An 82391-nucleotide genomic window follows, 5' to 3' on the forward strand; every position below is an offset into this window, starting at 1 on the left:
TCCGGAGTCGACTCCTCCGCGCCCGGATGGCCCACCCGGACAAACCGTCTGATACTGAACGCATGGCAGAGAAAACGGCGAAAGAGCACCCGCCGTCGAGCGTGACGGTCAAGGGGCGGGACGTCCGGCTGCGCACCCTCGGCTTCGTACTGCTCGCGGCCCTGGCCATCTGGTTCATCGCCGCCAACACCGGCTCCGTCACCATCCGCCTGTGGGTCCCCGAGGTCACCCTGCCCCTGTGGACCGTCCTGGCGGTCACCCTGCTCGCCGGAATCGCCCTGGGCCTCCTCATCGCCCGGCGCCGGGCGCGCCGCTGACGACTGCGGGCAGCGCGTACCGGCCGGGTGCGCAACGGTGATCGGCAGGTACCGGCCGGGCGCGCAACGGTCATCGGCACGTACCGGCCGGGCGCGTAACCGGTCATCGGCACGTACCGACCAGGCGTCCAGCCGTCATCGGCCACCGGTGCGCGGCCGCTCCGGCAGAGGCGGCCCGCCCCCGTGCGTCAGTTCCCGCGCCCGCGTCGCGGGGCCCGGCGCAGCGGGAACCAGGCGCTCGCCGCGAGACGCGCCCGCTCGGTGAGGACCGTATAGGGCACCGGGGTCCCGCCCCGCTCCGTCACCAGGTCGTCCAGGTGGTCACGCAGGAGCCACACGTCCTGCGGCCCGGACGCCTCCGTGACGTCGAGGGTGTCGTCCAGCCGCCGGGCGGTGAATCCCAGCTCCGCGGCGATCTCCTCGGGGTCGGCCCCGGACAGCCGGAGGTTGGCCCGCAGCTCCTCGCGGGTGCGCTTCCGCTCTTCCTCGTTGAGCGACATCCCGGTCTCCTCGCCTTTCCACGTGCGTCGTCCGACCGAGGCCCGGTCCTGGCCCCTGCTCCGGTGACGGTCACGGCCCCGACTCCTGCCCGGTCACGGAAAACCCGCCGACGGTGACACGATGGTGAAGCGACCGCGACGGTCCCGGCGCACGCGTGGCGCACCATGGCATGACGCCAAGGAGGCCGACATGTCGATTCATTACCACAAGCAGATCACACTCGTCCCGAAGCTGCTCCGCCTGAACATCGGTACGCACGGCTGGTCGCTGAGCATCGGCCCGCGCCGGGCGCACGTCACCCACCACAGCCGGGGCGGCCGCAGCGCGTCGGTGCGCCTCCCGGGCGGCTTCACCTGGCGCCGCCACTCCCGGTGCCGCTGAGGAGACGGCGGCAGCCGAGGAGACGGCGGCCGGCGGGGCCACGGGGGCGGTGACCACGGCTGCGGTGTCGGACCCCTGAAGTATTCTTCCGGCCACCGCACACCGATTCGAAGGACCAAGAGAATTGTCTGCCCCGCCCGCTTTCCCGCTGCCCTTCCACGCTTCCCGCTCCCTGGCGTTCGCGACGCCCCGGACGCTGCGGGAACTCGAGATGATGCGGTGCAGCGCGGCCATCCGGTCGAAGCCGGGGTGGTTCGACAAGAGGAACGACGCCGAGATCGTCGCCAGGTGGACGCGGGAGGCGATCGACCAGGGCCTCACCGAGGCGCAGGTCCGTTACGTGCTCGCCGAACTCGCGCACTACGCGGCGCTGCGGGACGAACGGACCGGCATCGAGGTGTCCGCCGTCGACGGGGTGTGGCAGTCGGACAGCCTGGTCGACGAGGGACTCGGGTCCCGGCTGCGCGAGGCGGTCCGGGTCCTGGAGGAGGTCCCCGACACGGAGAAGGACTGGCATCCCGGATCCGACGGCCAGGTGCTGGACCTGGTGCACCCCTCGCTGTTCTGCCTGGTGAGGGACGTGAGCGGGGCGCCCGAGCGGGCTTGGCGGAATCCGACGAACAGCTACTCGAAGTACGAGTTCTCGGAGAGGTTCCAGTGGCTGCCCACGGACGTCGACGTGAGCGAGGACGGCGACGTCGCCTTCCGTTCGTACGTCAACAACGTCCATCCCGAGCGGCATCGCGCACTCGCCTCCGTCCTGCCGGACCTGTTCGCGCGCATGATCCCGCTGTGGGAGAACGTGCTCACCGATCTGCGCCACCCGCGGCCCCCGCGCATCAAGGCCGACCCGTACGGGTGGTACGACTCGGAGCCGAAGCACCCGGACAAGTCCTCCTACGGCGACGACGCCGACGCCTACAGGGAGGCCCTCGACGCGTGGGAGGAGGCCTACGAGAACTGGTGGGAGACCCGCACCCCGGTCGTCCCGGACGCCCCGGACTTCACCCCGCCCGAGCCGCCGGACGCGTCCGCCCGGGTCGACCTGCGCGGCCGCCGCCTCCAGGTCGTCGTCAAGCTCGCCACCCTCCACCTGACCCCGGACAAGCCCGAGTACCCCGGCGGTTCCTGGCACGTCGAGGGGATGCTGAACGAGCGGATCGTCTCGACCGGCATCTACTACTGGGACAGCGAGAACGTCACCGAGAGCCGGCTGGGCTTCCGGGCGGCCCTCGACGACCCGCACTACGAGCAGAACGACGACAACGGCCTGCGCGAGGTCTACGGCCTGGAGGACGAGGACGCGCTGAACCAGCCCCTGGGATCGACCCCGACCCCCGCGGGCCGCTGCCTGGCCTTCCCGAACGTCCTGCAACACCGCGTCGACCCGTTCCGCCTCACGGACCCCACCCGCCCCGGCCACCGCAAGATCCTCGCGTTCTTCCTCGTCGACCCCTCGGAAAACCTCGTCTCGACGTCCGACGTCCCCCCGCAGCAGCCGTGGTCCCCCACCTCGACCATGACCCTCGAACAGGCCAAGGACTACCGCGAACAGCTCATGCGGGAACGGAAGTTCTTCGTCGACGAGCACAACGAGCAGCTCTACGAACGAGAATTCTCCCTCTGCGAACACTGACCCCCACCGCTACCCGCAGACCGGCAACCACCGAACCGGGTGGAGGCGGCCCCGGACCGCATGGGACCATCCGGGGATGCGCCTGACAGCCGACGGAACCACGCCGAACTCGCGGCTGGTCCTGGTGGACGTTCTCGAGACCGCCGACGGATACGCCTTCGAGCCGGCGCGCCCGTTCTTCCTGGCCGTCGGCGATCGCATCGCCTTCGAGAACGACAGACTCGTCGTCGTGCGGACCAGCGGCGAACGCCTGTCCCCGGCCGGAAACCGGTCCACTCGTTGCAAGCCCGGAGCCCTCCGTGATCACGGAGGGCTCCGGGCCACCGCCCCGAAGGGCTGAGCCGAACCCGGTGCGCGGATCTGCCGCTCGTCCGCCACCGTGCGCGAGTCCGTCAGCCGGATTTGGCGCGGACGCCCTCGGCGATGCGGTCGCCGATCGTCGCGTCGATGTTCCTCCAGTACGTGAAGGCGCGTTCGAGGACCGGTTCGCTCACCCCGTCGAGGAGGTGGCCGACGACGTTGTCCACGAGGCGGTCGCGGGCCGCGTCGTCGAGGACCTCGCGCACGAGGGTGCCGGGCTGGCCCCAGTCGTCGTCCTCCGGGTGCGAGACGTAGGCCGCCCGGGTGATCTCGCCGTCGGCGGACCAGCTCGGCGGGATGCCGTAACGCTCGGTGTCGGCGGCGGGGCCGCCCTTGGAGTTCGGCGCGTAGACCGGATCGGACGTCTTCCGGTAGGCCATCGCGCCGTCCTTGGAGTACGTGTGGACCTCGACGACGGGCGCGTTCACCGGCAGCTGCTGGTAGTTGGTGCCGATGCGGGCCCGGTGGGCGTCCGCGTACGAGAAGAGCCGGCCCAGCAGCATCCGGTCCGGGCTGGGGCCGATGCCGGGGACGAAGTTGTTCGGCTGGAAGGCGGCCTGCTCGATCTCGGCGTGGTTGTCGGTGGGGTTGCGGTCCAGCGTCATGCGGCCCACCGGGATGAGCGGGTAGTCGCCGTGCGGCCAGACCTTGGTGAGGTCGAACGGGTTGAACCGGTACGTCGCCGCGTCCTCGTACGGCATGACCTGCACGTGCAGCGTCCACGACGGGAAGTCCCCGTCCCGGATGTGCTCGAACAGGTCCCGCATGTGGAAGTCCGAGTCGGCGCCCGCCATCCGGTCGGCCTCGTCCTGGGGGAAGAACTCGACGCCCTGGTCGGTCTTGAAGTGGTACTTCACCCAGAACCGCTCGCCGGACGCGTTGATCCACATGTACGTGTGGGAGGTGTACCCGTTCATGTGACGCCAGGTCCGCGGAATACCCCGGTCACCCATCAGCCAGGTCACCTGGTGCGCGGACTCGGGCGAGAGCGTCCAGAAGTCCCACTGCATGTCGTGGTCGCGCAGGTTGTTGTCGGCGCGGCGCTTCTGGGACCGGATGAAGTGCTGGAACTTCATCGGGTCCTTCACGAAGAAGACCGGCGTGTTGTTGCCGACCATGTCGTAGTTGCCCTCGGACGTGTAGAACTTCACCGCGAAGCCCCGAGGGTCCCGCCAGGTGTCCGGGCTGCCGCGCTCCCCGGCCACGGTGGAGAAGCGGGCGACCAGGTCGGTGCGGACGCCCGGCTGGAACAGCGCCGCCTTGGTGTACCGGCTGACATCGTGGGTGACCTCGAAGTGCCCGAACGCCCCGCTGCCCTTGGCGTGCGGCTGGCGCTCGGGGATCCGCTCCCGGTTGAACTGCGCCATCTGCTCGATCAGATAGGCGTCCTGGAGGAGGACCGGCCCTCCGGGGCCCACGGTGAGCGAGTGTTCGTCGCTCTCCACCGGGGCGCCGGAATCGGTCGTGGTCGCAGGTCGGTTCTCGGTCATGGTTCCGTCCCTTTCGTCATGCACGCCCACCCTCTACCCGCTCGACGAAAGTTGCCACCGGAGACTTCGCGCCTGCCGCCGACCGGATGCCTGCCCGGGACCGAACGGACCAAGACCGGAACGAACGGTGCCCCGCTCAGTTCACGGGGGCCGGCTCCTCGGCGGTACGGGACCCCCGGGTCATCAGCATCCCCGCGAGCGCCGCGACGGGATACATGAGCACGCCGTAGACGGCGGCGGGCACGGCCAGACCGACGCTGCCGAGCACGCTGATGGCCAGGGTCATGGCGACGGCGCTGTTGTGCACGCCGATCTCCATCGAGCAGGCGATCGACTGCCGCTTGTCGAGCTTGAGCAGGCGCGGCGCGAAGTACCCGATCGTGAGGCTCACCACGCAGAAGGCCAGGGCCGCCGGACCGGCCTCCACGAGGTAGTCGACGATGTTGTCCCGCTCGGCCACCAGCGCGCCGATGATCACGGCGACGAGGACGACGACCGACAGCTGCCGCACCGGACGGTCCATGCGCCGCGCGAAGGCCTCCGACCGGCGGCGCACCACCAGACCGACCGCCACCGGCACGAGCACCAGGGCGAAGACCTGCAGCACCTTGCCGAACTGCAGACCCAGCCCGTCCTGCCCGATGTCCGGCTCGAAGTACCGAAGGGCGAAGTTGGTGATGATCGGCAGCGTGACGATGGCCAGCACCGCGTTCACCGCGGTGAGCGTGACGTTCAGCGCCACGTCGCCCCCGAAGAGGTGGCTGAAGAGGTTCGCCGTCGTCCCACCGGGCGAAGCGGCCAGCAGCATCATGCCCACGGCGAGCACCGGAGACAGCCCGAAGCCCACGACCAGCCCCAGACACACGACGGGCAGGAGCAGCAGCTGACAGCACATCGCCACGACGACGGCCCGGGGATGACGCCGCACCCGGCGGAAGTCGTCGATGGTCAAGGACAGGCCCAGCCCGAACATGATGACGGCGAGGGCGAGCGGAAGGAATACGGTGGCGAGGGGTGTGTCCATGCGCGGCTTCGTCTCCAGGGGCGAGGGTGGCGCGAGGGGAAAGTGCAGAACGACGGCTGCACCGCGCACCGTAGGCGCAGGCGTGAGCACTGTCAACATTAAGAGCGCACGTCCCGGCGACAGCCCGACCGAGCGGTGGACACCGCGCTCGGCACCTGCGTGCGGTCAATGCCAGGTCGGTACCGATCCCCCGAACCGCGCCGATGCGGCGCATCTCCAACAGTCCCATCAAGGCCGTCACGCCGTCTCTGACAGCGCCCCCACAATGGGCGCACGTACCCTCACGCCCATAACTATGGCATCCCACCACGTACGCCCCTGGCCTGCCACTTTCTACGGTGTGGCGACACTGAAACGTCCCCGCCCTTGCCTGGAAGTGGTGCACATGGGCCGCCGCAACGCCCTCTCCGACCCCACCCGGATCCCCCAAGCGGATCGTCGCTTCCAGCCTCATTGGCACCACCATCGAGTGGTTGTCACACTGGGGGCTGCCGCCACGCCGTTGTCCGCTAAGGGCTGTCCCGTAAAGATCTTCGAGTCAGTAGGGCCGTGATCGACTGCTGTCCGCTCGGCTCGCCTATCGGCCGAGTGCGAGGTTGTGCAGACGGGCGATGCCCCTCATCGCGGGATGGACGCCGTCGCCCTTCAACCGGCAGTCGCGGAGGATCTTCCAGGTCTTCATGCGGGCGAAGGCGTGCTCGACACGGGCGCGGACCTGACGGTGAGAAGTGTTGTGTTCTTCCTTCCAATCCGGCAGTTCGCTCTGCCCGCGCTCGCGACGGTGCGGGATCACCAGGCCGGTGCCCCGGTAGCCGCCGTCGGCGATGACGGTGGTGCGGCCGACGGCCTCCTCGGCTCCGGACAGTGCCCACGCCTTGCAGTCGTTGCGGTTGCCGGGCAACGGCCGGCCGACCACGACGACGCGCCGGGTATCGGCGTCGATGACGACCTGGTATTGGTGGAGTACCGGTAGTTCTTGGACCGCTCGGCCACCGTGTGATCGCGGGTGGGGACCAGAGTTCCGTCCACGATGAGCACGGTGTCCTTGCGGAACCGTCTGCGGGGCTTGAGCGCGAGCCGGGGGCCGAGGTGACCGACGATGCGGCCGGCCGCGGACTTCGAGACGCCGAAGAGCGGTGCGAGCTGACGCAGCGTCAGGTTGGTGCGCCAGTACGCGGCCACCAGGAGCAACCGGTCTTCCAGCGGAATCCCCCACGGCCGGCCGCGCCGAGCGATGTCGGCGCCTTCGCGCCGCAGCGCACGCACCACCCGGTTGAACTGGCGCGGAGCCACACCGGTGAACGGGACTATCCAAGACGGCTCCGAGGCCGTGATCACACCAGGCACGACAGAGATCATTTACATCGGCATCAGCCGGGGCAATCTCAGCCGAGGAAGTCCTTCCAGAGCGGGACGGATGCCTGCGGATTCCAGGGCGCGCCCTCATCGATCTCGCCGAACTCGCGGTCGATGTAGTCGGCCAGATCGTGGCCGTAGCAGATGATGTCGGCCCCCCACACCGACAGGACCGGATGTCCCGGAGTGTCGCGACCTGCGGGTATGAAGCGGTGCGCATAGACGGGAACGAGCCGTGGGGCTCGTACAAGTACCGCTCGGGCCACCTCCAAGGCCTCTTCCTTGGAGGTGGGACGCGCTCCCAGGGCCGGATGCCAGCCGCCATGAGCGACGTCGCCCAGCACTTCTCGTACCGGCCACTCCAGCCGATGGCGCAGGTCGTCTTCATCAGCGTGACGCCAGTCGGGCCAGGGCTGCTCCCATGCCGCGCCTTCCTCGGGAGGTGAAGCGACCGGCAGCCCTGCCGCCAGGAATGCACGATGCTCCGGGGAGAACTCGAACTCATAGGTCACCTCTATCCGGCTGAACTCTTCCTCCGTGAGCCCTGGAGCTATCTCACAGCAGTCCGCCTCCGCCAACCGCCGCGCGGCCTCCGCGCCCAACCGAGCGCCATCAAAGTCGATCACTCCGGCACCGTACACACGCTGCGTGCACGGCATCACATCTTTTCGAGCCTCGACTCGGGCCTCCAGGTCATTGCGGGACAGCCCTTAGGGCCGCCTCCAAGGTGCGCGAAAAATCCGGGATCGCGGTCGCCGAGATAGCCGCTCCAAAAGGCGCCATCCACAACTCATGACCATTGCTCTGCTGAGACAGACGTATAGCCAACGGTCACACTCCCTGGAACACGCTGATCAGCGTGATGCGCAGTGTCCACAAGCCGCAACGTCCTACGTCGATGCAGTGATGGGCACCGTGATCGACCTGGGCATCCAGCCGGGAACTCTTGAGTCCGGGGGGCGTAACGGTTCTACGTTCGCGCCTGCTTCTTGTGCAGCTGTGAGAGCCTCTCGCAACGTCCCCTTCCTGAGCGTGTCCGCGTGACACTGCCGGCACTCGCCTGAACGCTGGTGTCGAGACTCGATGTCTTCGACGGACGCACGTACGTGGGCAAAGGCGTCTGCGGGGGCGTCCGCGCGGATCGCGTACCACGTCCCGCTGTGCTCAGCTTCGGGAAGCCCAGCTGCAATCTCGGGGCGCTGGGGTGTGTACAGGGTGTCTACGTCGTGGCGGATGAGGAAGACCCGGTCGAGATAATCACAGGTGTCGGACCTTGGCGGATTACTGTCCAGCCACTGGAGTGCTTCCGCCCGGTTGCCTGGCCCCCAGAGCAGGTCGCAGGAGTACGTTGTGTGCTCGAAGAGTGTGTCGAAATGGAAGATCGTGGGGTCTTCGGCTGTTCCAGGTTCGAAAACGGCCTGGACGATGACGTATTGCCATTCGTCTTCATCGGTGTCCGATCGAAGGTTCTCCGCATGGCCGATAGAGACTGAGCCGGTGGCCGGGTTCCAGGCGATGGCGGTGGTGCGACGCTCCACCGGAGCGGGGTAGAGGCGCCCGCCCGGGGTGTCCTGACCCCAGAGCCGGTTAATCACCTCGGCCAGGTTGGAAAGAGTGCGAGCCGCCTCAACCGGGCCGTGGAGATGGAAGCTGCTCGGGTGAGCCACCATGTTCCTCAGGCTTGTGATGGCCTTCTCCCTGCCGCGGTTTCTTTGACCACGGAGAAGGCCCTCACGGCGGGCCCACCGGTACAAACCGTCGAGGGTCCCGTTGAAACCGATCCAGCTCCGGTCCGGGCCCATTTGGATTCTGGTGCCCTTGAGCTCCTTATACCTCTCCACGAAGTCGCCGTAGTCGGTTACGTCTTTCAGGACGTGCACCTCGCCTTCCTTCGTCCGCAGGGACACCTCGCCTTCGTGAAAGTTGATGAATCGGTCACGAAGGGCCTGCTCGAACGCGAGGAGTGCTGCATCGCCGACCATGGTGAACAGGTCGTAGCAGAGCACGCCATAGCGGTAGACGTGGCGCAGTTGCTCGAAGCGCTGCCGGGTACCGTCTGCCACCTCGTCGGCGAGTTCATACTGGGCGATCACGTGCTGCTGAAACTCCAGCGCATCCTCGGGACTCAGCCGCCCCCCGAACCCGTAGGGATTGAAGGGAAGTACGCGCTCGTCCACCGTTCGCAGGTCGGCCAATGACAACCGGTCCATCTAGAACCTCCTCAGGCATGTGAAGAACCTGCCATCATACGACCCAGAGCGCCACGTCAGTCTGGGGATTTCCGGATCGTCCATAGATTTGGGCTCGAGGTCATAAGAAGGGCTCCAGGAACGCGTGCTCCTGGAGCTCTTAGACATCGTTTCTTATGGCGTGATCGTTCGTTCTTCCGTGCATGACGGATCTGGTTGAGCGGTTGGTGCCGGACGAGTTGTGGTTGTTGTTCCGATGGGTGGTACCACCGACTGAGGTGATACGTCCGCAGGGCGGCGGCCGGCGCCGGGCGGGTGACCGCGAGGCTCTGGCTGCAATCATCTTCGTGGCGACGTCGGGCTGTACGTGGCGGCAGTTGCCGCCGGTGTTCGGGCCGTCCTGGCAGACGGTCTACCGGTGGTTCGCCCAGTGGAGCCGGGAGCAGGTCTGGGCGCGGTGCGCGATCGACTCGGTCAGTCTGCGGGCGGCAAAAGGGGGCCTTTGACTGGACCGAATCCGACCGACCGCGGCAAACTCGGATCGAAGATCCACCTGATCACCGACCGCAACGGACTGCCCCTGTCCCTGGGCATCTCCGGCGCGAACATGCACGACAGCCAGGGCCTGGAGCCGCTCGTCCGCGGCATCCCGCCCATCCGCTCCCGCCGCGGCCCCGGCTCCGCGAGCGCGGCATCCTCCACCGCATCGCCCGCAAGGGCATCGAATCCTCACAAAGGCTGGACCAACACCGCTGGGTCGTGGAGAGCACCGTCTCCTGGCTGACTGCCGACGGCTCCACCGCCGACTCGCCCGCATGGATGTGCAAGGGCATTCAGCGTGATGTTCCAACGCTGCTGGCCCAGACACGCAAGGGCGCGATCTCAAGCTCCGTCATGGCCTGCTCCAAGTGGCCCTCCGCCTCGTCCAGATCCGACCAGGCGACGGCGCCCGGCATGTTGTCGGCCAGAAACCCCTCGACGATCGGACCAAGACGGTCGGCAACCACGTAGGTGCCGTTGAACGGCAACTCGTCCGGAGGAACGGAGCCGGTCGAGCACCGGAGCTGCCCGGCCTGCCCGTCGTGCCACACATAGAACGTTGCCACTCCGGAGAAGCCCAGCTCGCGAATGCGTTCCCGGATGCCGGCAGCAGTCTGTTCGAAGGCAGCGACCACCTCGGCAGCGGACAACGGCCGCCCGTCCTCGTCCCCTGCACCCAGCGACCAGGTGTTGGTCTCCCACTCCACCCGCCGGTTACCCGGCTCCAATGCCAGCGGCTCTTCGGCCACCTCAGCGATCCATGTCAACAGCACTGAAGCAGTATCCCCGCCTGGAAGGGCGTAGGCCCCACCATAAGAAACGACCTATAAGCCGGACCGGAGCCGGACCGGCGACCGCCTCCCCTCGTCAGGGGCCCGCGAAGAGGGAACGGTGCCGCTCCTCGGCCCGTGCGGTCACGTGGTCCGGCGCGTCCCTGCCGGTGGACGTCGGTGTCAGCAGGGACGAGGAGCGGTGGTCCGATTTCACCGCGAGGTCGGCCCGTCCTGGTGCCACGAGGTCGTTGGCAACGCGCTGGACGTTCCGGCGGTCGGCGCAGCCAGGCGCCGCGCAGTCCGGGGACGTGAGCGACTCTTCAGAGCCGACGCTCTGCACACTGCCACTGCGCCTGATCCGTCGCACATGCGGTGTTTCCGCTCTCCGTAGTCAGCACCAAGTCAGCACGGGAGTCAGCACCGCATCGCCAAATCACCCGAGACCAGGGCAATAGAGATAGTCCTCGCTCAGCCCTCCCGGCCCTCCGGAAGGCCCACAAGGGTCTCTCATGGCGGCCGAGTGCACTCGTCTGCCCATAACTATGGTGTCCCACCACATACGCCCCTGACCTGCCACTTCCTACGGTGTGGCGACACCGAAACGTCCCCGCACATGCCTGGAAGTGGTGCACATGGCCGCCGCAACTCCCTCCCCGACGCCACCCGGTTCGCTCAAGCGGATCGTCGCCGCCAGTCTCATCGGCACCACCATCGAGTGGTACGACTTCTTCTTGTACGGGTCCGCCGCGGCGCTCGTGTTCAACAAGTTGTTCTTTCCCGAGTCCGATCCGCTGGTGGGCACGCTGCTGTCGTTCCTGACGTATGCCGTCGGGTTCGCCGCGCGGCCGCTCGGGGCGCTGGTGTTCGGGCACTACGGTGACCGGCTCGGGCGGAAGAAGCTGTTGGTGCTCAGCCTGCTGTTGATGGGCGGGGCGACGTTCGCCATCGGGCTGTTGCCGACGCACGCGACGATCGGCTCCGCCGCGCCCGTGCTGCTGACCGTGCTGCGGCTCGTGCAGGGCTTCGCGCTCGGTGGGGAGTGGGGCGGGGCCGTACTGCTCGTGTCCGAGCACGGGGACGCCAAGCGGCGCGGGTTCTGGGCCTCGTGGCCGCAGACCGGCGCGCCCGCCGGGCAGTTGCTCGCCACCGGGGTGCTCTCCGCGCTGACCGCGCTGCTCTCGGAATCCGCCTTCGTCTCCTGGGGCTGGCGCGTCCCGTTCCTGCTCTCCGGCGTCCTCGTGATCGTCGGCCTGTGGATCCGCCTCTCGGTCGACGAGTCGCCCGTCTTCAAGGCCGCGCTCGCCGCCGCCGAGGAGCGCAAGGCCGTCGCCGGGCAGGTCGAGAAGATGCCGCTCGTGGCGGTGCTGCGCCACCACTGGCGGGACGTGCTCATCGCGATGGGCGCCCGCATGGCGGAGAACATCTCGTACTACGTGATCACCGCGTTCATCCTGGTGTACGCGACCACGCAGGTCGGGCTCTCCAAGCAGACCGCCCTGAACACCGTCCTCATCGGCTCCGCCGTCCACTTCGCGGTGATCCCGCTGTGGGGCGCGCTGTCCGACCGGCTCGGGCGCCGGCCGGTGTACCTGATCGGCGCGGTGGGCGTCGGGGCCTGGATGTTCCCCTTCTTCACGCTCATCGACCGGGGCACCTTCGGCAGCCTGCTGCTCGCCGTCACGGTCGGCCTGGTCCTGCACGGGGCGATGTACGCCCCGCAGGCCGCCTTCTTCTCCGAGATGTTCGCGACCCGGGTGCGTTACTCCGGCGCCTCCATCGGCGCCCAGTTCTCCTCCGTCGCCGCCGGCGCGCCCGCCCCGCTCATCGCGACCGCGCTGCTCGCGGACCACGGCACCTCGACGCCGATCTCCCTGTACGTGATCGCCGCCGCGCTGCTCACCGTCGTCGCGATCGCCTGCGCCCGCGAGACCCGCGACAGCGACCTCGGCGACGTCGCCGAGCGGGCCCCCGAGGACTCCCGCGTCCGCGCCGACGCCTGATCCACGGGACGTACGAAGGCCCCGGGCCCCGCTCGCCGTGAGCGGGGCCCGGGGCCCTTCCCGTACGTCATCTCCCTCCGACCGCGTCCGAGAGGGCGTGCAGCCGCAGCGCCAGCTGGATCTCCAGGGCGCGCGAAGGGGACTGCCAGTCGGGGCCGAGGAGCCGGCCGATCCGCTCCAGGCGCTGGGCCACCGTGTTGACGTGGACGTGGAGTTCGTCCTTGGTACGGGCGGGACTCATGCCGCTCGCGAAGTACGCGTCCAGGGTGCGGACCAGCTCAGTGCCGCGCCGCCGGTCGTAGGCGACGACCTGGCCGATCGTACGGTCGACGAAGCCGCCGATGTCCCTGCCGTCGGCGAGCAGCAGGCCGAGGAAGCCGAGGTCCTCGGCGGCGGCGCCCTGGCCGGAGCGGTGCAGGAGCCGCAGCGCGTCGAGGCAGCGGCGGGCCTCCTCGTACGCGCCGGCCACCTGGTCCGGGTGGTCCAGGGGCGCCCGTACGGGGTCGGAGGCGCCGACGGTGACCTGTTCGCGCAGGGTGCCGCCGAGGTTCCTGGCGGTCTGCCGGGCGAGTTCGGCGGCGCTCTCGCCGGGGCCGAGCGGCAGGAGGAGGACCGTGCCGCCGTCGCGCGCGGAGGCCAGTCCGTGGCGGGTGGCGGCCAGATGGGAGGCGGCCGACCACAGGCGCTGCCGGTCGGCGCTCTCGCGGCGGCCCGCGTCGGTGTCGGCGCCGCCGCCCGCGGCCCGGTCGATGCGGGCGGCGAGCACCACGTGCGGGGCCTCGCTGTCGGTGCGGAGGCGGGCGGCGCGCTCGCGCAGCAGGCGGCGGTCCCGGTCGGGGGCGTCGAGCAGGTCGTCGAGGAGCTCGCCCCGCACCCGCCGCTCGGCCTCGCCCGCCGAGCGGCGGGCCAGCAGCAGGAGGGAGGTGACCAGGGCGGCGCGCTCCAGGGTGCGCTGGTCGACGGGGTCGAGGTCGGGCCGGCCGTGCAGGACGAGGGTGCCCAGGGCCTCGCCGCCGGCGGAGACCGCGGCGACCCAGTCGTCGCCCTCGCGGACCGCGTGGCCCCCGGCGCGGCGCGCGGAGCCCGCGCCCGTCTCGGTGAACTCGACGGTTCCGCCCAGGACTTCGGAGACGGCGCGGGCCACGTCGTGGACGCCGCCGCCGTGCAGGACCAGTTCGGAGAGCCGGTCGTGGACCTCGGAGGCCCGCTCGATGACGCCGCTGTGCTCGCGGATGATGTCGTTGGCCCGCTCCAGCTCGGCGAGGGCCGAACGGGTCTCGGCGAGGAGGTTGGCCGTGTCGATGGCGACGGCGGCGTGCGCGGCGAAGGAGCCGAGCAGCGCGACCTGTTCGCGCTCGAAGACCCTGGCCCTGCGGTCGGCGGCGAAGAGGACGCCGATGACCTGGCTGCCGAGGCTGAGCGGCACCCCGAGGATGGCGACGAGGCCCTCGTCCCGTACGGCCGTGTCGATGGTCCGGGTGTGCTGGAAGCGGGCGTCGTCGAAGTAGTCGTCGGTGACGTAGGGGCGGGCGGTCTGGGCGACGAGGCCGCCGAGCCCCTCGCCCATGCCCAGTCTGAGCTGCTGGAAGCGGGCGGAGACGGAGCCCTCGGTGACCCGCATGTACGTGTCGCCCGCCGCCGGGTCGTTGAGGCTGAGGTAGGCGACCTCGGTGCCGAGCAGGGAGCGGGCGCGCTGGACGATGGCGCGCAGGACCGCGTCGAGGTCGCGGAGTCCCGCGAGGTCGTGGGCGGTCTCGAAGAGCGCGGAGAGCTCCGCCTCGCGCCGCCGCCGCCCCTCCAGCTCGGCCCGGACCCGCAGGGCGAGCTGCTTGGCCTCTTCGAGGTCGGCCAGCGCCTCGGGGCCCGCGCCGCTCGCACGGGCGAGCAGCACGGGCCGGTCGTAGGCCTCCGTCGCGGCTCCCCGTGCGAGGAGTTCGAGGTAGGAGACGTGTTCGTGGGACATGGACACAGGGATACCTGCCGTACGTGTGGTCGCACCACCCCTGTGGACAACCTTCACAGGGGCACCTTCAGTGGGCGGTCCAGCCGCCGTCGAGGGTGAGGGAGGTGCCGGTGATGAACGAGGCCTGCGGCGTGCAGAGGTAGAGGACGGCCTCGGCGACCTCCTCCGGTTCGATGAGCCGCTTGAGCGCCGAGTCCTTGAGCAGGACGTCCGAGAGGACCCGCTCCGGCGGGATGCCGTGGGCGGCGGCCTGGTCGGCGATCTGGCGTTCGACGAGCGGGGTGCGGACGTAGCCGGGGTTGACGCAGTTGGAGGTGACCCCGTGCGGGGCGCCTTCGAGGGCGGCGGTCTTGGACAGGCCCTCCAGACCGTGTTTGGCGGCCACATAGGCGGACTTGAAGGCGGAGGCGCGCAGCCCGTGGACGGAGGAGATGTTCACGATCCGCCCCCAGCCCTGGCCGTACATGTGCGGGAGGGCGCCCCGGATGAGCCGGAAGGGCGCCTCCAGCATCACGGTGAGGACGGTGTGGAAGACGTCCGGCGGGAACTCCTCGATGGGGCGCACGAGCTGGAGTCCGGCGTTGTTGACGAGGATGTCCGCACCGGCCGCGGCCGTCTCCGCGGCGTCCAGGTCGGTCAGGTCGAGCAGCCGCGGTTCGAGCTCCCCGGGGAGTCCGGAGGCCTCTCCGGCCAGGATGTCCAGGCCTTCGGCGGCCCGGTCGACGGCTCTGACCCGGGCCCCGGCGGCGGCCAGCCGCAGCGCGCAGGCGCGTCCGATGCCGCCGGCCGCGCCGGTGACGAGCGCGGTGCGGCCGGTGAGGTCGAGGGCGAGTCCGGCCGCGTGGGGCAGGGGTGCGGCGAGGTCGGTACCGGGGGCGGTGACGGGAGCGCTCATGCTCCGCACCCTATGAAGGGCCCCTTTCCCCACCGATGTGCGTCGGGCCCATAGTTCAGCTGGTTGCTGTGGTGCGGAACCATGTGGGTTCGTCGGCGAGCGCCTTCTCGATCCGCAGGAGGGAGAAACGCTTCATCTCCGGCAGGTCGTCCACGGCGAACCAGCCGACCTCGGTGGACTCCTCGTCGTTGACCCGCGCCTCCCCGCCGACGGCCCGGCAGCGGAAGGTGACGTCCATGAACTGGCACTGGTCGCCGTTGGGGTAGACGACGGGCTTGCGCAGGGTCTCGACGATCACGATCCGCTCGACCTCGCAGCGCACGGCGGTCTCCTCGTACACCTCGCGCACCGCGCAGTCGGCGGGCTGCTCGCCCGGCTCGACGATGCCGCCGATGATCGCCCAGCGCCCGTTGTCGGAGCGCCGGCCGAGCAGCACCCGGCCCCGGTCGTCGAACACGACGGCGCTCACCCCGGGCAGGAAGAGGAGCTGGTGACCGGCCGTCTCGCGCAGGGTGCGGATGAAGTCAGGAGTAGCCATGGACCGACCCTAGATCATGTACGGCGGCCCCTCGGCGACCCCTCAGCGACCCCTCGGCGGACCCCGGGCCGCCTCCCGGGCGACCCTCCACCGGCTCCCGGCCGGTCCCCCGTGCCCCCGGGTCCGGCCCGCTCCCGGTCGCCCCGGCTCACTCCGCCCGCGTGCGGCGGGCCCGTACCGAACGGAGCGCCGACCAGCCCAGACCTGCGGCGGCGAGCGCCGCGAGGAGGGCCTCGGGCAGGGTGCCCATGCGGGTCGCGGGGGTCTGCGAGGAGCGCAGCGGCACCTTCTCGACCAGGACGTCCGGGGTGAACATCCTCGTCTGCGCGACGACCTCGCCGTCGGGGCGGATGACCGCGCTCACCCCGCTGGTGACGGGCACGACCACGGCCCGGCTGTGCTCGACGGCGCGCACCCGGGACATCGCGAGCTGCTGGTAGGTCATCTCGCTGCGGCCGAAGGTGGCGTTGTTGCTGGGGACGGTGATGAGCTGCGCGCCATGGGTGACGGTGTCGCGCACGGCCCAGTCGAAGGCCGCCTCGTAGCAGGTGGCGAGGCCGACCTTGGTGCCCGCGAGGTCGAAGACGCCGACCTCGTGCCCGGCGCCGAAGTCGCGGCTCACCCGGTCCACGTTGCTGTTGAAGATCCGCACGAGGGGCCGCATCGGGATGTACTCGCCGAAGGGCTGGACGTGCCGCTTGTCGTACGTGGCGACCGGGCCGCGTCCGGGCTCCCACTGGATGAGGGTGTTGCGGAGCTTGCCGGTCTCGGGGGCGATGACGGCGCCGATCACGGTGGGCGCGCCGATCGCGCGGACGGCCTCGTCGATGACGTCGGCGGCGTCGGCGTTCGCGTACGGGTCGATGTCCGAGGAGTTCTCCGGCCAGAGGACGAAGTCGGGCTGCGGCTCGCGCTTCTCCTTCACCGCCTCGGCCAGCTCGCGGGTGCGGGCGGCGTGGTTGTCGAGGACGGCCCGGCGCTGGGCGTTGAAGTCGAGGCCGAGGCGGGGGACGTTGCCCTGGACGGCGGCGACGGTGGCGGTGCCGTCCTCGGCGGAGTCGTCGACGAGCGGCAGCGCGGCGAGCGCGCCGGTGACCGGGAGGAGCACGGCGAGCGCGGCGGCGACGAGCGGGCCGCGCGGGGCGGTGCGGATGCCGCGCGGGGCGGTGCGGATGCCGCGCGGGGCGGTGCGGATGCCGCGCGGGGCGGTGCCGGTCCCGGCGTCGGTGGTGGGGCGGGGCGGGGCGGTATCGGTGGCGGACGGGGTATCGCCGGTGGTGTCCGGGGCGGAAGCGCCCGAGGCGGTGGCGCCGGAAGCCGTGGCGCCGGTGTCCGGGGCGGAGTTGCCGGAAGCGGCGGAGGTGGCGTCCGGAGTGGTGCTGCCGGAAGCCGTAGCGGAGGCGCCGGGGGCAGTGGTGGCGTCCGGAGCAGCGGTGCCGGAAGCCGTGGCAGGGGCGTGCGGAGCCGAGGACCCCGGAGCGGTGGCAGAGTTCTCGGACTCGCCCCGGGCGCGCCGGGCGCGGACCTGCCGGGCCGTCTCGTACAGGCCGAAGCCGCAGAGGGCAACGGCGAAGCCGAGCAGGGGGGTGCCGCCGACGGCGGCGAGCGGCAGGAAGACGCCGTCGGCCTGGCCGAAGGCGATCTTGCCCCAGGGGAAGCCGCCGAAGGGCACGCGCGCGCGTGCCCCCTCCGCGAGGATCCACACCCCGGCGGCGAAGAAGGGCCACCACGGGAGCCGGGAGACGGCCGCGACGCCGAGGCCCGCGGCGGCCACGAAGAGGGCTTCGACGGCGGCGAGCGCGAGCCACGGGCCGGGGCCGACCTCCTCGCCGGTCCACACGAGGAGCGGGAGCAGGAAGCCGAGGCCCGCCAGGTACCCGAGGCCGAAGCCGGCGCGGAGGCGGCGGCCCCGCAGGGCCCAGCCGAGCAGGGCGAAGGCGGGCGGCGCGAGCCACCACAGGGGACGCGGCGGGAAGCTCAGGTAGAGCACGAAACCGGACAGCAGGGCCGCCGCGGGCCGGGCGAACCGCCGCAGCCGGTGGGCCGGCGCGGGTGCGGTGTCGGTTTCGGACGCGTCCACGGAGGTGTCGGAGGCGTCGACGGGGGTGGTGGTGGCGCTCACCCTGCGGAGTCTACGGGGCGCCCCCGTCCGCCGGGCGTCCGGTGCGGTCCGGCTCGCGACCTGCGCGGACGCGGCCGCCCGGGAGGCGGAACACCCGCCTCCGGAGGGTGGGCCCCTCACGCCCCCGTCGCCGCGGGCGGACCCGGCGGGGTCAGACGGCGCAGGCGGTCGCGGATGACGCGGACGGCGGACTCGGCGCCGTCGACGGTGACCGTGAAGGTGTGGCCGTCGTCCAGGCGCAGGACCAGTCCCTCGCCCCGCCGGACGATCACGGCCGTGCCCTTCTCGGGACGCCAGCGGTAGCCCCAGCCGCCCCAGTGGCGCGGGGTGACGCTCGGGGCGAAGTCGGCGCCGACGACGTGGGAGAGCGGGATGCGGCGGCGCGGCAGGCCGATGTGGCCGCAGCGGACCTCCATGGCCCGGTCGTCGACCTTCACGGCCACGTGGACGAAGGCGAGGGTGCCGAAGAGGACGAGCAGTCCGACCGTGACGCAGCCGATCACGGCCATGAGGAGGGCCGCGATGCCCGAGGTCCACTGCAGCTGGACCGCGAGGGCGATCCCCAGGGCCATGCAGGCGGCGCCGGCCGCGGCGGCCACCCACTGGAAGCGGTTGGTGGCGCGGCCGGTCCAGACGGCGGGTGTCCGTTCGTCGGCACGGGGGTCCCGGGAATATTCCCTCATATCGGAAAGAATACCCAGATCCGACCGGGACGGCCCGCCGGAAAGGAGCCCTTCCGTCACGCTCAGTGAGCGGGGGCGGTCTCCGCGAGGCGGCGGCCCTCGGCGTAGGCGAGGGCCGGGGCGGGGAGCCGTCCGGGGCGTCCGCTGAGGAGGACGGAGAGGGTGCCGGTGGGCTCGGCACCGGGGGCGGGCTCGGCACCGATCCGGCGCAGCGCCTGGGCGGCGACGGCGTCGGCGGAGCCGTGGAAGACGAGGGGCGGGAGACCCGCCCGGCGGCGCGCCTCCAGGGCGGCGAGGATGCGCTCCTCGACCAGTTCGTAGTGGGTGCAGCCGAGGACGACGGCGCGGACGTCGGTCGGGGTGAGCGCGGCCGCGGCGGCGACGGCCCGGTCCACGGCCTCCTGGTCGGCGTGCTCGACGGCGTCCGCGAGGCCGGGGCAGGGCACCTCGGTGACCTCGGCGTCCCCGGCGAAGTCGCGGATGAGGCCGCGCTGGTAGGCGCTGCCGGTGGTGGCTGGGGTGGCCCAGATGGCGATCTTGCCGCCCCCCGCGGCGGCGGGCTTGATCGCGGGCACGGTGCCGATGACGGGGACGCCCGGTTCGAGGGCGGCGCGCAGGGCGGGCAGGGCGTGCACGGTGGCGGTGTTGCAGGCGACGATCAGCGCCTGCGGGCGGTGCTCGGCGGCGGCGAGCGCGACGTCGAGCGCGCGCCCCGTGAGGTCCTCGGGGGTGCGCGGGCCCCACGGCATTCCGTCGGGGTCGTTGGAGAGGAGGAGATCCGCGTCCGGCCGGAGCCGGCGCACCGCGGCCGCCGCCGGGAGCAGGCCGATTCCGGAGTCCATGAGCGCGATCTTCACCCGGTCACCCTAGCCGATGAGCCCTTCGTCCCCCTCGTTCTGGGGCAGACTGCCGCGAATGAGCACCCTTGCCTGGTTCGCGTCCGTCTCCCTGGCCGCCTGGGTCTGGCTCCTCCTCGGCCAGGGGTTCTTCTGGCGCACGGACCAGCGGCTGCCGACCGCGCGCGACGGCGGGCACGCGTGCGGGGGGTCGGCTGCCCGACCACGACCCGGCCGCGCCGAGCCTGCCGGCGGGCACGCGCGCACGGGGTCGGCCGGGAAGCCGGGCCCCGCCCTCGCCGGGCACGCGCGCGAGGAGCCGGGCGCGGGACCGCCCGAAGAGCCAGGTGCGGGGTCGCGCGAAGAGCCGGGCCCGGCGGGACCGCCCGAAGAGGCGGACACGAGGCCGAACGAAGAGGCAGGTGCGGGATCGCGCGAAGGGGCAGACGCAAAGCCGCACGAGGAAGCAGGCGCGGGACCGCGCGAAGAGGCAGACACAAAGCCGCGCGGGGAAGCAGGCGCGGGACTACGCGAAGAGGCAGACGCAAAGCCACGCGAGGAAGCAGGCGCGGGACCGCGCGAAGAGCCCGTCACATGGCCGCGCGTGGCAATCGTCGTCCCCGCACGGGACGAAGCCGGAGTACTCCCCCTGAGCCTCCCGTCGCTGCTCGCGCAGGACTATCCGGGGGTCGCGGAGGTGGTCCTCGTCGACGACGGGAGTACGGACGGCACGGGAAGGCTCGCCGTCGAGCTGGCCGGCCGGTGCGGCGGGCTGCCGCTGACCGTGGCGTCGCCGGGCGAGCCGGAGCCGGGGTGGACGGGGAAGCTGTGGGCGCTGCGGCACGGCATGGCGCTGGCACGCGCGCGTGAGCCGGAGTTCCTGCTCCTGACGGACGCGGACATCGCCCACCGGCCGGACAGTCTGCGCCTCCTCGTGTCGGCGGCGGTGGAGAACGACCTGGACCTGGTGTCGCAGATGGCCCGGCTGCGGGCCGAGAGCGCGTGGGAGCGCCTGATCGTGCCGGCGTTCGTCTACTTCTTCGCGCAGCTCTATCCCTTCCGCTGGATCAACCGGGCGCGGCCCCGGGCGACGGCGGCCGCGGGCGGCTGCGTGCTGCTGCGGACGGAGACGGCGGTGGCGGCGGGGGTGCCGGAGGCGATCCGGCAGGCGGTGATCGACGACGTGTCGCTGGCGCGGGCGGTGCGGCGGGCCGGCGGGCGGATCTGGCTGGGCCTGGCGGATCGGGTCGACAGCGTCCGCCCGTATCCGGGGCTCGGCGAGCTGTGGCGGATGGTGTCGCGGAGCGCGTACGCGCAGCTGCGGCACAGTCCGCTGCTGCTCCTGGGGACGGTCGCGGGGCTCGTGGTCGTCTATCTGGTGCCGCCGGCGGCCCTGGTGGCGGGCGCGGCGGCCGGGGACGCGCCGGCTGCCTGGATCGGGGGCGCGGCCTGGGCGGTGATGGCGGGGTCGTACGTGCCGATGCTCCGTTACTACCGGCAGCCGCTGTGGCTCGCCCCGCTGCTGCCGTTCACCGCGCTCCTCTATCTGCTGATGACGGTCGACTCGGCGGTGCTGCACCACCGGGGGCGGGGCGCGGCGTGGAAGGGGCGGACGTACGCGCGTCCCGAAGCGGCGCCGGACCGGTGAACGCGCGCCTCCGTCCGGGGCCTTCGCGGAAATCGCATTTTCGATACGGGTAGTAGCGTTTTCAATTACGGGGAGTAGTGTCGTCAATTCGGCGCGTACACATCACCCTCCGGACGCCGGATTGACGGTCAATCAAGGGCACCCAATCGAGAAGCGTCCAATCATGCCCATGATCACTCCCCGCGCCTTCTCGGCACTTTTTCTTTATGTGTTCTTCATGCCGGGGGCACCGGTCGGCTCTGCCCCGCCCCCGTCCCACCCCCGACCCACCGGTAACCCCCTCCGAACTCGGGTTTTACGTGATCTTGAGACAAGAAGCCGTCCGTTTTTGTCACGTTCGCTCGGATTGGGGATCCGACGCGTCACGAAGCCCGTCAAACAACCTTCTAATCGGTCTCCCCAAGCGGCACATCGTGGGCTTAACTTATGTGCCATGACCTCCCCCCGCTCCACCTATGGAGGCGGTTACCACACCGCGCCGTCCTTCCCGGACACCCCGATCTACGACTCCCTGGTCGCGGAGCGGGGCACGCCTCAGATCGCCCCGATCCGAGTGCCCGCCGCCTACGACACCGGCAGCAGCTTCCCCACCGGTGGAAGCGGCTCCTACCTGCCGGCGCTCCCCTCGGCGCTGCCCGCCCTCCCGGCGGCGTCCACCCCCCAGCCCGCCCCCGCCTACAACGGCGGCTACGGCTACCCCCAGCCCTCGCCGCAGATGGCCCCCGTGCCCCTGCAGCAGGCGCCCGCCCCGTACATCCCGCAGCAGCCGTCGGCCCCGCGCGGCTACCCGGGCGGTCCGTACCCGCAGCAGCCCCGTCCGGCGGCCGCCGGTTACGAGGCGATGCGTCCGGCGGCGCCCCGGCCCGCCCCGGTCCCGGCCCCCGCCCCGTACGCGGACCCGTACAACCGGCCCTACCAGGGCGGGGGTTACTGACCGCCCCCGTAAACCGGCGGGCCCCCGGGCCGGAGCGGCTGGCAGGATGACTCCATGTCCACTCCCGCACTCCGCTCCGTCCACGTCCACCCGGTGAAGTCCATGCGCGCGCTGACGTACCAGGAGGCCGAGGTACAGCCCTGGGGGCTGGCCGGAGACCGTCGCTGGACCGTCGTCGACGCGGCGGGCAAGGTCGTGACCCAGCGCCGTCACCCCCGGATGGCGCTGGCCACGGCCGAACCACTGCCCGGCGGCGGGGTCGTCCTGTCGGCGGACGGGCACCCGTCGCTGGCGGTCGAGGTGCCGCACCCCTCGGCCACCGTCACGGTGGACGTGTTCGACCGGCCCGTGGAGGCGGTCCCCGCCGGTTCCGGCGCGGCCGCGTGGCTCTCGGCCTTCCTGGAGGGCGACTTCCGGCTCGTCCACATGGACGCGCCCGAGCACCGGCGCCCGGTGGACCCCGTGTACGCGCTGCCCGGCGAGACGGTGAGCTTCGCGGACGCCTATCCGCTGCTCGTCACCACCACCGCCTCGCTCGACGCCCTCAACTCCCTGATCGCCCGGGGCGACCGGGCCGAGGAGGGCCCCCTGCCGATGAACCGGTTCCGGCCGAACCTGGTCGTCGAGGGGACCGGGCCCTGGGCGGAGGACGCCTGGACCCGGATCGCCGTCGGAGAGGTCACCTTCCGGATCGCCCGGGCCTCCGGGCGGTGCGTCGTCACCACGACCGACCAGCTCACCGCCGCGCGCGGCAAGGAGCCGCTGCGGACCCTCGCCCGGCACCGCAAGAGCGACGGCCGGGTCGTCTTCGGCCAGAACCTCGTCCCCGAGCACCCCGGCACAGTCCGGGTCGGCGACGCCGTCAAGATCCTCGACTGACCCTCCCCCGGGCGGGGCGCGCGTCACACTTCACCGGCCCGCCGGGCGGGGAACCCGCCCCCGGGGCACACTCGTCGGAGGAGTCGGAGAAGCGGCGAACGACGAGGGGGTCCGGACGTGCGCGCAGCCCTGGGACTCCGGCGCTGGCGGCACAATCCCCTGCGCCGGACCACGGACCTCGTCGAGGCGTGGGTCGCCCTCACCGCCGTCGTGCTGTTCTGCGTCGGGGTGCCCCTGGCCGGCTGGATCGCCGGCGCGTCCGCGCACGACTCGCTCCGGGTCGCGGTCCGCGTCCAGGAGGAGCGGCGGACGCAGACGACGGCCCGGGTGCTGCGGCCCGCCGACCCGCCCGCGAGCGGCACCGGGACCGGGACCGCCGAGTCCGGCGGGGAGGAGCGGTTGCGCCGCTCCGTGGTGGCCCGCTGGACCGCCCCGGACGGGTCGCCCCGTACGGGAACGGTGACGACGTTCCGACGGCACTCGGCGCCCGGCGACACCTTCTCCCTGTGGACCGACCGGGACGGGCGCCCGGTGACGCCGCCGATGCGCGCGGACACCGCCCGCGCCCACGCGATCACCGCCGGGCTCACGGCCGCGCTCCTCAGCGGTCTCCTGGTGGAGACCGTCCGCCGGCTCGCGGTCCGCAGGCTCGTCCTGACGCGGTACGCGCGCCTCGACCGGGCGTGGGCCGCGGTCGGTCCCGACTGGGGCCGCACCGGCACCGGAAGCTGACCGGGTGCGACCGGGTCCGACCGCTCCGGACCGCCCCGGACCGGCGGTGACGCACCCCGGGCACCCGCGCGTTTCCGGTACGGACGGGGGTACGCGACCCGTCGGCCCCACGCCGCCGCGCGCGCTACGGTGGGGCATCGGATCAGCGGCAAGGCACGACGGGGGCAGGACACACCCATGGCACAGGGCACGGTCCAGGTGACGCACACCGGCACATCGAGGTGGCGGCGCCGCACGGGTGAGTACCCCTCCCTCGCCGCCGCCCTGGAGGCCGCGGGCGACGGGGACGTGCTCACCGTCGCCCCGGGGACCTACCGGGAGAACCTGGTGGTGCGGCGGGCCGTCACCCTGCGCGGCCCCGAGGGCGGGACCGGCCCGGTCCGGATCGCGCCCCCGGACGGGGTCCCGCTGACCGTCCGCGCCTCCGTCGTCCTCCAGGACCTGCACATCGAGGGCCAGGACGTGGCCGCGCCCGCGCTGCTCGTCGAGGAGGGCACGCCCGAGCTGCTCGACCTGCGGATCATGACCCGCTCGGCCGCCGGGATCGAGGTGCGGGGCGCGGCCCGGCCCACGGTCCGCCGCTGCACCGTGGACAACGCGGCCGGGATCGGCATCGCCGTGCTGGACGGCGCGGGCGGGGTGTTCGAGGAGTGCGAGGTGGTGTCCGCCGGGCAGGCGGGCGTCTCGGTGCGGGGCGGCGCGCACCCGCGCCTGGAGCGCTGCCGGGTGCACCACGCCTCCGGCGCCGGAATCGCCGTCACCGGCGAGGGCAGCGCCCTGGAGGGCGTGGGCTGCGAGGTGTACGAGATCAAGGGCGCCGGGCTCCAGATCGCGTCCCGGGCCACCGCCCACCTCACCGACTCCTCGGTGCACCGCACGTCGGCGGACGGCATCACCCTCGACACCGACGCCGTCCTCACCCTCTCCGACTGCGACATCCACGACATCCCGGAGAACGCGGTGGACCTGCGCTCCCGCTCGGTCCTGACGCTCACCCGGTCGACCGTCCGCCGCTTCGGCCGCAACGGCCTGTCGGTGTGGGACCCGGGCACCCGGGTGGACGCCAACCAGTGCGAGATCCACGACAGCACGGGCGACTACCCGGCGGTGTGGGTGAGCGACGGGGCGACCGCCGTCCTCGACGCCTGCCGGGTGCACGACGTGCCGGACGCGCTGTTCGTCCTCGACCGGGGCTCGCGCGTGGACGTGGTCGACAGCGACCTGTCCCAGGTGCGGAACACGGCGGTGTCGGTGAGCGACGGGGCGACGGCCCAGCTCGACGACTGCCGCATCCGGGAGGCGTCCACGGGCGCCTGGTTCCGGGACCACGGCAGCGGCGGCACCCTGGCCGGCTGCGCGATCGACTCCGTGCAGACCGGGGTCATCGTCACCAAGGGCGCCGACCCCACGATCGACCGGTGCACGGTCACCTCGCCCGCCGAGGCCGGTTTCTACGTGTCGGCGGAGGGCCGCGGCTCCTTCCACGGCTGCCGGGTGACGGGCAGCGGCGGATACGGCTTCCACGTCACGGACGGCTGCCGGACGACCCTGCGCAAGTGCCGTACGGAGCGGTGCGCGCGCGGCGGTTACGAGTTCCCGGAGGAGGGCGCGGTCGCCGAGGAGTGCACCAGCGACGAGAGCGCGGTCCGCTCCTCCGTGCCCGCCTCCTCCGCGTCCGGCTCCTCCCCGGCCGGCGGCACGGTCCTGACGGAGACGCGGACGGCCGGGCTGCTCGGCACCGTACCGGCCTCCCGGCCCCCGGCCGCCCCGGCGCCGGAGCCCGCCCCGGAGGCCCGCTCCTCGCAGGACGTGCTCGGCGAACTGGACGCCCTGGTGGGCCTGGAGAGCGTCAAGCACGAGGTGCGGACCCTCACCAACATGATCGAGGTGGGGCGCAGGCGCCAGGAGGCCGGGCTCAAGGCGGCCTCGGTCCGCCGCCACCTGGTCTTCACGGGCAACCCGGGCACGGGCAAGACCACGGTGGCCCGGCTGTACGGCGAGATCCTCGCCTCGCTCGGGGTCCTGGAGCGCGGGCACCTGGTGGAGGTGTCCCGGGTGGACCTGGTCGGCGAGCACATCGGCTCGACGGCGATCCGCACCCAGGAGGCCTTCGACCGGGCGCGCGGCGGGGTGCTGTTCGTCGACGAGGCGTACGCGCTGTCGCCGGAGGACTCGGGCCGCGACTTCGGCCGCGAGGCGATCGACACCCTGGTGAAGCTGATGGAGGACCACCGGGACGCGGTGGTGGTCATCGTCGCCGGGTACACGGCGGAGATGGAGCGCTTCCTCACCGTGAACCCGGGGGTGGCCTCGCGCTTCTCACGGACCATCACCTTCGGCGACTACGAGCCGGAGGAGCTGCTGCGGATCGTGGGGCAGCAGGCGGACGAGCACGAGTACCGGCTCGCCCCGGGCACGGACGAGGGGCTGCTCGCCTACTTCGCGAAGCTGCCGAAGGGCCCGGCCTTCGGCAACGGGCGCACGGCGCGGCAGACCTTCGAGTCGATGGTGGAGCGGCACGCGGGGCGGGTCGCCGCGCTCGCCGAGCCGAGCACGGACGACCTGACCCTGCTCTATCCGGACGACTTGCCCGAGCTTCCCTGACCGGGATCCCCCCGGCCCGGCGCGTCCCGCTCCGGCGGCTCCCCTGCTCCGCGCTGCCGGGGCAGGGCGGACGGGAGCCGGGCGAGGAGGCCGCCCCGGCAGTGGGAGAAGCCCGGGTCGGCCTGGTAGTCGGAGTGGCCCAGGATCGGTTCGGGCAGCGGGTGGTCGCGGGTGCGCCCGTAGGCCACGGGGTCGAGCAGGACCGGCTCGTCGACGGCGGGCCGCCCGTCCTCTGCGAGGACCCGTACGGGCCCGCCGATCGGGTCGGTGGCGCGGTACAGATTGCTCCAGCAGTGGACCGTGCGGTTCAGGGAGCGCAGCGCCTCGGGGCCGAAGTAGGCCGGGAACCAGCGTCCGTAGAGCCGCTCAAGGGGTGAGCCGTAGGTGAGCAGGGCGACCCGGCGGCGGGTGGCGGGCTCGATCTGCCAGACGGCGGCCGCGGCCAGGACGCTGCCCTGGGAGTGCCCGGAGATGACGAGCCGGCCGCCGGTGCGCCGGGTCCAGGAGCTCATCCGCCAGGTGAGGTCGGGGACCGCGCGCTCGGCGTAGCAGGGCGGGGCGAAGGGGTGGGCGGCGCGGGGCCAGAAGGTGCCGACGTCCCAGAGGATGCCGATGGTGCGGCGGGCGGAGGGATCCCGGTAGGCGCGGCGGCCCCAGGTGACGAAGAGCAGGAAGCCGAAGCCGATCATCCAGGAGCCGAGGGCCTGGGTGGCGGAGGCCAGGGAGGCGAGGGCGGGATGGGCGCCGTCGAAGGCCCGGCCGGGCACGTTCCCGCTGGCCCAGGCGCCGACGACGGAGGCGGCGCCGAGGAGCAGGGTGGCGCCGGAGACGACGCCGACGAGGACGGGCGCGGAGTCGGTGAGCGCCGCCCGGGCCCTGCCGGTCGCGATCTGTCCCGTACGGACCGGGTCGCGTTCGTCGGCGGCGGCGTAGTCGGCCTCGACCTCGGGGCGCAGCCGCCGGGCGGCGAGCAGGGTCCGCGCGACGAGCAGGGCGGCGGGCACGGCGAGGAGGAGCAGCAGGACGGGGATGACGGACGCCTGCCAGCTGAGCAGGACGGGCGGGCTTATCCGGGGCCCGGGGTCGCCCATGCCGGGGGTGGCCGGTCCGTCGAGCCAGTCGGCGACGCGCTGGGCGACGCCGCCGGACATGACCCCGCCGAGGGCGCAGGCGAGCATGGCGACGGCGGGCCCGCCGAGCCCGCGCAGGGCCGTACGGGGGTCCCGGCGGGGGCGCTGGAGGAGGAGGGCGACCGCGCCGAGGGCGACGACGAGGGCGCCCTGGGCGACGGTGAGGGCGCTGAAGACGGCGTCTCCGGGGAGGGTTCCGGAGGAGGTCCAGCCGGGGCGGGACCAGCCGGCGTACAGGGCGGCGAGCGCGAGGAGGGCGAGGGAGGCGCCGGGCAGCCAGGAGACCAGGACGCGTTCGAGCCGCAGGTCGAGGCGGTTCTCGCTGCGCCCGCGCCGGCAGACGACCCAGAGGACGACGAGGGCGAAGGCGGCGACGGCGGCCTGGAGGATCCGGCCGGGGACGGCTCCGGCCCCGGGCGCGGCGGTGTCGTGGCGGGCGGCGGCCGTGACGAGGGCGGCGGCGACGGTCAGGAACCCGGCGGCGGTGTGGGCGGCCCTGAGCCGGGCGACGATGCGGCGGCCGTACCAGAACCCGGGGCGGCCGAGGGCGGCGCGGGACCCCGCGTCGACCGTGGTGTCCCCCGGCGTCGGCGGCGGGTTGTCGTAGCCGGTGGGCGGGCGCTGGGCCTCGTACGCGCTCCACGTGCGGTTGGACAGGTACCAGAGCAGGCCGACGAGGACGGTCGGCACGAGGGCGGCGACGGCGAGGCGGCGGCCGGGCACGGACCACCAGCCGCCGCGCTCGGCGGAGAGGAAGCCCAGCCAGGAGGCGGAGTCGACGCAGGCGGGGGCGGCGGCGCACTGCCAGGCCGTCAGGTCGAGCGCGACCTCGCAGGCGGCGGCGGTGAGCAGGACGGTGAGGGTGAGGGCGACGAGCCGGACGAGGACCCCGTAGAACCGGACGAGCCGGGAGCCGCCCCGGCCGGGCGGGCGCATCCAGTGCGCGAGGTTGGCGACCATGAAGGGCAGGAGCAGCAGCCACAGGGCGCGGGTGCCGTCGCCGGAGGTGAGGTTGGACCAGCAGTACGCCTCCGGGACCGGGCGTCCGGCGTACCGCTCGGGGTGGTCCTCGGCGTCGGCGTCCTCGGTCCGCCGGTACACGGCGGCGGTGCCGTCGCCGGTGATCCGTACGGTCCTGGGGTCGTCGAGCATGTCCTGGGGGGTGGCTCCGCCGACTCCGTGGACGAGGAGTTCGAGCGCCGCGTCCCCGCTCTCCGGGACGGGTGTGGCAGGGGACACTGGGGCGGCTCCCTCGCGGAGTGGGAAGATGCGACGTCGGAGACAGGATCGCGGACGGCCGGAGGGCCGCGCACGGCCTCTCACCGAATTTCACCCCCATCCCCCCATCTCCCATCCCTTGTCTCCTGCGGAAGGACCGGCCCCGGCGGTGACTGACAACCAGAACCTCCTCGCGGAGCAGCGGCGCGCCCTGATCCTCGACGAGGTCCGGCGGCGCGGCGGTGTACGGGTCAACGAACTGACCCGCCGTCTGAGCGTCTCGGACATGACGATCCGCCGCGACCTGGACGCGCTGGCCCGGCAGGGCGTCCTGGCGAAGGTGCACGGCGGGGCCGTCCCGGTGGTCGAGGCGAGCACCCACGAGCCGGGCTTCGAGGCCAAGTCGGTGCTCGAACCGAGCGCCAAGGACGAGATCGCGCGGGCGGCGGCGGCCCTGGTGACGCCGGGCACGGCGCTCGCCCTGTCGGGCGGGACGACGACCTACGCGCTGGCCCGGCACCTGCTCGACGTGCCGGACCTGACGGTGGTGACCAACTCGGTGCGGGTCGCGGACGTGTTCCACGAGGCGGGGCGGACGGGCGGCGCGGGCGAGTCGCGGCGGGGGGCGGCGACGGTCGTCCTGACGGGCGGGGTGCGGACGCCGTCCGACGCGCTCGTGGGGCCGGTGGCGGACCGGGCGATCCGCTCGCTCCACTTCGACCTGCTCTTCCTCGGGGTGCACGGCGTCTCGGCGGAGGCCGGTCTGTCGACGCCGAACCTGGCGGAGGCCGAGACGAACACCTGCCTGATGCGTTCGGCGCGCCGGGTGGTGGTGGTCGCCGACCACACCAAGTGGGGCACGGTGGGGCTGAGTTCGTTCGCCGCCCTGGACGAGGTGGACACCTGGGTGACGGACCGGGGCCTGTCCGAGGGGGTGCGGGCGGAGGTGGCGGAGCACGTGCCGGGGCTCGTGGTGGCGGGCGAGGAGCGGGCGTGAGCCCCTTCCGGGTCGAGCGGACCGTGCCGCTGGCGCCGGAGGAGGCGTGGCGGCGGCTCACGGACTGGCCCGCGCACGGGCGTCTGGTGCCGCTGACGCGGACGCGGGTGCTGACGCCGGGGCCGAACGGCGCGGGGACCCGGTTCACCGCCCGGACGGGGATCGGCCGCCTCTCCTTCGACGACCCGATGGAGGTGGTCCGCTGGGAGCCCCCGGCGGCGGGCCGCCCCGGCGCGTGCCGCCTGGAGAAGTACGGCCGTGTCGTGCGGGGTTGGGCGCTGATCGAGGTGACGGAGGCGCCGGGCGGCGGCTGCCGGGTGGTGTGGACGGAGGAGCTGACGGTACGGGGCGTGCCGCGGGCCCTCGATCCGGTACTGGCCCGGGCGGGCCGGACGGTGTTCGGCCGGGCGCTGGACGGGCTGCTACGGAGGGCCTGAGACGGGGGCCGCGAGGGCGGGGCCTTCGGCGAGGCGGCGGCCGGGGTGCTCTCGGCGTGGCCGTTTCCGGAACCCTCGCCTCGGCGTGCTCTGCGCGTCGACCGCCCCCGCTCCCTGTGCTGTTGACGGAAAGTCAGTTAGGGTGCTCCTTCCGTCCACGCCCCCGGAGGTCCGGTCCATGGCACGCCGACTGAGGCCGGTGGAGCTCGACTTCACCGCGTCCGCGCCCGTCCGCCTGGTGTTCACGGCGACGCTGGCCGCCCCGCCCGCGGCCGTCTACCGTTCCCTGGCCGTGGAGGTGGGCAGTACGCCCTCCTGGTTCACCGCCCTCGTCTCCGCCGTCCCGACGGGCGACGGGGCCGGCCGCAGCGTCCGGCTGCGGGGCGGGATCGCCCTGGAGGAGACGATCCTGGCCGCCGAGCCCGAGGTCCGCTACGCCTACCGGGTGGACGCGACGAACGCGCCCGGGGTGACGGCCATGGCGGAGGAGTGGGCCCTCTCCCCCGCCGGGCGGGGCACGCTGCTGCGGTGGACCATGGCCGCCGACGGCCCGGCCCCGTTCCGTCTCGGGCTGCGGCTCGCGCGGCCGGGCCTCGGGCGGTCCTTCCGGGGCGCGGCGCGCCGCCTCGACCGGCGGCTCACTCCGGCCAGGCCCCCGTCGCCAGGAAGCTCTCGATAGCGGCGGCGTACGGGGCGATGTCGAGGCCCTGCGCGGCCAGCCAGTCGTCGGAGTAGTACTTGTCGAGGTAGCGGTCGCCGGGGTCGCAGATCAGGGTGACGACGCTACCGGTGCGCCCCTGCCCGACCATCTCGGCCACGATCTTGAAGGCGCTCCACAGGCCGGTGCCGGTGGAGCCGCCCGCCTTGCGGCCGATGGCGGTCTCCAGGGCGCGGACGGCGGCGACGCTCGCCGCGTCGGGGACCTTCATCATGCGGTCGACGGCCCCGGGCACGAAGCTCGGCTCCATGCGGGGGCGGCCGATGCCCTCGATGCGGGAGCCGCAGTCGGCGGTGGCGTGCGGGTCGTGGTGGGTCCAGCCGTCGAAGAAACAGGAGTTCTCCGGGTCGGCGACGCAGATCCGGGTGTCGTGCTGCATGTAGTGCACGTAGCGGGCGATGGTCGCCGAGGTGCCGCCGGTGCCCGCGGTGGCCACGATCCAGGCCGGCTCCGGGTAGCGCTCCAGGCGGAGCTGCTGGTACATCGACTCGGCGATGTTGTTGTTGCCGCGCCAGTCGGTGGCCCGCTCGGCGTAGGTGAACTGGTCCATGTAGTGGCCGCCGGTGCGCTCGGCGAGGGCGGCGGACTCCTCGTACATGGTGCGCGAGTCGTCGACGAAGTGACAGCGCCCACCGTGGAACTCGATGAGCCGGCACTTCTCGGGGCTGGTCGTGCGGGGCATGACGGCGATGAAGGGGACGCCGATGAGCTTCGCGAAGTACGCCTCGGAGACGGCGGTCGAGCCGCTGGAGGCCTCGATGACGGGCCGGTCCGGCCGGATCCAGCCGTTGCACAGGCCGTACAGGAAGAGGGAGCGGGCGAGCCGGTGCTTGAGGCTGCCGGTGGGGTGGGTGGACTCGTCCTTGAGGTAGAGGTCGATGCCCCAGCGCTCGGGGAGCGGGAAGCGCAGCAGGTGGGTGTCGGCCGAGCGGTTGGCGTCGGCCTGGACCTTGCGGACGGCCTCCTTCAGCCAGGCCCGGTAGACGGGATCGCTGCGGTCGACGTCCATGGTCGCCGCGGCCGTGGCGGCGCCCCCGGCGGGGGCCGCCGCATCGTTGTGCGCACTGTGCCGGGTGGTGCTCATCCGCGCTTCTCCTCGATCGCTTCCCCGGGGGCGCTCCCCCGGGTGCTCCACTGCCGACGATACCGCTCCCACCTGGGCAAACGTTCCCTTTGACCTTCCATAGGGAAGACTTGCGGAAGGGTGTGCGAGAGGGCCACTGGTGCGGTCGCAGACGGCCCGGCACACTGGGAGCGGCGGCCCGGGGAGACGGGCGGGGAAGGGGCGGATCGGCATGACGGAACCCGAGTTCAGCGCCAGGGGCGTGGGCATCACGCGCTGGCCGCGTTCGCTGACGCGCGCGGGCGAGGTGCGGATCGAGGGCGGGCGGCTCGCCCTGCTCACCAGTTACGGCAGCGAGATCGACAGCGCGCCGGTGACGGCGGTACGGGCGGGACGCCCGTGGTTCGCGGGGCCGGACGAGGCGGTGGCGACCGTGAACGGCACCCGGTACCGGCTGACGTTGCACGGGAAGGGCCGCGACGGCGGGGCGGCGGAGCCCACGGGGCCGGAGCGGTCGGAGGAGCCCGAGGCGTCGGGACGCTTCCTCGCCGCGCTCAAGCGCGCGGCGGGACGGCGCTGACGGCACGAACGGCTCTGACGGCTTCTGACGGCACTGACAGCTTCTGACGGCCGGAGCCGCGCGGCGCCCCTCGGGGCCCGCCGGCCCGGCACGGTTCGCCGTGAGTTGCGGGACGGTCACCCCTGGCCCACGCTGGAAGGACCTCACCGAGGGTTGACAGGTGGTGACAGTACGTCGTGGTCACCGCCCCGCCGTACCGCATGAGAGATCCGAATCTTCGTCTTCTTCCGGACTACTTCGGGGAGTCGCAGCCGTGATCAGCGAACCGAGCAGGTACTACGCGGTGGAGCTCCAGGCCCTGCCGCAGCGGATCGGACAGATCCGCAGGATTGTCTCGGCGCATCTGCGCCACTGGCATCTCGACGCCCTGGTCGACCATGCCCTGCTGGGAGTCACCGAGCTCCTGACCAACGTCCACCGGCACGCCCGGCCGGACAAGCGGTGCACCGTGGAGATCGAGCTGCTGCTCGACCGCCTCACGGTCTCCGTCAGGGACCACGATCCCCGTCTGCCGCAGGCCGGTGACCGGGCGGGCGATCCGGCCGACGGCCTCGCGACCTCCGGCCGGGGCCTCGCCCTCGTCGGGGCGGTCAGCGAGAGCTGGGGCGTCCGGCCGTGCGGGGACGACGGGAAGGTCGTGTGGTTCGTCCTCGCGGCGCCGCCCGTGGGCGGCCCCGTCGAGACGCGCGAGGAAGTCGTGTACGGCGCCGCGACCGAGGGCCCCTTCACCGGGTACGAGCGGGTGCCCGCCGTGCCGCTCGGCACCCCGGCCGATCCGGTCCTGAGCCCGGCCCCCGCGGTGGCCGCCGCCCGTCCGGTCCTGGCGGGCCGGGCGGGCTGAGGGCCCGGACCGGCGGGAGGGCTCAGTCCCCGGCCACGGCGACGAGGGTCAGATAGGCGATGCCGAGGACGCCCCGATAGCCGTTCAGCCAGCCGGAACGCTGCCGGTCGACGCGTTCGCGCGTCTCGGCGGCGAGCGGGTGGCCGGGGTGGGCGGCGAGCCAGACCTCGGTGTCGTACCGGTAGCCGGACTCGAACTCCTCCCACTCCTCGGCGCTCGCCGTCTCGATCCACGCGGGCCGGAACCCGGCCTCGATCGCGAGGTCGACGAGCGCGCCGAGGGAGAGGTGGTCGTCGGCGCGGGCGCCGGGCCACATGCCGGCCAGTTCGGTCGCGGTGGGGGTGCGCTCCCAGAAGCCCTCCCCCAGGACGACGCGGCCGCCGGGCCGGACGAGCCGGCGGAGTTCGCGCAGGGCGGCGGCGGGGTCGTGCGGCAGGTCGGGGTCGCAGAGTGCCTGACTGGCCCCGAGGCAGAGGATCGCGTCGACGGGGCCACGGTCGGTGCCGAGCGCCGACTCCTCGACGAAGGACACCCGGCCGGCGAGCCCGCGCTCCTCGGCGAGGGCGCGGCCGCGGGCCAGGTCCTCGCCGTTGACGTCGATCCCGACCCCCTCGGCTCCGGGAACGGCGTCGAGCAGGCGCAGGAGCAACTCGCCCCAGCCGCAGCCGATGTCGAGCACGTCGGCGGGCCCGGCGGCGGCGAGCCGCCCCAGCAGACGGGCGGCGCGGGCCTCGGAGAGCGGCCCGTGGAAGGTGAGGCCGCCGAGGCGCGGGGAAAGGGCGGAATCGGAGGAGGTCATGGGGCGGAACGGTACGTCGTACGGCCGGACGGGCCCACCGGTTTTCGGCGGGGCCGGGTGGCTGGCCCCGGAGGGAAGCGCGGCCCGGGGAGGAGGTCCGGCCCGGGCGGGAGGTCCGGCCTCGGGCGGGAGATCCGGCCCCTGGCAGGAGGCCCGGCCCGGGGGCGGCGGTCGGTTCGCAAGTCGGCGGGCGGCCCCGGGTCGGCGGTCGGTTCCGGGCGGAAGCGCCGTCCGGGCCCTAGCCTGGGAAGGGTGTACACCACGCGCGTGTCCCGCCACGTCGATGCCCCGCCCCTGGACGTCTACCGGACGCTCCTCGACCCGGAGGCCGTCGCGCGCTGGCGGGTGCCGTACGGGATGACCTGCCGGGTGCACGATTTCGACGCCCGCGAAGGGGGCGCGTTCCGGGTCTCGCTGCGGTACGAGGGGGAGGACGGCGCCGGGAAGTCGGGGCCGCGCACGGACACGTACCACGGTCGTTTCGTGGAGCTGGTGCCGGACGAACGGATCGTCGAGATCGTCGAGTTCGAGACGGCGGACCCGCTGCTGCACGGCGCCATGACCCTGACGACGACCCTGGTCCCGGCGGGCGGCGGCACGGAGGTCCTGGTCGTCCACGAGGGCGTTCCGGACGCGATCCCCGCCGCCGACAACGAGACCGGGACCCGCATGGCCCTGGACCGGCTCGCGGCGCTGCTCGAAGGGCGCCCGGAGTAGTCGGGCGGCTCCCTCAGACCGGTTCGCGGGAGAGGGCGGCCAGGGGGTCGTCCAGGACCGGCTGCCAGGCGAGTTCGGCGGCGCCCACCAGGCTGTTGTGGTCGAGGGTGCAGGGGAGGATCGGCACGCCGCCGCTGCGGCCCCAGAGGCTGCGGTCGGCGACGACCGCGCGGAGGCGCTCGGGGTCGGCGTCGAGGAGTTCGCGGTGGAGGCCGCCGAGGATGATCCGGTCCGGGTTGAGGATGTTCACCAGACCGGCGAGGCCGAGGCCGAGGCGGTCGATCAGCTCCCCCACCGCGACCCGGACGCCGGGGTCGTCCGGGCCGGTGCGCAGCAGGTCGCGGGACTGCTGGAGCAGCGAGACCTCGGGGCCGGGGACGCGGCCGGCGGCCGTGAGGAAGGCGAGCGGGTCGGTCTCGACGTCGAGGCAGCCCCGGCCGCCGCAGTGGCACGGGCGGCCCTCCGGGTTCACCGTCAGGTGGCCGACCTCCAGGGCGAGGCCCGAGCTGCCCGTGTGCAGGCGCCCGTCGAGCACGAGCGCGCCGCCGACGCCCCGGTGGCCGGTGGCCACGCAGAGCAGGTCCCGGGCGCCGCGCCCCGCGCCGTGGCGGTGCTCGGCGAGGGCGGCGAGGTTCACGTCGTTGCCGGTGAAGGCGGGGCCCTCGATGCCGGCGTCCCGTACCCGCTCGGCGAAGATCTGCCGGACCTGGGCCCCGGCGGGCCAGGCGAGGTGGAGGGGGTTGAGGGCGGTGCCCTCGGGCTCGGCCACGGCTGAGGGCACGGCGAGGCCGGCGCCGACGCAGCGGCGGCCGCTCTCCCGGAGGAGGGCCGCTCCGGCGTCGACCACGGCCCCGAGGACCTGGGCGGGGTCGGCGGAGACGACGACGCTGCCGGGAGCCGTGGCGACGATCGTGCCGCCGAGGCCGACGAGCGCGGCCCGGAAGCCGTCCGGGTGGACCTGCGCGGCGAGGGCGACGGGACCCTTCTCGTCGACGGCGAGCCGGTGCGAGGGACGGCCCTGGGAGCCCGCGGCGGCACCGGGGTTGGAGTCGACCCTGATGAGGCCGAGGGCCTCCAGCTCGGCGGCGACGGCCCCCGCGGTGGCGCGGGTGACGCCGAGCTCGGCGGTGAGGACGGCCCGGGTCGGCGCCCTGCCGGTGTGCACCAGCTCGAGCGCGGGTCCGAGCGCGTTGCGCCCCCTGTCCAGCCGTGTCCGGGTCGTCGTCGCCTTGCCGTTCATGGGGGCGAGTCTCCCATGATCGGACGGCGCCCTTGACCTCCCGGGTCGGGGGCCTGGTCCCTGAGTCCGGGTCGGGGGCCCGCGCCCGGGGTCCGGGTCCCGATCCTGCTGCCGTCCCGCTGTCGGGGGTCCCGGCCTCCCGGCGCGGGCGCGGCCCCCGGCCCGGTTGATTCGTTCGCCGCCCGCCCCTATCCTGAGTTTGTGCCGCTACTAAACAAAGTACGGACGGCCGTATCGGGGGGTTCCGGCGGAGACACCGCCTCCCGCTCCCTGTCCCGCCTCCGCTCCGCCCTGACCCTCTTCTTCGCACTCGACGGCTTCCTGTTCGCCGGCTGGGTGGTCCGCATCCCCGCCGTCAAGGAGCAGACCGGCGCCTCGGCCGGGGACCTCGGACTCGCGCTCCTCGGGGTGTCGGCGGGCGCCGTGGTGACCATGACGCTGACCGGGCGGCTCTGCCGCCGGTACGGTTCGCACGCCGTCACCGTCGCCACCGCCGTACTCCTCTCGCTCTCCGTCGCCCTGCCCCCGCTCACCCGCTCGCCGCTCTCCCTCGGCCTGGTCCTGCTCGTCTTCGGCGCCGCGTACGGCGGCATCAACGTGGCCATGAACAGCGCCGCCGTGGACGTCGTGACCGCGCTGCGGCGCCCCGTGATGCCGAGCTTCCACGCCGCGTTCAGCCTCGGCGGCATGGTGGGGGCCGGGCTCGGCGGGCTGCTCGCCGGGAGCCTCTCCCCCACCGTCCACCTCCTCGGGCTCACGCTCGTCGGCCTGGCCCTGACGGGCGTCGCCGGGCCCGTCCTCCTGCACCACCCCTCCCCCGCCCCGCCCGAGGCCCTTCCGACACCGGCCGCCGCGCCCGGCGCGCGACCGGGCACCCCGGCCTCGCGCCGTACGGTCCTCGTCTTCGGGGTGATCGCACTCTGCACGGCGTACGGCGAAGGCGCGCTCGCCGACTGGGGCGCCCTCCACCTCACCCAGGACCTGCACGCCCACCCCGGGGTGGCCGCCGCCGGGTACTCGGTGTTCGCGCTGACCATGACCGCGGGCCGGCTCTCCGGCACCGCGCTGCTCGAACGGCTCGGCCAGACCCGCACCCTGGTCGCGGGCGGTGCGACCGCCGCCGCGGGGATGCTGCTCGGCGCGCTCGCGCCGACCGTCTGGGCCGCGCTCCTCGGCTTCGCCGTGACCGGTCTCGGCCTCGCCAACATCTTCCCCGTGGCCGTGGCCCGCGCCGGCGCGATCGCCGGCCCCGGCGGGGTGGCGACCGCGTCCACCCTCGGGTACGGCGGAATGCTGCTCGGCCCGCCCTCGATCGGCTTCCTCGCGGACTGGTTCTCGCTGCCGGCCGCGCTGACCACGGTCGCGGTGCTCGCCGCCGGGGCCGCCGTGATGGGCTACTGGGCCCGGGACGCCAAGCCCGCCGGGGCGGCCTGAGCACCCGCTCCGGCGCGACGGGATGCGCGATGCCGCACTCTCGGAAGAATGGGTCCCGGATGGCCCCCCACGGGGCCGGGAAGAGGGAACCCTCCATGGCTGTCACCGACACCTCGATGCACCTCACCCAGGCCGCCCACGTCGGGATCTCGGTCTCGGACCTGGACACCTCGATCGCGTTCTACACGGCGCTGACCGGGCGGGAGCCCGTTGCGCAGGGAACGATGAACAGCGTGCCGTTCGGCCGGTCGCAGGGGCTGCCGGTGGCGGAACTGCGGTACGCGACGATCAACATCGACGGCCTCGGCATCGACCTCATCGAGTTCCGCGACCCGGTGGGCGAGCGCACGAACGGCCGGGCGAACCGCCCCGGCTCCATGCACCTCTGCTTCAAGGTCGACGACCTCGACGCGGTGCACCGGCGGATGGAGGAGGCGGGGTACGACTTTCTGGGCGCCCCCTACACCTTCCTCGCGGGCGAGGTCACCCCGGACGCGGCCCTCGGCACCGAGGTCGCCTACTTCAACGACCCCGACGGCACCAATCTGGAGATCATCCAGCCGAAGGGCGGGTTCGCCAACTAGGGCCCACCCGACACCGGTCCGCCGGACAGGCGCGGTCGCCCGGCGCACCAAGGGCTACGGCAGTTCCTGGCGCACCAGCGCCCGCGCGAACGGTTCGCCGGTCCTTCGCGCGTACGCCATCCGCTCGCGCACCTCGCCGAGCGTGCGCGGGCGATAACCGGGGCCGCCGCAGCAGCCCTTGTGGAAGCGGACACCGGCGTTCACGAGCACCGACAGGGTCCGCCAGGCGGCGGTGTCGCGCCGCCGCGGCGGTGCGAAGGCGGAACCCACGTGGATCAACGGCTCGGCACAGCGCGGGCAGATCCGTTCGCGGTCACCGCCGTAGGGCTGCTTGTAGGAGGCCCGGCAGGGCAGGCAGACGTACGAGGTCTTCGCGTGGGCCATGCGGGCCAGAGTACGGCCCGTCCGGGACGAACTCGACCGGGTTTTCCGTGGTGTTCGGCTACGCCGGGAGGACCAGGCGCGCCCCGGCGACGAGCATCAGGGCGGTCGGGGGCAGCAGCCACCGGCGGTTCAGGGCGGCCCGGTGGGAGGGGGCCGGGGTGGCCCGGCGGGTGCGGACCGCGGAGAAGCAGAGGAAGCCGGCGACGAGGTGCGGGAGGACCAGCAGTACGCCGATCACCCAACGGAGCAGGTCCCTGTCGTCCCCGGGCGGGGCGTCCCTCACCGCAGGGACGCGAGGGTGAAGTGCCGTACGCGGAGGGGCTCGACGAGGTACTCCTCCTCGCCCGGCAGGACGACGGGCCGGTCGCGCCAGTGCTCGCCCGCGTACTCCACCAGGGCCCGCTCGTCGCGCCAGCGGCTGACGTACAGCAGCGCGTCGGGCGGTGCGAGCAGCACCTCGTGGTCCACCAGACCCGGATGGCGGGCGGGGAACTCGCGCACGGCGGAGACGATCATGTCGTGGAACGCCTCGAAGCGGTCGGGACGCACCCGCGCCTCGCTCACCCTGATGATCACGCCGTCAGGGTGTCACGCGCGCGTGCGCTTCAGGAAGACCGGTCCAGCATCCGGGTCAGGACCTCCCGCTGGAGGGGCTTCACCTCGGCGTGGCGGGCGAGGCCCTCCTCGGTGAGCCTCACCTGGACGCCCCGCCGGTCCTCGGGGCACATCCCCCGGACGACCAGGCCGTCCTTCTCCAGGCGGGCGACGAGCCGGGACAGCGCGCTCTGGCTGAGGTGGACCCGGCCGGCGAGCTCCTGGACGCGCCAGGCCGCCGGGCCGTCCGGGGAGGCGTTCTCGGCGAGGACGTCGAGGACCTCGAAGTCGCTGGCGCCGAGCCCGTGCGGATGGAGGGCCCGGTCGAGCTCACAGGTCGTACGGGCGTGCAGGGCGAGGACGTCACGCCACTCGTCCACGAGCGCGCGTTCGGACTTGTTCGCTGCCATGGCCGAACGTTAGCAGAAACGACCCTCTTTGTTGCACATGCATTAAATGCGCTTGCACTCAATGCACATGCATGTACTGTCTCGGGTCATGACCTCTCCGCTCACCGACGCGCCCCGCTCCGTCCAGGAACGCTGGAGTCCACGCCTCTGGGGCACCCTGCTCGTGCTCTGCGCCGCGATGTTCCTCGACGCCCTCGACGTCTCGATGGTCGGCGTCGCCCTGCCCTCGATCGCCGCCGACCTCGACCTGTCCACCGCCACCCTCCAGTGGATCGTGAGCGGCTACATCCTCGGCTACGGAGGACTGCTGCTCCTCGGCGGCCGCGCCGCCGACCTGCTCGGCCGGCGCCGGGTCTTCCTGATCGCGCTCGCCGTCTTCGCGGTCGCGTCCCTGCTCGGCGGACTCGTCGACTCCGGACCGCTCCTCATCGCCAGCCGGTTCGTCAAGGGCCTCAGCGCCGCCTTCACCGCCCCCGCCGGACTGTCGATCATCACGACCACCTTCAAGGAGGGCCCGCAGCGCAACCGGGCCCTGTCCATCTACACCACCTGCGCCGCCACCGGCTTCTCCATGGGCCTCGTCCTGTCGGGGCTGCTCACGGAGCTGAGCTGGCGGTGGACCATGCTGCTCCCCGCCCCCGTCGCCCTGATCGCCCTCGTCTTCGCGCTGCGCCTCATCCCGCACAGCTCCCGCGACGACTCCTCCGGCGGCTACGACCTGCCGGGCGCCGTCACCGGCACGGCCGCGATGCTGCTGCTCGTCTTCACTGTCGTCGAGGCCCCCGAGGCGGGCTGGACCTCCGTCCGCACCCTGCTGTCCTTCGCGGCGGCCGCCGCCCTCCTCGTCGCCTTCGTCCTGATCGAACGGCGCAGCGCGAGCCCCCTGGTGCGGCTCGGGGTGCTGCGCTCCGGCTCGCAGGTCCGGGCCCAGCTCGGCGCGGCGGCGTTCTTCGGCTCGTACGTCGCCTTCCAGTTCATCGTGACCCAGTACATGCAGTCGCTGCTCGGCTGGTCCGCGCTCCAGACGGCGCTCGCCTTCCTCCCGGCCGGCGTGCTCGTGGCCCTCTCGTCCACGAAGATCGGCGGGATCGTGGACCGGTTCGGCACGCCCCGGACGATCGCGACCGGCTTCACCCTGCTCGTCGTCGGATACGCGCTCTTCCTGCGCGTCTCGCTCGTCCCGCAGTACGCGGCCGTCATCCTGCCGTCGATGCTGCTCATCGGCGCGGCCTGCGCCCTGGTCTTCCCCTCGCTCAACATCCAGGCCACCAACGGCGTGGCCGACCGCGAGCAGGGCATGGTCTCGGGCCTGCTCAACACCTCGATCCAGGTCGGCGGCGCGTTCTTCCTCGCCGTGACCACCGCCGTCATCACCGCGGACGGCGGACACGGCGGGAGCGCCTCCCCGCAGGCGGTCCTGGACGGCTTCCGTCCGGGCCTGGCCGTGGTCACGGTCATCGCCCTCGCCGGACTCCTCATCACCCTGCCGGGACTGCGGAGGCCGCGCGTCGCGGCGGCCGGGTCGGTCGTGGTCGCGCGCTCCGCGGACGGCGGCCCGGCGACCGGGAGCGCGGTCGGCGAGGACGTGGGCGCCGGGGACGCGGTCACCGGGAACGTGACCGCCGGCAGTCCGGCCGCCGGGGACGCCCCGGCGAAGGTCGCCCTCCACGACTGACCGTCGTGAGGGGTACGGGGGGACGCGTGGCCGTCCGGCGCTTCGGCGACCGGGCGGCCGCGCGGCACGTCGGGGGGTCCCGGCCGGGAGGCCGGGCCAGGTCCGGCGGCCGCGCCGGTTCAGCCGCGCGGCAGCAGGCCCACGTCCTGGCCCAGGCGGCGGGCGGCCGCGGCGAAGAAGGCGTCGCGGTCCTCGACGACCCGGTGGAACTGACCGAAGACCTCGAAGGAGACCAGGCCGAAGAGCTGCGACCAGGCGGCGACGAGCGCGACGGCGAGGGCCGGGGGGAGGTCCGAGGCGAGGTCGGCGGCGATCCGCTCGGCCTCGGGCCGCAGCGCGTCCGGGAGCGGGGGGAGGGCGAGGCCCTCGCCGGTGTGGGCCAGGCGGACGATCTCGACGAGGGCGAGACCGACGCGGGCGGCGGGGGCGATCGTGTCCTGGGGCGCGCTGTAGCCGGGGACCGGGGAACCGTAGATCAGCGCGTACTCGTGGGGGTGGGCGACCGCCCAGGCGCGGACCGCCCGGCAGACGGCGGTCCAGCGGTCCAGCGGGCGCTGCCCGGCGGAGTCGGCGGCGGCCCGCTCGGCGGCGGCGCCGACCGCGTCGTAGGCGTCGACGATCAGGGCGGTGAGGAGGTCGTCGCGGCTCGGGAAGTAGCGGTAGAGCGCGGAGGACACCATGCCCAGTTCGCGGGCGACGGCCCGCAGGGACAGCTTGGCGGCACCTTCGGCCGCGAGCTGGGTGCGGGCCTCGTCCTTGATGGCGGCGGTGATCTCGATGCGGGCGCGAGCGCGGGCTCCTCGGACGGTCGTCATGGAGAGCAGTGTGCCACTTTCGGAGCACCGCTATGAAACGAGAGCGCTGGAAACAAGATGGATCGCTGGAACGGAATAAGAGCAGCGCAACAAAACGAGAGCACCGCTCTTGATTGTGAGCAGCGAACCGTGCACACTGATCTCAAGCGAGAGCACTGCTCACGTTTCTCTCGCCGCCGAAAGCCCCGCACACGCCCCCGCCCGAACCCCTCACCCCTCACCCCTCAGGAGGCAGCCATGTCCGCCCAGCCCGCCGCCGGCGCCCACGTCATCAAGCCCGGCTGGTTCACCGTGAACGTCTTCAACCGGCTGGTCGCCTGGATGACCCGCCGAGGCATCAGCGTCTGGGGTTCCCGTGTGCTCGCCGTCCGCGGCCGCAAGAGCGGCGAATGGCGCCGCACCCCCGTCAACCTCCTGACGGTGGACGGCGTCCAGTACCTCGTGGCCCCCCGCGGCCACGTCCAGTGGACCCACAACATGCGGGCCGCAGGCGGCGGACAGCTGCACCTCGGCAAGCACGTGCAGGAGTTCACGGCCGTCGAGGTCACCGACGACGCCAAGCCCGCGCTGCTCCGCGCCTACCTCAAGCGCTGGAAGGCCGAGGTCGGCATCTTCTTCGACGGGGTCGGCCCGGACTCCTCCGACGCCGAACTGCGCGCCGCCGCGCCGAAGCACCCCGTCTTCCGCATCACGCCGACGGGCTCCGCCGCCCCGGCCGCGTGAGCGGACCGGGCCGACGGAGCCCGTACGAGTCGATCGCGCTTCCCGGCGGCCGTACCGAACCGCCCCGCGCGGAGGGTCAGACGCCCGTCTCGGTGCCCTTCGTCTCCTCCGTGCCCTTCGTCTCCCGCGCGTCCTCCGACGCGCCCCGCACGGCTCCCGGCTCGTCCGTGCCCTCCGGCTCCGACGCGTCCCGGTCCTTCGCCGTGACGCCCCGGCCCGCCGGGCCGACGCCGGACGAGGTGTCCATCCGCTTGTCCAGGACCTCCAGGGCCCGCCGGGCCAGACCGTTCGAGCGGACCATGCCGCCGAGGGTGGCCGAGCCCCGGGTGATGTCGGCGAAGGCGTTCCAGGCCGGCCGCAGGCCCGTGAGCGTGGCGTGCAGCAGCCCCGGGCGCCGCTCGAAGACGGCGAGCATCCGCCGCCCGACCGCCATCTCCACGCCGAGGCCCGCCTTGATCGCGAAGGCGTAGTTCAGGGCCTGGCGGCGCGCGTCCACCGCGTCGTTCGCCTCGGCGACCCGCACCGCCCACTCGCCCGCGAGGCGGCCCGAGCGCAGCGCGTACGAGATGCCCTCGCGGGTCCACGGCTCCAGGAGACCGGCCGCGTCGCCGCAGACCAGGACCCGGCCCCGGGAGAGCGGCGAGTCGTCGGTGCGGCAGCGCGTCAGATGGCCGGAGGAGATGGAGGGTTCGAAGCCGGCCAGGCCGAGCCGGGCGACGAAGTCCTCCAGGTACCGCTTGGTGGCGGCCCCCTCGCCGCGCGCCGAGATGACGCCGACGGTCAGCGTGTCGCCCTTGGGGAACACCCAGCCGTAACTGCCGGGCATCGGGCCCCAGTCGATGAGGACGCGCCCCTTCCAGTCCTCGGCCACGGACGGCGGGACGGGGATCTCCATCTCCAGGCCCAGGTCGACCTGGCCCATCTTCACCCCGACGTGAGCGCCTATGCGGCTGGCACTGCCGTCGGCGCCGACGACCGCGCGCGCCAGGATCGTCTCGCCGTCGGCCAGGACGACGGCGGCGGTCCGCCGGTCCGGCACCGCCGGCCCGTGCTGCTCCACCCGGGTCACCGTGGCGCCGGTCCGCAGCTCGGCGCCGGCCTTCTGCGCGTGCTGGACGAGCTGCGCGTCGAACTCGGGCCGGTTGATGAGCCCGAAGAGCATCCGGCGCGAGCGGCGGGTGCGGGCGAAGCGCCCTTCGAGGGAGAAGGTGACGGCGTGCACCCGGTCCTGGAGGGGCAGTTCGAAGCCCGGCGGGAGCGAGTCGCGGGAGGGGCCGATGATGCCGCCGCCGCAGGTCTTGTACCGGGGCAGCTCGGACTTCTCCAGGAGGAGCACCCGGCGCCCGGCCACCGCCGCCGCGTAGGCCGCGGACGCGCCGGCCGGTCCGGCGCCGACGACCACGACGTCCCAGACGTCCGCCGTGCCGTCCGGATCCGGGCCCGCGCCGTCCACGACGGAAGCCGCACCCTCCTCGCCGGAAGCCGTACCGTCCATGCCGGAAGCCGCACCCTCCTCGCCGCCCGCGGCCCCGTCCGGGCCCGCGTCCCTTGCCGCCGCCTCCGCACCGGTGCCCTCAGGAGCCGCGCCCTCGGGCTCGGTGTTCTCCGGACCGGCGTTCCCTGCGTGCTCGCTGCTCACGATGTGCTTCTGCTCCTGATCCGACCGGGGGTCTGCTCCTGACGCATCCTACGGCGCGGTAGCCGGGGCCCCGGCCGTAGGATCGACGGTGCGTTCGCCGCGCCACGACACGCGACGGACGCCCTTCTCCCGTCGTAACGTCGCACCCACCAGGAGCGTGCCCATGACCGCGAATCCGATCGCCGAGACCGTACGGTCCCTGATGCCCCGCGCCAAGGCGGAGCTCACGGAGCTGGTGGCCTTCGAGTCGGTGGCGGACGAGAACGTGGCCCCCCGCAGCGAGTGCGAGGCGGCGGCGAACTGGGTCGCGGACGCGCTGCGCGCCGAGGACTTCCAGGACGTGGCGCTGCTCGACACCCCGGACGGCTCGCAGGCCGTGTACGGCGTCCTGCCCGGCCCGGCCGGCGCGCCGACCGTCCTGCTCTACGCGCACTACGACGTGCAGCCGAAGCTGGACGAGTCGGCGTGGCTCTCCCCGCCGTTCGAGCTGACCGAGCGCGACGGACGCTGGTACGGGCGCGGCACGGCCGACTGCAAGGGCGGTGTGGTCCTGCACCTGCTGGCGCTGCGCGCCCTGAAGGCGAACGGCGGCGTCCCGGTGACGGTCAAGGTGATCGTCGAGGGGTCGGAGGAGCAGGGCACCGGCGGTCTGGAGCGGTACGCCGAGGAGCACCCCGAGCTGCTGACGGCCGACGCGATCGTGATCGGTGACGCGGGCAACTTCCGGGTGGGCCTGCCGACGGTGACCGCGACCCTGCGCGGCATGACGATGATCCGGGTGCAGATCGACACCCTGGAGGGGAACCTGCACTCCGGCCAGTTCGGCGGGGCCGCGCCGGACGCGCTCGCCGCGCTGATCCGCGTGCTCGACTCGCTGCGCGGCCCGGACGGTTCGACCGTCATCGACGGCCTGCCCGGCGACGCGGTCTGGGAGGGCCTCCAGTACCCGGAGGAGAACTTCCGCCAGGACGCCAAGGTGCTGCCGGGCGTGGACCTGCCGGGCGGCGGCACGGTCGCGGACCGCATCTGGGCGCGTCCCGCCGTCACCGTCGTCGGCATCGACTGCCACCCGGTGGCCGGTGCCACCCCGTCCGTCCCGAGGACCGCCCGCGCCCAGGTCAGCCTGCGGGTGCCGCCGGGCCAGGACGCGGCCGAGGCGACGAAGCTGCTCTTCGCCCACATCGAGAACCACACGCCGTGGAACGCCCGGGTGACCCTGGAGCAGGTCGGCCAGGGCCAGGCCTTCCAGGCGGACACGTCGAGCCCGGCGTACGCCTCGATGGCCGAGGCGATGGGGGTCGCGTACCCCGGCCAGGAGATGCAGACGGCCGGTCTCGGCGGCTCGATCCCGCTGTGCAGCACGCTGGCCTCGCTGTACCCGGAGGCGGAGATCCTGCTGATCGGCCTGAGCGAGCCGGAGGCGCAGATCCACGCGCCCAACGAGTCCGTGTCGCCGGAGGAGCTGGAGCGCCTGTCGGTGGCCGAGGCGCACTTCCTGGTGAACTACGCGCGCTCGAAGCAGGTCTGACGGTACGTCGGTTTCCGATCGGGTTCAGCGTTCGGCGAAGCTCGCCGAACGCGTAGAACCGGGCGGCGGACCCGCGCGGACGCGTAGGTTCGCCGCATGGAACCCCTCATGGTGACCCCGCGGCTGTACGTGCTCGACCACTCCATCGGTCAGGCCTACCTCTGGCGGGACGAGGAGGAGCTGACCCTGGTCGACGCGGGCTGGGCGGGCACGGCGGACGCGACGGCGGCGGCCGTACGGGCGGCCGGTCTGGACCCGGACCGGCTGCGCCGCATCGTGCTGACCCACTGCCACCGGGACCACGTGGGCGCGGCCGGGGAGCTGGCGGACCGTCACGGGGCCGAGGTCGTGGCGCACCGTCTGGACGCGCCGGTGGTCCGGGGCGAGGCCCCGGTCCCCGAGCCCGACCTCCTGGACTGGGAACTCCCGCTGTACGAGCACGGCCTGACCGTGCCGGAGGCGCCGCCGACCCGGGTGGACCGGGAGGTCGAGGATAGCGAGGAGCTCGGCTTCGGCGACGGGGCCGTGGTGGTCCACGCCCCCGGTCACACCCCCGGCTCGATCGCCGTGCACCTCCCCCGCCACGGCGTGCTGTTCGCCGGGGACACGGTGGCCTCGGTCCGGGGCGTCACCTTCGGCGTGTTCCACGTCGATCGCGCCCTCGCCCTGGAGTCGATGCGGAGGCTGGCGGAGCTCGACCCGTCGGTGCTGTGCTGCGGGCACGGCGCGCCGGTGGTGACGGACACGGCGGCCCGGCTGCGGGCCGCGGCGGCGGCCGGAGCGGTCCCGACGGGCTGAGTGGCCCGACGTCCTGAGTGGCCCGACGGGCTAAGCGGCCTGACGGCCCGGGCGGTCCCGGCGGTCCGGCGGGTCACCCCACCGGCGCCCCGGCCTCCAGGTTGAGGACGGTGCCGCGTTCCCGCGCGCGCAGGGCCCAGCGGAGGCGCCGGTAGCGGACGGGCGGCAGCAGGTCGGCGGCCTCCTCCTCGGTGACGAAGCGCCAGCCGCGCAGTTCGGCGCCGGGCAGGCTGAGCCGCTCGGCGTCGGCGGCGCGGAGGGTGCCGCCGTCGAAGAGGAGGCGCAGTCCTCCGTACCCCGGGGGCTCGGGCCGTTCCCAGTCGACGAGCAGCAGCCGGGGGACGGCGTCGAGCGCGAGGCCTATCTCCTCGGCCACCTCCCGCATCCCGGCCCGGGCCGGGGGCTCGCCGGGCTCGACGACGCCGCCGGGGAACTCCCAGCCGGGCTTGTAGGTGGGGTCGACGAGCAGGAAGCGGTCCTGCTCGTCGAAGAGCAGCACGCCGGCGGCGACGGTCTCGCCGGTCGGTTCGGGCGTCTGGACGATCCCGCAGGGGGCGGCGAGCCCGTCCCGGACCGCGTCGGCGACGGTCCGGGCGGTCTCGGCCGCGGTGAGCGCGGAGTTGTCGACGGCGTACGCGTCGGCGGCGAGCCAGCCGAGGGCGGCGCGGTACGGATCCACGCGCGCGTGACACCACTCGCGGACGCGGGCGTCGGCCTCGGGATCGCCGTACTCCGCCCGGGTGTCGATCCGGTGACGCAGGATCGTTTCCTCAGGTGAGAGCAGGATGTGGCGCACTTCGATGCGGCGGGCGGCGAGCCCGCCGAAGATCTCGTCCCGGTACTCCTGGCGGAGCAGGGTCATGGGGACGACCAGGACGCCGCCGACCTCGGCGAGCAGGGCGGCGGCCGTGTCGACGACGAGCCGCCGCCAGATCGGCAGGTCCTGGTAGTCCTCGACCTCGGCGAGCCGCTTGGCCGGAAGGAGCCGGCCCATCGCCCCGCCGATGAGTTCGGGGTCGTACAGGGTGCTGTGCGGGATCAGATCGACCAGTTCACGCGCGGTGCTGGACTTTCCCGCGCCGAACGCCCCGTTGATCCAGACGATCACGTTTCCCCCTCTTCGGTAGCCCCCTGTGGCTTGCCCGCAACACCCTGCCACGGAAACCACGATCGTATGGATCGGCGTGGGGACCGGCATGGGCGGGAGACTTCCGGGAAACCGTGGGGGGAACGACAAGCACGAGGGGTGTGGACATGAGTCGTACGGTTCTCGAACGTTTTCCGGCCGGCGGTCCGCGGGGCAGCTGGCCCGCGGAGGAGTTCGCCGGCGCGCGGCGCGACGAGGGAGTGCCGGCCCGGGTCGTGATGGACCTGGAGTCCGACGCGTTCCTGGTGGTCGTCGAACAGAGACCGCCGGAGCGGAGGAAGGCCGAGGGGAGGCTGATCGGACCGAGGAGGGGCGAGCGGAGGGCCGAACTCGTACGGGAGTAGGCAGGTGCGGAAGAGGCGGATGCGGGAGGAGGCGGGTGCGACGGCCGCCTCCTCCCCTACGGGGTTCCGGGGCGTCAGGAGCCGGTGCCGGCGCCCGCGTTCGCGCCGGCGCGCGATGCGCACTCCCGCGTGCGCCCGGCGGCCGCGGCCGCGCCGAGGAGGCCCGCGTCCGTGCCCGTGAGGGCGGGGACGACCGTCAGGTCCCGCACGAAGGAGAGCGTGGCGTAGCCGCGGAGGCTGCGCCGCAGCGGGGCGAAGAGGACCTCGCCCGCGCCCGCCACCCCGCCGCCGACGACCGCGACGTCGATCTCGACGAGGGCCGCCGTGGCGGCGATGCCCGCCGCGAGCGCCTGGGCGGCGCGCTCGAAGGAGGCCACGGCCACCGGGTCCCCGGCGCGCGCGGCGGCGGCCACCGCGGCGGCGGAGACGTCGCCGTCGGGCCCCGGCCGCCAGCCGTTCTCCAGGGCGCGGCGGGCCAGGTGCGGGCCGCTGGCGACGCGTTCGACGCAGCCGCGCCCGCCGCACGCGCAGGGTTCGCCGTCCAGGTCGACCGTGATGTGCCCGATGTGACCGGCGTTGCCGGTGGGGCCCGGGTGGAGGCGGCCGCCGAGGACGAGGCCGCCGCCGACGCCCGTGGAGACCACGAGGCCGAGGGCGTTGTCGTGGCCCCGGGCGGCTCCGAGCCAGTGCTCGGCGGCCGTCATGGCGACGCCGTCGCCGACGAGGGTGACCGGTCGGCCGCCGGTGGCCCGCCGGACCCGCTCGACGAGCGGATAGTCGCGCCAGCCGGGGACGTTGACGGGGCTGACGGTCCCCCGGACCGCGTCGACCGGGCCCGCGCTGCCGATGCCGACGGCGTCGGCGGCCTCCCACAGCGGGGAGGCGGCGAGCTCACCGAGGACGCCCTCGACCGCCGCCATCACCGTCTCGCCGTCCTCACGCGCGGGCGTGGGCCGCCGGGACCGGACGCGGACGCGGCCCTCGCCGTCGACCAGGGCGCCGGCGATCTTGGTGCCCCCGATGTCGAGGGCGACGACGAGACCCGTGGCGAGGTCGGTGTGCATGGGCGGGAAACCTCCGGGGGCGGCCGGGAACGGTCGGGCGTCCGTATGGTCTCACGCGGTATGACAACGTTGTCCAGGCCCTATGCTCGTGCGGAGTCCGAAAGACGGCCCGGCCACGGCGGGGTCCCGACACGACGGAGGAGCCGCAGACCGTGGCCGACACCGCCCATCGCCCCGAGCACCGCTACGGCAACCGGCCCACGATGAAGGACGTCGCCGCCAAGGCGGGCGTGGGCCTGAAGACGGTGTCCCGGGTGGTGAACGGCGAGCCGGGCGTCACCCCCGACACCGAGCGGCGGGTACAGGAGGCCATCGAGGTCCTCGGCTTCCGGCGCAACGACAGCGCGCGGGTCCTGCGCAAGGGCAGGACCGCGACCGTCGGCCTGGTCCTGGAGGACCTCGCCGACCCCTTCTACGGTCCGCTGAGCCGGGCGGTCGAGGAGGTCGCGCGGGCGCACGGGGCCCTGCTGATCAACGGGTCGAGCGCCGAGGACCCCGACCGGGAACAGGAGCTGGCGCTCGCGCTGTGCGCGCGCCGGGTCGACGGCCTCATCGTCATTCCGGCCGGGGACGACCACCGGTATCTGGAGCCCGAGATCAGGGCGGGCGTCGCCACGGTGTTCGTCGACCGTCCCGCCGGGCGGATCGACGCCGACGCGGTCCTCTCCGACAGCTTCGGCGGGGCGCGCGAGGGCACGGCCCATCTGATCGCGCACGGCCACCGCCGGATCGGCTTCGTCGGCGACCGCCCGCGCATCCACACGGCGGCCGAGCGGCTGCGCGGCTACCGCGCGGCGATGGAGGACGCGGGGCTCCCGGTCCGGGAGGAGTGGGTCTCGCTGGGGTCGACCGACCCGGAGCGGGTGGACGCGGCGGTACGGGGGATGCTGGCCGGGCCGGAGCCGGTGACGGCGCTGTTCGCGGGGAACAACCGGGTGACCGTCACGGCCGTCCGGGTCCTCGCGGGCCGGGCCCGGCCCGTCGCCCTGGTCGGCTTCGACGACATCGAGCTGGCCGACCTGCTGGGCATCACGGTCATCGCGCAGGACGCCGCCGCGCTCGGCCGGACGGCGGCGGAGCGGCTGTTCCGGCGCCTGGAGGGGGCCGACGGGGCGCCGGAGCGGGTGGTGCTCGGCACGACGCTCCTCGCCCGGGGCTCGGGCGAGGTCGCGCCGCCGGCCGGCTGACGCCCCGCCACGAGCCGCCGGCCCCCGATCGGGCGGCAGGGCGGGGCGGGCCGGTTACTCGGCCGAGGCCGTGAGGTCGCCGCGGCGCGGGGCCGCGAAGCGGTCGAGGTCGGCGCGGGTCAGGCCGGTGAGGGCGTCGACTTCGGCGGTGTCGAGGGCGCCGCAGTCGATGCCGCGCAGCAGGTAGGAGCTGAGGGCCTTGGCGGTGGCCGGCTCGTCCATGACGTCGCCACCCGCGTGGTTGGCGTAGGCGGAGAGGCGCTTGGCGGCGGTCTCGAAGCCCTCGCGGTAGAAGGCGAAGACGGCCGCGTACCGGGTGGGGATGTGGCCGGGGTGCATGTCCCAGCCCTGGTAGTAGGCGCGGGCGAGGGCGCGGCGGGTGAGGCCGTAGTGCAGGCGCCAGGCCTCGTGGACGTGCTCGGTGGAGCCGACCGGCAGGACGTTGGTGGAGCCGTCGGAGACGCGGACGCCCGTACCGGCGGCGGCGACCTGCATGATCGCCTTGGCGTGGTCGGCGGCCGGGTGGTCGCTGGCCTGGTAGGCGGCGGAGACGCCGAGGCAGGCGCTGTAGTCGAAGGTGCCGTAGTGCAGTCCGGTGGCGCGGCCCTCGGCGGCGCCGATCATGCGGGCGACCGCGGCGGTGCCGTCGGCGGCGAGGATGGCCTGGCTGGTCTCGATCTGGATCTCGAAGCCGAGGCGCCCGGCGTCGAGGCCGTGGGCCTTCTCGAAGGCCTCCAGGAGGCGGACGAAGGCGGTGACCTGCTCGGGGTAGGTGACCTTGGGGAGGGTGAGGACGAGCCCCTCGGGGAGGCCGCCGTGCTCCAGGAGGCCGGTGAGGAAGACGTCGGTGGTGCGGATGCCCCGGTCGCGTACGGCGGCCTCCATGCACTTCATCCGGATGCCGGTGTACGGGGCGGCGGTGCCCTGCGCGTACGCCTCGGAGACCAGCCGGGCGGCGCGGGCCGCGTCGTGGTCCTCGTCGTCGCCGCCGTAGCCGTCCTCGAAGTCGACCCGGAGGTCCTCGATCGGCTCGCGCTCCAGCTTGGCGCGCACGCGGCCGTACACGTCCTCGGCGAGGTCGTCGGAGAGGCCGAGGACGGCGGCGAAGGAGGCGGCGTCGGGGGCGTGTTCGTCGAGGGCGGCGAGGGCCCGGTCGCCCCAGGAGCGGACGGTTCCGGCGTCGAAGAGGTTGCCGGGGACGTAGACGGTGTGGACGGGCTGGCGGGTGCCGGGGTCTCCCGGGTAGCGGCGGTCCAGCTCGGCGTCCACCGCGGCGAGGGAGGCGCTGATGCCCTCGCTGACCGTGCCCGCGAGGCTCGTCGACACCTTCTCCTGCTGACCCATCCCACTACCCTCCTGTTTTCCGCTGCACGGAATCAACAATCCGTATGGCGAAGTTAACGGGCGGCCGGAGCTGAGTCAATGGCTGTCCGAAACGGCCGGGGGCCGCACGGTGAGAGTTCACCGTGCGGCCCCCGGTCCGACAGAACCGCAGGTCAGCCCTTGCGGGTCTTGACCTCTTCGGTCAGCTGCGGGACGACCTCGAAGAGGTCGCCCACCACGCCGTAGTCGACGAGCTCGAAGATCGGCGCCTCGGCGTCCTTGTTGATCGCGACGATCGTCTTCGAGGTCTGCATACCCGCGCGGTGCTGGATCGCGCCGGAGATGCCGGAGGCGATGTACAGCTGCGGCGAGACCGACTTGCCGGTCTGGCCGACCTGGTTGGCGTGCGGGTACCAGCCGGCGTCCACCGCGGCGCGGGAGGCGCCGACGGCCGCGCCGAGCGAGTCGGCGAGGGCCTCGATGACGGCGAAGTTCTCGGCGCCGTTGACGCCGCGGCCGCCGGAGACCACGATCGCGGCCTCGGTCAGCTCCGGGCGGCCGGTCGACTCGCGCGGGGTGCGCGAGGTGACCTTGGTGCCGGTGGCCAGGGCGCCGAAGGAGACCGACAGGGCCTCGACGGTGCCGGCGGCCGGGGCGGCCTCGACGGGGGCCGAGTTCGGCTTGACCGTGATGACCGGGGTGCCCTTGGAGACGCGGGACTTGGTGGTGAAGGAGGCGGCGAACACGGCCTGCGTCGCCACCGGGCCCTCGTCACCGGCCTCCAGGTCCACGGCGTCGGTGATGACGCCGGAGCCGATGCGGACCGCGAGGCGGGCCGCGATCTCCTTGGCCTCGGCCGAGGACGGCACGAGCACGGCGGCCGGGGACACGGCGTCGTAGGCGGCCTGGAGGGCGTCGACCTTGGGGACGACGAGGTACTCGGCGAACTCGGGCGCGTCGGCGGTCAGGACCTTGACCGCGCCGTGCTCGGCGAGGGCCGGGGCGGTGTCGGCGGCGCCGTTGCCGAGCGCGACGGCGACCGGGTCGCCCAGGCGGCGGGCGAGCGTCAGCAGCTCCAGGGTGGGCTTGCGGACGGCTCCGTCGACGTGGTCGACGTAGACGAGGATCTCAGCCATGGAAATTCAATCTCCTGCGAAGGTGAGGGGGAGGTCTGAGCGGCTCGCGCGGGGCGCCGGACGGCCGTCCGGCTCGCGCGGCTGAAGCCTTAGATGAACTTCTGGCTCGCGAGGAACTCGGCGAGCTGCTTGCCGCCCTCGCCCTCGTCCTTGACGATCGTGCCGGCCGTGCGGGCCGGACGCTCGGTGGCGGAGTCGACCGCGGTCCACGCGCCCTCCAGGCCGACCTCCTCGGCCTCCAGGTCGAGGTCGGAGAGGTCCAGGGACTCCACCGGCTTCTTCTTGGCGGCCATGATGCCCTTGAAGGACGGGTAGCGCGCCTCGCCCGACTGGTCCGTCACGGAGACGACGGCCGGCAGGGAGGCCTCCAGCTGCTCGGAGGCGGCGTCGCCGTCACGACGGCCCTTCACGACGCCGTCCTCGACGGAGACCTCGGAGAGCAGCGTGACCTGCGGGACGCCCAGGCGCTCGGCCAGGATCGCGGGCAGGACGCCCATGACGCCGTCGGTGGAGGCCATGCCGGCGATGACCACGTCGTAGCCGGTCTTCTCGATCGCCTTGGCGAGCACCAGCGAGGTGCCCATGACGTCGGAGCCGTGCAGGTCGTCGTCCTCGACGTGGACGGCCTTGTCGGCGCCCATCGACAGCGCCTTGCGCAGCGCGTCCTTGGCGTCCTCGGGGCCGACCGTGAGCACGGTGACCTCGGCGTCGTCCGCCTCTTCCGCGATCTGCAGGGCCTGCTCGACCGCGTACTCGTCGAGCTCCGACAGCAGGCCGTCGACGTCGTCGCGGTCCACCGTCAGGTCATCGGCGAAGTGCCGGTCGCCGGTGGCGTCGGGCACGTACTTCACACAGACAACGATCCTCAAGCTCACGCCGGCTCTCCTACTGCATCGTCATAACTGGGCTGCCTTGTTGCTCGCAGCATAGGCGCCTGAAGGGCGGGTTTCCGGTCGGGGCGCCGGACGCCCCGTCCAAAATATTACTCGCCAGTACACCCAGTTCGTTACCACTGAGCAAGCGCTCAGCCGTGTGACCTTGCCAACGCGCGGAGAGCGGCGCGCGCGGGAACTCTCAGTCGCGCAGCGCGTTGAAGCGCCCGTGGTGGTAGAGGAGCGGCCGGCCCGCCCCGTCCGGGTCGCCCGCGACCGCCTGCGCGATCACGATCCGGTGGTCCCCGGCGGGCACCCGGGCCACCACGCGGCACACCAGCCAGGCGAGGACGTCGTCGAGCACGGGCACGCCCTCGGGGCCGACGCTCCAGCGGGTCCCCCCGCCGAAGCGGTCGGCGCCGCTGCGCGCGAAGGTGGCGGCCAGCTCCTGCTGGTGCTCGCCGAGTATGTGCACCCCGATGAACTCGGCCTCGGAGAGCACCGGCCAGGAGGAGGACGCGGTGCCCACGCCGAAGGAGATCAGCGGCGGTTCGGCGGCGACCGAGTTGAGCGAGGTGGCGGTGAATCCGACGGGGCGCTCGCCCTGTGCGGTGACGACCGCGACGCCGGCCGCGTGCCGGCGGAAGACGGAGCGGAGCAGATCGGGAGAGGCCTGCCGGGGCGCGCCGATCGTGGGAACGGTGCGGAGCTCGGGCGAAACCGTCATGGAATTGTCCTTCTGCGAGGGCGGCATGGAGGAGTCCTGGGGTGGGTCAGACGCCCGGACAGCGCGCGCTCGCGTTGCGGGCCAGGTCCACGTGGGCCCGGCCGTAGAGAAGGAGTTCCAGAGTCACTCCGTCAGGGTGACGATCGGTGGCGGTTGCAGTCAAGTGCGTACCGCGATGTGGGAGGAGCGTCACCGTGCGGGCCGGAGAAGGTGTCACCGCGTCAGACCGCCCGTCCCAGGGCGGCGATGACGTCCGCCCTGCGGGGCTGTCCGGCGGCCCGGCGGACGACGCGGCCGGTCCGGTCGAGGACGAACACGGTGGGGGTGCGGGCGATGCCGAGCGCGCGGACGAGGTCGAGCCGTTCCTCGGCGTCGATCTCGACGTGTCCCACGCCGGGCACCATCGCGGCGACCTCGGCGAGGGTGCGGCGGGTGGCCCGGCAGGGCTGGCAGAAGGCGGTCGAGAACTGGACGAGGGTGGCCCGCTCCCCCAGTGCGGCGCCGAGCGCCTCCGGCCCCAGGACCTCGCTCATCGCTCTCCGTTCCCCTCCGCGTCCGCGCGCGTCCGTTCCGCGCGTCACGGGATACAGCGTCGCGGAGCGGGTATTCGATTCCCGTTCCGGCCACCGCTAGTGACGAGAATCTCCCCTCACGACGGCGCTCAGGCTGGTCACAGCGTCCCTCATGGGGCACGATCTGCCCAAAGCCGAAAACCTACGGCCGCGTAACTTCGCCGGGAGAACCCTCCCCGGACAAGCAGGAAGAAGGGGTTCCTCTCCGATGGCAGAACTCGTCTATCGACCGGTCGTCGGCGCCGCTCTGACCATGTTCAAGGCGCTCGACCTGAAGATCGACACGCAGGGTTCGGAGCACATCCCGCGGACCGGCGGGGCCGTCCTGGTCAGCAACCACATCAGCTACCTGGACTTCATCTTCACCGGTCTCGCCGCGCTGCCGCAGAAGCGCCTGGTGCGCTTCATGGCGAAGGACTCGGTCTTCCGGCACAAGGTCTCGGGTCCCCTCATGCGCGGCATGAAGCACATCCCGGTGGACCGCTCGCAGGGCGAGCACGCCTACAAGCACGCCCTGGAGTCGCTGCGGTCCGGCGAGATCGTCGGCGTCTTCCCCGAGGCGACCATCTCCCAGTCCTTCACGCTCAAGGGCTTCAAGACGGGCGCGGCGCGCCTCGCGCAGGAGGCGGGCGTCCCGCTGATCCCGATGGCGCTGTGGGGCACCCAGCGGGTCTGGACGAAGGGCCGGCCGCGGAACTTCAAGCGGAGCCACATCCCGGTGACGATCCGCGTCGGCGAGGCCGTGGAGGCCCCCGCCGACCAGTACGCGGGCGCCATCACCCGGCGGCTGCGCGAGCGCGTGCAGGAGCTCCTGGAGGCCGCGCAGCGCACCTACCCGGTCCGCCCCAAGGACGCGGGCGACACCTGGTGGGTGCCCGCGCACCTCGGCGGTACGGCTCCGACGCCCGCCCAGGTCAAGGAAGCCTGACCGGCTCCAGTCCGGCGGGCAGGGTCCGCTCCAGGTGCGGCCGGTCGCGGGCGGCCCTCAGGGCCGCCAGGACGGCCGGGTGGGGCTCGGCGTGGAGCGTCGGGTAGTCCACCTCGTCGAGCTCCGGCCGCACGGTCCTGACGAGGCTCTCCGGCCCGAGGGAGAAGCGGGTGTCGACGCCCGGCGCGTTGCCCCTCGGGTCCTGGCGGGCCCACGTCCGCTCCCCCGGCAGCAGGACGGCGGTGAGGCCGTGCACCACGGGGTGGGATCCGTCGTCGTCGGTGAGCCGCTGGTAGCAGAGGGCGGCCGGGATGCCCCGGGCCCGCAGGAGCGCGGCGTACGCGACGGTCTTGGCGTAGCAGATGCCCGTGCGCAGCTCCAGGACGTCGGAGGCGCGCCAGGTGACGCGGGGGTCGCCGGAGTCCATGGAGTGCGGGATTTCGTCCCGTACGTACGCGAAGGCCGCTTCGGCGTACGCGTAGGCGCCGGGGTGCCGGGCGGAGAGGCGGTCCGCCGTCTCCCGTACGACCGGGTGCTCGTGGTCGACGGCCTCGCCCGCCCTCAGGTAGGCGTTGACGTCGGGGTCCTGCTGGATGAGTTCCATGCGGGACGACCCTAGGAAGACGGCCGGACGGAATCAATGACTTTCCGTCCGGCCGTATATTCATGCAGTCCGGGTCAGCGGGCCAGTTCTTCCTTCAGGGCCTGAAGGAAGGCGTCCACGTCGTCCTCCGTGGTGTCGAAGGCGCACATCCAGCGCACGTCGCCGGCGACCTCGTCCCAGAAGTAGAAGCGGAAGCGCTCCTGGAGCCGGCGGCTCACCTCGTGCGGGAGGCGGGCGAAGACCGCGTTGGCCTGGACCGGGTAGAGGATCTCCACCCCGTCGAGGGCGCGCACCCCGGCCGCGAGGCGCTGGGCCATCGCGTTGGCGTGGCGGGCGTTGCGCAGCCAGAGGTCCTTCGCGAGCAGGGCCTCCAGCTGCACCGACACGAAGCGCATCTTCGAGGCGAGCTGCATGGACAGCTTGCGCAGGTGCTTCATGTGGCTGACCGCGTCGGGGTTCAGCACGATCACGGCCTCGCCGAAGATCATCCCGTTCTTGGTGCCGCCGTACGAGAGCACGTCGACGCCCACCGCGTTGGTGAACGCGCGCATGGGCACGTCGAGCGAGGCGGCGGCGTTGGCTATCCGCGCCCCGTCGAGGTGGACCTTCATGCCCTTGGAGTGGGCGTGCTCGGTGATCGCGCGGATCTCGTCCACCGTGTAGACGGTGCCCAGCTCGGTGTTCTGGGTGATCGAGACGACCTGGGGCATGGCCCGGTGCTCGTCCTCCCAGCCCCAGGCCTGCCGGTCGATCAGCTCGGGGGTGAGCTTGCCGTCCGGGGTCGGCACGGTGAGCAGCTTGAGGCCGCCCATCCGCTCCGGCGCGCCGCCCTCGTCCACGTTGATGTGGGCGGACTCGGCGCAGATGACGGCGCCCCAGCGGTCGGTGAGCGCCTGGAGGGCGGTCACGTTGGCCCCGGTGCCGTTGAAGACCGGGAAGGCCTCGGCGCTCGGACCGAAGTGGCTGTGCACGATCCGCTGGAGGTGGTCGGTGTACTGGTCCTCGCCGTAGGCGACCTGGTGGCCTTCGTTGGCGAGGGCGAGGGCCGCGAGGACCTCGGGGTGGGCGCCGGCGTAGTTGTCGCTGGCGAAGCCCCGGACCGACGGGTCGTGGTGACGACGTGCGTCGGTCCTGGGGCCGAGGGCCGCGGTCACGGCTTGGGGGTCAGCCACAGACGCTGTCCATTCACTTCCTGGGCGGGCTTGTCCCACAGGCCGGCGATCTCTGCGGCCAGGTCGTCGACGTCGGTGAAGCCCGCGAACTTCGCGTTGGGGCGCTCGGCGCGCATCGCCTCGTGCACCAACGCCTTGATCACCAGGATCGCAGCCGCCGCCTGCGGGCCGTCGTCGCCCCCCAGCTTGCGGAAGGAGTCCGCCATGGCGAGGGTCCAGGCCTCGGCCGCGGCCTTGCCCGCGTTGTACGCGGCGTTGCCCGCGACCGGCTTGTGGGCGCCGACCTGGCTGATCAGGGCGTAGCGGCCGCGGCCGCCCGCGCGGAGCAGCGGGTCGTGGAAGGCGAGCGAGGTGTGCTGGACCGTGCGGATCAGGAGCTTCTCCAGGAAGTCCCAGTCCTTGAGCTCGGTCTCCGTGAAGGAGGGGCTGCCGCGCCAGCCGCCGACGAGGTGGACCAGACCGTCGATCCGGCCGAACTCGCCCTCGGTCTTCGCGGCCCAGTCGCGGGTGGCGGCCGGGTCGAGCAGGTCGACGGTGTCGCCGACCACCGTGGCGCCGCCGTGCGCGTAGCGGGCGGCGTCGACGGCCTCCGCGAGGCGGGCCGGGTCCGCGTCGGACGCGATCACGGTCGCGCCGGCCTCGGCGAGCCTCAGCAGCGTGGCGCGGCCCGCGGGGCCGGCCGCGCCGGCGACCGCGATGACGGCGCCGTCGAGCGGCCCGCCGTTTCCTTCGGCGTTCATGGACACCGTCTCCTCCGTGCGCTCGGCGTTCCCCGGTCCTTCGGCAGGAGCGCTCACGCGGCGGCCCGCTCGGTGCGCGGGGCGCCGGCGGCGGTGATCCCCTTGGTGTCGGCGATCACGCCCTTCAGCTTCTTGGCGAGGGCCTCGAAGAACATGCTGAGCGGAAACTCGTCCGGAAGCACGTCGTCCACCAGCTTGCGCGGCGGCAGGGACAGGTCGAGGGCGTCGGGACCCTTGGCCCACTTCGAGCCCGGGTGCGGGGCGAGGTAGGTGGAGACCAGCTCGTACGCCTTGAACCAGTGGACGAGCTTGGGGCGGTCGATGCCGTCGCGGTAGAGCTTCTCGATCTCGGCGCAGAGCTGGTTGGTGACCTGGGGGGCCCGCTGCCAGTCGATCTTGAGCGTGTTGTCCGTCCAGCGCACCACGTCGTGCTTGTGGAGGTACGCGAAGAGGAGCTGGCCGCCGAGGCCGTCGTAGTTGCGGTTCCGGTCGCCGGAGAGCGGGAAGCGGAACATGCGGTCGAAGAGGACGGCGTACTGCACGTCACGGCCGTGCGCGTTGCCCTCGGCCTCCAGCTTCACGGCCTCCTTGAAGGCGGTGAGGTCGCAGCGGAGCTCCTCCAGGCCGTACATCCAGAAGGGCTGGCGCTGCTTGATCATGAAGGGGTCGAAGGGCAGGTCGCCGTGGCTGTGGGTGCGGTCGTGGACCATGTCCCAGAGCACGAAGGCCTTCTCGCAGCGCTCCTGGTCGTCGATCATCGCGGCGACGTCGGCGGGCAGCTCGATGCCCAGGGTGTCGACGGCGGCCTCGGTGACCTTGCGGAAGCGGGCGGCCTCGCGGTCGCAGAAGATGCCGCCCCAGGTGAAGCGCTCGGGGGCTTCGCGGACGGCGATGGTCTCCGGGAAGAGGACGGCCGAGTTGGTGTCGTACCCGGCGGTGAAGTCCTCGAAGGTGATGCCGCAGAAGAGCGGGTTGTCGTAGCGGGTGCGCTCCAGGTCGGCGAGCCACTCGGGCCAGACCATACGGAGCACGACGGCTTCCAGGTTGCGGTCCGGGTTGCCGTTCTGCGTGTACATCGGGAAGAGCACGAGGTGCTGGAGGCCGTCGGCGCGGTCGGCGGCCGGCTGGAAGGCGAGCAGCGCGTCCAGGAAGTCCGGCACCGCGAAGCCGCTCTCGGCCCACTTGCGCAGGTCGGCGACGAGGGCGCGGTGGTAGGCGGCGTCGTGCGGGAGCAGGGGGGAGAGCTGCTCGACCGCGGCGACGATCCGGTCGAGGACCAGCTCGACGAGGGAACGGGCGGGGGCGCCCTCGGCCTCGAAGTCGATGGATCCGTCCGCGCGCTGCCAGGCGCGGATCTCCTCCACGGCATTCTTGAGCTCGGGCCAGGCCGGGTGGTCGATCACCCGGGCGTCGGTGGATATCGCCTCACCGGTCACGTCCTGCACAAGAATTTCCGTCATGCCTCTTCCTCCACAGGAGAACCTTGCGTCAAGACACCGTAACCACCGGCGCTTCCTTCCCACAAGAGGAGCAAGAGAAAATCTCCTGTGAAACCCCCCTGGCGACAGAAGTTTTTCCTGTCGACCAGGGGCAAGGCCACGCTTCCGCCCTTCAGGTCCGTTCGGGTGCGTCCGGTGCGCCCGGGCCCTCCGGACCCGGGTTCACACCAGCGGCTTGATCAGCAGCTCGAACTCCAGGTCGTCGCGCTGGGGCAGGCCGAAGCGCTCGTCGCCGTAGGGGAACGGCGTCGTCCGGCCGGTCCGCCGGTAGCCGCGCCGCTCGTACCAGGCGATGAGCTCCTCGCGCACGGAGATCACCGTCATGTGCATCTCGCGCACGTCCCACAGCTCGCGCACCCGGCGCTCGGCCTCGGCGATGATCCGCTTCCCGAGGCCCGCGCCCTGGAGCTCGGGGCGGACGGCGAACATCCCGAAGTAGGCGGCCTCGCCCCGGTGCTCCAGCTGGCAGCAGGCGACGGTCTCGCCGTCCCGCTCGACGACCAGGAGACGGCTGCCGGGGGCGGTGATCACGGCGGCCACGCCCTCGGGGTCGGTGCGCTGCCCCTGGAGGATGTCCGCCTCCGTGGTCCAGCCGGCCCGGCTGGCGTCGCCCCGGTAGGCCGACTCCACGAGCGGCACGAGGACGGGGACGTCCTCCAGGACCGCTTCGCGGTAGCTGATCCGGCCGGTCTCCTGGGACGTGGCGGTCTCCATGTACGGGGCTCCCCTCGGGCGTCGACGATCGGCGTGCGCGATCGTCCCGAGCCTAACGCGCGCACCTTTCGCTCCCCCTCGTACGCCTGTGCGCAACCGTGCGCCCGCGTACCGCTCCGGGGAGGCGGGCATCCCTCCCCGGAGGGGACGGCGTCGAGGGGGAGGTGTGCCGTGCACGGACCGGCTCTGTCCGGGTGGCTGCTGGTCGCCCTGTGCGCGCTGACGGGCGTGTACTGCCTGCTGCGGATGCGCGCGTGCGCCGGGCAGGAGCGGCGGGCCGCGGGCGGCGAGGCGGTGATGGGGTTCGGGATGGCGTTCATGGCGCTGCCCGCGGCGGTCCTGACGCCGCCGGGGTGGAGCTGGGCGGTGTACGCGGCGGTGTTCGGCGCGACGGCGTTGCACGGCCTGCTCGCCGTCCGGCACGGCGCCCACCACCTGCACCACCTGGTGGGCTCGCTCGCCATGGTCTACATGGCGGTGGCGATGGCGCTCCCCGGCGCGCCGGGGGCGCACGCGGGGCACGTGACGGCGGGCGCGGGGGGCATACCCGTGCTCACGGGCGGGCTCCTCCTCTATTACGCGGTGTACGTGCTGCGCGCGGGGGCGCGGCTCGTCCCGGTGGCGGCCCCGGCGGGCGGCCCCGCGCCGACGGGTGGAGCGGGCCGGGTGGGCGGACCGGAGATGACGCTTGCGTGCCGGCTGTCGATGGCGCTGGGCATGGTGGCGATGCTCGTGACGCTCTGAGGGAGCGGCGGGGGGCGGGAGCCGGGGGCAGCGACAGCGGGCCGGGTGCCGGGAGCCGGGAGAGTCCAAGGGCCGGGGGCAACGAAACCGTGGCGTACGTCACTTGCTTCCCGCGCCCGTACCCCCGACCCGTACCGCGCTCATAGGCTGGCGTCATGTGGGTCTCCCTCGCGCTGTTCCTGCTCGGCCTCCTGACCGCCCTCGTGGCCCCCCGGCTGCTGTCCCGGGCGGACTGGGTCGAGCGAGAACCCGTGGTGGCCCTGTGGGTCTGGCAGTGCGTGGTGGCCGCCGTACTGCTGAGCTTCGCGCTCTCCATGACGTTCAGCGCGTCGGCCGCCTGGCAGGCCGTGCGCGGACAGGTCTTCGCGCCCGCGCCGAGCGCCGTGATCGAGGCGTACGAGCTCGGCACGACCGGCCCCTGGTCGGCGGTGCTCGCGGTGGCCCTCGCGGCCGGCGGGGTGTGGTCCGGGGCGATGCTGGGCCGGGAGATCGGCCGGGCCCGCGCCCGCCGCCGGCAGCGCCGCTGCGACCTGCTCGTCCGCGCGCCCCTGATGCCCGGGGAGGAGCCGGGCGGCGAGCGCCTGGTGGTCCTGGAGGGCGAGCGGGCGGACGCCTGGTGGCTGGCGGGGGCCACGCCCCAGCTGGTCATCACCACGGCGGCGCTGCGCCGGTTGAAGGGGCGTCAGCTGGACGCGGTCCTGGCGCACGAGCAAGGCCACGCGCGGGCCCGGCACGACTGGCTGCTGCACTGCTCGGCGGCGCTGGCCGCCGGCTTCCCCGGGGTCCCCGTCTTCACGGCCTTCCGCGAGGAGATGCACCGGCTGGTCGAACTGGCCGCCGACGACGTGGCCTCGCGCCGGTTCGGGCGGCTGACGATCGCGCTCGCGCTGGTCGAACTGAACGAGGACCGAGGGGTGTTCGGCCCCGGCCCGGCCCCGGGCGCGGGCCTGCCCCAGCGGGTGAACCGCCTCCTGACCGCGGCGCCCCGGCTCACCGCCGGACGCCGGCTGCGCCTGACGGCGGCCGCGTCCCTGGTGCCCGTGGTCCCGGTGCTCGTGGCCTTCGTCCCGGCCCTCCGCGCACTGGGCTAGGAGCGTGCCCCGCAGGACGCCCCGAGGAGCGCGCGGGGCGTGTGAGGGATCATGCGGGGCCGATCCTGGGGCAGGATCGGCCCATGCGCTCCTCCGCCGTGGTCTCCGGAGTCCTGTCCGCCCTGCTGCTCGCGCTCGTCGCCGCGGGATGGTCGCCGCTGCTCTCCTTCGACCGGTCGGTCGCCGAGGAACTGCACCGCAGCGCCGTCGCCCACCCCGGCCTCACCCGGGTGAACCGCGTCCTGAGCGACTGGGTCTGGGACCCGTTGACGATGCGCGCCCTGGCCGCCGGCGCGGCGGTGCTGCTGTGGTGGCGGGGCGAGCGGAAGCTCGCCCTGTGGGTGGTCGGGACCAGCGCCCTCGCCGTGCTGCTCCAGCAGGGCCTGAAGGCGCTCGTCGGGCGGGAGCGGCCCCAGTGGCCCGACCCGGTCGACTGGGCGCGCTACGCGGCCTTCCCGTCCGGGCACGCGATGACGGCCGCGGTCACCTGCGGGCTGCTGCTGTGGGTCCTCGCGCTGCACTGGCGGGAGGAGTGGCGCGGCTGGGGCGTGCTCGCGACCGCCGCGGTGGTGTCGGTGCTCGGAGTGGGGTGGACGCGGACCTACCTGGGCGTCCACTGGCCCTCGGACGTCGTCGGCGGCTGGCTGCTCGGCTGGTTCTGCGTGGCCGTGGCCGTCCTCGCGTACCGCCGGAGCGAGCGGCGGGGCGCATCGGCCGCCTCCGGAACCGACGGGGGCGACGGGACCGGCGGGGGCGCCGGAGCGGGGGAAACACGATGAAGCCGCCTGTTCTGGACGATCCCCCGTGTCGCCCAGAACAGACGGCGTCCCCGGCGGTCCGCCACGGGGGCAGGCCGACGGGATGCGCCGAGTATATTGGCCGGCAGCCAGTCAACGCAGGAGTCCAGCATGTCCCCGCGTAGCCCATCGGTCAATGAAGAGCTTCGGCGCCGGTCGCGGGAGCGCATTCTGCAGGCCACCGTGAAGCTCGTCGACACGCGGGGCTACGAGGCGACCACGCTCGGCGACATCGCGGAGCGGGCGGGTACGGCGCGGGGGCTGGTCTCGTACTACTTCCCGGGCAAGCGGCAGCTGCTCCAGTCGGCGGTGCACCGGCTGATGCACCTCACCCTGGAGGCCGCGCTCGCGCGCGAGCCGCGCACGGAGGACGGCCGGGAGCTGCTCGCCCGTGCGATCGACGCGATCCTGGGGCTCGCGGTGGAGCGCCCGACCCTGATGCGGACCCACATGGCGGGCATCCTGCAGGCCGAGGGCTTCGTGCGGTGCGAGGAGCAGCAGCGCCTCGCCTTCCTGCTGCGCGACACGGTCGAGCGGTACGGCTCCGAGGACGTGGACACGGACTATCCGCTGCTGCGGGCCCTGCTGATGGGCGCGGTGGTGGCGGTGCTGCTGCCGGGGGCCCCGATGCCGTGGACGCGGCTGCGGTCGGAGCTGTTCGCCCGGTACGGGCTGGACTGGGAGCTCGGCGTGCCGCCGGACGGGGGTCCGCCCGACGGCACGCCGTCGTTCAGGTCGCCGACGGGCCCCGAGGGCCGCGGCGGGCCGGATCAGTCGAAGTAGTCCGGCTGCGTCTGGACGTTGAGCTCGTCCAGGCGGACCCGCTTCGCGGGGTCGGTGAGGCGGTCGGAGATCTTGAGGACGTCGAAGCCCTTGGCGATGTCGTTCGAGTAGATGTGGCCGTTGTAGTAGTACGCGGACCACGAGCCGCCGACCGACAGGGTGGTGTCGGAGAGCGGGCCGCGCTCGAAGTAGGCGATCTCCCTCGGCTTGGCCGAGTTGGTGAAGTCCCAGACGGAGACGCCGCCCTGGTACCAGGCCTGGACCATGAGGTCCTTGCCCTTGACCGGGATCAGGGAGCCGTTGTGGGCGACGCAGTTCTCGGTGGCGGCCTGGTGGCGCGGAATCTTGAAGTAGCTGCGGAAGACGAGCTTGCGCTTCTTGCCCTTGCCGACGATGTCGTAGATGCCGTCGGCGCCCCGGTTCGGGCCGACCTCGGCGTTGCAGGTGGCCGCGCCGCCGCCGCCGAGCTCGTCGGTGAAGACGACCTTGTTCGCCTTCAGGTTGAAGGTCGCGGAGTGCCAGAACGCGAAGTTGACGTTGTCCTGGACGCGGTCGATCACCCGGGGGCGCTCGGGGTCCGAGATGTCGAAGAGGATGCCGTCGCCCATGCAGGCGCCGGCCGCGAGGTCCTCCTCGGGCAGCACGGTGATGTCGTGGCAGCCGGTGGTCTTGGAGACGCCCGGGTTGGTGGGGGCGCCGGGGTTGCCGCCGCCGTCCGGGCCCTCGCCCGGGAAGAGGACGGGGAAGCCGACGAGCTTCGCCTTCTGGGGCGCCTTGCGGGGCACCTTGATGACCGAGATGCCGTCGTGCGGGGGCTGGCAGTCGGGGAACGCGGCGCCGGGGCCGTACGAGGAGACGTAGATGTACACGTTCTTGCGCTGCGGCACGATCGTGTGGGTGTGGGAGCCACAGGCGGTCTCGACGGAGGCGACGTACTTCGGGTTCCTGATGTCGCTGATGTCGAAGATCTTCATGCCCTCCCAGGACTCCTTGACCGTGGCGGGCTGGGTGGTGCTCGCGCAGGAGTCGTCGCTCCGGGAGGAGTCGGTGGAGAGGAAGAGCAGGTCCCCGGAGACCGAGATGTCGTTCTGGGAGCCGGGGCAGAGGACCTGGGCGACGGTCTTCGGGGACTTCGGCCTGCTGATGTCGAAGATCCGGAAGCCGTCGTAGTTGCCGGCGAAGGCGTACTTGCCCTGGAAGGCGAGGTCCGTGTTGAGCCCCGGCAGGGCGTCCTTGGGGATGTTCGCGAGGTGCTCGATGTTCCGGGTGTGGACGATCTCGTCCACACCGGGTATGTCGCCGCTCCGGATCGCGGAACGCGCGTCGGCCGCCTGCTCCGAGGAGACCGTGGCCCGCGCGGGGGCGTCTCCGGGGTCGGGGGTGGCGGCCACGGGCCCGGCGGCGAGCAGCGTGGCCAGCAGTCCGGCCGCGGCGGATGCCACGCCCAGGCGTCTGATCCGTCCGCGCGGGTCGCGCGCGGCGGTCGTGGTACGCGGGGTACGCAACGAAGTCACTCCGTCCTCCCTGGTGTCCGTTCACTCTTGAACGGGTGTTGGACCCCGGCAGTATCTTCCTTGCCGTGCACATCTCAACAGATGGCAACACAGACGTAATGAAGGATTCTGATCGGTCCCCCGGAGAAAAGTGCTAGGAACGGTCTCTGTCCCCGCGAGAAAACCTGGAGGTCGCGTTGTTGATCCGCCGTCAGCGTGCCGTCGCCGCCGTGGCCCTGTCCGCCGCCGCCGTACTCGCCCTGGGCGCCTGCGACTCGGCGCCGGACCAGGACGCCCCGCGGGCGGCCTCGACCGGGGGGACGGTGATCGCGCCGGGGAAGCCGGGTGAGCCGGCCCGGCGGGTGAGTCCGGAGGAGGCGGCCCGGCTGCTCCCCGACGAGAGCCCGAACGGCGCGGACTTCCGGTACGTCCAGATGATGATCGTGCACCACCGCCAGGCGCTGACGATGACGGAACTGGCGCCGGACCGGGCGGAGTCCGCCGGGGTCAGGAAGGTCGCCGAACGGATCTCGGCCGCGCAGAAGCCGGAGATCGGCGCGATGGAGGGGTGGCTGAAGAGCAACGGCGGGCCGCGCGACCAGGGGGCGCACGACCACCACTCGATGCCGGGCATGGCCACGGAGGCCCAGCTGGCCGAGTTGCGGAAGGCCCGGGGCAAGGCCTTCGACGCGCTCTTCCTGAAGCTCATGATCACGCACCACCAGGGGGCGGTGACGATGGCGGCGGAGCTGCTGGGCGCGGGCAACAACGGCCTGGTGGAGGAGATGGCGAACGACGTGATCGCCCAGCAGACGTCGGAGATCAACCGGATGCGCTCGCTGTAGGGGCGAACGCCTCGCGGCCGGGCGGTCGGGCTGCGGGGACGAACACCCTGCGGCCGGGCTGCGGGGACGAACGGCCCACGGACGGGAGTTCACGCTGACGGGGACGAACACCTCACGGCCGGGAAGTCACGCCGGCGGGGACGAACGCCCCGCGGACGGACCGCCGGGCGGTCGCACCCCCGCCCTCCCCCGCCGCCCCGCGGCCGGGCCGTCAGGCCGTCGCGCCCCCGCCCTCCCCCGCCGCCTCGCGGTCCGCCTGCGCCGTCGCCGCCGCGAGGACGGTGTCGAGGAGGCCGGGGAAGAGGGCGTCGAGGTCCTCCCTGCGCAGGACGTTGAGCTTCGCCGTCCCCCGGTACACCTGCCGGACGACCCCGCTCTCGCGCAGCACCCGGAAGTGGTGCGTCGTCGTGGACTTGGTCACCGGGAGGTCGAAGTGCGAGCAGCTCAGCTCGGTGTCCTCGCGCGCCATGTCCCGCACGATCCGCAGGCGCACGGCGTCCGCGAGCGCGTGCAGCACCTCTTCGAGGCGGATCTGGTCGCGCGCGGGGTGTTCGAGGACGCGCGGGCTGGCGGTGGTCGTCATGGCGGCGGCTCCACTTCTCCGGGAAGACGTCCATTGTACGAGGGACCTCGTAGTTTGACAGACGCCGTACTACGGTGGGTATCGTACGAGTGTCTTCGCGGCACCCCGAAACCCAGGCACCCCGAAACGGAGTCCGTCATGAGCGTCGCCCTGTTCGAGCCCTACACCCTGCGGTCCCTGACCTTCCCCAACCGGGTCTGGATGGCGCCCATGTGCCAGTACTCGGCGGAGCCGACCGGTCCGGACGCGGGTGTCGCCCACGACTGGCACTTCGCCCACTACGCCGCCCGCGCCACCGGCGGCGCCGGACTGATCCTGGTCGAGGCGACCGCCGTCGCCCCCGAGGGCCGCATCAGCCCGGCGGACCTCGGCCTCTGGAACGACGCCCAGACGGAGGGGCTGCGGCGGATCGCCGGCTTCCTCAAGGAGCACGGCACCGTCCCGGGCATCCAGATCGGTCACGCGGGGCGCAAGGCCTCGACCAACCGCCCCTGGGAGGGCCGCGGGCCCGTCGCGCCCGGCGGTGACGGCTGGCAGCCGGTCGGCCCCAGCCCGGTCCCGTTCGACGAGGGCCACCCGGTCCCGACCGAGCTGACCGAGGAGCGGATCCGGGAGATCACCGGGCAGTTCGCGGACGCGGCCCGCCGCGCCCTGGCGGCCGGGTTCGAGGTGATCGAGGTGCACGGCGCCCACGGCTACCTCATCGGCGAGTTCCTCTCCCCGCACAGCAACCACCGCACCGACGCGTACGGCGGCTCCTTCGAGAACCGGACCCGTCTCGCCCTGGAGGTCGTCGACGCGGTGCGGGCCGTGTGGCCCGAGGACCTGCCCGTCTTCTTCCGGATCTCGGCCACCGACTGGCTGGAGGAGCAGGGCTGGACGGCCGACGAGACCGTGCGGTTCGCCGCGTTGCTGCGCGAGCACGGCGTGGACCTCCTCGACGTCTCCAGCGGCGGCAACGGCGGACCGGCCCGGATCCCGGTGGGCCCCGGCTACCAGGTGCCCTTCGCCGCCCGCGTCAAGGCGGAGACCGGACTGCCCGTGGCCGCCGTCGGCCTCATCACCGAGAGCGGGCAGGCCGAGAAGATCGTCGCCAACGGCGAGGCCGACGCGGTCCTGCTCGGCCGCGAGCTGCTGCGCGACGCCTCCTGGCCCCGCCGCGCCGCCCGTGAGCTGGGCGCGGAGATCGACGCGCCGGCGCAGTACGCCTGGGCGATCTGACCGGGTCCCACGGGCCCGGGGCGCGTCCGGGAGGCGTTGTCAGTGGCCGGGTGCAGACTGGCCGCATCCGTGACGAAGACGTCCTGGAGGTGGCAGTCATGACCGACGTACTCCTCGCCGTGGGAACCCGCAAGGGCCTCTTCATCGGCCGCAGGCACGACGGGCGGTGGGAGTTCGACGATCCGGCCTTCCCCGCCCAGGCGGTGTACTCGGTCGCCGTCGACACCCGGGGGCCGGTCCCGCGCCTGCTCGTCGGCGGGGACAGCGCCCACTGGGGCCCGTCCGTCTTCCACTCCGACGACCTCGGCAAGAGCTGGACGGAGCCGGCCCGGCCGGCCGTGCGGTTCCCCGAGGACACCGGGGCCTCCCTGGAGCGCGTCTGGCAGCTGCACCCGGCGCCGGAGCACTCCCCCGGCGTGGTGTACGCGGGGACGGAGCCGGCCGCGCTCTTCCGGTCGGCCGACGGCGGCGAGTCCTTCGAGCTGGTCCGGCCGCTGTGGGAGCACCCGACCCGTTCGCGGTGGGTGCCCGGCGGGGGCGGCGAGGCCGTGCACACCGTGGTCACCGACCCCCGCGATCCGGAGGCGCTCACGGTCGCGGTGTCGACCGCCGGGGTGTTCCGGTCGCGGGACGGCGGAGCGGCCTGGGAGCCGTCCAACGAGGGCGTGTCGGCGGTGTTCCTGCCGGACCCGCACCCCGAGTTCGGGCAGTGCGTCCACAAGATCGCGCAGGACGCGGGCGATCCGGACCGGCTCTACCTCCAGAACCACTGGGGCGTCTTCCGCAGCGACGACGCGGGCGCCGCCTGGTCCGACATCGGCTCGGGCCTCCCGTCCGACTTCGGGTTCGCGGTCGCCGCGCACCCCCACCGGCCCGGCACCGCCTACCTCTTCCCCATCACGGCCGACTCCGACCGGGTCCCGGCGGGCCGCCGGTGCCGGGTCTACCGCACGACCGACGCCGGGGAGACGTGGGAGCCGCTGTCGGCCGGGCTGCCCGGCGGCGACCACTACGGCACGGTGCTGCGGGACGCGCTGTGCACGGACGACGCGGACCCGGCGGGCGTCTACTTCGGCAACCGGAACGGCGAGGTGTACGCGAGCGAGGACGACGGGGACACCTGGCGGCTCCTCGCCGAGCACCTGCCGGACGTGCTGTGCGTCCGGGCGGCGGTGGTCTGAGGGCCGCCGCCCGCGCGGGAGGTCAGGGCAGGCGCCAGTCCACCGGCTGCGCGCCCAGGCCGAGCAGGAGTTCGTTGGCGCGGCTGAAGGGCCGGGAGCCGAAGAAGCCCCGGTCCGCCGACATCGGGGAGGGGTGCGCGGACTCGACCGCCGGAAGGCCGTTCAGGAACGGGCGGGTGTTGCGGGCGTCGCGGCCCCACAGGATCGACACCAGGGGCTTGCCCCGGGCCGCGAGGGCGCGGATCGCCTGCTCGGTGACCTCCTCCCAGCCCTTGTCCCGGTGGGCGCCGGGCTTGCGCGGGGCGGTGGTCAGCGCCCGGTTGAGCAGCAGGACGCCCTGGCGGGTCCAGGGGGTCAGGTCGCCGTTCGACGGCCGGGGCAGGCCCAGGTCGGTGTGCAGCTCCCGGAAGATGTTCTCCAGGCTGCCGGGCAGGGAGCGCACCTCGGGCGCGACCGCGAAGCTCAGCCCGATCGCCATCCCCGGCGTGGGATAGGGGTCCTGACCCACGATCAGGACCCTCACGTCGTCGAAGGGCTGCTGGAAGGCCCGCAGGACGTTCGGCCCGGAAGGGAGGTAGGTCCGGCCCGCGGCAATCTCGGCGCGCAGGAAGTCCCCCATCGCCGCCACCCGTCCCGCGACGGGACTCAGGGCCTCCGCCCAGCCGGGCTCCACCAGTTCGTTCAAAGGTCGCGCTGTCACGGTCCGTCACTCTACCGGCCTACAGTGACAACGGGCCCGGACGTCCGCCCGGTCCCTCCCCGTACGAGGACGGTGCACCTTGGTTTCGGCGAACGCCCCCTCCCACGGCCCCGGCGGCCTCGTCGTCGGTGTCGACTCCGGCGGTTCGGGGCTGCGGATCGCCCTGGCCGACGCCGCGACCGGCACGGTCCTCGGCACCCGCGCCTCGCGCGAGCCGGTGCGGACCGGGCCGGGCGGGATCTCCGCCGCCCACTTCCTGGAGCAGGTCCTGCCGGCCGTCCGCGACCTGACCGGGCCCTTCGGCGGACGGCCGGTGCTCGCCGCCGCCGTGGGCGCCGCCGGCATGGCGACCCTCGGGGACGAGCTGCGGGCCGGGCTGCCGGGCGCGCTCGCGGAGGCGTGGGGGGTGCGGCGGCTCGCCCTCGCGGCCGACGCGGTCACCGCGTACGCGGGGGCGCTCGGGCAGCGGCCGGGCGCCGTCGTCGCGGGCGGGACGGGGATGATCGCGCTCGGCACGGACCTGGCGGCCTGGCGGCGGGCCGACGGCTGGGGGCACCTCCTGGGCGACTGCGGCAGCGGCGCCTGGATCGGCCGGGCCGGCCTGGAGGCGGCGATGCGCGCGCACGACGGGCGGCGCGGCGGTTCGGCGGCGCTCCTGGACCGGGCCGAGAAGCTGTTCGGACCGGTGGCGGGCCTTCCGGGCGTGCTCTATCCCCGTACGGACCGGCCCGCGGTGCTCGCCTCCTTCGCGCCCGAGGTGGGGCGCTGCGCCCCGGAGGACCCGGTGGCGGCGGACATCCTCGCGCGGGCCGGTACGCACATCGCGGAGGCGGCCGGGGCCGCGTGCCCGGCCGGGGCGGGGGCGGTGGTGGCGCTGACCGGGGGGCTGTTCCGGATGGGCGACCCCCTGCTCGTACCCCTGCGGGCCGCGCTCGGGGAGCTGCTCCCGCACGCCCGGACGGTGGAGGCCGCCGGGGACCCGCTGGCCGGGGCGGTCGCCCTCGCGTCGGCGCTCGCCGCCGGGACGCTCCGGCTGCCGGAGGACCCGTCGCTGCTCCGGCTGTTCGGCCCCGGGTCCGGGTAGCGGGGCATCCGCCCAGGTGGGAGCGGGTGCGGCGGGCCGGGGCGGGGCCCGGGGACGGCGTACGCGGGCGGAAGCGGCGCCGGGGACCGGACATAGGGGGACAGAAGACGTGTGACCGCACCTCAGCGAACGGCGCCGGGGGCGAAACCAGTAACATGCGGCGCCATGAGCTCCCCCAATGGGCCCGCTTCCGGCCTGCCTGTACGAATGCCTCGACCCCGCCAGTCCGGGCGGCACCGTCGCCCCGAACCCGCGGCGGCGCCCGAGGGCGCTCCCGCACTGGTCCTCGCCGTGCCCGGCGCGCCCTCCGCCGCCATACGCTCGCTGGCCGAAGAGGTCGTGAGCATCGCCCGTTCCGAGCTGCCCGGCCTGGAGGCCGCGATCGGCTTCCTGGAGGGCGACGACGTCGAGTTCCCGTCCCTGGCGAACGTGCTGACGGCCGTCGAGGCGCTGCGCACCGAGCGGTACGAGCTGGCCGTGGCCGCCGGCCGCGAGGTCACCGCCCCGACGGGCCCGGCCGCGGTGGTCGTCCCGCTGCTCGCCGGTCCGGACAGCGCCCAGACGCGCCGGGTCCGCCAGGCCGTGATGGACGGCGGCAACACCGCCGAGCTGACCGACGTCCTCGGTCCGCACCCGCTGCTCGCGGAGGCGCTGCACGTGCGCCTGTCGGAGGCGGGCCTGGCCCGCGCCGACCGCGCCCGCCTCTTCACGGTCACGACGGCCGCCGACGGCATCATCCTGGCCACGGTCGGCGGCGAGGAGGCCGTGCAGGCCGCCGGGATCACCGGCATGTTGCTGGCCGCGCGCCTCGCCGTGCCGGTGATCGCCGCCGCGCTCGACCAGGAGGGTTCGATCGCCTCCGTCGCCGAGCAGCTGCGCGCCGCCGGCTCGGAGCAGCTGGCCCTCGCGCCGTACCTGATCGGTCCCGAGCTGGCCGAGGGGCTGCTCGACGAGGCCTCGAAGGAGGCCGGCTGCGCCGCCGCCGAGCCGCTGGGCGCCTACCCGGCGATCGGCAAGCTGGTGCTCTCGCAGTACTCGGCCGCGCTGGGCATCCCGCCGCAGCAGCCGCAGGGCGCGCCCGCGCTCTGAGGGCGGCGACGCCGTTCGCCGCTCCCACGGAAGGGCCCGCACCGGACGGTGCGGGCCCTTCGGCGCGTCCGGCCGGAGGGGCGGCGCTCAGCCGAGGACGACGCAGGAGGCCGCCGGGACCTCGATCGCGCCCGCGCGGGCCGGGACGCCGGTGTCGGGGTCGACGGAGAACCAGGTGACGTCGCCGGAGCGCTCGTTCGCCGCGTACAGGTGCCGTCCGGAGGGGGCGAGGGTCAGGTCGCGGGGCCAGGTGCCGCCGCAGGGCACGGTGGCGGTCAGCTCGGCCTTCGCGCCGTCCGGGTCGAGGGCGAGGACGGCGAGGGTGTCGTCGCCGCGGATCGCGGCCCAGAGGAAGCGGCCGTCGGGGGCGACGACCACCTCGGAGGGGTAGCTGGGGCCGGGGGTGCCCTCGGGGACGACGGGGGTCTCGCCGAGCGGTTCGAGGGTGCCGGTCTCCGCGTCCCAGCGGCAGACGGTGAGGACGGGCGCCAGCTCGTGCAGGACGTAGGCGTGGGTGCCGGACGGGTGGAAGGCGAGGTGGCGCGGGCCCGTGCCGGGGCGCAGCGCGGTCTCGCCGTGGAGGACGGGCGCTCCGGTGGCGGGGTCGAGGGCGTAGATCCACACGGAGTCGGTCCCGAGGTCCACGCTCAGGGCCCAGCGGCCACTGGGGTCGGGGAGCACCTGGTGGGCGTGCGGGCCGCTCTGGCGGTCCGTGACGGGCCCGTCGCCCTCGTGGCGCAGGACGGCCGAGGCGGGGCGGACGGCTCCGTCCGCGGCCAGGGGCAGGGCGGTGACGCTGCCGGAGGTGTAGTTGGCGGTGAGGAGGTATCCCGCGGCCAGGGAGAGGTGGGTGGGTCCCGCGCCGTCGACCGGGACGGGCGCGCCGAGCGGGCGGGGCTCGGGTCCGGTGACGTCGAAGGCGGCGGCCGCGCCCTCGTCGGTCTCGGACACGGCGTACAGCAGGGGGCCCGCGAGGGCGAGGAAGGAGGGGTCGGCGACGGCGTCGCTGGCGCCGGTGACGGTCAGCGCGCCCGTCCCGGCGTCGACCTCGGCGATGAGGACCCCGCGTCCGCCCGCCGAGGTGAAGGAACCGATGTAGGCGCGGACCGCGCCCTCGTGCTCCCGGTCCCGAACCGTTCCTGTGTCGCCCACGGCGTCTCCCCTGTCCCGGTGCCGGTCGCGTTCGGCCGGCCGTTCCGCGGCCGACGGTAGCAGGGGTCTAGACCAAAGGGCCGGAACCGGGGATCGGTTCCGGCCCCGCGTCGAAGCGTTCCGGTTCAGGCGGCCGGGACCAGGGGTGCGCGCGGGGAGGTGCGCAGGGGTGCGGCGAGGTCGACGAGCGCCTGCTCCAGGCCGTGCAGATGGCCGAGGGCGGCCTCGGCGCCGGGGTGGTGGCGCGGCACCCCGGCCGCTTCGGCGACCGAGGACCGTACGGGTTTCGCCGGGGGTACGAGGGCGTGGACGGCGGCCTCGACGCGCCAGGCGGCGGCCGCGAGCCGGGCGTCGTGCGAGGCGTCCGGGTCGGCGGCGACGGCGGCGAGGCCCCTGATCTCGCGGGCGCAGTCGTCCAGGAGGGCGAGGACCCGGCGGGCGCGGGCCTTGCGGGCGCGCAGCGGGCTCAGCGGGTGCACGAGCGGGGCGAGGGAGAGCCGGACCCGGCCGAGCAGGAGTTCCAGTTCGGCGGCGTGCGGCGCCGGGTCGGCGTCCGGGTCCCCGGCGAGCCGGCGGGCGGCGGCCGTGGTGCAGGTGTGCACGCAGGTCACGGCCCGCTCGATCCAGGCGTTGGTGGCGGCGTGCGTGGTCACGGGCAGCAGGGCGACGCCGATCGCGGCGCCGATCGCGCCGACGGCCGTCTCCTGGAAGCGCAGGACGAGGAGCCCGGGGTGGAGGACGCCGAGCAGCCCGTAGAGGAGTCCGGCCATGACGGTCACGAAGAACATCATCCAGCTGTACGAGAGCGGGGCGGTGTAGAAGATCCCGAAGACGCACACGGCGACGAGGAGGGCGGTCGGGGCGGGCGCGCCGCCCAGCGGGACGGCGATCAGGAGTCCGGCGGCGATGCCGGTCACGGTGCCGAGGACCCGGCGGAAGCCCCGGACGAGGGTCTCGCCGCGCGAGGCGGTGTTGACGAAGATCCACCAGGCGGTGCCGACGGCCCAGTACCAGCGCTCGGGGGAGATCAGCTGGCCGGCGGCGAGGGCGACGGCGCAGGCGACGGTGGCCTGGAAGGCCTGGCGGGTGGTGGGGCGGGCGAGGCCGGCGCCCGGCAGCGGGACGGGCGCGGCGGGCGGCGGGACGCGCCGCTCGATGCACCAGGCGCCGAAGCGGACGGCGCCGGAGGCGAGCAGGGCGAGGGCCACGGCCGCGTACAGCTCGGGCAGCTGCGCGGGGAGCGCGTGCAGGAACTGCGTCACGAAGAACTGCATGAAGGCGAAGATGCCGAGTGCGTGTCCGCGCGGGCCCCAGCGGCGGGCGTAGACCCCGGCGAAGACGACGAGGAGCCAGGTGGCGTCGCGCAGGAGGGGGGCGTCGTGGAGGAGGGTCGCCAGGGCGAGGACGGGGAAGCCGGCGGCCGGCAGCAGGGCGGTGGTGACGGCCTGGCGGCGCACGGTCGGGTCGCCCACGGTGAAGAGGGCGAGCAGCGCGGCGAGGCCTGCCGTGATGGAGGCGGTGAGGGAGAACCCCGCGAGTTCGGCCAGCGCGACCGCGAGGCCGATGCCGAGGACCGCCCGCAGGGAGACGCGCAGTCGGACGAGGCCCGGATCCGGGGCCACGAACATCTTCTTCACGGCCAAGGCCGCCCCCTTGTCTTGCCTTTCGCCGGCCGCGCGGCGCCCCGGGGTGGTGGGGTCGCGCGGACACGACGAAGGCGCCGCGGTCCGGACCGGCCTCGTCGCCGCCCCGGCGCTGCGCGGCGCCGAAAGTACGTGGATACGACACAGGAAAACACTCCGGAGCCCATTGGCTCAACTCATCGCGGATGCACTGGGCCATTGGCCCGATTCACCGATCTCCCTGTGCTCCACTGGTGGGCCAACGGACCATTTCCGCCGGAGCGCCGCCGTCACGGCGGAAGGAGGCGGTGGCCCGGATTCCGGTGAAAGGCGGTTCCGGGCCTCGACGGTTCGCCCCGCACCGGCCTATCCTCACTCCTTACTTACTCGTCAGTAACAGTTCCGTACCGTCGTTTCGGAGGATCCCCATGCCCCGGCCCGCACGCTCCGCCCTCGCTCTCGCCGGCCTGATGGCCGCCGCGGGCACCGCCCACTTCCTCGTCCCCAGGCCGTTCGACTCGGTCGTGCCGCGCGCCCTGCCGGGCAGCCCGCGGACCTGGACGCGGATCAGCGGGGTCGCCGAGCTGGCGCTCGCCGCCGGTCTCGCGGTGCCGGGCACGCGCCGGGCCAGCGCCCGCGCGACCGCCCTCTTCTTCGCGGCCGTCCTCCCGGCCAACGTGAAGATGGCGCACGACTGGCGCCACCGCCCCGCGGCGGCCAGGGCCGTCGCCTACGGCCGCGTCCCCCTCCAGCTCCCCCTGATCCTCTGGGCCAGGCACGCGGCCCGCGCGGAGGACTGAGGACCGGGGAGCGCGAAGGCCCGGGAAGCGTAGAGTCGGCCCCGGGCAGGCGGGACCGAAGGAGGCCGGCGGGGCATGGCGGTGGACGAGCTCGACACCCGGATCCTGCGGCTGCTGATCGAGCGGCCGAGGACGAGCGTGCGCGAGTACGCGCGGATCCTGGGCGTGGCGCGGGGCACCGTGCAGGCCCGGATCGACCGGCTGGAGCGGGACGGGGTGATCACCGCGACCGGGCCGGTCCTCTCCCCCGCCGCCCTCGGCCATCCGGTGCTCGCCTTCGTGCACGTCGAGGTGACCCAGGGACATCTGGACGAGGTCGGGGACGCCCTCGCGGCCGTGCCGGAGATCGTGGAGGCCTTCTCCATCACCGGCGGCGGCGATCTGCTGACCCGGGTGGTGGCGCGGGACGCCGGGCACCTGGAGGACGTCATCCAGCGGCTCATCCAGCTGCCCGGGGTGGTCCGCACCCGGACCGAGATCGCACTGCGCGAGCGGGTGCCCCACCGGCTGCTGCCGCTGGTCGAGGCGGTCGGACGAGGTCCGGGAAATCCCTGAATCCCCGCACGGGCTCGCGGATGCGGAGGCCCGGGAAGTCCCTGGATCCCCGCGCAGGCTCGCGGATGCGGAGGCCCGGGAAATCCCCGAATCCCCACCCAGGCTCGCATATGCGGCGGAATGGGCCATTTAGCCTTGCATACGCGACGACCCGCTGCTTAATCTGCGCACATGCAGTCCTACACCATCGGGCAGGCGGCGCGTCTGCTGGGCGTGAGCCCCGACACGGCACGCCGCTGGGCCGACGCGGGCCGGGTCACCACCCACCGCGACGAGAACGGCCGGCGGCTCATCGACGGCCGCGACCTCGCCGCCTTCGCCGTCGAGGTCGGACAGGGCGCCGCCGGGGACGGCGAGGAGCCGTACACCTCGGCGCGCAACGCGTTCCCCGGGATCGTGACCGCGGTCAAGCTCGGGGACGTCGCGGCCCAGGTCGAGATCCAGGCCGGCCCGCACCGGCTCGTCTCGCTCCTCACCCGGGAGGCCGTGGAGGAGCTGGGCCTCCGGGTCGGGATGCGGGCCACCGCGCGCGTGAAGTCGACCAGCGTGCACATCGACCTGGCCTGACCCCCGGGAGCGGCGGGCTCAGCCGACGGCGCGGGCGACCAGGATCGCCACGTCGTCCTGGGCGGTGCCCCCGAGGAGCCGTACGAGCACCTCGTCGCACAGCGCGTCCAGGGGCCGGTCCAGCGGGCGGAGCGCCCGGGCTAGCTGCCCCATGCCCTCGTCGAGGTCCCGGTCGCGGGCCTCGACGAGGCCGTCCGTGTAGAGGACCAGGAGTCCGCCCCCGGGCAGGACGACCTCCTCCGTGCCGAAGTCGTGCGCCCCCGTGCCCAGCGGCGTGCCCGGCGGGCCTTCGAGGAAGCGGACGGTCCCGTCCGGGGTGGCGACGGCCGGCGGCGGATGGCCCGCGCGGGCGATCGTCCAGCGGCCGGCGGCCGGGTCGTGGACCGCGTAGACGCAGGTCGCCATCTCGTCCTCGCCGAGGTCGGCCACGACGGCGTCGAGGGAGCTGAGCATCCGGGCCGGCGGGATGTCGTGCCGGGCCAGGGTCCGCACGGCGGTGCGCAGCTGGCCCATGACCGCCGCCGCGTGGATGCCGTGGCCCATGACGTCGCCGATGACGAGTCCGGTCCTGCCGCCGGGCAGGGCGATGGCGTCGAACCAGTCGCCGCCCACGTCGTGGGAGCTCGCGGGCAGGTAGCGGCCGGTGAGTTCGAGACCGGCGACGGCGGGGAGCACGTTGTTGGTGAGGGAGCGCCGGAGGGTGAGGGCGGCCTCCCGCTGGGTGGTGTAGAGGCGGGCGTTGTCGATGTTGAGGGCGGCGCGGGCCACGACCTCGTCGATGAGGACCCGATCCTGGGCGTCGAAGGGCTCGCGGGTCCGCAGCCGGGTCACCGTGACCGTGCCGAGGACCGTGCCCCGGGCCACCAGCGGCACGACCCGCGCCGAGCCGATGCGGCCGGCGAAGTAGGTGCGCAGCGGCTCGGCGCGCGGGCCGCCGAAGAGGGCCGGCAGGTCGGACGCGTAGAGGTCGGTGGGCCGCCCCTGCGCGACGGCCCGCTCGTACGCGGAGTCGAGCGGGATCTGGAAGGTCTGGCCCGGCAGCAGCTGGGCTGTGGGAGCCGCCGGTTCGGGGAACCGGGCGGCGAGCCGCCGCAGCACGCCGCGGGTGGAGGCGGCCGACTCGTCCGGCGCGAGGACCGACTCCAGCATCTGCACGTCGGCCGAGTCGGCGAGCTGCGGCACCAGGAAGCGGACGGCCTCCTCGGCCGTTCGCCCGAGGTCCAGGGTGGTGCCGATGCGGGCGCCGGCCTCCGCGAGCAGGGCGAAGCGGCGGCGGGCCCGCTCGACCTCGTCGTGCGCCTCCTGGCTCTCGGTGATGTCGACGAGCGAGGCGATGAGCCCCAGGGACCGGCGGTCGCCGCGGTCGAGGAGCGGGGCGTACGAGCAGGACCAGACGCGGTCGCGGCCGGGGTCGGCGGGGGTGCGGCCGACCCGGCGGGCGTCGACGACGGCGGTGCCGCTGTGGAGGACCTGCCGCATGAGGGCTTCGAGCGAGTCGGCGTTGACGCCGGGCACGACCTCGGTCAGGCGGCGGCCCACGTGCTCGGCGGCCGGAACGCCGTTCATCCGGGCCAGGGCGTCGTTGACGCGCAGGAAGCGCAGGTCGGGGCCGAGCAGGGCGAGGCCGATGGGCGACTGGGTGAAGAGGCTCTCCATCGCCGCCAGGTTCTCGCGCATCCGCAGGACCTCGGAGGTCTCCACGGCGATGAGCATCGCCCCCGTCCGCCCCTCCGGGTCGGCCGCCGGCACGATCCACATCTCCATGGCGACCGTGTGGCCGTCGCGGTGGCGGACGGGCAGCGTGCCCATGATGGTCTCGCCCGCCTGGACGCGGAGGGTGAGCCGGTCGGCGAGCTCCCGGTTGGCGTCGGGGACGAGGAGCGGGGTGGCGAGCCGGCCGAGCACGTCCTCGGGACGGTGGCCGAGGAGGTCCTGGGCGGCGAGGGACCATTCGAGGACGCGGCCGTCGGCGTCCTCCCGCCAGAGGGCGATCGGCAGCAGCTCGCGGAGCACGCCCGCGTCCCCCACGACCGCCCGGGGCGGCTGCGGAACCCTGCTCGACGACTGGTGAGTCTCCAACGCATCGCCCTACGCCTCGGCCCCGGAGGGAGCAATCCCTATCGAATCACCCTATAGGAGACGGTGACGGCGGGCGCCGCACGTGCGGCCGATCGGTGATCCCGGCCGCTCGGGGGCGGAAGGTGACAGTACGGGCCGGAAGCGGCGAAGATCTGGACGGACGCCCCCGGGCGGACCCGTACGGCCCCGCTTCCCGGGGCCCGTACGGGCCTCCGGAGGCCGACGGGTGGACGACGTGTACGGCGAAGCGGGCGGCGGCCCGGCCGGGGGGCCGGTGCCGCTCCGAGGACCAGAGAACGACCCGAGTACAGGGGTGCGCGCGTGAGCAGAGTGATCGACGGCCGTTTCGAGCTGGTGAAGCGGCTGGGCGGCGGCGGCATGGGAACGGTGTGGCGTGCCCGGGACCTGGCCCTCCACCGTGACGTGGCGCTCAAGGAGGTGCGCCCGCCGGACCCCGCGATGGCCGAGTACGACACCGAGGGCGCGCGGACCCTGCGCGCGCGGGTGCTGCGGGAGGCCCGCGCGCTGGCCCGGATCGTCCACCCCAACGTGGTGACGATCCACCACATCGTGGACGCGGGCGAGGGCACCTACCCGTGGCTCGTGATGGAGCTGGTCACCGGCGGTTCCCTCCAGGACCGGCTCGACCGGGGCACGATGACCCCCGCCGAGGCCGCCGGAATCGGCCGCGAGCTGCTCTCGGCGCTGCGCGCCGCCCACGGCCTGGGCATCGAGCACCGCGACGTGAAGCCCGCCAACGTGCTGCTGCGGCCCGACGGGCGGCCGGTCCTCACCGACTTCGGCATCGCGGCGATCCAGGAGTCCACCTCCCTGACCGCCTCCGGCTCGATCATCGGCTCGCCCGACTACATGGCGCCCGAGCGGATCCGGGGCGGCACGAGCGGCCCGGCGGCCGACCTGTGGTCCCTTGCCATGCTGCTGTACGTGGCGGTGGAGGGCCGCCACCCGCTGCGCCGGGAGAGCACCCTGGCGACCCTGGCGGCGGTCATCTCCGACGACGTGCCGCCGCCGGTCCGGGCCGGCGCGCTGACCGGCGTACTGACCCGGCTGCTGGTACGGGACCCGGCGGCGCGACCGGACGCGGAGGAGGTCGACCGGGCGCTGGCGGCCGTCGTGGCGGGCACGGCGGGGGACGACGGGGCGGTACGGGACCGGGTGCCGGGCTTCGGGGAGCCGGGGCCGGGGGCGGGGCCCGGAGCAGCGGGTTCGGGAGCGGTCGGCTTCGGGGCGCCGGGGTCCGGGGGCTTCGGCGCCGGGGCGTCCGGGCCTGGTACGGGGTTCGGGGCTCCCGGCTCCGGGTTCGGGGCCCCCGGCCCTGGCTCCGACTTCGGCCCCGGCTCTGGCTCCGGCTCCGGCTCCGGCTCCGGCTCCGGCTCCGGGGGGACGACGTCGTTCCGTCTCGCGCCGCCGTCGGCGGGCCCTGCGGGCTTCCCCGGCGGCTCCCCCGCGACCGCTCCGGTGAAGGACGCTCCCGGGCGGCGCGGGCGCCGGACCCTCGTGGCGGCCGCCGTGGCGGCGGTCCTGGCGGTGGGGATACCCGTCGCCGTCGTGAACTGGGACCGGGGCACGCACGAGCCGAACGACAAATCGACCGCCGCCCCCTCGCAGCAGGGACCGGGCGCCCAGAAGCCGGTGGGGTCCACGGCGCCCACGACGGCACCCGCGCAGGAGCCCACGGAGGAGGCCACCGCCGGGAAGCTCGACCTGCTGACGCCCGCCGGGATCCGGACCGCCGTCGAGGCGGTCCAGGCGGCCTCGGGCAACACCAAGGTCACCAGCTTCGTCGTGTACCCGGAGTACGCGATGGCCGAGGCGATGGTCAAGGGCAGCACGAAGCGCTACGACCGGTACATGTACCGGGGCGGGGACGTGGCCGTCCGGCAGGGCCCCGGCGGCACCGCCTCCCCGGGCGCGGTCCCGGTCGACCTGGACTCCTTCGCCTGGGACGCCCTGCCGACCCTGATGAAGCGCGCCGAGAAGGAGCTGGGGGTGCCGGAGCCGACCAGCCGCTATCTGATCGTCACCCCGGGCTCGACGCTCACGGGGAACGCCGCCGGGATGAGCATCTACCTGTCCGACGCGTACGGATCGGCCTACATGGCGGCCGACGCGAAGGGCCGGGTGACCTCCGTCTATCCCCGCGAGGACTGACGGCCGGGACGGGCCGCCCCGGGCGGCGCCTAGGCTGGCGGGATGCTCCCGCCCGCCGACCGCGCCGCCCTGGACCTGCTCGACGCGCACCTGGAGGCGCTCCGGGACGGGCAGGACCTCCCGCTCCTCCCACAAGGCCCCGCCGGTGAAGGGGACGACGAGCTCGTCCGCTGGGCCCTCGACCGGCTCCGGCGCGTGCCCCGCGAGCCGACGGACGCCTTCGTCCGTCACGTCGGCGGTCTGCTCGTGGAGTTCCGCGGCCACCGCTGCCCCTGGAACGCGGCGGCGCTGCGGCTGCTGGACGACACGTACACCTTCGTGGCCACCGGGCCCCGGCGGCACGAGGACTGGGCACACGACGTCCACGCCGTGCTGCACCGGGCGGTCCCCGATCCCCGGGGCTGGCTCCGCCTGGACGGGGACCGCCTCGACACGGCCCGCCACACGGTGCCCTCGTACCCCTTCGCGCCTCCGGACCCGGCGGAGATCCGGGAGCGCCTCCATCCCCTGGAGGCGGAGGCGGCGGTCGGCGCGCTCGCCGTCATGGCCGAGGAGTGGCAGGGGGAGTCCGCCCCCGTCCGCTCCCGCCCGGACCGGGACGCCCTGCTGGCGGACGCCCGTACCCTGCTCGACCGGTACGGGCCCGCGGCGCGCCACTGGACCAACGCGACGGCCGCCGCCGCCGACCCGGCCCCGGACTTCCTCGCGGCGGGCCTGCGGGGCACGCGGTCCCACACCTTCCTGACCCCGGAGTACCTCAACGGCCTCGACCTCTTCGAGGACCTGGGCGTGGTCGTGGTGAACGACGACGAGGTGGGCGTCTTCTGGTCGTTCGGGGCGTACTGACGCCGTACGGGAGCGGGCCGGGGGCGTGGGGTCCGGGGGCGGAAGGGATACGGATAAGGTGGCGGTCGGCCCCGGATCCGGGCCCGTATCCATTGCGTTCTCCCACGAATTGAGGTAGCCGGACCATGGCCGCGAGCCGCGAGCCGCGAGCCGCGAGCCGCGAGCCGCGAGCCGCGAGCCGCGAGCCGCGAGCCGCGAGCCGCGAGCCGCGAGCCGCGAGCCGCGAGCCGCGA

78 protein-coding genes and 3 pseudogenes are annotated in these 82391 nt (G+C 73.6%); 40 read left to right on the forward strand and 41 right to left on the reverse strand.

Annotated elements, in window-relative coordinates; translation table 11 throughout:
* Window positions 1-62 precede the first annotated feature (62 nt).
* Window positions 63-317 carry a lipopolysaccharide assembly protein LapA domain-containing protein gene (locus ACIQVI_RS21370; protein ID WP_121831905.1) on the forward strand — a complete coding sequence of 85 codons (255 nt, stop codon included), beginning with the start codon at window positions 63-65 and terminating at the stop codon, window positions 315-317.
* A 188-nt stretch (window positions 318-505) separates the two neighbouring features.
* Here ACIQVI_RS21370 and ACIQVI_RS21375 read toward each other — a convergent pair whose 3' ends face one another.
* Entirely contained in the window at window positions 506-817 is a 312-nt protein-coding gene (locus tag ACIQVI_RS21375; protein ID WP_403598081.1) for a DUF2316 family protein, read from the reverse strand.
* Between the two features lie 190 nt (window positions 818-1007).
* Between ACIQVI_RS21375 and ACIQVI_RS21380 the strand changes: the two genes are divergently transcribed.
* From ACIQVI_RS21380 to ACIQVI_RS21390, 3 genes are all read left to right on the forward strand, one after another.
* Entirely contained in the window at window positions 1008-1199 is a 192-nt protein-coding gene (locus ACIQVI_RS21380) for a DUF4236 domain-containing protein (protein WP_403598084.1), read from the forward strand.
* A 124-nt stretch (window positions 1200-1323) separates the two neighbouring features.
* Window positions 1324-2835, forward strand: coding sequence for a DUF4246 domain-containing protein (locus tag ACIQVI_RS21385; protein ID WP_403598087.1), 1512 nt, complete (start codon window positions 1324-1326; stop codon window positions 2833-2835).
* A 76-nt stretch (window positions 2836-2911) separates the two neighbouring features.
* Window positions 2912-3175 carry a hypothetical protein gene (locus ACIQVI_RS21390; protein WP_403598089.1) on the forward strand — a complete coding sequence of 88 codons (264 nt, stop codon included), beginning with the start codon at window positions 2912-2914 and terminating at the stop codon, window positions 3173-3175.
* Window positions 3176-3227: 52 nt separating this feature from the next.
* On the opposite strand, the gene ACIQVI_RS21395 is transcribed toward ACIQVI_RS21390, so the two are convergent.
* The 5 genes and pseudogenes from ACIQVI_RS21395 to ACIQVI_RS21415 form a co-directional block, all read right to left on the reverse strand.
* The gene (locus ACIQVI_RS21395) at window positions 3228-4685 is read right to left on the reverse strand and encodes a catalase (RefSeq protein WP_403598092.1); all 1458 of its coding nucleotides are present in this window, start codon (window positions 4683-4685) and stop codon (window positions 3228-3230) included.
* Window positions 4686-4821: 136 nt separating this feature from the next.
* A complete protein-coding gene (locus ACIQVI_RS21400) occupies window positions 4822-5709 on the reverse strand; it encodes a bile acid:sodium symporter family protein (RefSeq protein ID WP_351971336.1) in 888 nt (295 codons plus the stop codon).
* A gap of 577 nt (window positions 5710-6286) precedes the next feature.
* Window positions 6287-7056: pseudogene (locus tag ACIQVI_RS21405) on the reverse strand (transposase).
* A gap of 38 nt (window positions 7057-7094) precedes the next feature.
* Window positions 7095-7691: a hypothetical protein gene (locus tag ACIQVI_RS21410; RefSeq protein ID WP_403598095.1), complete on the reverse strand. Its 597-nt coding sequence runs from the start codon at window positions 7689-7691 to the stop codon at window positions 7095-7097.
* Window positions 7692-7955: 264 nt separating this feature from the next.
* Window positions 7956-9275 (reverse strand): hypothetical protein, encoded by a 1320-nt coding sequence (locus ACIQVI_RS21415; protein ID WP_403598098.1) that lies wholly within the window; start codon window positions 9273-9275, stop codon window positions 7956-7958.
* Window positions 9276-9457: 182 nt separating this feature from the next.
* Here ACIQVI_RS21415 and ACIQVI_RS21420 point away from each other — a divergent pair.
* Window positions 9458-10069 (forward strand): annotated as a pseudogene (locus ACIQVI_RS21420) (transposase); the annotation flags it as partial.
* A gap of 18 nt (window positions 10070-10087) precedes the next feature.
* Here the strand turns inward: ACIQVI_RS21420 and ACIQVI_RS21425 are convergent.
* The gene (locus tag ACIQVI_RS21425; protein WP_403598101.1) at window positions 10088-10567 is read right to left on the reverse strand and encodes a hypothetical protein; all 480 of its coding nucleotides are present in this window, start codon (window positions 10565-10567) and stop codon (window positions 10088-10090) included.
* 632 nt (window positions 10568-11199) lie between these two features.
* Here ACIQVI_RS21425 and ACIQVI_RS21430 point away from each other — a divergent pair.
* Complete coding sequence (locus ACIQVI_RS21430; RefSeq protein ID WP_403598103.1) at window positions 11200-12567, forward strand: MFS transporter; 1368 nt, start codon at window positions 11200-11202, stop codon at window positions 12565-12567.
* Between the two features lie 67 nt (window positions 12568-12634).
* Here the strand turns inward: ACIQVI_RS21430 and ACIQVI_RS21435 are convergent, their stop codons facing one another.
* The 6 genes from ACIQVI_RS21435 to ACIQVI_RS21460 all read right to left on the reverse strand — a co-directional run bounded on the left by ACIQVI_RS21435 (window position 12635) and on the right by ACIQVI_RS21460 (window position 19625).
* Complete coding sequence (locus tag ACIQVI_RS21435; protein ID WP_403598106.1) at window positions 12635-14530, reverse strand: helix-turn-helix domain-containing protein; 1896 nt, start codon at window positions 14528-14530, stop codon at window positions 12635-12637.
* A gap of 67 nt (window positions 14531-14597) precedes the next feature.
* Window positions 14598-15425, reverse strand: a complete 828-nt coding sequence (locus tag ACIQVI_RS21440) for a 3-hydroxybutyrate dehydrogenase (protein WP_403598109.1) — start codon at window positions 15423-15425, stop codon at window positions 14598-14600.
* A 55-nt stretch (window positions 15426-15480) separates the two neighbouring features.
* On the reverse strand, window positions 15481-15963 hold the full coding sequence (locus ACIQVI_RS21445; RefSeq protein ID WP_403598112.1) for an NUDIX hydrolase: 483 nt from the start codon (window positions 15961-15963) through the stop codon (window positions 15481-15483).
* A gap of 148 nt (window positions 15964-16111) precedes the next feature.
* Window positions 16112-18085, reverse strand: coding sequence for an apolipoprotein N-acyltransferase (gene lnt / locus ACIQVI_RS21450; protein ID WP_403598115.1), 1974 nt, complete (start codon window positions 18083-18085; stop codon window positions 16112-16114).
* Window positions 18086-18201: 116 nt separating this feature from the next.
* A complete protein-coding gene (locus tag ACIQVI_RS21455; protein WP_121830882.1) occupies window positions 18202-18768 on the reverse strand; it encodes a hypothetical protein in 567 nt (188 codons plus the stop codon).
* 62 nt (window positions 18769-18830) lie between these two features.
* Window positions 18831-19625: an aspartate/glutamate racemase family protein gene (locus tag ACIQVI_RS21460; RefSeq protein WP_351969476.1), complete on the reverse strand. Its 795-nt coding sequence runs from the start codon at window positions 19623-19625 to the stop codon at window positions 18831-18833.
* A gap of 556 nt (window positions 19626-20181) precedes the next feature.
* On the opposite strand from ACIQVI_RS21460, the pseudogene ACIQVI_RS21465 reads away from it, so the two are divergent.
* The 5 genes and pseudogenes from ACIQVI_RS21465 to ACIQVI_RS21485 form a co-directional block, all read left to right on the forward strand.
* Window positions 20182-21252: pseudogene (locus tag ACIQVI_RS21465) on the forward strand (glycosyltransferase); the annotation flags it as partial.
* A 433-nt stretch (window positions 21253-21685) separates the two neighbouring features.
* The gene (locus ACIQVI_RS21470) at window positions 21686-22186 is read left to right on the forward strand and encodes a DUF6643 family protein (RefSeq protein WP_351969477.1); all 501 of its coding nucleotides are present in this window, start codon (window positions 21686-21688) and stop codon (window positions 22184-22186) included.
* A 54-nt stretch (window positions 22187-22240) separates the two neighbouring features.
* Complete coding sequence (locus ACIQVI_RS21475; protein ID WP_403598120.1) at window positions 22241-23065, forward strand: MOSC domain-containing protein; 825 nt, start codon at window positions 22241-22243, stop codon at window positions 23063-23065.
* Window positions 23066-23182: 117 nt separating this feature from the next.
* The gene (locus ACIQVI_RS21480) at window positions 23183-23797 is read left to right on the forward strand and encodes a hypothetical protein (RefSeq protein WP_403598123.1); all 615 of its coding nucleotides are present in this window, start codon (window positions 23183-23185) and stop codon (window positions 23795-23797) included.
* A gap of 177 nt (window positions 23798-23974) precedes the next feature.
* Entirely contained in the window at window positions 23975-26401 is a 2427-nt protein-coding gene (locus tag ACIQVI_RS21485) for a right-handed parallel beta-helix repeat-containing protein (RefSeq protein ID WP_403598126.1), read from the forward strand.
* Here ACIQVI_RS21485 and ACIQVI_RS21490 read toward each other — a convergent pair.
* Window positions 26371-28770, reverse strand: coding sequence for a hypothetical protein (locus tag ACIQVI_RS21490; protein ID WP_403598129.1), 2400 nt, complete (start codon window positions 28768-28770; stop codon window positions 26371-26373). The two genes, ACIQVI_RS21485 and ACIQVI_RS21490, sit on opposite strands and share 31 nt — an antisense overlap.
* Window positions 28771-28918: 148 nt before the next feature.
* On the opposite strand from ACIQVI_RS21490, the gene ACIQVI_RS21495 reads away from it, so the two are divergent.
* The 3 genes from ACIQVI_RS21495 to ACIQVI_RS21505 all read left to right on the forward strand — a co-directional run bounded on the left by ACIQVI_RS21495 (window position 28919) and on the right by ACIQVI_RS21505 (window position 30862).
* Entirely contained in the window at window positions 28919-29746 is an 828-nt protein-coding gene (locus tag ACIQVI_RS21495) for a DeoR/GlpR family DNA-binding transcription regulator (RefSeq protein WP_351969482.1), read from the forward strand.
* The gene (locus ACIQVI_RS21500; protein WP_403598133.1) at window positions 29743-30183 is read left to right on the forward strand and encodes an SRPBCC family protein; all 441 of its coding nucleotides are present in this window, start codon (window positions 29743-29745) and stop codon (window positions 30181-30183) included. Before ACIQVI_RS21495 ends, ACIQVI_RS21500 begins: the two co-directional genes overlap by 4 nt.
* 178 nt (window positions 30184-30361) lie before the next feature.
* A complete protein-coding gene (locus tag ACIQVI_RS21505; protein ID WP_403598136.1) occupies window positions 30362-30862 on the forward strand; it encodes an SRPBCC family protein in 501 nt (166 codons plus the stop codon).
* On the opposite strand, the gene ACIQVI_RS21510 is transcribed toward ACIQVI_RS21505, so the two are convergent.
* Entirely contained in the window at window positions 30822-31985 is a 1164-nt protein-coding gene (locus ACIQVI_RS21510; RefSeq protein ID WP_403598139.1) for a PLP-dependent cysteine synthase family protein, read from the reverse strand. The genes ACIQVI_RS21505 and ACIQVI_RS21510 overlap by 41 nt on opposite strands.
* 211 nt (window positions 31986-32196) lie before the next feature.
* On the opposite strand from ACIQVI_RS21510, the gene ACIQVI_RS21515 reads away from it, so the two are divergent.
* Both ACIQVI_RS21515 and ACIQVI_RS21520 read left to right on the forward strand, forming a co-directional pair.
* Window positions 32197-32544 (forward strand): hypothetical protein, encoded by a 348-nt coding sequence (locus tag ACIQVI_RS21515; protein ID WP_403598142.1) that lies wholly within the window; start codon window positions 32197-32199, stop codon window positions 32542-32544.
* Between the two features lie 253 nt (window positions 32545-32797).
* A complete protein-coding gene (locus ACIQVI_RS21520; RefSeq protein ID WP_351969487.1) occupies window positions 32798-33385 on the forward strand; it encodes an ATP-binding protein in 588 nt (195 codons plus the stop codon).
* A gap of 22 nt (window positions 33386-33407) precedes the next feature.
* Here the strand turns inward: ACIQVI_RS21520 and ACIQVI_RS21525 are convergent, their stop codons facing one another.
* Window positions 33408-34184, reverse strand: a complete 777-nt coding sequence (locus ACIQVI_RS21525; protein ID WP_403598147.1) for an SAM-dependent methyltransferase — start codon at window positions 34182-34184, stop codon at window positions 33408-33410.
* Window positions 34185-34436: 252 nt separating this feature from the next.
* Here ACIQVI_RS21525 and ACIQVI_RS21530 point away from each other — a divergent pair, with 252 nt between their 5' ends.
* The gene (locus tag ACIQVI_RS21530) at window positions 34437-34901 is read left to right on the forward strand and encodes an SRPBCC family protein (RefSeq protein WP_351969489.1); all 465 of its coding nucleotides are present in this window, start codon (window positions 34437-34439) and stop codon (window positions 34899-34901) included.
* Between the two features lie 13 nt (window positions 34902-34914).
* Here ACIQVI_RS21530 and ACIQVI_RS21535 read toward each other — a convergent pair whose 3' ends face one another.
* Entirely contained in the window at window positions 34915-36141 is a 1227-nt protein-coding gene (locus tag ACIQVI_RS21535; protein ID WP_403598151.1) for an ROK family protein, read from the reverse strand.
* Between the two features lie 201 nt (window positions 36142-36342).
* Between ACIQVI_RS21535 and ACIQVI_RS21540 the strand changes: the two genes are divergently transcribed.
* Together ACIQVI_RS21540 and ACIQVI_RS21545 are read left to right on the forward strand one after the other, a co-directional pair.
* A complete protein-coding gene (locus tag ACIQVI_RS21540) occupies window positions 36343-37575 on the forward strand; it encodes an MFS transporter (protein ID WP_403598153.1) in 1233 nt (410 codons plus the stop codon).
* A gap of 95 nt (window positions 37576-37670) precedes the next feature.
* Window positions 37671-38159 (forward strand): VOC family protein, encoded by a 489-nt coding sequence (locus ACIQVI_RS21545; RefSeq protein WP_351969492.1) that lies wholly within the window; start codon window positions 37671-37673, stop codon window positions 38157-38159.
* 54 nt (window positions 38160-38213) lie between these two features.
* Here ACIQVI_RS21545 and ACIQVI_RS21550 read toward each other — a convergent pair whose 3' ends face one another.
* Genes ACIQVI_RS21550 through ACIQVI_RS21565 form a run of 4 tightly spaced genes read right to left on the reverse strand, consistent with a single transcriptional unit; the run spans window position 38214 to window position 39547 of the window.
* A complete protein-coding gene (locus ACIQVI_RS21550; protein ID WP_402441174.1) occupies window positions 38214-38543 on the reverse strand; it encodes a deoxyxylulose-5-phosphate synthase in 330 nt (109 codons plus the stop codon).
* A gap of 58 nt (window positions 38544-38601) precedes the next feature.
* A complete protein-coding gene (locus ACIQVI_RS21555) occupies window positions 38602-38781 on the reverse strand; it encodes a hypothetical protein (protein ID WP_403598156.1) in 180 nt (59 codons plus the stop codon).
* 41 nt (window positions 38782-38822) lie between these two features.
* Window positions 38823-39119 (reverse strand): antibiotic biosynthesis monooxygenase, encoded by a 297-nt coding sequence (locus tag ACIQVI_RS21560; RefSeq protein WP_351969495.1) that lies wholly within the window; start codon window positions 39117-39119, stop codon window positions 38823-38825.
* Between the two features lie 29 nt (window positions 39120-39148).
* Entirely contained in the window at window positions 39149-39547 is a 399-nt protein-coding gene (locus ACIQVI_RS21565; protein ID WP_351969496.1) for a MarR family transcriptional regulator, read from the reverse strand.
* 88 nt (window positions 39548-39635) lie between these two features.
* On the opposite strand from ACIQVI_RS21565, the gene ACIQVI_RS21570 reads away from it, so the two are divergent.
* Complete coding sequence (locus ACIQVI_RS21570) at window positions 39636-41222, forward strand: MFS transporter (protein ID WP_403598161.1); 1587 nt, start codon at window positions 39636-39638, stop codon at window positions 41220-41222.
* Between the two features lie 119 nt (window positions 41223-41341).
* Here the strand turns inward: ACIQVI_RS21570 and ACIQVI_RS21575 are convergent, their stop codons facing one another.
* Complete coding sequence (locus tag ACIQVI_RS21575; protein ID WP_403598164.1) at window positions 41342-42037, reverse strand: TetR/AcrR family transcriptional regulator; 696 nt, start codon at window positions 42035-42037, stop codon at window positions 41342-41344.
* 237 nt (window positions 42038-42274) lie between these two features.
* Between ACIQVI_RS21575 and ACIQVI_RS21580 the strand changes: the two genes are divergently transcribed.
* Entirely contained in the window at window positions 42275-42760 is a 486-nt protein-coding gene (locus tag ACIQVI_RS21580; protein WP_403598167.1) for a nitroreductase family deazaflavin-dependent oxidoreductase, read from the forward strand.
* A gap of 76 nt (window positions 42761-42836) precedes the next feature.
* On the opposite strand, the gene ACIQVI_RS21585 is transcribed toward ACIQVI_RS21580, so the two are convergent.
* The gene (locus ACIQVI_RS21585) at window positions 42837-44399 is read right to left on the reverse strand and encodes a geranylgeranyl reductase family protein (RefSeq protein WP_351973175.1); all 1563 of its coding nucleotides are present in this window, start codon (window positions 44397-44399) and stop codon (window positions 42837-42839) included.
* Between the two features lie 163 nt (window positions 44400-44562).
* Between ACIQVI_RS21585 and ACIQVI_RS21590 the strand changes: the two genes are divergently transcribed.
* Together ACIQVI_RS21590 and ACIQVI_RS21595 are read left to right on the forward strand one after the other, a co-directional pair.
* Window positions 44563-45927, forward strand: coding sequence for a dipeptidase (locus tag ACIQVI_RS21590; protein ID WP_403598170.1), 1365 nt, complete (start codon window positions 44563-44565; stop codon window positions 45925-45927).
* A 96-nt stretch (window positions 45928-46023) separates the two neighbouring features.
* Window positions 46024-46725, forward strand: a complete 702-nt coding sequence (locus tag ACIQVI_RS21595) for an MBL fold metallo-hydrolase (RefSeq protein WP_403598173.1) — start codon at window positions 46024-46026, stop codon at window positions 46723-46725.
* 73 nt (window positions 46726-46798) lie between these two features.
* On the opposite strand, the gene ACIQVI_RS21600 is transcribed toward ACIQVI_RS21595, so the two are convergent.
* Entirely contained in the window at window positions 46799-47833 is a 1035-nt protein-coding gene (locus ACIQVI_RS21600; protein ID WP_351973178.1) for an NUDIX domain-containing protein, read from the reverse strand.
* Between the two features lie 146 nt (window positions 47834-47979).
* On the opposite strand from ACIQVI_RS21600, the gene ACIQVI_RS21605 reads away from it, so the two are divergent.
* Window positions 47980-48216, forward strand: a complete 237-nt coding sequence (locus tag ACIQVI_RS21605; protein WP_351973179.1) for a hypothetical protein — start codon at window positions 47980-47982, stop codon at window positions 48214-48216.
* Window positions 48217-48290: 74 nt separating this feature from the next.
* Here ACIQVI_RS21605 and ACIQVI_RS21610 read toward each other — a convergent pair whose 3' ends face one another.
* Window positions 48291-49280, reverse strand: a complete 990-nt coding sequence (locus ACIQVI_RS21610) for an ROK family protein (RefSeq protein ID WP_403598177.1) — start codon at window positions 49278-49280, stop codon at window positions 48291-48293.
* Between the two features lie 152 nt (window positions 49281-49432).
* On the opposite strand from ACIQVI_RS21610, the gene ACIQVI_RS21615 reads away from it, so the two are divergent.
* Window positions 49433-50467 (forward strand): LacI family DNA-binding transcriptional regulator, encoded by a 1035-nt coding sequence (locus tag ACIQVI_RS21615; protein ID WP_403598180.1) that lies wholly within the window; start codon window positions 49433-49435, stop codon window positions 50465-50467.
* Between the two features lie 54 nt (window positions 50468-50521).
* On the opposite strand, the gene ACIQVI_RS21620 is transcribed toward ACIQVI_RS21615, so the two are convergent.
* The 5 genes from ACIQVI_RS21620 to ACIQVI_RS21640 all read right to left on the reverse strand — a co-directional run bounded on the left by ACIQVI_RS21620 (window position 50522) and on the right by ACIQVI_RS21640 (window position 55058).
* The gene (locus tag ACIQVI_RS21620) at window positions 50522-51811 is read right to left on the reverse strand and encodes a DUF6986 family protein (protein ID WP_403598183.1); all 1290 of its coding nucleotides are present in this window, start codon (window positions 51809-51811) and stop codon (window positions 50522-50524) included.
* Between the two features lie 152 nt (window positions 51812-51963).
* Window positions 51964-52926, reverse strand: a complete 963-nt coding sequence (locus ACIQVI_RS21625) for an electron transfer flavoprotein subunit alpha/FixB family protein (protein WP_351971663.1) — start codon at window positions 52924-52926, stop codon at window positions 51964-51966.
* 89 nt (window positions 52927-53015) lie between these two features.
* Window positions 53016-53801 carry an electron transfer flavoprotein subunit beta/FixA family protein gene (locus ACIQVI_RS21630; RefSeq protein ID WP_351971662.1) on the reverse strand — a complete coding sequence of 262 codons (786 nt, stop codon included), beginning with the start codon at window positions 53799-53801 and terminating at the stop codon, window positions 53016-53018.
* Between the two features lie 199 nt (window positions 53802-54000).
* Entirely contained in the window at window positions 54001-54525 is a 525-nt protein-coding gene (locus ACIQVI_RS21635) for a flavin reductase family protein (protein ID WP_351971661.1), read from the reverse strand.
* A gap of 221 nt (window positions 54526-54746) precedes the next feature.
* Window positions 54747-55058 carry a thioredoxin family protein gene (locus tag ACIQVI_RS21640; protein ID WP_351971660.1) on the reverse strand — a complete coding sequence of 104 codons (312 nt, stop codon included), beginning with the start codon at window positions 55056-55058 and terminating at the stop codon, window positions 54747-54749.
* A gap of 247 nt (window positions 55059-55305) precedes the next feature.
* Between ACIQVI_RS21640 and ACIQVI_RS21645 the strand changes: the two genes are divergently transcribed.
* Window positions 55306-56025: a lysophospholipid acyltransferase family protein gene (locus tag ACIQVI_RS21645; protein WP_403598188.1), complete on the forward strand. Its 720-nt coding sequence runs from the start codon at window positions 55306-55308 to the stop codon at window positions 56023-56025.
* On the opposite strand, the gene ACIQVI_RS21650 is transcribed toward ACIQVI_RS21645, so the two are convergent.
* The 5 genes from ACIQVI_RS21650 to ACIQVI_RS21670 all read right to left on the reverse strand — a co-directional run bounded on the left by ACIQVI_RS21650 (window position 56012) and on the right by ACIQVI_RS21670 (window position 60754).
* Entirely contained in the window at window positions 56012-56629 is a 618-nt protein-coding gene (locus ACIQVI_RS21650; protein WP_403598191.1) for a transglutaminase family protein, read from the reverse strand. The genes ACIQVI_RS21645 and ACIQVI_RS21650 overlap by 14 nt on opposite strands.
* A 74-nt stretch (window positions 56630-56703) precedes the next feature.
* Entirely contained in the window at window positions 56704-57783 is a 1080-nt protein-coding gene (locus ACIQVI_RS21655; protein ID WP_351971664.1) for a low specificity L-threonine aldolase, read from the reverse strand.
* A complete protein-coding gene (locus ACIQVI_RS21660) occupies window positions 57780-58541 on the reverse strand; it encodes an SDR family oxidoreductase (protein WP_351971657.1) in 762 nt (253 codons plus the stop codon). Before ACIQVI_RS21660 ends, ACIQVI_RS21655 begins: the two co-directional genes overlap by 4 nt.
* A gap of 53 nt (window positions 58542-58594) precedes the next feature.
* Window positions 58595-60001, reverse strand: coding sequence for a DUF6421 family protein (locus tag ACIQVI_RS21665; RefSeq protein ID WP_351971656.1), 1407 nt, complete (start codon window positions 59999-60001; stop codon window positions 58595-58597).
* A 201-nt stretch (window positions 60002-60202) separates the two neighbouring features.
* Window positions 60203-60754, reverse strand: coding sequence for a GNAT family N-acetyltransferase (locus ACIQVI_RS21670; protein WP_390755936.1), 552 nt, complete (start codon window positions 60752-60754; stop codon window positions 60203-60205).
* A 171-nt stretch (window positions 60755-60925) separates the two neighbouring features.
* Here ACIQVI_RS21670 and ACIQVI_RS21675 point away from each other — a divergent pair, with 171 nt between their 5' ends.
* The 4 genes from ACIQVI_RS21675 to ACIQVI_RS21690 all read left to right on the forward strand — a co-directional run bounded on the left by ACIQVI_RS21675 (window position 60926) and on the right by ACIQVI_RS21690 (window position 64169).
* Window positions 60926-61498: a DUF5134 domain-containing protein gene (locus ACIQVI_RS21675; RefSeq protein ID WP_403598196.1), complete on the forward strand. Its 573-nt coding sequence runs from the start codon at window positions 60926-60928 to the stop codon at window positions 61496-61498.
* Window positions 61499-61653: 155 nt separating this feature from the next.
* Window positions 61654-62589 (forward strand): M56 family metallopeptidase, encoded by a 936-nt coding sequence (locus tag ACIQVI_RS21680; protein ID WP_351971653.1) that lies wholly within the window; start codon window positions 61654-61656, stop codon window positions 62587-62589.
* 83 nt (window positions 62590-62672) lie between these two features.
* Window positions 62673-63368, forward strand: a complete 696-nt coding sequence (locus tag ACIQVI_RS21685) for a phosphatase PAP2 family protein (protein ID WP_403598199.1) — start codon at window positions 62673-62675, stop codon at window positions 63366-63368.
* 129 nt (window positions 63369-63497) lie between these two features.
* On the forward strand, window positions 63498-64169 hold the full coding sequence (locus tag ACIQVI_RS21690; RefSeq protein ID WP_403598202.1) for a TetR/AcrR family transcriptional regulator: 672 nt from the start codon (window positions 63498-63500) through the stop codon (window positions 64167-64169).
* Here ACIQVI_RS21690 and ACIQVI_RS21695 read toward each other — a convergent pair.
* On the reverse strand, window positions 64157-65683 hold the full coding sequence (locus ACIQVI_RS21695; protein WP_351971650.1) for a hypothetical protein: 1527 nt from the start codon (window positions 65681-65683) through the stop codon (window positions 64157-64159). The genes ACIQVI_RS21690 and ACIQVI_RS21695 overlap by 13 nt on opposite strands.
* 179 nt (window positions 65684-65862) lie before the next feature.
* On the opposite strand from ACIQVI_RS21695, the gene ACIQVI_RS21700 reads away from it, so the two are divergent.
* The gene (locus tag ACIQVI_RS21700) at window positions 65863-66507 is read left to right on the forward strand and encodes a DUF305 domain-containing protein (RefSeq protein ID WP_403598205.1); all 645 of its coding nucleotides are present in this window, start codon (window positions 65863-65865) and stop codon (window positions 66505-66507) included.
* Window positions 66508-66718: 211 nt separating this feature from the next.
* Here the strand turns inward: ACIQVI_RS21700 and ACIQVI_RS21705 are convergent, their stop codons facing one another.
* Window positions 66719-67090, reverse strand: a complete 372-nt coding sequence (locus ACIQVI_RS21705; RefSeq protein WP_403598208.1) for an ArsR/SmtB family transcription factor — start codon at window positions 67088-67090, stop codon at window positions 66719-66721.
* A 138-nt stretch (window positions 67091-67228) separates the two neighbouring features.
* On the opposite strand from ACIQVI_RS21705, the gene ACIQVI_RS21710 reads away from it, so the two are divergent.
* On the forward strand, window positions 67229-68311 hold the full coding sequence (locus tag ACIQVI_RS21710; protein ID WP_403598211.1) for an NADH:flavin oxidoreductase/NADH oxidase: 1083 nt from the start codon (window positions 67229-67231) through the stop codon (window positions 68309-68311).
* Window positions 68312-68409: 98 nt separating this feature from the next.
* Entirely contained in the window at window positions 68410-69492 is a 1083-nt protein-coding gene (locus tag ACIQVI_RS21715) for a WD40/YVTN/BNR-like repeat-containing protein (RefSeq protein WP_403598214.1), read from the forward strand.
* A gap of 22 nt (window positions 69493-69514) precedes the next feature.
* Here the strand turns inward: ACIQVI_RS21715 and ACIQVI_RS21720 are convergent, their stop codons facing one another.
* Window positions 69515-70192, reverse strand: a complete 678-nt coding sequence (locus ACIQVI_RS21720; RefSeq protein WP_121832056.1) for a uracil-DNA glycosylase — start codon at window positions 70190-70192, stop codon at window positions 69515-69517.
* A 79-nt stretch (window positions 70193-70271) separates the two neighbouring features.
* Between ACIQVI_RS21720 and ACIQVI_RS21725 the strand changes: the two genes are divergently transcribed.
* On the forward strand, window positions 70272-71276 hold the full coding sequence (locus ACIQVI_RS21725; protein ID WP_403598218.1) for an N-acetylglucosamine kinase: 1005 nt from the start codon (window positions 70272-70274) through the stop codon (window positions 71274-71276).
* 165 nt (window positions 71277-71441) lie between these two features.
* Window positions 71442-72365 carry a sirohydrochlorin chelatase gene (locus ACIQVI_RS21730; protein ID WP_403598221.1) on the forward strand — a complete coding sequence of 308 codons (924 nt, stop codon included), beginning with the start codon at window positions 71442-71444 and terminating at the stop codon, window positions 72363-72365.
* A gap of 87 nt (window positions 72366-72452) precedes the next feature.
* Here the strand turns inward: ACIQVI_RS21730 and ACIQVI_RS21735 are convergent, their stop codons facing one another.
* The gene (locus ACIQVI_RS21735) at window positions 72453-73517 is read right to left on the reverse strand and encodes a lactonase family protein (RefSeq protein WP_403598224.1); all 1065 of its coding nucleotides are present in this window, start codon (window positions 73515-73517) and stop codon (window positions 72453-72455) included.
* 125 nt (window positions 73518-73642) lie between these two features.
* Window positions 73643-75145, reverse strand: a complete 1503-nt coding sequence (locus ACIQVI_RS21740; RefSeq protein ID WP_351974059.1) for an FUSC family protein — start codon at window positions 75143-75145, stop codon at window positions 73643-73645.
* A 422-nt stretch (window positions 75146-75567) separates the two neighbouring features.
* Between ACIQVI_RS21740 and ACIQVI_RS21745 the strand changes: the two genes are divergently transcribed.
* The 3 genes from ACIQVI_RS21745 to ACIQVI_RS21755 all read left to right on the forward strand — a co-directional run bounded on the left by ACIQVI_RS21745 (window position 75568) and on the right by ACIQVI_RS21755 (window position 77061).
* Complete coding sequence (locus ACIQVI_RS21745; protein ID WP_351974057.1) at window positions 75568-75939, forward strand: hypothetical protein; 372 nt, start codon at window positions 75568-75570, stop codon at window positions 75937-75939.
* Between the two features lie 75 nt (window positions 75940-76014).
* Entirely contained in the window at window positions 76015-76494 is a 480-nt protein-coding gene (locus ACIQVI_RS21750; RefSeq protein WP_351974056.1) for an Lrp/AsnC family transcriptional regulator, read from the forward strand.
* A gap of 171 nt (window positions 76495-76665) precedes the next feature.
* Window positions 76666-77061 (forward strand): helix-turn-helix transcriptional regulator, encoded by a 396-nt coding sequence (locus tag ACIQVI_RS21755; RefSeq protein WP_351974055.1) that lies wholly within the window; start codon window positions 76666-76668, stop codon window positions 77059-77061.
* Window positions 77062-77079: 18 nt separating this feature from the next.
* Here ACIQVI_RS21755 and ACIQVI_RS21760 read toward each other — a convergent pair whose 3' ends face one another.
* Complete coding sequence (locus ACIQVI_RS21760) at window positions 77080-79140, reverse strand: SpoIIE family protein phosphatase (protein WP_403598229.1); 2061 nt, start codon at window positions 79138-79140, stop codon at window positions 77080-77082.
* Between the two features lie 321 nt (window positions 79141-79461).
* Between ACIQVI_RS21760 and ACIQVI_RS21765 the strand changes: the two genes are divergently transcribed.
* Window positions 79462-81312 carry a serine/threonine-protein kinase gene (locus tag ACIQVI_RS21765; protein ID WP_403598232.1) on the forward strand — a complete coding sequence of 617 codons (1851 nt, stop codon included), beginning with the start codon at window positions 79462-79464 and terminating at the stop codon, window positions 81310-81312.
* 42 nt (window positions 81313-81354) lie between these two features.
* Window positions 81355-82158 carry a hypothetical protein gene (locus ACIQVI_RS21770; RefSeq protein WP_403598235.1) on the forward strand — a complete coding sequence of 268 codons (804 nt, stop codon included), beginning with the start codon at window positions 81355-81357 and terminating at the stop codon, window positions 82156-82158.
* The last annotated feature ends 233 nt before the right edge of the window (window positions 82159-82391 follow it).

It is taken from the genome of Streptomyces sp. NPDC098101, from assembly GCF_044760185.1.
Taxonomy (GTDB): Bacteria; Actinomycetota; Actinomycetes; order Streptomycetales; family Streptomycetaceae; genus Streptomyces.

Coding starts and splice junctions, on each gene's coding strand:
- ACIQVI_RS21370 (WP_121831905.1), top strand. CDS start 63: ATGGCAGAGAAAACGGCGAAAGAGCACCCGCCGTCGAGCGTGACGGTC.
- ACIQVI_RS21375 (WP_403598081.1), bottom strand. CDS start 817: ATGTCGCTCAACGAGGAAGAGCGGAAGCGCACCCGCGAGGAGCTGCGG.
- ACIQVI_RS21380 (WP_403598084.1), top strand. CDS start 1,008: ATGTCGATTCATTACCACAAGCAGATCACACTCGTCCCGAAGCTGCTC.
- ACIQVI_RS21390 (WP_403598089.1), top strand. CDS start 2,912: ATGCGCCTGACAGCCGACGGAACCACGCCGAACTCGCGGCTGGTCCTG.
- ACIQVI_RS21395 (WP_403598092.1), bottom strand. CDS start 4,685: ATGACCGAGAACCGACCTGCGACCACGACCGATTCCGGCGCCCCGGTG.
- ACIQVI_RS21400 (WP_351971336.1), bottom strand. CDS start 5,709: ATGGACACACCCCTCGCCACCGTATTCCTTCCGCTCGCCCTCGCCGTC.
- ACIQVI_RS21415 (WP_403598098.1), bottom strand. CDS start 9,275: ATGGACCGGTTGTCATTGGCCGACCTGCGAACGGTGGACGAGCGCGTA.
- ACIQVI_RS21430 (WP_403598103.1), top strand. CDS start 11,200: ATGGCCGCCGCAACTCCCTCCCCGACGCCACCCGGTTCGCTCAAGCGG.
- ACIQVI_RS21435 (WP_403598106.1), bottom strand. CDS start 14,530: ATGTCCCACGAACACGTCTCCTACCTCGAACTCCTCGCACGGGGAGCC.
- ACIQVI_RS21440 (WP_403598109.1), bottom strand. CDS start 15,425: ATGAGCGCTCCCGTCACCGCCCCCGGTACCGACCTCGCCGCACCCCTG.
- ACIQVI_RS21445 (WP_403598112.1), bottom strand. CDS start 15,963: ATGGCTACTCCTGACTTCATCCGCACCCTGCGCGAGACGGCCGGTCAC.
- ACIQVI_RS21455 (WP_121830882.1), bottom strand. CDS start 18,768: ATGAGGGAATATTCCCGGGACCCCCGTGCCGACGAACGGACACCCGCC.
- ACIQVI_RS21470 (WP_351969477.1), top strand. CDS start 21,686: ATGACCTCCCCCCGCTCCACCTATGGAGGCGGTTACCACACCGCGCCG.
- ACIQVI_RS21475 (WP_403598120.1), top strand. CDS start 22,241: ATGTCCACTCCCGCACTCCGCTCCGTCCACGTCCACCCGGTGAAGTCC.
- ACIQVI_RS21485 (WP_403598126.1), top strand. CDS start 23,975: ATGGCACAGGGCACGGTCCAGGTGACGCACACCGGCACATCGAGGTGG.
- ACIQVI_RS21505 (WP_403598136.1), top strand. CDS start 30,362: ATGGCACGCCGACTGAGGCCGGTGGAGCTCGACTTCACCGCGTCCGCG.
- ACIQVI_RS21510 (WP_403598139.1), bottom strand. CDS start 31,985: ATGAGCACCACCCGGCACAGTGCGCACAACGATGCGGCGGCCCCCGCC.
- ACIQVI_RS21515 (WP_403598142.1), top strand. CDS start 32,197: ATGACGGAACCCGAGTTCAGCGCCAGGGGCGTGGGCATCACGCGCTGG.
- ACIQVI_RS21525 (WP_403598147.1), bottom strand. CDS start 34,184: ATGACCTCCTCCGATTCCGCCCTTTCCCCGCGCCTCGGCGGCCTCACC.
- ACIQVI_RS21535 (WP_403598151.1), bottom strand. CDS start 36,141: ATGAACGGCAAGGCGACGACGACCCGGACACGGCTGGACAGGGGGCGC.
- ACIQVI_RS21545 (WP_351969492.1), top strand. CDS start 37,671: ATGGCTGTCACCGACACCTCGATGCACCTCACCCAGGCCGCCCACGTC.
- ACIQVI_RS21550 (WP_402441174.1), bottom strand. CDS start 38,543: ATGGCCCACGCGAAGACCTCGTACGTCTGCCTGCCCTGCCGGGCCTCC.
- ACIQVI_RS21565 (WP_351969496.1), bottom strand. CDS start 39,547: ATGGCAGCGAACAAGTCCGAACGCGCGCTCGTGGACGAGTGGCGTGAC.
- ACIQVI_RS21570 (WP_403598161.1), top strand. CDS start 39,636: ATGACCTCTCCGCTCACCGACGCGCCCCGCTCCGTCCAGGAACGCTGG.
- ACIQVI_RS21575 (WP_403598164.1), bottom strand. CDS start 42,037: ATGACGACCGTCCGAGGAGCCCGCGCTCGCGCCCGCATCGAGATCACC.
- ACIQVI_RS21580 (WP_403598167.1), top strand. CDS start 42,275: ATGTCCGCCCAGCCCGCCGCCGGCGCCCACGTCATCAAGCCCGGCTGG.
- ACIQVI_RS21590 (WP_403598170.1), top strand. CDS start 44,563: ATGACCGCGAATCCGATCGCCGAGACCGTACGGTCCCTGATGCCCCGC.
- ACIQVI_RS21595 (WP_403598173.1), top strand. CDS start 46,024: ATGGAACCCCTCATGGTGACCCCGCGGCTGTACGTGCTCGACCACTCC.
- ACIQVI_RS21605 (WP_351973179.1), top strand. CDS start 47,980: ATGAGTCGTACGGTTCTCGAACGTTTTCCGGCCGGCGGTCCGCGGGGC.
- ACIQVI_RS21610 (WP_403598177.1), bottom strand. CDS start 49,280: ATGCACACCGACCTCGCCACGGGTCTCGTCGTCGCCCTCGACATCGGG.
- ACIQVI_RS21620 (WP_403598183.1), bottom strand. CDS start 51,811: ATGGGTCAGCAGGAGAAGGTGTCGACGAGCCTCGCGGGCACGGTCAGC.
- ACIQVI_RS21625 (WP_351971663.1), bottom strand. CDS start 52,926: ATGGCTGAGATCCTCGTCTACGTCGACCACGTCGACGGAGCCGTCCGC.
- ACIQVI_RS21635 (WP_351971661.1), bottom strand. CDS start 54,525: ATGACGGTTTCGCCCGAGCTCCGCACCGTTCCCACGATCGGCGCGCCC.
- ACIQVI_RS21640 (WP_351971660.1), bottom strand. CDS start 55,058: ATGAGCGAGGTCCTGGGGCCGGAGGCGCTCGGCGCCGCACTGGGGGAG.
- ACIQVI_RS21645 (WP_403598188.1), top strand. CDS start 55,306: ATGGCAGAACTCGTCTATCGACCGGTCGTCGGCGCCGCTCTGACCATG.
- ACIQVI_RS21650 (WP_403598191.1), bottom strand. CDS start 56,629: ATGGAACTCATCCAGCAGGACCCCGACGTCAACGCCTACCTGAGGGCG.
- ACIQVI_RS21660 (WP_351971657.1), bottom strand. CDS start 58,541: ATGAACGCCGAAGGAAACGGCGGGCCGCTCGACGGCGCCGTCATCGCG.
- ACIQVI_RS21665 (WP_351971656.1), bottom strand. CDS start 60,001: ATGACGGAAATTCTTGTGCAGGACGTGACCGGTGAGGCGATATCCACC.
- ACIQVI_RS21670 (WP_390755936.1), bottom strand. CDS start 60,754: ATGGAGACCGCCACGTCCCAGGAGACCGGCCGGATCAGCTACCGCGAA.
- ACIQVI_RS21680 (WP_351971653.1), top strand. CDS start 61,654: ATGTGGGTCTCCCTCGCGCTGTTCCTGCTCGGCCTCCTGACCGCCCTC.
- ACIQVI_RS21685 (WP_403598199.1), top strand. CDS start 62,673: ATGCGCTCCTCCGCCGTGGTCTCCGGAGTCCTGTCCGCCCTGCTGCTC.
- ACIQVI_RS21690 (WP_403598202.1), top strand. CDS start 63,498: ATGTCCCCGCGTAGCCCATCGGTCAATGAAGAGCTTCGGCGCCGGTCG.
- ACIQVI_RS21705 (WP_403598208.1), bottom strand. CDS start 67,090: ATGACGACCACCGCCAGCCCGCGCGTCCTCGAACACCCCGCGCGCGAC.
- ACIQVI_RS21710 (WP_403598211.1), top strand. CDS start 67,229: ATGAGCGTCGCCCTGTTCGAGCCCTACACCCTGCGGTCCCTGACCTTC.
- ACIQVI_RS21715 (WP_403598214.1), top strand. CDS start 68,410: ATGACCGACGTACTCCTCGCCGTGGGAACCCGCAAGGGCCTCTTCATC.
- ACIQVI_RS21730 (WP_403598221.1), top strand. CDS start 71,442: ATGAGCTCCCCCAATGGGCCCGCTTCCGGCCTGCCTGTACGAATGCCT.
- ACIQVI_RS21740 (WP_351974059.1), bottom strand. CDS start 75,145: ATGTTCGTGGCCCCGGATCCGGGCCTCGTCCGACTGCGCGTCTCCCTG.
- ACIQVI_RS21745 (WP_351974057.1), top strand. CDS start 75,568: ATGCCCCGGCCCGCACGCTCCGCCCTCGCTCTCGCCGGCCTGATGGCC.
- ACIQVI_RS21750 (WP_351974056.1), top strand. CDS start 76,015: ATGGCGGTGGACGAGCTCGACACCCGGATCCTGCGGCTGCTGATCGAG.
- ACIQVI_RS21755 (WP_351974055.1), top strand. CDS start 76,666: ATGCAGTCCTACACCATCGGGCAGGCGGCGCGTCTGCTGGGCGTGAGC.
- ACIQVI_RS21770 (WP_403598235.1), top strand. CDS start 81,355: ATGCTCCCGCCCGCCGACCGCGCCGCCCTGGACCTGCTCGACGCGCAC.